Source organism: Cryobacterium algoritolerans (genome assembly GCF_004402785.1).
Lineage (GTDB): Bacteria > Actinomycetota > Actinomycetes > Actinomycetales > Microbacteriaceae > Cryobacterium > Cryobacterium algoritolerans.
In genome coordinates, this window is sequence record NZ_SOFP01000046.1 from 1 (window position 1) to 113,882 (window position 113,882).

Sequence of the window (113,882 nt, forward strand, 5' to 3'; positions counted from 1 at the left end):
GGCGCCGGCAGGCCGGCGGCGAGGAGCCCCGCGGCGGTGGCCGCCCCGATTGCCGCGCTGGCCCCGATGGCGACGATCAACGCCGCGGCGAGCGGGGCCGAGCGCCCGACCACGCCGGCGCCGACAAGCTCGAGCCTTCCCGACTCCTCTTCGGCGCGGGTGTGCCGGATCACGACGACCACCATCAGGATCGCCACGGCTACCGCACCGAAGACGGCGGGTTTGAACATGGCCAGCGCGCCGAGCGAGGTGGGATCGTAGATCCGCCCGTACATGGCCACGATCGCGGCGGACGCGTTGACCGCCCCGGCCGCCTCGATCCGGGACGCCGGATCGGGGTACAGGCCCGCGGTCGCCGACGCGGACGAGGCGGCGATCCCGGCGAATCCGAGAACGGACCCGAGCAGCAGCCAGCGGTCCCGGCGCAGTGCCAGACGTAGCAGGCTGACCGTGCCCCGCAGCTGGGTGCTCATCTCCGTACGCTCTCGTAGTGGCGCAGGAACAGCTCCTCCAGGGTCGGCGGGCTGCTCGTCAGCGAGCTGACCCCTGCCGCGCCGAGCGCGGCGAGCAGCCCGGGGAGGCCGGCCGTTTCCACGCTCGCCGTGATGCGGTTGCCGGTCACCACCACCTCGTGCACGCCGGGCATCGCGGCGAGACCGATCGGCACCGCCGGCACCTCGGCCTGGATCACCGTGCGTGTCAGGTGCCGCATGGCGGCGATGGAGCCGGTCTCCACGACGGCGCCGTTTCGGATGATGCTGACCCGGTCGCACAACGCCTCGACCTCGGCCAGGATGTGGCTGCTCAGCAGCACGGTGCGCCCGGCGGTGCGCAACTCCTGCACGCAGGAACGGAAGGTGGCCTCCATCAGCGGGTCCAGGCCGGAGGTCGGTTCGTCCAGGAGCAACAGCTCGACGTCGCTGGCCAACGCGGCGATCAACGCCACCTTCTGCCGGTTGCCCTTCGAGTAGGTGCGGCACTTCTTGGTGGGATCCAGCTGAAATCTCTCTAACAGGTCGGCGCGCCGCACCGGGTTGAGTCCGCCGCGCAACCGGCCGAGCAGATCGATGACCTCTCCGCCGGACAGAGACGGCCAGAGCGTCACATCTCCGGGCACATAGGCCAGGCGGCGGTGCAGGTCGACCGCGTCGGACCACGGGTCGCCCCCGAGCAACGCCACCTCTCCGGAGTCGGCCCGGAGAAGCCCCAGCAGGATGCGCAGGGTCGTCGTCTTCCCCGAACCGTTCTGTCCGAGGAAGCCGTGAACCTCGCCGACCGCCACAGCAAGGTCGAGGTGCTCCAGGGCCCTGACCTTGCCGAAACTCTTCGTCAGGCCCCGCACGCTGATGGCTTCGGTCATGTTTCTCACCCTACTCAGCCTGACGGGCGCGGACGAGAGGGGCCATGATGGCAGCGAAACGCATTGTGACCCGACCGCAACATGGGAAACCGGACGAAGTTACATCCGCTTCCATATGATTTAGCGACAAGGACGAGCGAGGAGGCCCCGTGGCTGCTGACCAACCAGCGATCCGGTTGACCGGGTTGACCAAGACGTTCGGCGCGGTCAACGCCGTCGACGGGGTCGACCTCGACATCGCTGAGGGGGAGTTCTTCTCCATGCTCGGGCCGTCCGGCTCCGGCAAGACGACCGTGCTCCGCCTGATCGCCGGATTCGAACAGCCCACCAGCGGCACGGTGTCCCTCTTCGGCCAGGACGTCACGGACCGCGCGCCGTTCGACCGTGACGTCAACACGGTCTTCCAGGACTACGCGCTCTTCCCGCACATGAGCGTGCTCGACAACGTCGCCTATGGACTCCGGGTGCGCGGGATGCCGAGACGCGAGCGGCACGCACTGGCCAGGGAAGCGCTCGCCACCGTGCGCCTCGAGGGTTACGGCGACCGTAAACCAGGTCAGTTGTCCGGCGGCCAGCGCCAACGGGTCGCCCTCGCCAGGGCGACGGTGGTGCGCCCCAAGGCACTGCTCCTCGACGAGCCGCTCGGTGCCCTTGACCTCAAACTCCGGGAACAGATGCAGGTCGAGCTCAAGGAACTGCAGCGCGAACTCGGGATCACCTTCATCTTCGTCACGCACGACCAGGAGGAAGCCCTCACCCTCAGCGACCGGATCGCGGTCTTCAACGAGGGCCGGATCGAGCAACTCGGCAGTCCGGCCGAGATCTACGACAAACCGGTCTCACCGTTCGTCGCCGCGTTCGTCGGCACCTCCAACATCCTCGACGACACCCTGTCCAGGCTGGTGCTCGGGCGCGGCGGCATCCACTCCGTGCGGCCGGAGAAGATGAGCATCGGCCGCGAGGACACCGCCATCCACACCGACCGCGAGGTGGCGGGCGTCCTCGCCGAGGTCATCTACGTGGGCAGCAGCACCCGTCTGATCGTCGACCTCGACATCGGCACACGCGTCACCGTCCTCGAACAGAACGACGCCGACCGGGTCGGCGAAGACGAACGCGGATCCCGGGTGCGGGTGGGCTGGGACGAACGCGACACGGTGGCCCTGGCCGCCGCCCCGATTCCCGCCGACGACCTTCCCCTGCTCACCAGACCAGAACCCGCAACACGCTAACTCAAATGGAGACCGCAATGAATCGCTCTACTCCCCTTCGTCGCACGAAGACATCGGCCGCCCTCGCCGGGCTGGCCATCCTCTCCGTCGCCCTCCTGACCGCCTGCGGCACCACCTCGGCCGGCAACGGCGGAAGCACGGGGGCCAAGGCCCCGACGAAACTCGGCACCAACGAAGGGGCAGTGTCGATCCTCGCCTGGCCGGGCTACGTGGAGGACGGCAGCAACGACCCGGCCGTCGACTGGGTCAGCGCCTTCCAGGACGAGACCGGGTGCAAGGTCACCAGCAAGACCTACGGCACCTCGGACGAGGCGTTCAACCTGATGAAGACCGGCGACTACGACCTGGTCGCGGCATCCGGTGACGCCTCGCTTCGTCTCGTCGCGGCCGGCGACGTCGCCCCCGTGAACACCGACCTGATCCCCAACTACGCCGGCGTCTACGACTTCCTCAAACTGCAGGCCTGGAACAGCGTCGACGGCGTCTCCTACGGGGTGCCGCACGGCTACGGGGCGAATCTGCTCATGTACAAAACGGACGCCGTGACCCCGGCGCCCACGTCCTGGAACGTCGTGTTCGACAAGTCCTCGGCCTACAAAGGTAAGGTCACCGCCTACGACTCGCCGATCTACATCGCGGATGCCGCCATGTACCTGATGAGCCACCAGCCCGACCTCGGCATCAAAAACCCTTACGCCCTCGACGAGAAGCAGCTGGCCGCGGCCGTGGACCTCCTCAAGGTGCAGCGCCCGAACATCGGCGAGTACTGGTCGGATTACCTCAAGTCGATCCAGGCATTCGAGACCGGGGACACCGTCGTCGGCACGACCTGGCAGGTCATCCGCAACTCCCTGGCCCCGGGAACCAAGGCGGAGGTCGTCGTGCCCTCCGAGGGCGTCACGGGCTGGTCGGACACCTGGATGGTCGGGTCGAAGGCGAAGAACCCGAACTGCGCGTACGCCTGGCTGAACTACATCAGCAGCCCGAAGGCCAACGCGCAGGCCACAGAGTATTTCGGGGAGGCACCCTCCAACCAGAAGGCCTGCGACTTCATGTCGAACCCTGACCAGTGCTCGCTCTTCCACGCCGGTGACGCCGACTACGCGTCGAAGATCTGGTATTGGACCACTCCGATCGCCACGTGCGTCGACGGCCGCACCGACGTCAAGTGCACCGACTACGCCGCCTGGACCACCGCCTGGCAGGAGATCAAGGGCTAGCGCGCCGGCCTCCCTCCTTCCCGCGCGAGCAGAAAGGCACCATGACCGTTGACACTCCGACCCGGCCCGTCGGCCGGCCGATCGTTCCCGCCCCGCGGGACACGGTCGCCCGGCGGGGCTCGGTCTTTCTGAGCAGGCATCCGAGGCTGCGCCTGTCGCTGCTGCTGTCGGCACCGATGTTCTGGCTGGGCCTGGTCTACATCGCTGCCCTGGCGGCACTGTTGATCACCGCGCTCTGGACCGTCGACACCTTCACCGGCACCATCTCGCAGACCTGGACGTTGGACAACATCATCGCGGTGCTCACCGGGTCGCTGTACCAGACCGTGACCCTTCGTACGGTGGGGGTGGCACTGCTGGTGACCCTTGTCGACATCCTGATCGCCTTGCCGATCGCGTTCTTCATGGCGAAGGTGGCCAGCGCGAGGCTGCAGCGGGTTCTCGTGATTGCAGTGCTCATGCCGCTGTGGGCCAGCTACCTCGTCAAGGCCTACGCCTGGCGTTCCGTGCTCTCCCGGGACGGGATCTTCGAATGGCTGGTGGCGCCGTTCGGTGGCCAGACCCCCGGCTATGGCCTGCCGGCGACCATCATCACGCTCTCCTACCTGTGGCTGCCCTACGTGATCCTTCCCATCTATGCCGGACTCGAGCGGGTGCCGGACTCGCTGCTGGAGGCATCCGGCGATCTGGGCGGCAAGACCTGGTCGACCCTGCGCCTCGTGGTGCTGCCGATGATCTGGCCGGCCATCATCGCCGGCTCGATCTTCAGCTTCAGCCTCTCGCTTGGCGACTACATCACGGTGAACATCGTGGGCGGGGCCAACCAGATGCTGGGCAACCTCGTCTACACGAACGTCGGCGCGGCCAACAACCTGCCGCTCGCCGCGGCCATCGCCCTGATCCCGATCGTGATCATCTTCGCCTACCTCGCCGCCGTGCGCCGCACCGGTGCCCTGGACAACCTGTAGAGGCCACCATGAGACTGAGCAGCCTGGCGCGGGGCCTACTGGCCGCGATCACGATCGTCGTGCTCGCGGCAATATACCTGCCGCTTGTCGTGGTGCTCGTCAACTCGTTCAGCACGAGTACGAGCCTGACCTGGCCGCCGCCCGGGTTTACCCTGGAATGGTGGGTGAAGGCCTTCGGTAACGCGGGCGCGCTCGATGCCGTGCTCACCAGCGTGCAGGTTGCCCTCGCCGCGACCGTGATCTCCCTGGTGCTCGGCACGTTGGCCTCCCTGGCCCTGCAGCGCTTCGAGTTCTTCGGGCGGGAGGCGGTGAGCCTGCTGGTTATCCTGCCGATCGCCCTTCCCGGCATCATCACGGGCATCGCGCTCAACAACGCATTCCGAACGATCCTCGGACTGCAACTTTCCATTGTCACGGTGATCGTCGCGCACGCCACGTTCTGTATCGTCACCGTGTTCAACAACGTGATCGCGCGCCTCCGACTCCTCGGCACCAGCTACGAAGATGCTTCCGCCGACCTGGGTGCCGGGGTGTGGACCACTTTCCGGCTGATCACGTTCCCCCAGCTGCGGTCCGCGTTGTTCGCGGGTGGGCTGCTGGCGTTCGCCCTCTCCTTCGACGAGATCATCGTCACGACCTTCACGGCAGGTTCGTCGGTGAAGACCCTGCCGCTCTGGATCCTCGACAACCTGTTCCGGCCGAACCAGGCCCCGGTGGTCAACGTGATCGCTGTCGTGCTCGTGCTCGTGTCCATCGTGCCGATCTACATCGCCCAGCGCATCGCCGGGGCGGAGAAGATCGCCCGGTAGGCGCGCGCAGGGTGAGCTGCCGGCCGAATCGAGACTAGACGCGTGCGTCGCGCCCGGTCAGGGCGAGCAGCCTCGACTGGAGTGGGGCGTCTTCGGCGATCGGAACGGGCGAGGCGAAGAGGCCGCTGGCCTCCAGTGTGTCCCGCTGCGGCTCGAAGACCGTCCAGACCGCTGCGACGAGCGACCCGTCGAGCGTATCGTCCGCGGCCGTGGCGCGCGCGAGATCCCAGGTATGGATGACAACCTCGGAGACCTGCTCTCGCAGGTAGTCGAGGGCGGTCACCGTGTCATACGACAGCGTCACCGGGGCGTCCAACGGCGTCGCCCGCCACGCGGCGGTCGCGGCCTCCGAGTGGGTGCGCCACTCGGCGGCCAGGTCCGCACCCAACGGAGCCAGGGCGCGGCGGGCCTCGAGCGGGGAGAGCCCACCGAGCAGGGGTGGGATCCATTGCTGCTCGAGAACCAGATGGCGCACGAGGTCGCGCACGGTCCAGTCGGGGTCGGGCGTGGCCCGGTCCCATTCGGTGATCCGGTCGACCCGAGCGGTGAACTCGTCGTGGGCCAATTTCTGCAGCGCAATCCAATCGTGCGTCATGGGTGCTCCTTTCGTTGTCAGGTGCAACGGAGTCCGGCCCGCTCGCATTCCGCGTCACGAAATCGGGTGCCGGGAATCCGGTGGCGCGTCAGGGCAGCCCGGTGGGTTAGGGTCACTCCATGAGCAGGCAGGACGGAAGTGACCGAACGGTCTCGGCGGCATCCGTCGACGACAGCACCGCGACCCTGCTTCACGTGGACCTGGACGCGTTCTTCGCGTCGGTGGAGCTGCTCGACCGTCCCGAACTCGTCGACAAACCCGTGATTGTCGGGCACCGCTCCGGCCGATCCGTCGTCACCGCGGCGAACTACGTCGCCCGGCGCTATGGGGTCAACTCGGCCATGCCGATGGCGCTCGCGCTGCGCCGCTGCCCGTCGGCAGTGGTGCTCGAGCCCCAGATGAGCAGGTACAAGCACTTCTCGGACCAGGTGATGGGTATCTTCGGCGACATCACGCCGCTCGTCGAACAGCTCGGCATCGATGAGGCGTTCCTCGACGTTGCCGGCGCCAGACGTTTACACGGTTCGCCGGCCGTGGTCGGCGCGCTGATCCGGCGCACCGTGGAGGCCGAGACCGGGCTCACCTGCTCCGTCGGCGCGGCATCGACCAAGTTCGTCGCCAAGATGGCCTCGGGGCGCGCCAAACCCAACGGGCTGCTCGTGATCCCCGCGGAGGAGACCCTCGCTTTCCTGCATCCGCTGCCCGTCGGCGCCCTCTGGGGGGTCGGCCAGACGACCGAGGCGTCGCTTTTTCGGCTCGGCCTGAGGCAGATCGGTGACGTAGCCCGCACCCCCCTGGCGGTGTTGCAGAAGGCGGTGGGGGAGGCGTCCGGGCGCAAACTACACGATCTCGCCTGGGGGAGGGACCCGCGCACGGTCACCACCGAGCGCGAGGAGAAGAGTGTCGGCCACGAGGTCACCTTCGAGCACGACGTCACGGATGTCGCCCGCCTCCGCAGCGAGTTGCTGCGCCAGGCCGATGCGGTGGCGGCCCGGCTTCGCGGCGCCGGGCTCGTCGGCCGGTGCGTCGTGCTGAAACTGCGCTACGCCGACTTCAGCACGGTGACACGATCGCGTACCCTCGCGGAGGCCACCGACGTCGGTCGGAGGATCTACGAGGAGGCCGCGGCCAGCTTCGCCACGCTCGCCGCCTCCGGCATCCGGGTGAGGCTGATCGGGGTGCGCGTGGAGCAGCTCGGCGACGGTGACGGCCAGGGTCTCGGCCTGTGGGACCCGGACGACGACTGGCGCGGGGCTGAGCGGGCAGTCGACACGGTCACCGCCAGGTTCGGACGCGGCGCCGTGCGCCCGGCTTCTCTGCTCAAACCGGACAAGGGGTAGCCTGAGGGGATGACTAGCCTGCCAGAGAAGCTCGCAGAAATTTCCCGCTCCGCCGGCGTGAAGACCGCCTACGGCGATCCCGTGCAGGTGGACGGCATCAGCCTGGTTCCCGTCGCCCTCGTCTACTACGGGTTCGGCGGCGGCGAGGGCGATTCCGCCGAAAGCGGCACGGGCAGCGGTGGTGGTGGCGGTGGAATGTCGCTGCCGATCGGCGCCTACGTGAAGTCGGGTGGTTCGCTACGATTCGAGCCGAACGTCATCTCCCTGCTCGCCGTCGGCATCCCGTTCGTCTGGGTGGCCGGCAAGGCGATCTCCCGCGTCATCCGTGCGGTGAAGCGCTAGGCTGCACGGTCCTCGGCCGACACGGCGGGCCGAGCCCCGGCCGGCGACCGTGCGGTTCAGTCGACGAAGACGTCGGGGATCCCGTCGCGGTCCTCGTCGAGCCGTTCCTTCGCTTCGACCAGCCGATAGTGCCGGTTGCGTGCGCGCAGCACAACGGTGGCGAGCAGCGCAGCGAGCAGTGACCCGGTCAGGATGGCCACCTTGGCGTGGTCGTCGAGCACCGTGCCATGCCCGAACCCGAGTTCGCTGATCAGCAGCGACACCGTGAAACCCACCCCTGCGAGCATCGCCACCCCCAAGACGTCTACCCAGGCCAGGTCGGGATCGAGGGTTCCCCTCGTCGTTCTGGTGACCAGCCAGGTGGCAAAGAGGATACCCACCGGCTTCCCGGCGACCAGGGCGACAACAATGCCGACGGCGATCGGGTCGGTCAGGGCCTTCGTGAGTCCCGCGGTGCCGCCGATACTCACCCCGGCGGAGAAGAACGCGAACACGGGCACGGCGAAACCGGCCGAGACCGGGCGGATGCGGTGCTCGAGCGTCTGGGCGAGACCAGGGCCGGCGTCGGGGCCGCCGCCCTTTCGGCTGCGCAGCACCGGCACCGCGAAACCGAGCAGCACGCCGGCGACCGTGGCATGGATGCCGGAGCCGTGCACCAGCCCCCAGACCAGCAGCCCGATCGGCAGCAGGATGACCCAGCCTGCCCAGGTCCTCGTGCCGAAGAAGTTCGAGTGCGTGTGGGTGAGGTAGGCGAAGAGGGCCAGCGGCACGACGGCGAGGAGGAGCATCATCGGCTGGATGTCGTTGGAGTAGAAGAACGCGATGATCCCGATGGCGAGCAGGTCGTCGACGACGGCCAGCGTGAGCAGGAAGATGCGCAGCGCGCTCGGCAGGTGGGAGCCGATTACGGCCAGAACGGCGACGGCGAAGGCGATGTCGGTGGCGGTCGGCACGGCCCAGCCGCGGAGCGCGCCGGGTCCGCCGCCGATGTTGATGGCCACGAAGAAGAGGGCCGGGGTTACCACACCGCCGACCGCAGCCGCCACGGGGACGACGGCACGACTGAAGGTGCGCAGGTCGCCGGCGACGAACTCGCGTTTCAGCTCGAGACCCGCGATGAAGAAGAAGACGGCCAGCAGCCCGTCCGCCGCCCAGGCGCCGAGGCTCAGCTTCAGGTGCCACGGCTCGAAGCCGACTTCGAAGTCGCGCAGCGAGAAGTAGAAGTCGGCGGCCGGAGTGTTGGCGAGGACGAGGGCGACGACGGTCGCAGCCAGGAGCAGGGCCCCGCCCACGGTCTCCTTGCGCAGGATCTGGGCGACGTGGAGGTACTCCAGGTAGCTGCTCCGGCGGAAGATCCGGCCCTTGGACTCCGCGGCGGGGGCGGACTGCGATGGTGGGTTCACGGGAGGTCCTCTGGTTTTCGGTACGACACTAGGGTGTCGACCAGACTTCCCGACTCACCACTTCCAGCGTACACGGGGTCGGAAGTACGGCCCGGTCCGGGGTCCGGCGGGTTCGCTCGGCCCGTTCGCGCGCTCCGTTCGACCGTTCGATCAGCCGCGCCCGCGACGGAGCCATGGCAGCCGCAGCCAGGGCGGCAGGTGCCACGGGCCGCTCACCGGGAGTCCGCGCAGAACCCGCCGCCGGCGCAGGATGAAGCGGCGCAGCAGCAGGATCAGAACGGCCGCGAGTACTAGGGGAACGGCGACGCTCACCGTGGTCCGACCGAACGCGTCGGCTGCCCGCACCCGAACAGTGCGCACCCGAACAGTGCGCATCCGAACACTGCGCGGATTCGAGTCACCATACAAGTCTAGGCGGCGGTCTATACTTGAGTACGAACACGGGAGTCCGGTCAACCGGGCTGAGAGGAAGCTTCGAAAAGCTTCGACCGTCGAACCTGATCTGGATCATGCCAGCGCAGGGAGGCAGATCATCTCGTACCCGTGCCCTGTTTTCTCTACGGAAAGGGCACGAAAAGTGCACACTGAAACCATCATCACCACCCGGTCGGCCTCACGGAAGTGGCGGGTCGTCGACATCGTCGTGGCCAGCGTCATCGGCGTGGCCAGCGGATTGATCTTCGTGGTCTGGAACCAGGCCTACAACCCGCTCAGCGGGCTGCTCACCCCGCTCCTGCCTGGACTTCAGGCTCTCCTCGGCGGCGGCTGGCTGTTCGCCGGGGTCCTCGGCGGCCTCGTCATCCGCAAACCGGGGGCTGCGCTCTACACCGAGCTGCTCGCGGCCGTGGTCTCCACACTGGTGGGCGGCACGGCCTGGGGTGCCACGATCCTCGTCTCCGGGGCGGTGCAGGGGCTCGGCGCCGAACTGGTATTCGCTATCTTCCTCTACGCCAACTACCGCCTGTACGTCTCCCTGCTGGCGGGCGCCGGCGCGGGCCTCGCCCTGGCGATCAATGACCTGCTGTTCTGGTACCCCGCTTCCGCGGCGCCGTTCATCACGATCTACACGCTCTCCGCCGTCATCTCCGGCATCGTTGTGGCCGGCCTGTTCTCCTGGCTGGCCATGCGCGGCCTGGCTCGCACCGGTGCGCTGTCGCGCTTCGCAGCCGGCCGGGCGGTTCGTGCGTCGAGCTAGGGCGCGGAAACAATGACCGCCGCGAACTCGGCCACCCCCCGGAGTGCGTCCGTCGACGCCAGGGGGTGGGGCTGGCGGCACGCCGGCCGCACGGGCTGGGCGGTCGCCCGGCTCGACCTGAGGATCGAACCCGGCGAACGCGTGCTGTTGCTCGGCGCGTCCGGGGCGGGAAAATCTACACTGCTGCACGCCCTCGCCGGCGTGCTCGGCGGCGACGATGAGGGCGAACAGCACGGCCGGCTGCTGGTCAACGGTGGCGAGCCGGCCGCCGCCCGCGGCCAGGCCGGGCTGCTGCTGCAGGATCCGGACTCGCAGGTCATCCTCGCCCGGGTCGGCGACGACGTCGCTTTCGGCTGCGAGAACCTCGGCGTGCCGCGCGAGGAGATCTGGCGCCGCGTGCACGAGTGCCTTGCCCTGGTGGGACTGGACGTGCCGCTGGGTCATCCCACCTCGGCGTTGTCCGGCGGCCAGAAACAACGCCTCGCCCTGGCCGGCGTGCTGGCGATGAGGCCGGGGCTGCTGCTGCTCGACGAGCCGACGGCCAACCTCGACCCCGATGGGGTGATCGAGGTGCGCGACGCCGTGGCACGGGTGCTGGAGCATTCGGCCGCGACATTCATCGTCATCGAGCACCGGGTGGCCATCTGGCAAGACCTGGTGAACCGGGTGATCGTGCTCGATCAGACCGGGGGAGTGCTGGCCGACGGCCGACCGGATGATGTGCTGACCAGCCAGGGTGAGCGGCTCTCGATGGCCGGCGTCTGGGTGCCAGGACGCGGTCACGGGATGCCGGTCCGGCGGACTATTGTGCGAGGCGGGTCGGATGGCATTCTGCTTCGGGCGGAGTCCCTCGTCATCGCCCGCACGAAGAGCGTCGTCGTCGCCCGCGACATCGACCTCACCGTGGGGGCCGGGACCGCCCTCGCCGTCACCGGGCCGAACGGGTCGGGGAAGTCGACCCTCGCCCTCACCCTTGGCGGGCTGTTGAAGCCGTCGGGCGGACAACTCGAGGCAAGTGCCGGCTTCGCCGCCGGGGCGGCCGCCGCGCCGATCGGCTGGACCTCCCGCCAGCTCCTGACCCGGGTCGGCACGGTCTTCCAGGACCCGGAGCACCAATTCGTTGCCGGCACGGTGCGAGCCGAGCTCGCGGTCGGCCCGCGTGCCCTTGGCCGGAGCGGACCCGCGGTCGATGCGCGGGTCGACACCCTGTTGCAGAGGCTCAGACTCGACCATCTGGCGGAGGCGAATCCGTTCACTCTGTCCGGCGGGGAGAAACGACGGCTGTCGGTCGGAACGGTGCTGGCAACCCAGCCACGCCTGCTCGTCCTCGACGAACCGACCTTCGGCCAGGACTTCCGCACCTGGCGCGAAGTGGTGGCGTTGCTGCTCGAACTCATCGACGACGGAACGGGGGTGCTGGCCGTCTCCCACGACAGCGACTTCGTCGCTGCCGTCGCCGACCGCGAATACCGCCTGCTCCCCCCCGTCGCCACCAGTCAGCCCGTGGTCCAGCGATGAGCCTGCTCTCGATCCCCGAGGGGACGCGGGCGATCTTCCGGGTCAACCCGGTGGCCAAGCTGGCGTCGGCCCTCCTCCTGGCCGGTGTGCTCATGCTCACCATCGACTGGGTGTCCGCCCTGGTCGCGCTCGGCTGTGAGCTGGTCCTGTTCTTCTGGGCCGGCCTGAGCGCACGGATGTTCCTGCTCCGCACCCTGCCGGTCTGGCTGGCCGCGCCGACGGCCGGCCTGACCACCCTCCTCTACGGTCAGGCGGCCGGGCAGGTGTACTGGGCGTTCGGGCTCATCCACGTGACGCAAGGGTCCAGCGAACTGGCTGTGGCCACGACCCTGCGGATCCTGGCGATCGGCCTCCCGTCGGTCGTGCTGTTCGTCACGGTCGACCCGACCGACCTCGCCGATGGCCTCGCCCAGGTCGTGCGGTTGCCGTCCCGGTTCGTGCTCGGCGGCCTGGCCGGACTCAGGCTGGTCGGCCTGTTCATCGATGACTGGCGTGCCCTCGAACTGGCCAGGCGGGCCAGGGGAATCGGCGATGGTGGTGCCATCCGTCGGCTCGCCGGCCAGGCGTTCGCGCTGCTGGTGTTGTCTATCCGGCGCGGGAGCAAGCTGGCGACGGCGATGGAGGCGAGGGGCTTCGGCGCCCCGATCCGTCGGACCTGGGCCAGACCGTCCACGTTCGGCGGTCGGGAATATGCCCTGGTCGGCATGGGCCTGATCGTGGCGCTGCTGGCCGTCGTCGTGTCGGTCGCGACGGGAAACTGGCACTTTGTCCTCGCCTGACCCGGCCGCGCGCCCGTCGGCCCTGCTCGGACCGATCCTCGCCGCCCTGGCCGGTGCCGGCCCTACCCCGGTCGTGCTGATCGACGGGCCGAGCGGGGCAGGCAAGAGCACCCTGGCCGACCGACTCGCCGCCGCCTGGCCCAGTGGAGGGCCGAAGCCGGAACTGGTTCGGCTCGACGACATCTACCCCGGCTGGCAGGGACTCGACGCCGCGATTGAACATTTGACCCGGCACGTGCTCGCCCCGCGCGCGGACGGTCTGCCCGCGGCCTGGCAGCGCTACGACTGGGCGAACGCTCGGGCTGCCGAATGGCATCCGGTTGATCCGGCGCACCCGCTCATCGTGGAGGGTTGCGGCGCCCTCGCCGCCGCGCATCTCCGGTTCAGCGAGATCAGGATCTGGCTCCGCGCCGACGACGGTGTGCGCAAACGACGCGCCCTCGCGCGGGACGGGGACCTGTTCCGGTCGCACTGGGACGAGTGGCAGCACGAATGGGAGACCTACCTGGGCCGGGATGACCCGGAACGGGGCGCCACGATCCGGCTCAGCGGCACGACGGAGAATCCCCGCACGCCGGCCGCCTGAAACGGTCCGCCCCGGACTAGGTTGGAGACATGGCCAGCCCCGAAACCCCAAACGTCCTCTACACGGCAGAGTTCATCGACGGTCCCCTCGAGGGGCAGGTCGATTCACGCGTCCTCGTTCACGGCGCGCACGATTCCCGAATCAGCATGCTCGCCGCCGTCGAGGGCATCGAAGCCCTGTTCTGGTACGACGAAGTCGACGAGCGCGACGTGCAGGGGCGGTTGCACGTGCGCTACCGGTTCGATTCCGGGGACAGCGACCCGTACCTGCCGACCGACGATCAGGACTGACAGGAAGCACGGCCCGCGCCGTCGGCTCCTGCCCGGCTAGCGGCGTTCCGCCAGCAGTGCGGAGATCATCGGGATCGGGTTCAGCAGCCGCCAGCCCGGACCCGGCGCGCTGATCGTGCGGTCGAGCACGAGCGGTGCCGAGACCGGCGTGCCGGCTGCTTCGACCGACACCCGGCCGATGGTGCGCCCCGCCCGGCCGGTCGAAAAAGTGTCCAGGGTGAGTGTTGCCGCACCGGGGGCCTGGGCCTGCCAGCCGAACCGGGTCTTCGACGCGCGGACGGTTCCGGCCGAGGTGGCCCCCCACGGGGTGCTGAACCGCACGTACTCATCGCCCTTGGCCAGCACCGGAAGCTCACTGACGCCGGCGCGGGCGCTCTCCATCAACGCGCTGAGATCCGTCTTCAGAGTGTTGTAATCTGGTTCACCGATCACCGCTCCAGCGAAGGTGAAGACCGAGTCGCCGCTGCCGACCCGGGCCGTGAACAGGAAGCAGACACCGGCGGCATCTGTGTGGCTGCGAGAGATGCCGGTGATGCCCTCGTCTGGCAGATAGGCGGTCGTGTTGTCGACGCCGCGCTGGCCGACCAGGGCCGACGCGGGACGCGAGAGAAGCTCCGCGATGACCGGGTTGGACGCGGCCATCCCGGCCAGATGGGAGAGATCGGTCGCCGTGCCGGCGCTGGCGTCGTGGAGGCCGGTGGCATCGGCGACCGTTGTTCCGGACAGGCCGTGCGCGGCAAGCCAGGCGTTGGCGGCCTCGACGTACGCATCGATGGAGCCGAAGGCCCAACGCGCCAGGGTGTCGGCGTGGTTATTGCTGGAGCCGAGGACCATGGCCTGTAGCAGCTCGGTCTCCGTCCACAACTCACCGGGGAAGACGACCACGGTCCGGGCGCCCGTGTTGCCGTAGTCGATGTAGTCCTGGTAATCAGCGGCGGTGATCGGGATCTTCGGATCCACCGTACCGACAGTCAGGGGCTTCGCATCCAAGACGACGAGCGCGGTCACGATCTTCGCGGCCGACGCCATCGGCAGTGCTTCGGCGCTGCCGCCCACGGCGATGGGTGCGGTCTGTGCGATCGCTGAGGCATCCGGGGTGGTCGCGCCGGGGGTTACGCTGTCGAGGGCGACAACGGCGCTGCCTCCCTTAACCGGCAGCACCGGCGGGAACGGGCTGGCATCGGCGACCGAGGGGGTCACCCGGGTGGCAGTCGCGGCCGGGAGCGGGCCGAGGAGGGTTGCCGGTCCGTACACGCCGATCAGGAGGATTGCGAGCGCGCCGACCGTGATGCCGATGAAACGGCCAGGTCGGAATCGAGTCATTTGCTCAGGCTAGCAAGCGCGAGGTCATCCCCAACCGAGGTCGTGCAGCCTGTCGTCGTCGATGCCGTAGAAGTGCGCGATCTCATGCACGAGGGTGATGTGGATTTGGTCGTGCAGCTCGTCCAGATCGGCGCACAGCTCGAGGAGCGGTTCGCGGAACACCACGATGCGATCGGGCATCTCGCCGAATCCGTATTGGCCGCGCTCGGTCAGTGCCACGCCATCGTAGAGACCCAGGGTGTTGAGCTCTCCGTCTTCCGGGCGGTCCTCGACCACGAAGATCACATTGTCGAGCCCGTCGACCATGTCGTCGGGGAGGAGATCGAGTTCGTCGATGACCAGACGCTCGAACTCCTCGTGACCCAACTGCAGCATTCGTTCAGCCTCTCACGGGCGCCTCGCCCTTCACTGCTGCAGGCTTCACGGGGAGCGGCAGTTTGCACGAGGTCTAGACGCAAAAAGCTCCACGCTTAGTGGAGCTTTTGACGACATTGGGGTGAGTAACGGGGCTTGAACCCGCGACCTTCCGGACCACAACCGGACGCTCTACCAGCTGAGCTATACCCACCATGTGCTGCCAGGCTCCCGGAGGAGAGGCAACTCAAGAATTCTATTACACGTTTGGACTGAAGTTGTTCACTGCCTCTGCGGCGCGCGATTTGGCCTGGTCGCTGGTGGGTCCCGGGTCGGTCACGAAAACCGTCTGGCGGTAGTAGGCGAGCTCTCGAATGGATTCGAGGATGTCGGCCAGGGCGCGGTGGCCGCCGTCTTTCGCCGGAGCGTTGAAGTACACCCGCGGGTACCAGCGGCGGGCGAGTTCCTTGATCGACGACACGTCGACATTGCGGTAGTGCAACTGGTTGTCCAGGCGCGGCATGTATTTGGAGAGAAAGGCCCGGTCGGTGCCGATCGAATTGCCGGCCAGCGGGGCCTTCTGCTCGGCTGGAATGAACTTGAGCACATACTCGAGAACCTCGAATTCGGCCTCCGCGGCGCTGACCCCATTGGGGATCTCGGTGATCAGCCCGGAGGAGGTGTGCATGTCCCTGACGAAGTCACCCATGTTCGCGAGGGCCGAGTCGTTCGGCTTGATCACGATGTCGAGGCCGGGGTCGATGATATTGAGGTCGTAGTCGGTGATCACGACCGCTATTTCAACGAGTTCGTCTGAACCCAGGTCCAAACCGGTCATCTCACAGTCGATCCAAACCAACCGGTCACTACTTTTTGTCATGTGCCGAGTCTAGCGGCGGCCACGGACCCGCCCTCGGAGAGTGGTCCAGTCCCGACCTAGACTGGACCAGACATCGTCGACGGCACGGTTTTGATGCCTCGACATGGTCTGGAAGGGAACCGCCTGATGGAACTGACCTACTTTTCCTCCGCGTTCTGTGAGCCGTGCCGGCAGACCAGGGCGGTGCTGGCAGAGGTGGAGCGCCTGGTTCCGCAGACGCGGGTGCGGGAGCTCGACGTGGCCAGGGACACCGCGGAGGCCGAGGCCAACGGCATCCGGATCACGCCGACGGTCATCGTCCACGACGCCGCCGGTTCGGAGATATTCCGGGCGACCGGCGTGCCCACCCTCTCCCAGGTGCTCGTGGCGATCGCGAAGGCATTGTGACCAACCAGACGGGCCGTCTGCTATATCGATAACCCGCTTTCCCTGCCCCCGTAGTTCGATAGGGTCGTACTGGATCACATCAGACCCAGAGCGACAAAATCTGCGGGGGACACAGTGCCGAGTCGGACGACGTTTATCCCACGTGAGCCTTTTGTCAGCCACCATCCCAGTGCAGCGGCACGCGGCGAGGGCTGAATCCGCGTGGCGCCCTGGGTGGCGATCATCGCCGGACTGATCGGTGGCGCGCTGGGGGTGCCGCTCGTGCGGATCGCCGAACGGATGCTGCACAACCGTCGCAGCTTCACCCTGCCCGTGCTCGTCGTCGCGGTCACGGTCACGGGAGTGCTGGTCGCGCTGGTGGTCTGGGTGTTCGGAGCCGGCTGGGAGCTGCCCGCCTACCTGTACCTGGCCTTCATCGCGGTGGTTCTCAGCGTCGTGGATATCACCGAAAGGAGGCTTCCCAACGCCGTCGTCTACCCCTCGCTGGTCGCCCTTCCCGCGCTCCTGATGATCGCTTCGGCCTCCAACGGATCCTGGTCGGCCCTGGCGGGCGCGTTTCTCGGCGGTGCCGCGCTGTTCACGCTCTATTTCGTGCTCGCCCTGGTCTCGCCGAGCAGCGTCGGGATGGGTGATGTCAAACTGGCCGCGGTACTCGGCCTGGCCCTCGGCTACCTCGGCTGGACCGCGGTGCTGGTCGGCTCGGTTGCCGCTTTCCTGATCGGCGGCCTGGTCGCCCTGGTCGCCCTGGCGGCTCGCCGGGTGACCCTGCAGGGTTCCATTCCGTTCGGGCCGTCCATGCTGGCCGGGGCCTTCCTCGCCGTGCTGCTCGCCTGAACCCCGGTCGAACTGCAGGCAGGATGCCAGAAACACCCCAGGTCGGGGGGTGAGTCCATTGTGCCGGAAGGGGTACGTTCTCATTGTCGCCGACCCGAAGGCGAGTTCGCTTCACCCGAGGAGCGCCTGTGTACCCGATTCCTGCTTTCCTGCCCGATCATCCGCGGCGCCGTTCGCGTGATCCCAGAGGCAACCCTGGCGGCTTCCAGCCTGCCGCCCTCCTGATCGTTCTCTCGATCCGTAACGCCGGAGGCGTATCCAGCGAGCTTCCCTGAGCCGCTCAACCCGACCGGCCCTCACCCGAATGACGGCCGCACTCGCGACTAGCCCGAGTCGCGAGTATTTCCCATGAAATTTTCAGAAAACATACAGTCAATTATCAGCTACCCCCCAGACAGGGAACCCCCGCACTGGGAGGTAGTGAGCATCCCTCGGGGAAGCTAGCTTCGTCAGCACTTGCTCGGTCATCCCGACAAGTCCCGAATCCTCCCCCGGAAGAGTCAGACCCGCACAGGGGGAGGTGAGCCCTTCCAGCGGGTAGAGCACGACCACAACCCGCACGGTCGGCCCGGCCGGCCCTACACAGAACGGAAAACCCGAAATGAAGTTCTACACCAAGATCCAGGCCCTCATCAACAGCATGCGCACCGACGAGGAGGGCGCCACCGCGGTGGAATACGGCCTCATGGTTTCCCTCATCGCGGTCGTCATCATCGCTGCGGTCACCGTGATCGGCACCCAGCTCAACCTGAAGTTCGGTCTGGTCAAGACCGCGCTCGGCGGCTAGCAGCAACACCGGCTCCCGCCCGATCGGCCGCACGGCCGATCGACCGTGAAGTGGCGGCGGCTGTCCTCCCGGACGCCGCCGCCACTCACACCGAAGGTGCAATCACATGACTCGACTGCCGAACAGGGCAAGCGAACGTGGTGCGGCCCTCCACAGAACGGAGAACCCGAAATGAAGTTTCACACCAAGATCCAGGCCCTCGTCAACAGCATGCGCACCGACGAGGAGGGCGCCACCGCGGTGGAATACGGCCTCATGGTTTCCCTCATCGCGGTCGTCATCCTCGCTGCGGTCACCGTGATCGGCACCCAGCTCAACATCAAGTTCGGTCTGGTCCAGGCCGCACTCCTGTAGTAGCGCCACCGGCACCGCCCGGTCGGCCGCACGGCCGATCGACCGTGAGGTGGCGGCGGCTGTCCTCCCGGACGCCGCCACCACTCACACCGAAGGAGCAATCTCATGATGCGACTGCAGAGCAGGGCAGGCGAACGTGGCGCGGCGGCGATCGAGTTCGCGCTCATCCTCCCGATCCTCGTCATCCTTGTTTTCGGCGTCATCGAGTTCGGCCGGGTGTTCAACGCGCAGATCTCCATCACCAATGCGGCTCGTGAAGGGGCCAGGTATATGGCGATTCACAATATCGCCGCCGACGCCAGGACGGCCGCCGCGAACGCGGCACCCTCGCTGACCCCGGCACTCTCCGTGGGCAGCGTAGACGTCAGCCCGGCACCCTGCGTGCTCGGGTCACCTGTCACCGTGACCGTGCACTACACCGTCGACTTCATCACCGGGTACTTCGGCGCCAACATTCCTCTCACAGGCAAAGGAGTCATGCAATGCGGTGGTTGAAGTCTCTACATCGCTCCGAACGCGGGGCAAGCGCCGTGATCGTTGCCTTCTTACTTGTGCCGCTCATCGGCGCCGTGGGATTCGCGGTCGACGTCGGCGCACTGTACGCCGAACGCGGTCAGCTCCAAAACGGGGCGGATGCCGCGGCCCTCGCCATTGCCAGGGACTGCGCGGACGGTGTGTGCTCCGACCCCTCCGGTCTATCCGCGACCTACACCAACGCGAACGCCAACGACGGCGCCGCGAATGTGCTCTCACCGGATCTTTCGATCGGTCACCAGGTGACGGTCACCTCGAGCACTCGCGTCGCCGGCACCAATGCCCCGGCCATCAGCCACCCTTTCGCGGCGATACTCGGAATCACCCCATCCACGGTCAGGGCAGCGGCCACGGCTGAGTGGGGCCCTCCCGGCTCAGGGCCCGTGCTCGCGCTCGCTCTCTCCTGGTGCGAATTCCAGGAGTCGTTGGGGGCGTCGGGTCAGCACGTGACCATCCGCACCGACACGAACAAGACCTGCAAGCACAGTCCCTCCCAGGAGGTCATCCCCGGCGGTTTCGGCTGGCTTGACGCCGTCACCGCCCCCTGCGAGGCGACCATCAACCTAAGCCTGAACCTCGATGCGAAAGGAGAGCTGTGGGTGGGCAGCGACCCAGGTGGGAGCGTGAACAACGACTGCAAGTCGAGGTTGTCGAGCCTCAAGGGCAAGACGCTGCTCGTCCCCATTTACGACCTGGTCCGTGGCACAGGTACCACCGCCGAATATCGCATCTTCGCCTTTGCCGGATTCACCCTCACCGGATGGAATTTCCCGTCCACCTCGGACATCGACTCCCTCGCGCCGCTCTGCCCGCCCAGCCCGCCCGCTAACGCCAAGGACTGCAAGAACGGCAGCAACTGGCGTGGTATCCAGGGCTATTTCAAGGAGTGGGTCTCCATCGACAGCGCATTCGGGCTGGGTGGTCCCGCCCTCAACAGCACCATTGTCAGATTGATCAAATAGGAGATGCCATGAAAACTCGACTCATTGGAGCGATCCTCGCGATCGTCCTGGCCATCGTCGGCACGGTTGTCCTCACCGGATATGTTCGCGGCGCCGACGCCCGGGCAGCGGACGGCGTCGCATTCGTATCCGTTTACGTGGTCTCGCGGGAGATCCCAGCCGGCGCCGCGGCGGGGGAGATTGGTTCGTCCATCGAGGCGAAACAGATCCCGGCGATCGCCGCCGTGCCCGGGCACATCACTCGGCTGAGCGCCCTTCGGGGGAAGGTGGCTGACACGGCACTCAAGCCCGGCGAGCAACTCATCACCTCGCGCTGGGTAGACCCCGCTGCGCTGGCTGCCCGCGGCGACGTCACGGTTCCGGACGGCATGCAAGCCGTGACCATTGCGCTGCCGGTGCAGCAGGTCGTCGGCGGCGCGGTCACCGCAGGTGATACCGTCGGCGTGATCATCGCCGCGACCACGAAGGCCGCCGGCAGCCTGGAGGACTCGCGAATCGCCAGGCAGGTTTTCCACAAGGTTCTCGTGACCGCCGTGCAGCAAGGATCGACAACGGCCGCGAAGGGTGCGGACAAGTCAACCGAACCCGTCAGCGTGGTGATGGTCACCCTCGCTCGTACGACCCCTGACATCGAGAAGCTCGTCTGGGGCCAGGAATTCGGCACCGTGTGGCTCACCATCGAGCCGAAAGCCGCCTCCGAGACCGGTTCGAGCGTCGTTGATGGAAGTGTCGTGTTTCAATGAACCGACTCCTGATGATCGGCCACAGCCACGATTTCGAGTCGCGGCTGCACGATCTGCTCGGATCCGCCGTCCACGTCGTTCGCGGGCAGTCGCTGGCCTTCGGCCCCGCGGCCGTCCTGGGCAGGCTGATGGCGGCGGACCGGCCTCACATCGCCCTGCTCGGGTCTTCTCTTCCGCTGGACACAGCCCATCGGCTGTCGGCCGGGCTGACCCGGTTGTATCCCGGGATCGTGACCGTGGCGGACATCCCTTCCGGACGCACAGGATGGTGCTCTGACCAAGCCATTAATGCCGCGCTCATCCCGAGCGCGGAGAAGATCCGGGCCCAGGCGGAGGGTGCGTTTTCCTCGAATCGGCGACTGACGGGCGTGATCGAGCGTCCCCGCCCGGACGTCGGCCGGCCCGACGTTCGGCCCGGGCTCGTGCCCGAGGCCTGGGACAACGTTGCGCCAGCGGGCGTGGTCGTGGTCGAGGTCGAGGTCGAGGTCGAGCGGATGCTGGACCAGGAGACGCACCTGCCCGTTCCTCTCGCCCTGCCCGAGTCGGCCGCGTTTCCGGCGGCGGGCGAGGGCCTGCGCAGCCGGGTCATCGCGGTTGTTGCCCCGAAGGGCGGCCTCGGCAAAACGACGGTTGCCACCAACCTCGCCGTTGGCCTGGCGAAACACGCCCCGATGTCTGTGGTGCTCATCGACGCCGACGTCCAGTTCGGGGATGTCGCGACGGCCCTGTCACTGAACCCCTCGCATACCCTGCCCGATGTGGTCGCTGCCCTTGCGCAGGACAACATGATGGTGCTCAAGACCTTCCTGGTGCCGCACTCGGGTGGCTTCTACACGGTGTGCGGCGCTGATCAGCCAGACGACGGCGACCGGGTGACCGGAGACGAACTCAGCCACCTGATCGGCCGGCTCACTGAGCTGTTCCGCTATGTCATCATCGACACGGCGCCCGGGCTCGGAGACCACGCGCTGGCGGCTCTCGAACAGGCGACGGACGCGGTCTTCCTCTGCGACATGTCCGTGCCCAGTGCGCGGGGCCTGCGCAAGGAACTCGCCGTGCTCAGCCGGATCGGATTGTTGCCGCCGACGCGCCATGTGGTCCTCAACCTGGCCGACCGAGCGAGCGGTCTGAGCGTACGTGACGTCGAGTCCATCATCGGGGTGCCGGTTGACGTTGCCGTGCCGCGCTCGAAGTATGTTGCGCTGTCGACCAATCGTGGCATTCCGCTGCTCCAGTCCGGAGCGAGGAACCCCGGGTCAGCCGCCCTCACGAACCTTGTTCAGCGGTTTGAACCCAACGCGTCCCTGAAACGCGGTCATCTACATCGAAGGGTGGTTGTCGCATGAAACTGAACGAACGAGTGGATGCCGTGCGGGAGACGGGCCTTCAGCACCGTTTCGGCCGGAAGGCTCCAGACCTCGGTCCGGCACGGACCCCCGAAGCGCCCGTGGAGGTACCCGTCGCGACGATCATTCCCGAGCCGATTGCCGTGGTCAAGGTCGATCCGCTGGTGGAGCTCAAGGAACGGGCTGCCCAGGAACTGTTCGTGCGGATCGGCTCACGCCTGAACGATGCGAGCCTGAGCGAGGAGCAACTGCACACCTACGCGCGGGCCGAGTTGAGCAGCATCGTCGCGGCCGAGCAGGTGCCCCTGAGCTCGGACGAGCGCACGCGGCTCATCGCGGAGATCGGAGCCGACGTGCTCGGCTACGGCCCGCTGGAAGTCCTGCTCAACGACGAGACCGTGACCGAGATCATGGTCAACGGCCCTGAGCAGATCTTCGTCGAGCGACACGGTCAGCTCACACTCAGTGACTCCAGCTTCGCGAGTGAAGCCCAGCTCCGCCGAGTGATCGAGCGGATCGTCGCCAAGGTCGGCCGTCGTATTGACGAGTCGTCACCGCTGGTGGATGCGCGCCTTGCCGACGGGTCGCGGGTGAACGCCATCATCCCGCCGCTCGCGGTGGACGGTTCCTTGCTCACCATCCGTAAATTCGCGCGCGAGCCTCTCACCGTCTACGACCTGATCAGGTTCGGCACCCTGAGCGTTGGCATGGCGGAGGTGCTCGAGGGGTGTGTGGCCGCCAAGCTGAACATCATCGTTTCCGGCGGTACCGGCACCGGGAAGACGACGCTGCTCAACGTCCTCTCCGCATTCATCCCCGCCAACGAGCGCATCATCACCATCGAGGATGCCGTCGAGCTGCAGCTGCAGCAGGACCACGTCATCCGTCTCGAATCGAGACCGGCCAACATCGAGGGCAAGGGCGAGATCACCATCCGGGACCTCGTGCGCAACTCGCTCCGGATGCGCCCGGACCGCATCGTGATCGGTGAGTGTCGCGGTGGCGAGAGTCTCGACATGCTCCAGGCGATGAACACCGGACATGAAGGCTCCATCTCCACCGTGCACTCCAACTCCCCTCGGGACGCGGTTGCCCGGCTCGAAACGCTCGTCCTGATGGCGGGGATGGATTTGCCGCTGCGCGCCATCCGCGAGCAGATCTCATCGGCGATCGACGTGATCGTGCAGATCAGCCGGCTGAAGGATGGCACCAGGCGGATCACCCATGTGACCGAAGTGCAGGGCATGGAGGGTGACATCGTCACACTGCAGGATGTGTTCGTATTCGACTTCACCGCCGGCGTGGATGAGGACGGCCACGTCCTGGGCCACGCCGTACCGGCCGGTGTGCGTCCGCGGTTCGCTGACAAGTTCCGCGAGATGGGCATCGCGCTATCACCCGGCGTGTTCCAGGCCGACCTGACGACGCGGGGCCGGCGATGAACGCCGTCATCCTGTACGCGGGAATCGCGGCCGGGTTGATTGCCCTGCTCGTGCTGGTGTTCCTGGTCATCGCTCCGGCCGGGCCGAATGTTCCGCTTGAGCGTCGCCGCGCCCCCGGGAGTGTGGAGGTCTCGACCCTCACCCGGATGACCGACCGCACGGTCGAGGCCATCGACGTGGTGATCCGCCGTCGGGCGACGATGCCGTTCGGAGCGGCGGACCTGGAGCAGGCGGGCATCCGCCTGCAGCCGCCGGCGTTTGTGCTCATGGTCATCACGGCCGCCGCCGTCATGGCACTGCTGGGGATGCTGCTCGGCACGAGCACGGCGTGGATGCTGCCGCTCATGGTCGTCGGCGTGGCGTGCGCACCGATCGGGGCCAGAATATTGCTCGGGATCCGGGCCGGACGGCGCCGCGCGAAGTTCGCCGATCAGCTCGACGAGTCACTGGGTCTGCTCGCCGGCTCCCTGCGTGCCGGACACAGCCTGCTGCGCGCGGTCGACGCGGTCTCCCACGAGACCGAATCGCCGACGACCGAAGAGTTCGCCAGGGTCGTGAACGAGACCCGGATCGGTCGTGATCTCAGCGACGCGCTGGACAACACGGCGATGCGGATGCGCAGCGACGACTTCCAATGGGTGGCCCAGGCCATTTCCATCAACCGGGAAGTGGGCGGCAACCTGTCGCAGGTTCTCGATCAGGTCGGGCACACCATCCGCGAGCGCAACCAGATACGCCGGCAGGTCAAAGCACTGGCTGCAGAGGGAAAAATGTCCGCGTACGTGCTCATCATGCTGCCGATCGGCGTCTTCGCATTCCTCTTACTGACGCAACCGGCTTACTTCAACGGTTTTCTCGGCAATATCTGGGGAATCGGCGCCCTGGTGGTTGCCGCCATCCTGCTGGTCGTCGGCGCGCTGTGGATGATGGCCGTTGTCAAAGTGAAGTTCTAGGAGGATCCGATGCCGTCATTCATTGTTGTTCTTGCCGCCCTGGCCGTCGCCGGCGGACTGGGCTCACTCGTCGGAATCCTGGTTGGAGGCCGGAGACAACCGAGCGTCGCCGAGATCGCGATCGAGGGCGGGGCGGTCCCCGGCGCGCTCGGGCAGCCCGGGCGGGCCGGTTTCCGGGGCCGGGACATCGTTCCCCGCGGATACATCGGGATGCTCGAACGCCGGCTCGTGCTGGCCGGGCGCCCGCCCGCGTGGAGCATCGACAAGATCCTGATCGCCAAGCCTCTGATCGCGACCGGCGGCGGGTTGCTGGCGGTGCTGTGGATCGGCGGAGACCCGGGACCCATCCGGATTGTGCTCGGCTCCTTCCTCGTGCTGCTCTGCTTCTTCACCCCCGACCTCCTGATTTACAGTCGGGGCCAGGAGCGGCAGGAGCAGATCCAAAACGCCCTCGCCGACACCCTCGACCAGATGACCATCGCCGTGGAGGCAGGGCTCGGCTTCGAAGCGGCCATGGCCAAGGCGGCCACGAATGGCAAAGGCCCGCTTGCCGAGGAGTTCATTCGAACTCTCCAGGACATGAGTATCGGCCAGTCACGCAAAGACGCCTACCAGGCGTTCAGCGCGCGCACCACCTCCGCCGACCTGCGCCGGTTCACCCGCTCCGTCATTCAGGCCGACACCTACGGAATCGCGATCGCCGACGTGTTGCGCGTGCAGGCGGGGGAGATGCGGATGCGTCGTCGCCAGCGTGCCGAGGAGCAGGCGATGAAGGTGCCGGTGAAGGTCATCTTCCCGCTCGTGTTCTGCATCCTGCCCGTGCTCTTCATCGTTCTGCTCACACCCGCGGTGATCAGCATTGCGAAGGCGTTCCTGTAGACATTCAGCGTGGTCGCACCGATATCACTGAGGAGGAATTCAAGGCCATCTGCGCCTGCGGTAGCCTTGAGACGCACTTCCCGCCCCCGTAGCTCAGTGGATAGAGCAGCGGCCTTCTAATCCGCTTGTCGTAGGTTCGATTCCTACCGGGGGCACCACGAACATCGTCTGATCAGGGTTTCTTGTCCTCACTGAAAGGGCAAGACTTGATGCACTCAACGTTTATTCAACGCTTATTCCACGGTGCCCGCCCGTTATGGGCGCTCGGAGAGAAGGTACGCGACCCAGTTCGATTGACCTGGTGTGGCCTTGGGCACCTACGAGTTATGAATGCTGAAAGTCTCTTGGGGCTCGGCCTCGAGCCCGTACTCACGACGAGTGAGCTCGCCGAGTATCTCGGCGTGCACGTGCAGGCCATCTACGACCTGCGCACCGACGGCCGCGGCCCATCCGGTATTCGAGTCGGACGGGAGATCCGCTACCGAGTCTCCGATGTACTCCGTTGGCTGGACGGACTCCACGAGCCCGTTCCGTCCTTGACTGGCCACGGCGGCGAGCGCTGATGGCCGGCCGGCCACGACTTCCGATCAGTACGTTCGGCGCAATCAAGGCGACCGAGGTCGGTGCAGGTCGTTTCCGGGCGACGGCTCGCTTCCGCGACTGGGACGGTCAGTCGAGGCAAGTCACCGCGACCGGTTCGAGTCGCAACGCTGCGGAGACCGCGCTCAAGGTCGAGCTGGCATCGCGGATGAGCGTGGCCAACGTCGGCGACACAGTGAACGCGGGCTCGCCGTTCAGGATGCTGGCCGAGGCCTGGCTGGAGGACCTGAGGCTCGACGTCGACCGCGCGAACGGCACAAAAGCCGTCTACGAGTATGAGCTGCGAGGGCTCGTGCTTCCCTTCTTCGAGCACTTCACGGTTCGCGAGGTCACCGTCGGTCGGATCGAGCTTTTCCTGAAGGTGCAGCGCGCGATCTCGTACACGCGAGCCAGGCACTCGCGCACGATCCTCAGCATGGTGCTGGGGTTTGCGGTGCGGCGGGGGATCATCCCGCGCAATCCCGTGAAGGAGACCTCGCGGATGAAGAAGCCCCAGCACACTCCGAAAGCGCTCACGCCGGATCAGATAGCCGCAATCCGCCTCGCTGCCCGCGACTGGCGCATGGGGGAGGGCAGGATGGGGCCGAAGCCGGACGGCCAGGTGCGGGACCTCATCGAGGTGATGCTCGGCACGGCGACGCGGATCGGCGAGGCACTCGCGCTTCGAAAGTGCGACGTGGATATGGCCGCCGATCCGCCCTGGGTGCACATCCGCGGAACGCTCGTTGTCCAAAGTGGCGCCGGCGTGCTCCGTCAGGCGCATCCCAAGACGCACGAGTCGAACCGATCCGTCGCCGTGCCACAATTCGCGGCAGAGGTGATACGCCGACGTCTGACACTGATCGAGGCCGAGCACGGAGAACATCTGCTGTTCTTCGCGCGGAACGGCAAGCCACTCGCGCCGCACAACGTCAGGCGCACATTCCGCGAAATTCTCCGGAACGCTGGCCTCGAAGGCCTGGGCATCACCCCACACGCCTTTCGCCGCACGGGGGCGACGCTGCTCGCCAACGAACTCGGCATGCAGGCTGCGGCCGACGTGCTTGGACACACCTCGACGTCGACGACAAAGGCACACTACGCGGAGCCTGACCGCGCGGTAAAACCCGAGCCGGCGACGGTGCTACAGCGGCTGGCGCCGCCCGCGTAGACAACCTCGTGCGTTCGACGCCCGGTCATGGGGCTCAATGTCGGAACAGTCAAACGGGCACCGTGGCAATTCCGCACGGTCGGAACGTGGCACTTTCCGCATTCGCCTGCACAATTCATCCACCGACGTCGCCACCTAGCTGCCGTCCCACCTGGGGGAAGCCTCTGCGGTCTGCCCCGAATTGGGCGATGCGGCATACCGATTCTCCGCATTAGTCTCGGGTTTCGGGCCTGTGGTTCACACGTTTAGTCGGGCACGGCGCCTCGGGTGAGAACCACTTCGAGTTCTTCGGCAGAGGCGCAGAGGTCGGCCTGTCCTGCCTGGATTGGGATGACTTTGTGTCTTGAGATCCCAAGTATCCATAGGATCTCCTTAGAATTCTCCCAGCATTGTCAGTGTTGCGGATGCGAGTATCGGTCCGATCGGCGGGCGCTGGCTCGACGGCATGTTGTGCGTGCGCAAGCGCGAGGAAAGCTGGTGTGCGGTGATGGAGCTGTCACGACGTCGAGTGCTGATCGGGATGATCGGGATGATCGGCGTCCCTGTCGTGTTGTCTGGCTGCCAAGATGCGTCGGTCGCCTCAAATCCAGCATTGAGTCGGGTGAAGTCCCCGCCCCCATCGGCGTTCGATCGCCCTCTTCCAATCCCACCGCTGGCGCAAGCCTCGGTTACCGCCCTCGGTGTGCGCCAATTCTCCCTCACTGCGGCCCCAGGGACGACTCAGATCTTGCCTGGGGTCTCCACTCCGACGTGGGGCTATGACGGCTCGATTCTCGGGCCAACGATCCGTGCTCGTCGCGGGGAAACGGTGGCGGTCGAAGTGACCAACAAGCTGCCCGACGCGACGACGGTGCACTGGCATGGCGCACACGTCCCAGCGCAATATGACGGGGGGCCGCACCAACCGATCGAGCCAGGGATAGTCTAGACACCCACATGGATGCTGGCGCAGCCTGCTGCCAGCTTGTGGTACCACCCCCATCCGCATGGTAAGACCGAAAAGCATGTGTATCGGGGGCTCGCCGGGCTCTTCATTATCGACGATGACCAGTCCGATCGCCTCGACCTGCCCCGTGATTACGGGGTTGATGACTTTCCCCTCATCATCCAGGACAAACGCCTGCACAAGGACGGGACGCTCGATGAGCGCAATGACGAGGAAGTCGGATTGATGGGGGACGTGATCGTCACCAATGGTATCTCGGGCGCATTCCTGTCGGTACCCCGTGGCCTGGTCAGATTGCGTGTTCTCAATGGGTCCACCGCACGAATGTACAACGTCGGGTTCGCCGACAATCGAACCTTTCACCTTGTCGCCAGCGACGGTGGTCTCCTCGAGAGTCCAGTGCCGGCCAGTCGGGTTGCCTTGAGTCCGGGAGAACGCGTTGAACTGGTGATCAACGTGCCTGATGCGCCCGTGATGCTGCGGTCCTATCCTTTCGCTGACCATGCAGGCCTCAGGGGCAAAAATAGGGCCACGTTCGGCGTCGAGGACACCTTCAACATCCTTCAGCTCCGGCCCACAGGCACGCGCGGACAACTTCAACTCCTTCCGGCGGTTCTTGCATCACTTGACCGGCTCGACCCCGCTGCCGCGGTGGAACACCGCAAGTTCGCGTTGCGCTGGGTCGAGATCAACGGCGCCCGGATGAAAATGAACAAAGTCAACTTCACGACCACGCTCAACGCCACGGAGATCTGGACGGTTCGAAACACCGACCACCGGCCCCACAACTTCCACGTCCACGACGTGCAATTCCAGGTCGTAGACATCGACAAAGCGGCCCCGCCGGCCGAACTGTCGGGGTGGAAGGACACTATCTACATACGTCCAGGTAGCGCGGTGCGACTGATCCTGCGTTTCAACGACCACAGCGATCCATCATTCCCGTACATGTATCACTGCCACATGCTGATGCACGAAGATCACGGCATGATGGGCCAGTTCCTCGTGCTCGGTCCCGGGCAAACCGCCGAACCCATACCGATGCCCCAGGGCCAGTAATTCAACGCGATGTCCCGGGGATGCTCGCGGGTCGGTTTGCCTGAGTCAGGCAAGCGTGTCCTGGTGGGAGCGGAAGACTCACGGTGGTGGGATCACGGTGCGTCTTTCAGGAGTTGAATCCTTTTCGGAGTTCCGCCGGTGCGGTCACGAGCAGCGCTAGTGCCATGGACACGATCAGGTCGGTGGGGGGAACCGAGGCGAAGTGCAGTGCGTCGCGCAGCGGCGGGAGATAGATGGCGAGCAGCAGGAAGACGACTGCCGTAATCGCCCATAGGTTCATGATGCGGTTGGTGAACAGGCCGTGGTGCAGTATCCAGTCGCGGTCGCTGCGCGAGATGAAGGCCAGTGCAACGTGGCCGATCATCCAGGCGGCGAACGCGCATGCCTGCACTTGCGCGGGGGCCAGTCCGCGCCAGTTGGCCCACGCGTAGGCGGCCATGACTGCAGCGAACAGCAGCCCGCCCTTGAACAGGATGGTTCGCAAAGCGGCACCGTCGATGAGCGCGCCGCGGGCGCGGCGCGGTTGGCGCCGGGCAATGTCGGCTTCTGCGGGTTCAGCGACAAAACCGGCGGAGGCGGCGAGGTCCATGAACAATTCCAGCACGATGATCTGGATTGGCGAGAATGGCAGGGGTAGCCCGACCAGTACCGGCAGTAGGAAGATCGCGATCAGACCGACTTTGACCGCGAGGTAGTAGTTGACTCCCTTGCGCAGGTTGTCGAAAAAGTGTCGCCCCTCGAACACGCCGTGCGCCAGTGTGGCGTAGTTGTCATCGGCCAGAACCGCTTGCGCCGCTTCCTTCGCCACGTCGGTACCTCTGATGCCCATGGCGATTCCGACATCGGCGGCCTTGAGCGCCAGCGCGTCGTTGACGCCGTCTCCGGTTACCGCCACCACCTCGCCGTTTTTCTGTAGGGCCTGCACCAGCCGGTATTTGTGCTGGGGGGTGGCGCGTGCGAAAACGGAAACGTCCTGCACGACCTGGGCGAGCTTCGCATCGTCCAATTGATCCAGTTCCTCACCGGTGAGGACCCGATCGGCCGGGATGCCCACTTCGCGGGCGATGGCTGCGGCGGTGGCCGGGTGATCGCCGGTGACCATCAGGGTGCGGATGCCCGCGCCCGCGACTTGCGCGAGAGTGGCGTGCACTCCGGGTCGCGGCGGGTCGGCCAAGGCCACGAGGCCGGCGATGTCGAGGTCGTGTTCCAGTTCCTCCAACGGAATCTCGGCTGATTGCGCGTTGATCGTGCGCGTGGCCGCGGCGACGACCCGCCGTCCTTGGGCTGTTTCTTCGGCAAGTTGTGCGCGAAGCGTCGCCGGCACTTCACGGCAGTGATCGAAAATTTCCTCCGGCGCCCCGGTCAGGTGAAGGCGCAACGACCCGTCCTGGTGTCGCCACAGCACCGCTTTGCTGCGTCGGCCGGCGCCGGGGTGGCGCAGCTGGACGATCTTGCCGTCTGGCGTCGCTACGCCCAGAGTATGGGCGCGCTCTGACACGGCTTGCTCCAACGGGTCCGGAACTTCCGGCGAGACTGTGCCCACTGCGGCTTCAAGAACGGTGTGTTCCTGTTCTGGCGGCCACACGCTCGCCACTTGCATGCGGCTCTCGGTCAAGGTGCCGGTCTTGTCCGTGAGGATGACCGTGGCGTCGCCCAGAGTCTCGGCCGCACGCAGGCGCTTGACCAGGAAGTTCTGTCGCGACAGCCGGTAGGCGCCGAGCCCCAGGACCATGGTGATGATGATGGGCAGTTCCTCGGGAATAGTGGCGAAGGCGAGCGAGAGCCCGGTGAGGATCATCTGCTTCACGTCACCACCGCGCGCGATTCCGATCAGCGGAATGACAATAGAGAAGGACACCGCGACCCACACCAGCTTCTTCGCGAGCGATTTCATCGCCAGTTGGAGTGGCGTCTTCGGTGGCTTCACGCTACCCAGCTGGGCAGCCAGCTGACCCAGGCGGGTGGCGCCGCCCGTAGCGGTAACTTCTCCCTCGCCTTCGCCCGCCACGACCACCGTGCCGGCATAGACGACATCGCCTACGGACTTCTCCGCCGGCAGTGATTCGCCGGTGAGGGTCGACTCGTCCACGCTGAAGTTGATGGTGTCGGTAAGCGTGGCATCGGCTGCGACTCGGACGCCAGGTGACAGGATCAGCAGATCGCCCGGCACAACCATTTCGGTGTCCGTCGTGATGACCTGACCAGAACGGCGTACCCGCGCCTTCGGTGAGGAGAGACGTTCGAGGGCGCCGATGGCGCGTTTGGCACGGAACTCATTCACGACTTCCGCCGTCACCAGCAGCAGGATGACGACGAAGATGGTGGTGGCATCCCCGAGCCCACCCCAGACGCTGTAGAGCACGCCCACCCCCAGCAACAGCAGGATCATCGGCTCCCTAATTTCCTCCGCAGCGATTGCCCAAAAGCGCACCGGGGCAGGCGTGAACAGCCGATTCGGCCCGAGACGAGCCAGACGTGCGGCGGCTTCTACACCCGTGAGGCCAGGGTGGACGGATGTTTTCACTGGAACTACCTTCTAATCGGTACCGCACTACTCGCGTTCCGAAAACGACGAACGAGTTCAGATTCACGAGTACGGTCATGTCGTTCGCCACAGCCACCGAGCGAAGCTTTCTTGACCCTGTATTTCCATGCTAGATCGTTTCGATATGCCCGATTGCGCAGTCGGAGTGGCCGGTACACCGGAGCAATCTGTCACGGCGCATCCTCGATGAGCGAACCGCGTTTTGTCCATGTTTGGTTACGGGTAGAACACTTCTAAGACCGTCACGCACGCTTTGAGTGCGTCCAGGAGTGCTGCACCGCCAACGATGACTGCGATGGCCACGGGTATGACCGTTGCCCAGCGGCTTGTCGGGGGTTCAACGGCGAGGGCTGCGAGGCGTTCCCGAACATGGTCGGAGGTGTAGGCCATCACGGAAGGGGGCGTCCTGGTTGCGGCCAGAGCGGCTCTGGCGAGGGACCGCGCCGTGACGGGCCGGCCTGCCTCTTCCGCCGCACGCTCATCAGCCCAGCGTTCGGTTTGCAGCTTAATTTCGCGACGGATCGTGCCGAGAAGAGGGTTGATTGCGACAGCGATGACCGCGATCACCTGGTAGAGGTGGTGACGATTGGTCAGGTGTGCTTGTTCGTGCGCGAGAAGCGCCTGGCGTTCAGGACCCGTCAAGGTCTCTAACATTGCGGTCGACACGATCACGGTGCCAGCGCCAATGGGAACCGCAAAAGCGTAGGGGCGGCTATCGACGAGGACCATCAGCCCATCCTCGGACTCGTTGACCACCTCCTGCAATTCCCGGAGGGTCTGCCATTCGTGGACGACAGCGAATACGGTCCGAACCGCGAGGAGCACCAGCATGACGAGTGCGACGGCCCCGATCGGCCAGGGAACGCCATCTCGTCCGCCCACGAGTTGCTCCCGGTCGGCACCAACCCCCAAAAAAGGCAACATCTTCACGCTGCCGCCGACCGCCAACAAGGCCAGTGTCCCGACCGTAGCTACTGCGCTCAGCAGGGCAAGCGCACAGAGCAACCTCGTCGCCGCTGATGGAGTCAGGTGTCGAGAAACAACCGGCCCAGCCATGGCAAGGAGACAGGCGACGACGAGAGGCAAATAGAGACTGTAGATCATGAAGCGCTGCCCTGGCGCGAGTCATCCAACAGCCCCCGGAGCAAAGCCTCGTCAGCGGGCGCGATCGCGTCCAGGAAGCCTTGAAGAACTGCGGACCGGTCCGCGCCTCGCGCCAGCACGCTCGCCATCCGTTGGGCAGCGACATCGGATCCGTCCGGCACGGGCCGGTAGGTGAAGGCGCGGCCGGCCTTCTCGCGTGCGACGCGCCCTTTCGCCCTCAGCCGCGTCAACACCGTCAACACGGTCTTGTACGACAGTTCCGGGGCGCCGAGCTGAGCATGTACCTCGGCGCCAGATAGCGGTGTGGTGCTCAACCACAGTGTGCTCAGCACCTGAGCCTCTAGGGTGCCCCGCTCCCGTCGTACATTCACGATGGTTCTCTCCTGTCCCGTCCCGCGGCAGACCGCCATAGAAGTCTTACGTCATGTAAGATCTCATTCTTACGACAAGTAAGACCTGCCGTTTGCCAGTCTACTCAACCCCAATCACAGGAGACAATGTGCCCTTTGCGCTCTTCCCAGGAACACAATCGGTGACGTCGATACCTTCGTTGCTCGCACAGGCGAGCGTCGCCTACACCCCCTTCGATCAGGGCATCCGGCATATCGCCACTCTCGCTGGCTATTTGTCCTACGGCTTGATGGCATTGGCGATTGTCTTCGGCATTTTGACCACCACGGGGTGGGCCAGGCGTCTCGTCAGCCGAAGTGCGATGTCTTCGGCCCATATCGTGCTGGCGGTCACCGCGTTGACGTTCGGCACCCTCCACGGACTCTCGTACATCTTCCAGACCGGCCAGAACTTTCGCCTCATCAATGCGATTGTGCCCTTCGTGGCTGGCGGGTCGCTCAGCGTCGGACTTGGCATCATCGGTCTGGACTTGGGGCTCGCCGTCGCGTTATCGATCGTGGTCCAACGACGCCTCGGCTACCACCGCTGGCACATTGTCCACTACTTCGCCTACGGCGCCTTTGCACTCTCACTCATTCACACATTCACGGCGTCCCCGGAAGTCCAGTCCCTCCGCCTTCTCGGAGTCGGCGTCATCGGCGCAGCGGCCGCATGCCTTCTGGTTTACATCCTTCGCATCCTGCCCGCAACCACAGCGGTTGGCCTACGAATTGCACCGGGAGAAAAATGAACACCTCCACGGAAACCTCAAACGCTCGACAGGAAACAGCGCTCGTCAGCGTCAGCGTTGACAACCGCCACTGTCACCTCTACGGGATTTGCGAACAAGAAGCGCCCGAGGTCTTCGCACTTGGAGTCGACGGGCGGCTCCGGTACTCCACACACCCCGCGGCCCCGGAGGCCGAGGCAACTCGACAGGCAGCGAGACTCTGCCCCATGCAAGCGATCACACTGGCGGGGTCTGTCACATGAGCGCACGGATGGAACGAATCGTCGTCGTCGGGGCAGGCCTTGCCGCCCTGTCCGCGGCGGAGCGCCTCCGGGAGCGAGGATTTTCTGGCGACATTGTGATCATCGGAGACGAAACCCACCGACCCTACAACCGAACCCCTCTCTCCAAGGGCCTCCTCACCGGCCAGGTCAGCACGCGTGAACTTCCACTGCGCAGCTACACGCCCCTGAACGTGCAGTGGAAATTGGGCAACAGAGTTACCGGCTTGGACATTGCTCGCCGCATGCTTCGAACGGAACAGGGGGCGGATATCGGCTTTGACGGGCTGATCATCGCCACCGGAGTGCGAGCCAGGCATTTGCCCGGAGCGCCGATGGATGCCCCCCATGTGTGGACGCTTCGCACTCTCGACGACGCGCGGGCGATCGACCGGGCGATGACGCATGCCCGCCGCATCGCCGTCGTCGGTGGGGGCTTTCTGGGCTGTGAAATCGCCTCAACTGCCCGCGAACGTGGAATTGCCGTGACCCTCATCGATCGGAGCCCAACGGTGCTGCATCGATCCCTCGGCGCCCCCATTGGAGCAGTCATTGGCGAAATGCACCGAGCAGCGGGCGTGCGACTTCACCTCGGAGTCGGAGTCAGCGGCTGGGCCGAAACCCGTCGCGGCGCAGGACTCACACTCGACGACAACGAAAAAATTGACGCCGATCTTGTCGTTATCGGTGTCGGAACTGACCCCAACACGGAATGGCTACACAATTCAGGACTCGACATCACTAACGGAGTCCTCTGCGATGAGACCGGACATGCCCTCACCCATGCTGGGACCAGAGTTGAAGGGATCGTGGCAGCAGGCGACGTCGCCCGCTGGCCCAACCAACGTTTCGATAGCATCCCACGACGGGTGGAACACTGGATCAACGCCGTCGAAATGGGGCAGGCAGCAGCAGACTCCCTTCTTGCCGGGCCCGCAGCGAGCCCGTTCTGCCCCACGCCACGGTTTTGGTCCCACCAACACGGGACACGAATCCAAGCTTCCGGCCAGCTAGCCCTCGGCACCTCGATGACCCTTCTGGACGGTAATTTTCAGGACCGACGATTCATCGCAGGATTCACCCGGCCCAGCGACACAGGACCAACCCTTGTTGGCGTTGTTGCCGTCAACATGCCGCGCAGCCTGCTGCGCTGGCACGAAAGTATCGGACGCCCCGCAAACGAGCGCCCCTCCCGCGCGCGCCCAGTCACCGTCCTTCAAAACTAGAACGTCAAACCAGACACCTCCGAGCCGAAGGAGACACCCTGAGCAGAGCGCCCGAACGTGGTCCTGATGCAGTAGAACGGCCGGCGGAAAGCCCGGGCTTCCCGTTCGCGCCCGGATCCCGACAAATTGCGGTACGGATCACTTTAGGGCGGCTGCTCCACTCTGAGTCCTCTAACTACTACCTGCTGCTGGGGACCACTCTTTTCATGGTCGGGTTTGGGCTGATGATGGTCCTTTCCTCCTCTTTCGTCGATTCACATACCGCCGGCGACAGCTTTTTCGCCGTGTTCTGGAAACAGGGCGCCAGTGCAATAATCGGCATCCCGCTCATGCTCCTCGTCGCGCGGATCCGCAGCACCGTGTGGAGAAAGCATGCCCGGCTGCTACTCATCGCAACGTGTGTGCTGCAGCTGCTCGTCGTCGCCACCCCCCTAGGCACGCAAGTTGGTGGAAATCGAAACTGGCTGCGCCTCGGCAGCTTTTCGCTTCAGCCATCCGAAGCGCTGAAAGTCGCCTTAGCCCTCTGGATCAGCATGTTTTTGGTGAAGCGATACAACAGAATTGCGGACTGGAAACATCTTCTTCTCCCCGTCGTGCTCGTGGCAGGCCCGGCAATCGGCCTCGTCACCATCGGTGGCGACCTCGGCACGACACTCATCATGGGCGGGATGCTCCTGGGCGCACTGTTCTTTGCTGGCGCGCCCCTCAAACAACTTGCACTCACGCTCGGGGCAGCATCCGTCCTTGCCGTGCTGCTGGCAGTATCCCGACCCAGCAGGCTGATCCGTATTTTGGCGTTCCTGAATCCCGGATCCGCTGACCCAACGGATGTCGGTTGGCAAATTCAGAATGGTTACTACGCTCTCGCTTCCGGCGGTGTTTTCGGCGTGGGCCTCGGAAACTCCAAATCCAAATGGGGCTGGCTTCCCGCAGCGGACACTGACTTCATCTTTGCCATCATCGGCAACGAGCTGGGCCTGATCGGCACGGTCCTCGTACTTGTTCTCTTCGCCGTTCTCGCCCTGGCGTTCCTAAGGATTATCGGCACAAGCACTGACCGGTTCGCCCGAATCGCAACCGCCGCGATTATGGTGTGGATAATCGGTGAGGCGGCGGTCAATATCGCCGTCGTCTTAGGTTTGCTGCCCGTCCTTGGAGTGCCTCTACCCTTTTTCTCATCCGGTGGCACAGCCCTCGTCAGCTCGCTCGCAGCCATGGGCATTGTCCTGTCCTTCGAGCGAGAATCCAAACGAAGGAAAACTCAATCGCAGCCTGAGAAAAGACACGCTCAAGGAAACTCGCCAATGACCGGGGACGTGCAGGCACCGATAGCTAGACGGCCATCCACGTCCCCACTAAGCGCCGCCCTGAAGGGAGAAATGATTCATGAGTTTGGCTGAAAAACTTGCCCAAAAATCATCCGCCGCACCCGCCTCGGGGAAACAGGTCCGACTCAAATTCGTCCACATCAATGCCTGGTTCGTGGCGAAAATTTCTCTTCTTCTCGGGCTGAGCCTGGGTATTGTGACCACGCTCGGCACTCTGGTCCTGTGGCTAGTTCTAAACCAGACAGGTGCGTTCGATCAACTCGATACGCTCCTTGCCGGCATGTCGAGCGGGTCAACGACAGCGATCGGTGTGAAAACCTCTCTCGGCCTCGGGCCGGTGTTGGGCTTTTCGATCGCTCTTGGCGTCGTGGGCGCCATTACCGGATCCGCACTAGGGACGATCATGGCCGTTCTCTACAACCTCAGCGTCAAACTCACCGGCGGTCTCTTCATCGGCTTCATCACTCGCTGATAGACGACCGCCGCCAACCCCGGAACAACAGAACAGGCCAAAACCGCTCATGACCAATCCTCCCGCAGTCGATAACCTCGCCGCTCGAACACGTTTGGCCAGGCTGCCGCAACCGCGGCATGCCCTCCAACAACCGGTGATCCTCGCCCTCGTCACCCTCGCGCTCGGCTTCACCATCAAATGGCTACCCCAATTCCGGAACGCAGAATTTCAGATCGATCAATTCTTCAGCCGACATCACAGTCCAGCCCTGAACGCAATTGCGGTCACCATTCAGGTGCTTTTGAGTGCACGCGGGATCCTCATCATCCTGATCATCACCTTCCTCTTCCTTCTGTTAGTCAGACGATCCCCCGTGAACGCGTTTGCAGTCGTTTCGGTTGCGGGCATCGGATGGCTCTCCAGCGAAGCGTTCAAAATTGTGGTCGCCCAACCCCGCCCGAACCAAGCGCTGCTGCAGAACCCCCTCATCCCGAACGACGGCACCGGCAGTTTCCCCTCCGGACACACCACCTTCGCGGTAGCGTTCGCGATCGCCTACTACTTCCTCGCCCGCCAGACCCGATGGTCCAAAGTTGCCCTCGCCTGCGGCATCCTATTCGTCACGGTGGTTGGCCTATCCCGTGTATACCTCGGAGTGCACTACCCCAGCGACATCATCGGATCCGTCCTGGTGGCCGCGACCACGACCTCCCTCGTCACAGTGATCTGGAATAGGTACGCCCTATCTGTATTGGCCCGGATTCCCTTTCTTGATCGGTTCGGTCCGCTACCTCAACCTCCGGCCAGACCAGGGAAAGTACGGCAGTGATGGCACCCTCTGGAGGGCGGCACAACCAACGCACGGTCAGGGCGCAGGCTCCTGTGCGGCATGGACGGCAGTCATCCCCAAACCCAGTCGTGACCCTCGTCAAAGCGCTGGGTATGGTACTCGTGGTCACGCTCGTCAGCGGAGCGACTGTGGCTGGTCTTGCGGCCTATACGACACTGACCAACATCAAACCTGGCATTCATCTCGAGCACGCGGCCGGATCCACAGTGGCTCCTCCGCCATCGGTCGGTGCTGCAGAGGGCGCGGTCAACCTTCTCCTTGCGGGCTCAGACACCCGAACCGGGCAGAGTAGCTTTCAAGACAAAGCTGATCTGGCGAGCAGTTCAGGGCTCGGCAACAACGACGTCACCATGCTTTTGCATGTTTCAGCAGATCACACGAACGCAACCGTTGTCAGTTTTCCCCGGGACCTCGTGTCGGTACCCATCTGCGGCAATGCGATTTCCTCCGCCATGCTCAACACAACCCTTGCCCGTGGATTGTCTTGTACCGTTCAGACCATCGAAAAAATGAGCGGCCTGACCATCCCATACGCCGGCGTCATCAAGTTCGACGGCGTCATCGGCATGTCAAACGCCGTGGGCGGAGTAAGCGTGTGTTTGGCCACCCCGGTGAAAGACGACAACACATATCCCCCCCTGGACTTAGCCGCAGGTCAACAAAACTTGGTCGGAGGAAATGCGCTGTCGTTCCTCCGAAGCAGACACGGCGTCGGTGACGGAAGCGACCTTGGACGGATCAGCAACCAGCAGGTCTTCCTCTCCGCTCTCGCTCGCAAGATTACAAGCGATGGCACCCTCAACAACCCGATCACGCTGTTCACACTCGCGAATGCGGCCCTATCCAACATGCAGCTATCCGACACGCTCACCAACCCGACAAGCCTCGTCTCCATTGCCCTCACACTCAAAAAAATCCCCCTCGACAGGATCGTGTTCGTGCAATATCCAGTCACCCCCGATCCCAGCGATCCGAATCGAGTCATCCCCCAGCCGAGTTCGGCGGAAGCATTAGTATCCGCCCTCAAGTCCGACCGGCCGCTCTCACTGACCGGCAAGCTCGGCCGAGCTGCGACCGCCGCAGCCACGCCAACCGCCTCACCCACGCCCAGCGCCTCTCCCACGATCGCTCCGGAAGCCACCACGACGCCCACAGCAACCTCCGTCCCGCTTCCCGGGGACATCTCGGGGCAAAACGCATCCCAATCGACGTGCACTGCGAAAAATAAGTAGGACTGTTCCCATCGAGTGGACAGCCACTCCGCGGCGCCCACAATTACTCGCGCAAATGGCGTGCCGCGCGCCTTCGGGGTCATGCAGGCTTGGCTGGCCTGGCCCGGCTGGCCCCGCGATTGACATGCGACTCTGGATGCTTGTGTCGCCCGACTCCAGCAGCACACCTCTCGTCGTTACCCCGACAATCCGGAGTATTCCCTGACAAAAAATGCATTTTCGTGCCACGACAAAGCCACGCTGGTCCAACCATCGGATCCAAGAACTAAGGTTAGCCTTGCCTCACTAAAACCGAGGGGCAAGACCTCCAACCAGAGACAGCCGTGCGCACCAACAAACCAAACGATGCATTCCCTTCCGCAAAAATATCCACCGTGCAGCCCGTGATGAGCGCGCAGTGCACCCCCACGGTCGGTTTCGAGGCACTCCGGCTCCTCGCCGGAGAACCGTCCGCGACTGCCCTTGTGACCGCGGATGGGACCCTGACCTACGCCGAACTGGACGAACGGGTCCGGGACCGGCGGGACAAACTGGGAGACGGCCGCCGACTCGTCATGGTGTCGTGCGCGAACGCCCTGGAACCCTTGGTGACTTATCTTGCCGCGCTATCGGCTGGGCATCCGGTGCTGCTCGTCGCAGGCGACGCGGACGAGCCGAATCAGGAGCGGAACAGGATCGGACTCCTTGAGCGTTACAACCCCGACGTGGTTCTGGCACCCGTAGGCAACGAATGGCGTCTGGACGAGCGACGCGAGGGAAGCCGACACACGTTGCACCCTGAGCTCGCACTGCTGCTCAGCACCTCAGGATCGACCGGATCGCCAAAACTCGTTCGGCTGTCACGCGAGAATGTGCGAAGCAACGCGAGAAGCATCGCCGACTACCTCGACCTGACCCCGCAAGACCGGGCGGCCACAACGCTGCCGATGCACTATTGCTACGGGCTCTCAGTCGTGAACAGCCACCTAATCTCCGGCGCGAGCCTGCTGCTCACCGAGCGCTCGGTGGTCGAGTCTGACTTCTGGAACGAATTCGAAGCTGCAGGGGCCACCTCCTTCGCCGGCGTCCCTTACACTTTCGACCTGCTCGATTCCATCGGCTTCGCCCGGCGCGAACATACGAGCCTGCGCTACATCACTCAGGCGGGCGGACGACTCGGCCCCGACCGGGTGCGCAGTTACGCCCGGCTGGGCAAGGAACGCGGATTCGATTTCGTCGTCATGTACGGCCAGACAGAGGCAACCGCGCGGATGGCCTACCTGCCGCCTGAGCTGACGGAGGAACGGCCCGAATCGATCGGCATCCCGATACCAGGCGGGCAGTTCCGCATTGACGACGCCGGTGAGGACTCGGTCGGTGAGCTCGTCTACACCGGGCCGAACGTCATGATGGGATATGCGGAGAGCCCGGCGGAGCTCGCCGCTGGACCGACAGTGGGGGATCTGCGCACCGGCGATCTAGCCCGCCAGCACGACGACGGACTCTTCGAGATCGTCGGGCGGAGCAGTCGCTTCGTCAAGATATACGGCCTGCGGATCGACCTCGACCGGGTCGAGCGGCTCCTCGCCGACGACGGCGTCGAAGCCAGGGCGGTCAACCTCGAGGAACGCCTTGTGGTGTTCGTTCGGCAGCGGTGGGCACTCGGGTTTGTCGTGCCGATTGCCGCGGAGGCGCTCGGCCTGCCCTGTCACAGCGTCCGGGCGCACCTCATCGAGGAGTTCCCCCTGACGTCCAGCGGCAAGCCAGACACCGCGAGCCTGCTTCGGGAGGCGGCGCTCCTTGAGCGAAACGTCCCACTGGAGGACCGCTCAGGGGCCGTGACGGCGGAAAATATCCGGGCTCTCTACTCAACCCTCCTCGACCGCCCGGACGCGGTCGCCGACGACAGCTTCGTCGCGCTGCACGGCGACTCGCTGAGTTACGTTGAGGTTTCGGTGCGGCTCGAGCAGATGCTCGGCACGCTCCCCAGAGACTGGCCGGCGAAATCGGCCCAGGAGTTGGCCAGCCACCGAACCGCACCGGCCGGGGCTCGACCCCGACGCCGGCTGGCGCGCATGGAGACATCCGTCGTGCTGCGGGCTATCGCCATCGTTCTGATCACGGGGACGCACACCAATCTCTTACATGTGCAGGGCGGTGCTCACCTGCTGCTCGGAATCCTGGGCTTTAACCTGGCCCGTTTCCAGTTCGCCGATGTACCTCGGCCGATGCGGCTCGGGAAACTGCTGCGCAGTGCCGTCCAGATCTTCGTCCCGGCCGTGCTGTGGATCGGTGGTGTCGCACTGATCGGCGGAATGTACGAACCCGCGACGGTCTTCATGCTGCACAACTTGCTTGGCGGCGACGAACGCTGGACGATGCAATGGCAGTACTGGTTCCTGGAATCCGTCGTGTGGACGATTCTCGGCCTGGCGCTCGTCTTCTGCGTTCCCCAGCTCGACCGTCTCGAGCGCCGATACCCCTTCGTCTTCGCGGCCTGCTTCGTCGCGGGCGCGCTTGTGCTGCGCCTGCTGCTGACTGGCGGTGTCGAGGCGGGGCCGACCGAACGGTATTCGCTGCCGATCGTGCTCTGGCTCATCGCTCTCGGCTGGCTCATCGCACGTTCCACGGAGGTCAAGCGGCGGGTGCTGAGCTCGGCGGTCGTCGTGCTCACCGTCTCTGGGTTCTTCGGCGACCCGGCCCGCGAGGCGATCACGATCGCGGGACTGCTGCTCCTCCTGTGGATACCAGCGGCGCCCCTGCCGCGGATTCTGGTGCCGGTGCTGGGCGTCGTGGCCTCGGCATCGTTGTGTACCTCGTCCAGTGGCAGGTCTACCCGCTTCTCGCGGACGAATTCCCTCTACTCGCCACCCTCGCCTCCTTCGCGGTGGGGATCCTCGCCTGGCAAGGATATTCCGCACTGAGCGGTTGGTGGGCGGCCCATCCCGCAGCCGCGACCCGCAAGCTAGCGTCCGATCTGCTCGCGAAGACGGCAGGTCGCGACCGGCAAGGCGACCGGCGAGGCGATCGTCGACGCCGGGACGGTTTGTCGCGCAGACCCCCATCGCTCTCAGCCGCTGAACGGGGTTGAGAACGAACAGCACGGGGTCGCCCTCAGTGCGCAGACAGGTTGAGGCGCACTTCGTTTCAATGAAGCTAGTTCGAGAGGCTCCGATTTATCCATCGCCTCGATGTAGGATTCCCACGCTGAATCCCCGTCGAACTGGGTTGCGTCCCACGGAGTGTGGCTACGCCATGGAGCGGATGCCGGGGGCCGCCTGATGCTGCTAACAGTCTCCTCCGATATTTCCACCATCAAGAAGAACGTTCAGCTCGGCCCATCTTCGTGGCCACCGGGCCGTCAGCTATGGCCGCGTATCGACGGTCACTAGCTTGTCTCCTCCGCGCTTGTCTTCTCCCGGCCAAGCTGGCCGCGTTGCCGCGCTTGTAACACCTCGATACCGACCGGAATGAGTGAAGCGAGCACGATGACGATCGCGATCAGGTCGACGTTGTTTGCGACGAAGGGGATGCGCCCAAGCCAGAATCCGGCAAGCACCGCGATCACCACCCAACTAATCCCGCCGATCACGTTCCACATCAGAAACTTGCGGTAGGGCAGATGGGACATGCCGACGATCGGCGGGATGAAGGTACGCACGACTGGCACGAAACGGGCCAGCACGAGTGAGTGCGCCCCGTACTTGATGAAGAACACATCCGCCTGGTCGAGGTAGCGGGTCTTGAACACGCCGTCAACCTCGGTGTCTCATTACCTCGCCCGTCGACGGCCCCCACAGGAAAACTCCGTCAAGGACATACCAATGTGCTCCCTCCCGGTTCAACGCCCTTGGCCAGAGTGATGCCGGTGGAAATGTGGCCCTATTCGTTTTGGGGCCAGGTGAAGTTGGTGGTGTGGGGGAAGGACGAGGGGGAGTTGTAGCCGATGACGATGTCGTCGCGCGGCTTGAGGACGCAGCCGGCGGGATCAGCGACCGGTTGCCCGTTGACGTAGGCCTGCAGGGTCTGATCGCCCTGGGTGGTGTAGTCGCCGATTTGGGTGGCGGTGAGCTTGACGCCCCAGATGTCGAAGAACGCGCCCAGGGTGAAGGTGTCGGACGGCTGCGATGCCTCGATGTGGATCACGCCGGTGGTGTCGTGGGTGTGCATGGGGGATTCGAGCTGGTCGGCGGCGGAGATGCCGGAGTTGGCGGGCACGGGGACCGGCTTACCATCGATGTAAATCGCCATGTGGGCGTGGATGTGGAAGCTCTCGTCCCCGTTCGGCGGCAGATTCAGATTGGCGAGCCGGGCCGGCAGGTTGGCGTACTCGGGCTGCCAGGGGGCGGGGCCGGTCTGCAGCCCGGGCAGTGCCGCGTTACTGACTGCCGGGCCCTATGCGGAGGTGGCCGTCTGGGCTGACGTGTGGGAGTTGGTGGCCACTGTGATCCCGGCGGGGAGGGCCCCGGCCACAGCGAGTCCGGCGGCGCCGAGCATGAGGTTCCGTCGGCGATGGGCCTTGGCCTGGCGGGCGCGTTCGGCCTCGCGGAGGTTGCGGGCTTCGGGCTTTTGTGAGGTGCGGTTGGGCATCGACGGGGGCTCGTTTCTGGAGGACATAGTTTGGCAGGTGGGGCAAGGCTGAAACCCGGATCCGACTCCAGGTTCACGTCGCGTGCACAGCAGGAGTCTTGGACTTGGCAAGGATGCGGGGTTCTCAGATAGAAGGGCCTGCGCTGAAGAGGGTGCGCAGAGCATCCATGGCCTCGGGGCGGGCCTTGTAGTAGACCCACACTCCTCGCTTATCACGCTCGACGAGCCCGGCGTCGTGCAGAATCTTCAAGTGATGGCTGAGTGTTGAAACTGCCAGGTCGAAGCCCTCGGTCAGGTCACACATCGCGCATGCCTCCCCGCCTTCATGCGAGAGCACCATGGACATCAGCCGCAGCCGCACCGGATCCGCCAGGGCCTTGAGCATCCGGGAGGCGACTTCGGCCTGGGTTGTCGTGATGGGTTCACGGGACAGCGGTGTGCAATAACCCACTGTCATGGCGGCCGGGGCCAGGGAGAGGATCGTCATGCTTTTCATTATGGCAGACTTCGATAGTTTGACAATCATCGAAGTCTGAGTATGTTGGAAGCAGGACTTCGAAGTTCATCGAAGTCATGTTTGATTGAAGGAGACACCCTGTGAGTGCACCGACCCCGCTGCTCCGGTCCAAGTACCGCACCCTCGAAGGTGGGTGCGTGAGTTGCTCTGGCGACCTTTCCCCGGTCGAGGCTCTGCCCGGCGTGCGGAGAGTTGACGCCCTGGCTTCCGGCGTCGTGCTGGTCGACCACGACGAGACTGTGACCGACGCCAACGTGGTCGAGGCCGCGCAGAGGGCCGGCCTGAGCCTGGCGCCGGCCGGTCCGGGCCGCCCCGTCCGCGCCTGACCCCCAGGGGGTCGGACAATCAGACTAAAGAGAGAAGAGACAGTCGAATGAATACAGGAGTGAGCGCCTCAACGCAGGTGGCGGCCCCCATCGTCTCGCCGCCGGCACGGCGCCGGTGGTGGCAGAAGCCCGAAATGGTGGCCTTGGCGGTCGCCGGTGTCCTGCTGGCTGCGGGCCTGATCGTGGAGTGGACCACCCACTCCGAACCCGCAACCCTAGCCCTGTTCTGGGCTTCGATCCTCGTCGGCGGGGTGTATCCGCTGCGCAGCGCCATCCGCGCCGTGCGCAACAGGCGGCTGAACATCACCGTGCTGCTGGTCGTGGCTGTCATCGGCGCGATCGCGCTGGGCGTGGTCGAAGAAGCCGCGATGCTGGTCGTCATCTTCAGCCTCGGTGAGGCGATGGAAGCCTACGCAACCAACAAGGCTCGCGGCTCTATCAGCGCGCTGATGGAACTGACACCCCCGAGCGCGAACCGGCTCACCACCGGCGGCCTAACCGAAACCGTGGCCGTGGAGCAGTTGCACCCCGGCGAAGTCGTCCTCATCCGCCCCGGTGAGCGACTACCCACCGATGGCACCGTCACCGAGGGTGCTTCGTGGGTCGATGCCAGCCCGGTCACCGGCGAATCCGTGCCCGTGGAGGCTGCCGCCGGGACCGAGGTCTTCGGCGGAAGCCTGAACGGCAACGGCGTGCTGCGCGTCCGGGTCACCAAGGAGTACTCCGACACCGTCCTCGCCCGGGTGATCGAACAGGTAGAGGAAGCCCAGACCAACCGCAGCGGCGCCGAGCGCTTCGCCGATAAGTTCACCGCAATCTACACCCCCGCCATGTTCGCCCTTGCGGTCCTGGTGGCCCTGGTCCTGCCGGTGTTCGGCTTTGAATGGCGTGAGGCCATCTACCGGGCCCTGGTCATCCTCGTTGTCTCCTGCTCCTGCGCGCTGGTCATCTCCGTGCCCGTCAGCGTCGTCACCGCCATCGCCCGTGGCGCCCGGGACGGGATCCTGATCAAGGGCGGCCTCTACCTCGAACGTCTGGCCGACATCAAGGCCGTCGCCTTCGACAAGACCGGCACACTCACCCGCGGCCGTCCGGCGCTGACCCAGGTCACCGCGTTCGGCGGCACCACCGAACAGGACGCCCTCACACTGGCCGCCGCTGTCGAGGCCGGCAGCGAACACCCCATCGCTGCCGCCATCGTCGCCGGGGCCCGAGACCGAGGCCTCGACATCCCCGCCGCTCGGGACGCCCGCGCCCTCCCCGGGGCAGGCATGGAGGCCATCATCGACGGCCGCGCCCTGCACATCGGCCGGCCCTCGGACGCCGACCGCTCCGACCCGCAGGTGGGAGCAGCCGTCGCCGGAGCCGAGTCAGAAGGCTGCACCGCTGTCGTGCTGCGCGAGGACACCCGCCCCCTTGCAGTATTGGCAGTAGCTGACCAGCTGCGCCCAGACGCCCACAGCACCATCGCCGAACTGCGCGAACTGGGCATCAAGCGGGTGTTGATGCTCACCGGCGACAACGCCACCGTCGCCAGATCCACCGCGCATGCCTTGGGCCTGGACGACTACCGCGCCGAACTACTACCCGACGACAAATCAGCTGCCATCCGTGAACTGCGCGAACAGTACGGGGTGATCGCGATGGTCGGTGACGGCGTCAACGACGCCCCCGCCCTGGCCAACGCGGACCTAGCCATCGCCATGGGCGCCGCTGGAACCGATGTTGCACTCGAAACCGCCGACGTCGCCCTGATGGCCGACGAACTGGGCCGGCTCCCCGCAGCCATCCGCCTCTCCCGACGAGCCCGAAACAACATCAAGATCAACATCGCCCTCAGCCTGGCCGTCGTGGCCGTCCTGATCATCGCCGCCCTCGCCGGGTGGATGACACTGACCACAGGACTGCTGCTGAACGAGGGCAGCGCCGCACTGATCATCCTCAACGGCCTCCGCATGCTACTCCCCGGCCGCGGCGAAACCCGGCACGCCCGAACCTCGGCACGAGTTTAGGACGGCCCAAAATCACTGCTGTTGACCGGCTTCACAGCATCATCAACGACGCCATTGAACCCCGTCGTCACCGGCATCACCTAACGCGGACGCCACAGAGCACCACCAGGACACCGCCATATAGAGACGAAAGCCACAGGGATTGGCGAAGGCCCACTGCATTAGCGGTGGGCCCTCAGTCATGAGAATAGCCGAGGCCACTGATAACGCCATCATAAAAGCCGCTATAACGGGTTGCGCCCGGTGATTGATCTGAGCATTGACTGGGCCGATTGCAGGCTGGCGGCGGGCCACGGGCGCGCAGTCCTTAGTGGCTGGGAGTTTCCGAAAGATCAGTGATAGCCACAAAAAGGCCCCGGCTTCACTGCGCCTGGGGGAGGTGAGCAATCTGTAGGGACCGGATCGTCCGAGTGACCAAGATCAACGAGCTTGAGACCATCACTGACGACGTCATCGAAGCCGCCGCCAGCATTTTCGGAATCGAGAACTTTCGACACAGAGCGATCACAGAACGCCGCCACATAGCGCCGAAAGTCACAGTTCGCGGTGTCCCGCAGGCATGGTTGTCGCATGTGCCCCGCCAGACATTGGGCCTGATGACCAGGGGCAAACGCATCGAGTTCAACGCCGGATTGAGAGCACAAAGCGGCTCGACCGGTGCGAAATGGTTCACGCGATCCAGCCTTGCCTTGGGCAATCACTGATCCCTGTGACCCATCCAATCGGAGATCAAGGAGAGTCGACACGAGCGTAGAACTCGGCCTCTGCCTCGCGGCGCGTGGGGACGTCGTCGACGACGAACTGTACGAAGTCCTCTTCGCGGTCGCGGATCACGATGTCCTCGACGGCGTCGGCGCAGGGTTCGCCCGGCCAGGCTGTCTGGCGCGTGGGCCGGTCGCGCTCGAGCCGGGTGCCCGAGGTGGCGACCCAGTCGTGGAGGCGTTGGCGGGCGTCGGCGAAGTCGCGGTGCCAGCCGAACGGGGCGGAGCCGTGTTGGTCGGGGTCGTAGGCGCAGAGCCAATGCAGGTGCAGCGCGGAGAGTTCCCAGACGAGTTCGGGGTGGCGATGCCAGAAGGGCGGCACGACGGATGCTGAGAGGCCGTAGGTGTATCGGAGCCAGTTCACCCACCGGTTGAGTTCGATCCATTCTGTTTCTGCTTCCTCGGCGGTGAGCAGGTTCCAGTTGATCGGATGCGGCGGCTCTGCCGTGAGCGGTCCGTCGAGCTCGTCGAAGGTGTCTTCGCTCAACGGGGCATCGTGATCGCTGGCCGCCCAGTCGATCCGGGGTCCTGTCATCGCCACCTTCACATCCCGAGCAGGGCGGAGCCGACGCGTGCCGGCTCCGTCTGCGAGATGACTTCCTGGTTGGCCGGCGCATCCCGCTCGGCGCTTGCGGCGGGGCGGCGGGCTCGGTCGACGTCGTAGTTTGTGCGGGCGAGGTCGTGGCCAATCTTCTTCGCCACGAACTCCTCGCGTTCGATGGCGTCGCCGTCGCGTTCGACCTGGAAGGTGCGGACGTTGCCTTCGGCGACGAAGCTGTCGCCCTTTGCGAATCGGGTGAGTGCCCGGTCGGCGGTGGCGCGGTAGGCGACGAGGTCGTGGAAGCTTGGCTCGAGAACGGTGAAGTCGCCGTTGTCTTCGCGGCGGAAGTGGGGCTGGCCGACGCGCACGTAGAAGCGGGTGTCGCCGTTCTCGGTGACCGAGCGCTGTGGTTCCGAGGCGATGAAGCCTGACAGCGATTGTTGGGTGTGAAGTGCCATGGGACGTGCCCTCCTGTGATCGGGCGGATCGTCGTGATCCGCGCTCACTACCAGGTGCGCCGCGCGGTCCACGTCGGTCGTGATCACCGACCCCGCCTGCGGCATCCGTTCCAAGGTCGGCGATCACAGCCTGGAGCGCGCGGTTGTGGGCCAACCCCGTCACTCTGCCTGACTGATCGGATGCTCCGCGGGCTCCTCTGCGGGCACCGCCGATGCGGGCTCGCATTTAGTCGGCGCGCGCATCAACCCTTCGATCTCCGCCCGGTTCGCGCGCAGCTCCTTCGCGTCGGGGCGCGCGGTCCACATACGCAGGCTGGCGACGACGGGTGGGGCGGCGCGGAGCATGATCAGCCCGGTCCCGAACGGGAGGGTGCGGATTGTGTCCGGCGGCATGATGGCGACGCGGCGGATGGAGCGTTGCGAGGAGCGTGACCCGCGGTCACCGATGGTGGTCGAGTCGGTCGTCTCGTCGCGGTCGCCGATGAGGGTCGAGAGGTCTTGAAGGTCCCGTGAGTTGGATCCTCCGCCGAGCACGATCTTCACGATCGAGGAGTCCCAAATGGTGCCAGCCGCGTTGTCGCTCCACTTCGTGCGGGCCTGGGCAAGTGATTGCAGCACGGGCATGGTGGTGATGCCGGTGCCGCCGCCTTCCGCCATGAGATTGGGGAGCGAGGGGAGTGGTGCGAGGTTGCCAATCTCGTCGAGAGCGAGCAGCAGGGGCGGGTCGAGGCGTGCGCCCGCGCTTCGTGCGGCGATGCGGCGTGCGGTCTCGACGAGGTCTTCGACGAGCGCCGAGACGAGTGTGGCGGAGTTGTTAGAGCCTGCGCCGGTGGCGAGTAGGTAGAGGGTGCCGTTGCTTCGCAAGAAAGCTTCGGGGTCGAATTCCTCGCCCTCGCCCGGTGAGACGGCGTCCAGTACTCGGGGGTCTGCCAGTGCGCCCAGCGAGAGGGAGACGCCTTGCCAGATGGAGTCGCGGGTGCGGGGGTCGGCTTCCAGCATGGCTTGGAGGGAGTCGCCCCAGCCGGTGGCCGCGCCCGGGGTGCTCAGCAGGATGGAGACCGCGTCGTGGGCGGCAGCCGGGTCGAGGGTCCAGCGAAAGAGCTCGGCGGGCGGGCATCCATCGAGCGCTGCCGCGTGCAGCAGCGACTGGAGGGCCGTGCGGGTCTTGGCTTCCCAGAAGCCGCCGCCGTCGACACCGCCCGCGGCCAGCCCGGTTCCGGCCGCGAGGCCAGCCGCGCGGATCATCGCGGTGAGGGGGTCTTCGCAGCCGCGGATCGGCGACCAGCGGAGCCCCACCGGGATGCCCGGAGCCAGCTGCTGGGGATCAAAGACCGCCACAGGGCCGAGCCGTTGCCGTGCCCGCAGGGTGGTGGTGAGGTTGTCGGGGCGGGTGGAGGTGGTCACGACCGGGCCGGGGGCGTCGAGGATGGCATTGATCACGATGTGCGCCCCTTTTCCGGAGCGCGGCGGCCCGATGACCAAGATCGAGTCCTCGACGCTCGCCCACACCGTGGTGCCCCGGGATCTGCCGATGCGATAGCCGACGTCGCAGGTGCCGGCGTTGGTGAGGGAGGGCCGAAGGTGCACCGCGCGCTTCATCAGTGCCGAGCGCGAGGCGGCCCGGGCCACCTCGGCGCGGCTGGCGATGCCAGGGATGCGATGCGGGTCGACCTTGGCTGTGCGGGCCGCGCCCCGGAGCATCCGCCACAACCAGATTGCCGCAGCCACAGCGAGACCGAACAGCAGGGTTGTCGTGAGCCAGTATGCGACCGGGTCCAGGCCCGGTGCCCTCAGGGCCGCCGACGGATGCCCCGGGTCGAGCAGAACGGCGAGCCCGGCTTCAGGCCCGCCGACCGGTTGCACGCTGCCCGTCACCCAGGCCGCCACGGCACCCGCGGCCCGGAGCGTAAGGGCGAAAACGGCCCCACCGATCAGGAGTCCGATGCCGAGGTTGGCCAGCTCGTCGCCGAGCGGGCCCTGTGGTCGCGGTGTGCTCATCGATACTGGTCCATTCCGTGGAAGATGGTTAGAACCGCAGGTCCGGGCCGGTTCGGCTGAACCGTCTCGTGGGGGAGTAGGCGAATGTGCGGTCTCCGGAGAAGCCGGCGCTGGAGTCGAGCAGGTCTGTCACGTCCTGCGCGTCGATGACCAGGCTCGCGATTCCCTCTTGGATCAGCCGGTGGCATCCGGCGCTGGTCGCGCTCGTCACGGGTCCGGGAACGGCGCCGACTGGTCGGCCCAGGGAGTGGGCCTGCCCGGCGACGTTGAGCGAGCCGGATCGGTGACCGGCTTCGACGACGACCGTTGCGCCGGAGAGGGCGGCGAGGATCCGGTTTCGTTGGAGGAAGCGCCACCGGGTGGGTGCGGAGCCGGGCGGGAGTTCGCTCACGAGCAGTCCGCCGCTCTGTTCGATGCGTTCGAAGAGCAGTTCGTGGCCGGCGGGGTAGACCCGGTCGAGGCCGCTGGCGAGCACGGCGACCGTCGAACCCGGATAGGACACGGTGGCTGCCCGGTGGGCTGCCCCATCGATGCCGTAGGCGCCGCCGGAGAGGATCACGCGGCCTTGCGAGGCGAGTTCTGAGGCGAGCTCGGTTGCTACCTGGCTGCCATACGCTGTCGCAGCGCGGGCGCCGACGATGGTGACCCGGCCGGGGAGAGGGGCCGAGAGCCGGCTCGGGTCGCCCTTGAGCCAGAGCGCGATCGGCGCGCTCGAGCCGAGTTGTTGCAGTTCGCCGGGCCAGTCGATGTCCTCTGGGGTCAACAGCTGTAGGTCGTGGCGCTCCATTTCGGACCGGATGCGGTCGATCTGACCGGGATTGATCCGAGGGGCCAGTCGTCGCCGCCACAGCTCGCCCTCTGCGGGGTCGACGCCGTTGGGAAGTCGACCGCCCGAGGTGATGAGCTGCACGGTCTCCGCTGCGCCGAGTCGGGCGACCAGGGTTCCCGTGACGATATCGCCAGGCTCGGACAGTGCCGCGAGCGTCATCCTCGCGTCTCGCTCGTCGTCCTTACTCTCGGCCATGGCAATGCCTCCTCGATCTGTGTGGAAGGTGCGCCTCGGGCCCCGCGAAAACAGTCAAAGGACCATGGGAACTTTTAGGCCTTCGAGGTCATCCGAGCCGTCGTATCGAATGCCGCGAGCTCATCGGGGTGCAGCTGGTGTTGTACGACGAAGCTGCGGTCCTTGATGCGCCAGAGGCCTTGACCGAGGCCAAGCGCGGGGAGCAGCTTCTGCTCGGTTCGGCTGAGCCCGAGTGCGTTGGCGGTGGAGCCGAGCTGGTCCGGTTCCTGGCGGTAGACGATGCGGGTTTCTGCGTTTGCGAGCAGCGATGACGCGAGGGCGCGCATTGCGGACCCTGAGTCGCCGACGTTGTCGAGGTCGCTGAGTTTGTGGAAGATGAGCATGTTCGCGATCCCGAAGTGCCGGGCCAGGCGCCACTGGGCATCCATCCGGCGCAGGAGGGCCGGATATGCCATCAGCCGCCAGGCTTCGTCGTAGATGACCCATCGTTGGCCGCCATCCGGATCGGCGAGCGCGGACTCCATCCACGCCGAGGAGCACGTCATCAGCACGGAGATGAGCGTCGAGTTCTCGGCCACCCGTGACAGGTCGAGCGAGACCATCGGAAGCGAGGGGTCGAACCGCACGGTGGATGGTCCGTCGAAGAGCCCGGCGAGGTCGCCGGCCACCAACCGTCTCAACGCATGGCCGACGAGGCGGCCGTCCTCCGCGAGGCGACCCTCGTCATCCGTGGGGTTCGGGGCGAGGATGCGATCGACCACCATCGGCAGGATGGGCACCTCAGCGCTCCGCACCGCATCCGCCAGGGCGAGGTCGATAGCCGTGTGCTCGAGCGGGCTGAGAGGTCGATCGAGCACGGTCTCGGCGAGGGCGCCGATCAGGTCGCGACGCCGGGCCGCCAGTTGCGCCGTCCATTCGGCGTTGGAGGCGGATGCCGCCCGGTGGCCCTCGTCGAGCGGGTTCAGCCGGTTGCGGAGTCCGTGGCCGAGGATGATCGCCTTGCCGCCGACGGCCTCGGCGACGGCGGTGTGCTCGCCCTTGGGGTCACCGGGCACGTAGACGCGCCGGCCGAAGGGGAGCGAGCGGGTGTAGCGCGACTTCGCCAGCGCGGACTTTCCGGAGCCGACGATTCCGGCGAGAACAATGTTCGGCGCGGTGATCATCCCCCGTTGGTAGAGCACCCACGGGTCGTAGACGAAGGCGCCACCCGAGTAGAGGTCTTGCCCGACGAAGACGCCGGCCGAGCCGAGTCCGGCCTCGGCGAGAAACGGGTAGTGGCCGGACAGCGTGGCCGAGGTGTCCTGGTGTTTGGGCAGTCGGAGGCGGCCGGGCATCCGCAGTTGGGCGGGTCCAGACTCGCCGGCGGCGGGAAGGTAGGCGCCGGCTCGTGCCTCGTCTCGTTCGGCGTGCCACCGGGTGCGCGCCTCGAGCAGCTTGGCCTTGCGGGCATCCGCTTCGATCTTCACTGCCGATCGCCTCCGGTCGCGACGGTCGCGGCGGAGCTCGCCGCGCGGCTCGACCAGCGCAGCCGTGTGCATCCGCTCATCCTCGCCGGCGTTTTTCACAGCGCGACCGGGTGCCGTGCGTACTGTGCCGACCGGTCGCGCGGGGCGACCCAGATGTCGGCAACGTCCTCACGCGCCCGAGGTGACTGCTTCGCTGATGCCCTGGGCGCCGAGGCGAGTTCCAGCTCAGATTCGGCTGGATACCTGCGCAGGAGCGACACATATCCAAAGGGTGGACTGTACGTCAGTGCGTAGGGCGAGTCGTCGTTCGTGAGGGTCCGGTCGGTCGATCCGGCCGGGATGCGTTCGTAAACGTACCCGTTGGTGAGCGCGGCATCGGTCGTCTCGTCGCCGAAGTCCCACTGTTGCAGGTACTCGATCGCCGCGGTGGGTCCGCGGCGATCGATCAGGTCAAGCGTCGTGTCAGCTTGCTCTCCCTGGAGGAAGATGACGCTGATCCAACGGGATGCTGATGCGTTCACTCGTTTGTCGAACATGTCGGCTCCAATCTGGGTGCTCTGCACAACAGGAGCGCACCGATCGCACTCTGTGGCAGAGGGGGAGCGCTTCGGCGGTCAGGGCCTGCGCCTGCTAGGCAACGAAACGGCGGGTTTCGCAGGAGGCCGTCGATACCGCGACGCCCGCGCACTCTGAGAACCCGGGCAAACAGTCATGACACTCGCCGGCCATAGTCCCGACACGGCACAGCCCGCGGTGACTTTGTGCATTGGCTCCTCGGTGCCGTCGGCATCAAGCAATGGGTGGGGATGCTTTCGGTCGAGGTATCGGCCCAGTTGGAGCTATGGGAAGCTGTCGGGAGAAACCGTTCGACGGAGGAAGCAGTTTTGCCGCGACGATCTAATCCGCGTCGGGTCATCGCGTTTACTTTCAGAGTCAGATGCGAGAAAATTCGCGTGATTGCGTTTTCGGAGGTTCAGCATGGATGCTCGAGCGGGCTATTACGACGACGGCAATAACCAAATGCGCTGGTGGGATGACGAGCACTGGACAGGAGCCGTCCGTGAGAACAGCGCTCCTCATCCGAAGGTCGCCGAAAGCGAGACCCGAGATAATGTCGAGCAGATCCTCTGGGTTGTTTTTCACTGGCTCGGAACGATGTTCGCTGCGTTGCTCGCTCTGGCCGCGGTACCAGCTTTCAGTACGCAGCCGAGCGTGACGGTCGCAGTGATTGCCGGCCTGTTCGCGTCTACCGGTAGTTCAGTGATGGCCACGCGGCTAGCTCGTGAGCACCTACCGTCGCATGAATTCATTCGCGGGACGACGACCTCTCGCTCCGTTACAGGGGCGTGGGTCCTGATCATCGGGGGATATTTGGTCGCGACGGTGGTCGGAGGAGTATTGCATCTGGCGTCCGGTATTGGTGGGGCGCTGGGGGGAACACTCGACGAAGGAATAGCCGTGGCGTTTCTCGGTCTAGGGACGCTGCTCGCAATGCTGGGGCCTGGATACTCCGAGTACCGCGACGCGCGCGTGGAACGGACCTTCAGGCTTAAGTAACCAACTCACTCGATGCCTATGTCGGTCTTGTGCAGGGTCCTCGGCCAAGGAGTCGACGGAATACGACCCAGACATGCCCCTGGACTTTGAGTCGCTTACACGCTGCGGCACAACGGCAGCGCTGCGGCTGTGAAGGCTTGTGCTTGCTGGCCGACGAGCCGGTGTGTTTCGCACGATGCTTGGATGGCGGCTTGTTCGATCGTTGCCACCGCGGCGTCGAGCTCGTCGACCGTGGGCGCGGTCACGCAGACGAGGCCGGTCGTGTGCAGAACTCCGTGGCCGGCGGTGAGGTCTGCCTCCTGGTGCAGCAGGTCGTCGTATTCTGCGGTCGCGCCGGCATCCTCGATCTGGCCGATGCGTTTGCGTTGGTAGGCGTCGCTGATCAATTCGGTCTTCTTCTTGCGCAGGTCGCGTGCAGCCTGATCCGCGCGCACGGGCAGGTAGTGCAGCGACACCGTGCGAAGGATGCCATTGGTGAAGACCAGCGGTGAGAGGAAGCCGGGGAACACCTGGGACCTGGGCCATTCGCTGATCCACAGCACCGCATGGAACGCACTGTCGGTGCGGAGCCGATCCCAGCTCTCGGCCACGGCGACCGGGCCGGCCGTGGCCAATGAGTGACCAACTGCAGGATGCCGTTCCAGGTCGACGCCGACGGCGGGGTCGTACGCCGTTCGCAGGATCATCGCGAGCTCGTCCGCGGTGAGCCAGCCGCCGACCGTGAGGTCCGCTGCGCGTAGCGCCCTCGTCAGGGCGGTCATTTCCTGGCGGAGCACTGCCGCCGCGCCGCGCATGCCGCCGCCCTGCGTGCGCACTTGCCGGGACGCTGCGGTGAGGTCGAGGGAGAGGGCGATTGTTGTCGCGTGGCGTTCCCCGGCGGGCCCGGCCCACTCGATCAGATCACGGTAGGTGGTCGCGGCCCAGCTGTCATCGTCGATGCCGTGCCGCTCCCACCACTCGGCTAGCCCGGTGCCAGAATCGGGCAGCGTGCGTTCCGACACCTGCAGCCTTGCGATTCGTCCCGACCTGCACGCCCCGGCAAGCACTCGCCCCCACGCTGTTACGCGTCGGTGCTGCTTACCGGGGTCGAGCAGGGCGAAGGCCGGGTGCGACACCGCCACGACCGCGGTCAGGGTGCGCGCGTGTGGGTCGTGGATCATGACCGCCCCGGACTCGGGATCGTCCCATTCGCGCAGCGCGGCCGCGTCACCCGGAAGCGACAGGGTGCCGACCGGACGCGGGCGGATGATGCGGCGCCGGTAGGTCAGCTGCTCGTGCGCGGCACGCCACGTCCACCGGCTGACGATCGGCACCCATTCGACGATCTTCCGACCACTGAGCGGGATGCCGGCGATCACCACCGCGGTGCCCCACACCGGGCTCGACCACAAGACGCCCGCGCCGCCCGCCGTGTAGAGCGCGGCGACGATGGTGAGCGTTCCGATCGACAGGGCGACCAATTGCGGCACCGACAGACCCAGCAGGATGCCGCGCTTGGTCAGTCGCGAGAACTGTTCCGGTGCGAGTTGGTACTCAACGCGGTTCTGGTCAGAGTCCATGACTACACGTCCGTTCCTGCTCAACCGACGGTTTGGGCAGCATCCGGCGAAGGTAGGGGAGCTCGTGATGGCGCGGATGCCAGCTGAGACGCGCTCGGCGGGACTGCGTCGCCGGCAGACTGGGTGTGCGCTTCTGCCGTCTGTCCGACCGCACCGCCGACCTTCGGGCCGGCCGTGACGGCGGCACTGGCGACTGCCGCCCCGACGGCGACGCCTGCGGTTGCCACCCCGGCCCCGGCACTTACACCCGCAGTGCCGGTCGTGGCAGATGAACCTGCGCCCGCACCCGCGGCAGCCGCGGCGCCCGGTCCGCCGCCCGACGAAACGGGACCAAGTCCTCTGCCGCCCGACGCGGGTGCCGCTGCCGAGCCGCCGCGAGGCGCCGACCCGCTCCCGCCGTCGCTGCTCGGGCCGAGGATCTTCTTCGCGCCTTCGGTCATCGGTGAGTTCGGCACCGGCACGGGCCGGTTCATCGCCGACTTCGCCTCCTGCTCGCTCGACATCGCGTGGTACATGTCGAGTCCTACGAAGTTGAGGAATTTGTACGTGATGTACGGCGCGAAGGCGGCGATGAACATCAACACGATTCCGGCGATCGGATCGCTGACGGAGGCCAGATCCGCATCGATCGGGGCCGAGACCTGCGCGACTGCGACCAGAAAGATTACGACGAGCACGAGCTTCGACAGGATCAGAGCGATCACGAACGCGACCCACTTCGAGAACCAGCCCTTGGCGGCATCCCAGGTCGCGCCCGCGAGCGCGATCGGCCCGAAGACGATCGCCACCAGCAGCAGTGCCTTGCGGATGAGGAGGGAGAACCAGACGATCGCTGCGGCGCTGATCGCGAGAGCGGACAGGAAGATCGTCACGATCGCGCCGACACCGGGGGAGCCGACATTGAGCGCCGTGAGGCCGGCGGGCAGGAGCGCGATGCGGTCGCCCATCCCCTTCATCGTGTTGCCGCTCGCGGTCACAACCCCGATCGTCAACTGATCGGTGATCTCCAGAAGCAGGCCGGTGATGGTGATGATGACGAACGATCCGAGCACCGATTTGGCGACGCCGAGCGCGGCCCGGGAGAGCGCCGTCGGGTCCCGGTGCACGAGCCCGGAGATGAGCTGCAGGCAGAAGAACACCAGGGTGACGAAGACGGCGACGCCGAAGAGCACGTTGTAGACGTCGATGTACGCCGGATCGGTCAGGTCGACGAGCGTGGTCGAATCATACGCCGCCCAGACGGATTCAAAGAGCCAGGCCGCAGCGGAGCCCATCGCCTGCGCAAGCCAATCGAACGGCGCCGCGATCAACGAGGCGGTGCCCTCCCCGACCGTGTTGCAGACCTCCGCGATCACCGGCACATCGCACACGCTCATCTGTTGCTCCGCTCACGTTGGAATCGAAGGTCAGACGGCTTGGCCGACGTTCCAAAAGAAGTTGATCAGCGTGACGGATGCCCCGCACACGATCGCCGCGCCGCACGACGCAAGCACACCGGTCTTCCCGCGCGAGGCCAGGTGCGGGTTGGACGAATTGGCCCCGAACCCCCACACGATCGCCGAGATGATCAACGCCAGCACGCTCAGAATGAGGCCCACCGTCATCACCGCGCCCACGATGACACGAAGCTGCTCAATGCCGGGAAGGCCCGTCCCGTTCGGATCAATGTCGACCACACTCCGCTCCCTCAGTCGGTTGATGCGTATGACATGCAGGAGCGCACGGTATCCCCATGATCGGGCAGGTGAACTCCGAGCGCCCAAATTCTCAGCTGAGCACAGGACCGCGCTGATCGACGGGCGCATCGACCGTGAGTATCTCAACCGCCAGACGCTATGGGCGGCCCTATCTGCGTCCGGTTCAAAGCTGGCGCTGCACTTCCGTCACGAGTCTGGCGCTAAGCGGCCAGCGATTCGCGGGTTGCCACTCATTGCGGGCTGCCGGCGAGTGCCTGCGGCAGGTTGCAGCTAGCGACTTTCGGCGCTTGGCGGACATCGCCCCGCGCCGAACTGCGCTTAGTCCGCGACAAGCCCGACGTCTCGTGACCCGTGGGTTTCGGCACAGTTAGGTTACTAGACGCCAGCCGGGTTGACCACTGGAGACCCCTGCCCTCCTTGCTGAGACATCCGGCGGTGAGCCCCGTAGATCGATTCGGCGCGGACGCTGGCTGATACCTTCGAATCCAACCGCGACCTGGGGCGAATGTAAGCGAGTGATCACCCACTCTGAGGGTCGGAGCTGGGTCGGGATCCAGTCGACATTCTTGGCTTGGGGTGTACCCCCAGCCACCGCTAACCCGTGTCAGTGCTGGTTCAGCCGAACGTGTTTGTCATTGCCAGGGAAGTGAACGCCTCGACTGCTCCTCCGACGGCAGCCGTAATCGTGGGCACCCCGATGCGCGTAGCCGCCGCCCGCAGCCTGCCGGTCTTCCTATGAACGGCCACGGTGTCGAGTTCGTCCTTCTGCGCCTCGGTACGGAGGTCCTCGAGCGCGTCCAGAAGTTCTGTCCGAAGTACCTCGTTGCGCACGCCATCGGACGCGGCGCGCACGGTGTCGAGCAGCTTGATCGCGTCGTCAATGCTGAAACTGTGAACGGTCGCCTCGGCGCGGGCGCCGATGGCCGTTGGGCCGTGGGCCGTATTTATCGTCATGAGGTACTGCGTGCCGATGCGCTGGCCGACAGCAGCGTCAACTTGGTCCTTCCTAGGCAAATCGGTAAGCGGGGTGTCTGCCATCAGGTCGGCAATCACGTCAACGAGCTGTGTCCGGATCTGTCCCAAGACCCCCACGATTGCTGAGCTAGGCAGGTCGAAGTACATGTTCATGATTTGCTGGAACATCTCGAGCTGGCCGTTCCAGATCGTCTGCGCATACGCGAGACCTGCGTTTGTGAACGAGAGCGACTTTTCGCCTGTCAGCGTCTCAAGCTCCTCGATTGGCTGACGCAAGTAGATCCACTCGGAGACGACCTCCTGAGCCTTGACGGGCAGCTGGAGGCGGTGAATCGTCTGCCCCTTGACGTGCATGTTTCCGCTAATCGTGTCCATCCTGATCGCCGGGGACGAAAGACGCCGATAACTAGGCACATCGACGTCATCGCCGTAGCCGTTCAACTCGTATCGAGCCCAGTTGCGAAGTGCGCTCGATCCCGTTTCAGCACCTAGCATCAGGCACTTGCGCAGCAGACCCGCAAGCGGCTGAGACTCGTCGAGGACTTGTTCTCGAAGGGAGTGCAGCAGTGTGTCAGACATGTGGGCCCCCGGTGCATCTGGTCGAGATTGCGACCTCTCTGAACCTACATGGGACCACTGACAGATTTCGAATCCGGGCCTTCCTCGGCAGTCGACTAGGCGTATCCCCTCGATCCAACTGAGGAGAGGGCATCTAGAGAGGGTCAATCGAGTAGCTGTTAAGGGCTGCTGCCAGATTGTCGTATCTGGACCGGTGACTCTGGACTCGAATCTGGTCGAGCTTCGGTCTCGGGTGGTATCCGTAGCCTGAAAACAGTTGCGCGCCTTCCGCAAGCTCCTTTGCCCACATGATCTCGGCGAGGTTTGGGAACATCTCGCGCGCAACAGGCTCTCGACCATCCCCAACGGCGGTATTCACGCAGTATCGGAACGCACCCAGCGCAATGTCAGCTGCGGAACTGAGATTCGAAGCGTTGTCGTTGGTCATGCCAAACAGCATTATGCGGTCGTCAACGCGGATGTGGCTCCCACGCATGTCTAGCCCGTGCTGGAACAGGTACTCGAGGTGATCGAATCGGTCGTTGTCTCGATCCATCAACATGATCCCGTGCGTGCCCTCGCTCGATAGCATCTTGCGATATGCGCCCGTGACAGTGTTCAACGCCCAATTCATTCGTTCGTCGTAGGTCTGATTTCTACTCCCGAGCCGTCGAGCTCGTCACCGAACGGATGCGCCGGGTAAATCTGCTAACCAGCCGCGACGTCGCGGCCGCAGTGCGGGCGACGAAGGCAGTGGTCCGGCGCGAAGAGCGGCAGCAGCAGTTCGACCGCCTCGTGAAGGCTGTCCTGGCGCAGGTGCACCGCAACAATGTGCGACTGGGCGTGGTCGCGGAGATAGAAAACCGGGCGAGGGCGCATCGGGGAAAGCCGCAAGTGCCCGTCGACTCACTGGTCGTGCAGCTCGCGATGCAGGAGGTCATCGAGCGCACGCCCACGAGCAGCCTGACTGTCGCGGAGGTTCGAAGTGCTGCCCGTATCGCGAGACTGCGTATTGAAGTGCCTTTCCAAGCTCGCCCGGACGCAGTGGTCGATCGGATTCGGCGGCGGCCAGTCGTGTAGCTGTGATGGCGAAGTGCCGAGTGACTGGCGCGGGTCCCTCATTGGCGGAGGGCTGGTCCGTTGTCGCGCCGCCGCGTGGGATCGAGGTGCGGTCCCTGGACATATGTTTCAGGATTGCATGGACTTGAGTCAAGATGCCTCGGATGCGGTCGCTGGTCGCCGTGGTTTTCGCAAGCTGTTCGACGGCATTCAGGCCGACCGTAGCGCACGCGGCAAGGTTCGACGGGCCTGGGGGATGAGCACGGCGTCCCGCGCGTCAGTCTCGGATTCTGCGGCATGCAGGTTTCTTCGATCTGGAGCTCGAGAGTTCTCATGGAAAACACCTGTGCTCTCAATGCCGACGACGATTCCGAGAGGCGCTAAGGTTTGGCCATGCTCGCACTTGGTTCAATCAAAGCTGGAATGTCCGCTTCATTGGACTTCGCCGGGCGACTGGTAGAAGACCTCGATTCGAGCCTTTGGGACTCAAGCGATCCCGCCACCGATGACGTTCGCGACTACATGGTCGGAGCAGCTCGGGCGGTCGCCGCAAACCTCCAGAACGCTTCGGTGCACCTGAAGTACTACGGCGAGCTCAGATACGCGCAGGACGCTGAGATGGGCCAGCTTTCAAGAAGTACCGGACGTCCATTCCCAATCCCCGGAACCAACCCGCGCTTCGACGAACGCGAAGCCCAACTTGACGCCGCGGAACAGGGACTGTTCGTCGCTGCTGGCGCTTCTCTGGATTGCCTCGCGGCAGTCCTCGCGGGCGTCGCCGGCCTACGGACGCCCATCCAGCGTGTCGACTACGGAATGCTCACGCCACTTCGTGTAGCGGGCGCTCGGACAGAGGTTGACTACGATCGCCGCCTCTTGAGGGCTCTATCTCCCGCCCACACCGACCTAGGTCAGCTTCAGCTAGGCGCTGTAGCTGCTCTAGGCGCAGCCGTTGACGCGTCAGGGCCGGCCGGATGGCTACTCTGGGCGTTCGGAGTCCGGAACATGAGCGTCCACCGGGAACACCGAATGGAGCTGATTTCTACTGCCCGTTCAACACGCAGGGGGCGGATGGTCGTTGATCGCCTGGGTCCCGCCAACCCAGATCAGAGCCATATGGCGGCCTTGAAGACTGCAGAGTATGAGCTCGCACAATTTTACATTCACGAGGATCTCGGAACCACACTCAAAGGGGTGATGAGCTCGTTGAGCACAACCGTCGTGGGCACTGTTGCCGTGCTCGGAAACCTTTGGGCGGAACGAAAAGCACGCCCCGAGTTGACTGTGTCGGCGTCAGCTCAGTGGAAGCCGGTTTCCGCTTACCAGGTATTCAAAGGCTACGAGCCGGGACCAATGGGCATCAGTTCCGAGAAATCCGCACTGATAATGCACCCTTCCGACGCCCGCCGTATGAAAGCAGGTGGACTGATTAAGCCGGTGCGGTGAGTTCCAGTCGTTGCGTGCGGGCATCGCGCAATTACCGAGCGCTGACCTCGGCTGATTTCAAGAGATCGCTCGCACAGCTTCGGGTTTCCAACTGTAGATCGGGTACGCACAACCCGACAAGAAGCTTAACACTTTGGCCCGCCTCTGATTTTGGCCTGCCTCAGATAGCGTCGGCTGCTTGTCCCTGGCTGGGTGGCGAGCCAACCCTAGCCCGGCAGGAGGCCCACCCTTCGCTAGGGCTGCGGCGTGAGTCGCATCCCGTCGCTGCTCGATCCGGTCAGCGGCAGCACCAGGGTCCTTATTCGCCTCTCGCGCATGACACTTTGTGTTGTGGTTGTTCGCGCCCCAGCCGGACGTCGCCAGCATCGGGGAACGCAAACCCAGATTTTGCCCGACTTGATGCGCTGAACGGACTTGCCTTCTCCCCTTAGGCTCTAGTTGTCCCGGACGATGGAGGCCCTTGATGAACACGCACTACCTGAATCCGGCCGGTCGGCTCTTTGAGTTCCTCAACTACGTTTGGCTTGCGTCCGATCAGTTGGACGCGAAAAGCGTCTGGGGTCTATATCTGGATGTCATTCCTGAGCAGGAGCCAGCCAAGTTTTTCCGTGCAATTGGCGGAGTACTGGCACTTCCGGATGAAGTTCGCACAAGCGTGGCCGGGGTACAGGACGGCCCATTCAGTCGCGAAAGGCTCCTTCGGGCTTTGCCTGCGGCGGAGGCAGCTCTCTCAATTGCGCCTCAGCTGCCGTCGTACAGCGTCGCTCAGATGAAGTTGCATTACGACAAAGGCACCCTCGCGGACCTCGAAACGTGCAGTGAGCTACTAAGCCATGGCCGCCAGGGTGGTCGGGATATCGAGTTCGCGGGCATGGAGAATTCGTTGGCTGGGATCCGCAGCTTGGCCGACGAGATCAAGGTCGAGGCGACGGAGTCTGGATTGCCTTCCGATGTCGCGACACTTCTCTGGAGGAACGCCGATGCCATTGTTCGCGCCGTCGACATGTACAGGATTCTTGGCACGGAAAGTGTCATCCGTGAATTTGACGCGTTCGTCGGATCGTTGGTCACGAAGCCCGTCGCCGGTGACGCCGCACGAAACACGCCTGCTCTATGGGACAAAGTGCAGAAGCTGAGCAAAGAAATTATACTGATGGAAGCTGCTTTCGCGGTCCCAGGGCAACTGATGATTACCGCTGGGAATTTCTGGACGGCCATCCAGCCTGGCGTTTCTGCCGTAGTGTCCGCCCTCGCCAGTTAGAACTAAGCCATCCCACGCAGCCGGGATTGGCAGCACTGAGGCAGGCGTTCACAAGGGTGCCATAGGCGCTCGGCAAGTGCCAGAAGCAGTCCGTATCAGCACGTCGTAACGAGGCCTCTGATTAGACTAACCTCGCCGAAACTTCGGTGAAGTAGGTGGAGGGGAGCCTCCCAGATTGGCGGCTCGGCACGCATAAGTTGATCTTGGTCGGAGTCCCCGCGCCAGCCCCAGAGCTTCTGCGGGAGTCAAGGGTTTGCATCCACCCAGAAACTCCCGCAGGCTGGCCCAAGCTGATGGCTTTTGCCGCCTCACAAGCCTCCTTCTCGATTTCCCGAGAGTCGCAGCGACATGAGCACGACGGCGGCCGAACGCGGGGTTGTGCGGAGGTTATGGAACTCGCGTCAGAGTAATTTTTTGGCCGAGGGCGGCAGCAAGACGACTGAGCGTAGCGGCTGTCGGGTTGCCGATACCTCGTTCTATCCGGCTGATCTCTGCCTGCTGAATCCCGGTAGCGCTGGACAGGGCGGGCTGAGTAAGGTCGCGGGCCTTGCGTGCTGCGGCAAGCATCGCGCCCAGTTCAACGCGACTTGCGAGCTCCGCGTCAAATGTCGTGCCGGCCGTCTCATACACGGCGCGCGTATCGTCGGACCATTCTGCCTTCGCACGGTCTGCAAGGTCTTTGAAGTTTCTTGCCATGATGTCTCCTTCGAACTCAAGTATGTGCCCTAACACATATATGGTCAAGTCTTCTTGTGGCGATCACGGTGGGTGCGCTTCCACTGTTCGTGAATCTTGCGCGCCCTGGCGATTTCGCGCTGTTGACGCCTATCGGACGGATCCTTCTTCTTGTCGTAGCCGCTGTAGAGCAGAACGATCTTGTCTCCGTGAAAGGCGCAAAACACGCGGATGAGTACTTTCCGGTCAACTATGGCGAGATCGGACGGCAGGGCGACATTCGCCTCAGAAAAGATCGCCTGCAGTGACTTCCGAACCCGGAATTCATAAAGACCACCGGAGAGAGGCTTGCCCCACTCTCCACTGCAGATATCGATGCCGTGCACCGCGAGGACGTGCTCGATTGCAGCTGTCAGGACTGCCTGCTCGTACTCGCCGAGTGAAGAGTAGAAGCGGCCGAAGGAATCGCCCTCGTACTCGATGTCCCAACTGGTCATCGTCGTAGCCTCCTTCGCGCGCGTGGCCAGCATGGTGGGCTGATTTCGCGATCTTCCTTGACGCCTGCCCAGATCGGTCAAGCGTGGTCGCGAGAGTTGTCCGGAAGCTCTTGGCTAGTCACAGCCGGTCACCAGATCAGGTGTGCAGCCCGAGACCAGGAGTTCGGCTCGCCCTCGGTATCGTATGTCGAATGCGTGAGTTCGGGGCCGAACGCTAGGACTTGATTCGCGCACGTTTATTCAACGCTTATTGCTTCCAGACTGGCCGATACGGGCCGAGGGGTTGCGATAGAATTGTGATAACGACCACAGGGAACTCCTGATCAGATCGAGATCAGACGAGATTGGTCTAGGTTTCGGAACGAGAGCCGCTCGGTTGAAATGGACCGACCGCAATCCGCTTGTCGTAGGTTCGATTCCTACCGGGGGCACCGGGGTCGTCGGGGATCCGTTGCGGGGTTGCCGGGGATCGATATGCGGCCTGGCTGAGCCCGGCCGGGCTTGATAGATTTGCTGCATGCGAGAACTACAGGCGCGAATCATCGCGGAACTGAACGTGTCCCCGACCATTGAGCCGGCGCTCGAGCTGCGCCGCCGGGCCCAATTCCTCGCGGACTACCTCTGGCGCGCCGGGGCGAAGGGCCTCGTGCTCGGGATCAGCGGCGGCCAGGATTCGAGCCTTGCCGGTCGGCTCTGCCAGCTGGCCGTTGAGCAGCTGGGTGCCGAGGGGCACCCGTCGACCTTCCTGGCAGTGCGCTTGCCCTACGCGACGCAACGCGACGAAGACGACGCCCAGCTCGCCCTGGATTTCATCCGGCCCCAGTCGAGCGCGACCTTCAACATCATGCGTGCCGTCGACGGGATTGACGACGAATGCCTTGTCAGCACGGGCCGCGAGCTTCCCGACTTCGACAAGGGCAACGTCAAGGCCCGCGCCCGCATGGTCGCCCAGTACGCCCTCGCGGGCTCGCAGGGGCTGCTCGTGGTGGGTACCGATCACGCGGCCGAGGCGGTCACCGGATTCTTCACCAAGTACGGAGACGGCGGAACAGACATCCTCCCGCTCAGCGGGCTGACCAAACGGCAGGGTCGCGCTCTGTTGGTCGAACTCGGCGCCCCCGAGCGGCTCTATCTGAAACAGCCGACCGCGGACCTGCTCGACGACACCCCGGGCCAAACCGACGAGGACAACCTGGGCCTGCGATACGAGCAGATCGACGACTACCTCGAGGGGCACCCGGTCGATGACGACGTCGCCGACGCCATCGAGAGGCGGTACCTGGCCACCGAGCACAAGCGGCGCGTCCCGGCGTCGATGTTCGACGAGTGGTGGCGCTAGACCGAGCGTGCGAGCGGTTGAGTGAGCGAGCGAGTGAGCTGAGGCGAAGCGGTCGTCACTGACTGCCAGGCACCGAGCGGTTGGAGAACCGATCGGTGCGTGGCAGTTGTGTGGTGACCGGCGTGACGATGTTGCCGGCGGTAGTGAGTGTCAGGAAGCGGCATACGGCGCGGGCCGCACCTCGAGGGCCTGCACATCGTCGAGGAGGCGCTGGGTTTCCGTCGACGGTGCGGCCTGGGTGGTGGCATAGTTCAGTGGCGCGGGAACCGGGGTTGACTGCTGGGGCGAGTACTGGTCGTGGTGCTGCTGCGCGGCCCACGCATCCTGCTCGGCGAGCAGGCTCTTTTCGGAGGTGGTGTTCGCCACCTTCCACCGGTCGAGGTCGCTGAGGAAGACCTTACGGGCACGAGCCGGCCTGTGCTGCCATTCGATCAGGCGGTCGCGGAACTCGAGCAGCGCCGGTTCGAGCTGGTAGCCGAAGGTGGCGGAAGTGCGCTTGAGTTCGGCCAGCTGGTGGGCAGCCCAATTCGCGGCAACGGCCGACCCCTTGATCGGTAGGAGGCGCAGCTGGATGTCGGCCTGGCCGACGGCGCGGTCCGCCATGACCTGCTCCTGGGGGCTCAGCGAGTTCCAGACGGATGCCTCTGTCGCAGCGTCCACCAGGGCACCGATGACGGCCGCCTTGAGTTCCCGGTCGTGCTGGGCGAGTAGGTTGCGGATTGCTCCGCGGGAGATCCACGAGGCCAGCAGGCTGGCCACGATGATCGCGACGACGAGCACCACGGCGCTGAATACCATGGTCTGATTGCTGGCTGCCGTGAGCCAGGACACGAAACTATTCCACCACTGCATGAGCGGCACTTTACCGGGACCGATCCCGGTTCGCGGGGAACATGCGCGGCGTGCCCAAAAGGTCGTGTCGGCGAAGAGTCACCGGAAGCAGTCCGCGGCGTCGTCAATGTTCCAGAAGGTGCCGAGGGCCGTCGTGCGGGCGGCTGCCAGGAGGCGCCGCGCGGCGAAGCGCTCGTCGATGCCGTCGGTGCTGAGCTCGATGTGGCCGAGTACCGCGCCGCTTCGGTTGACCACACGCCAGAGTCCGTCGGCGACGGGCAGCAGGGACAGATCGCGGAGGGCACCGGTGCGCGCCGGCCGAGCAGAACGGTTCGGTTGGGCCGGGTTCGGCAGGGCAGGGTTCGGCAGGGCAGGAGCTGTGGACAAGGAATCCTCCGATATTGGCCGGCCGCGGTTGATGACGTCTCCACGCTACGGGCGGCCTCCGACATTCAGCCGGGCGTGCTGTCGACCGGCTCGGTCCCGAGGGCGAGGTCCTGGCTGGCGAGGTCCAGGTCGACGACCTTGTTCACCCGGGCCGTCTGGGCGACCGCGATCCCGCCGAGCACAAGAACGACCCCGGCGACCTGCACGGCGTCGAGGGATTCACCGAGCCACAGGAATGCGAAGCCGAACGCGAAGAGCACCTCAGACGCGGAGACGATACCGGCGGCCGTCGCAGTCAGGCGGCCCAGCGCCATGTACGACAGCAGGTACGGGGCGAACGACCCGACGATGCCGTTCCAGAGCACCAGCAGCCAGAGCGGAACCGCGAGCGCCCCGAGGTTGCCGTGCAGCGGCACTTGCTGCGCCAGGGTCTGCGGCTCCACTTGCCACCACGCGCTGAAGACCAGCCAGAACCCGCTCGCGAAAAGCATCGACCAGAACGACACGACCAGGGGCGACGAGGATGCGACCTGCCGTTCACCGACCAGGAAGTACACCGCAAGGCAGATCGCGGCGGCAACCCCGGCCAGTACGCCGAGCGGGGACAGGGTGCTCGCCCAGATTTGCGCGACCACAGCCATCCCCACCAGCACGCCGCCGATGGCCAGCCAGATCCGGGGCTTCACCCTCTCCTTGAGGACGAACCGCGCGAACAAGGCAACCAGGAGGACCCCGGAGTACTCGAGCATGAGGGCGATGCCCACCGGCAGCAGGCTGATCGCCACGGCGTAGAACCATTGGATGAGGGCAACGCCGGCGACACCGAGCAGGGCCATCACCGCCACCTGGCGTCGGCCGATCCGGAAGGCCCGGCGGTTGGTGAGGAAGAGCAGGATGCCGGCGAGCACCGCGATGATCGTCACCCGGAAGAAGGTGAGCTGGGCCGGCGACAGTCCGGCCTCCACGATCACCTTGGTGGTGCTGCCGTTCAGGCCGAAGAGCAGCGACGCGAGGAGAGCGTAGAGGTAACCCACCGCCTAGCGCAGTCCGGTGCCGTGCACGGCGAACGGTTCGATGGCCGCGATCTCGTCACGGGTCAGGTCCGGGGCATCCAGGGCCGCAACGGTCTGCTCCAACTGGCCGACGCTGCTCGCCCCGACCAGCACGCTCGTCACCGACTGCTGGCGCAGGATCCAGGTCACGGCAAGCTGGGCCAGGGTCTGGCCACGCGCGGCAGCAATCGCGTTCAAGCCGCGGACGCGCTCGAGGTACGTGTCGGTGAGGACGTCCTCGGAGAGGAACCGGCTGCGTGCGGCCCGGGAGTCCCGGGGGACGTTGCCGGACAGATACCGGTCCGTCAGGAGCCCCTGCGCCAGCGGGGAGAAGCAGATGCTGCCCACCCCGAGTTCGTCGAGCACCGGGAACAGGCCCTCTTCGACGTGACGGTCGAACATCGAGTAGCGCGGCTGGTGGATCAGGAGCGGCACGTTGTGTTCGGCCAGCGCTGCGACGGCGGCCCTGGTCTGCTCAGGCGTGTAGCTGGAAATGCCCACGTAGAGCGCCTTGCCCTGTCGCACTGCGGTGGCCAGGGCCCCCATCGTCTCCTCGATCGGGGTCTCCGGGTCGGGGCGATGGGAGTAGAAGATGTCGACGTAGTCGAGCCCGAGGCGACCGAGGCTCGCGTCCAGGGACGACAGGAGGTACTTGCGCGAGCCGAAGTCGCCGTAGGGCCCCGGCCACATGTCGTAACCGGCCTTGCTCGAGATGACCATTTCGTCGCGGTACGCACGAAAGTCCTCGGCGAAGATCCGACCGAAGTTGGTCTCGGCGGAGCCGTAGGGAGGGCCGTAGTTGTTGGCCAGGTCGAAGTGGGTCACCCCGAGGTCGAAGGCCCGGCGCAGGATGGCCCGCTGGGTGTCCATCGGTCGGTCGTGTCCGAAATTGTGCCAGAGACCGAGCGAGACCGCCGGAAGCTTGAGGCCGCTCCGCCCGGTGCGGCGATAGTTCATCTCGGAGTAGCGGTTCTCAGCGGCAACGAAGGTCATGGAGTTACTCTAGGACCGTGCAAACTTTTGTGGTCGCAGGTGGATGTTTCTGGTGTCTCGATGCCGTGTATCGGGTGCTTCGCGGGGTGACCGATGTCGTGTCGGGCTATACCGGGGGAGACACGCCCAGGCCAAGCTATGAGGCGGTCTGCACAGGGCGTACCGGGCACGCGGAGGCCATCGCGGTCACCTTCGACCCGGAGGTCATCCCGGCCAGCGTCATCCTCGACGTCTTCTTCACGCTGCACGACCCGACCCAGCTGAACCGCCAGGGCGCCGATATGGGAACGCAGTACCGCTCCGCCATGTTCTACACCGACGAGGAACAGAAGCACCTCTTCGAAACGTCCCGCACCCGTGCCGCCGAATGGTGGGGTGAGGGCATCGTCACGACGATCCAGCCGCTCGGCGAGTACTTCGTCGCGGAGGATCATCACCAGGACTTCTTCGCCAAGAACCCCGGTCAGGGCTACTGCATGGCCGTTGCCCTGCCCAAGGTGAACAAGATTCGCAAGTCCTACGCGCCGTACATCCTTCCGTAACCCTCCACAGCCAACGCCACAGTTCCCTTTTCCACGGGGATAGTGAACCCGGCACGCGCCGACGCGGTGCTGTCGCACACTCGGAGCACGTGACCCGGGGGTGACGGAGACAGGCACGAGCGTTCGCTCCCGGGTCGCGCGCGCCGGGCCGTTGCCCGGCGCCCAACGAGGTGCAGGGAGAACGCAATGAGTGACATCATCACCGTGACCGGGATCGTGGCGACAACGCCGCGCCACCTCGTCACCAGCACCGGGCTGGCCATCACGTCGTTCCGGCTGGCTGCCGGCCAGCGCAGGTTCGACCGGGCGAAACAGTCCTGGGTGGACGCGGAAACGAACTGGTACACGGTCTCAACCTTCCGTCAGCTGGCCCACAACGTGGTGCGGTCGGTGCGTCGCGGAGAACACGTGGTCGTGGCCGGCCGGCTGCGCATCCGCGACTGGCACAACTCTGACAAAAACGGCACCGCGATCGAGATCGAAGCGGACAGTGTGGGCCACGACCTGGCCTGGTGCAGCACGATCTGCCAGCGCGTGGCCCCCGTACCCGGGCGGATGCCGGAGGAGCCGGTCGACGGTGCGGAGCTTGTGCAAGGTGCGGAGCTTTCAGACGTTTCGGAGCCTCCGGTCGGGGCGCTCTCCGGTGCGGACCTGGTAGACCCTGACCGGGACGATTCTGGCGGCTCGGCGGCCCCGGACTCGGCGTCCGGCGGTTTCCTGCCGCGGGAGGACGCCGGCCTGGTCACCCTAGACTCTTAACACTGGCCGCATCCGTGGCCCCTGAAAGGATGCCCCGTGCAGGTTGGACCTGGGATAAACCCGCGGCGGCGCGCAGGACAGGGCGTCCCTCGGATGCACGGTGCTGCGGCCGTGCTCGCGCTCGCGGCCGGCCTCGGCCTGGGACTGTCCGGCTGCGTCGGTTCGACGCCCACGTCCCCGTCTCCCTCGCCGACCGCCCAGGCGCTGACCGCCCAGGCGCCGACAGCGGCTCCCGCCCCTCCGCCCGGCCCGACCCTTCGGCCGAAGCTGGACGCGCGCACCAATCTCGCCTATTACGATTTCGTGGCGTCCGGTGTCGTGGCCGCCAACCCGGCGGCCGGTGGCCGCGACTTCATCGACGCGCTAGTGGCAGGCGGCTTCGACAGGGCCCAGATGGAGGTGACCTTCGACGAGACCAGCGCGGCGCTCGCCGCTGACTCGATCCAGTTCGCCGTGCGCTTCGACGGGGAATGCCTGATCGGGCAGAACGGACCCGCCACAGGCGGCTACCACGGAACCGTCATGCCGTTGCTGGCGAGCGGAACGTGTCTGGTCGGGGCCACTCGGCAAATAGACTGGTAAGCACTATGGCCGAATTTATTTATACGATGGTCCGCGCACGCAAGGCGGTAGGCGACAAGCTCATCCTCGACGACGTCACGATGTCGTTCTTCCCCGGTGCGAAAATTGGCATCGTCGGGCCGAACGGCGCGGGAAAGTCCACGATCCTCAAGATCATGGCGGGCCTCGACACCCCGAGCAACGGCGAGGCGAAGCTCTCACCCGGCTATAGCGTCGGCATCCTGATGCAGGAGCCGGAACTCGACGAGACCAAGACGGTTCTCGAGAACGTGCAGGAGGGCGTCGGCCCGATCAAGGCCAAGGTCGACAGGTTCAACGAGATCAGTCTCGCCCTCGCCGAACCGGACGCCGACTTCGACGCCCTCCTGGCCGAAATGGGCACCCTGCAGGAAGCCATCGACGCCGCCGATGCCTGGGACCTCGACTCCCAGCTCGAACAGGCCATGGACGCCCTGCGCACCCCGCCGGGAGACTCGGCCGTTTCCGATCTCTCGGGCGGTGAGAAGCGCCGGGTTGCGCTGACCAAGCTGCTCCTGCAGAAGCCCGACCTTCTCCTCCTCGACGAGCCCACCAACCACCTCGACGCCGAGAGCGTGCTGTGGCTTGAACAGCACCTCGCCCAGTACCCCGGCGCCGTGCTCGCCGTCACCCACGACCGGTACTTCCTCGACCACGTGGCCGAGTGGATCGCCGAGGTCGACCGCGGCCACCTGTACCCGTACGAGGGCAACTACTCCACCTATCTCGAGAAGAAGCAGGAACGACTGCTGATCGCGGGCAAAAAGGACGCGAAGATGGCCAAGCGCCTCGCGGACGAGCTCGAGTGGGTGCGCTCGAACGCCAAGGGACGCCAGGCCAAGTCCAAGGCTCGCCTCGCCCGGTACGAGGAAATGGCGGCGGCGGCGGAGAGCACCCGCAAGCTCGACTTCGAAGAAATCCAGATCCCGGTCGGCCCGCGCCTCGGCGCCCAGGTCATCGACGCGAAGAAGCTCACGAAGGGCTTCGGCGACCGTGTCCTCATTGACGGGCTCAGCTTCACCCTCCCACGCAACGGCATCGTCGGCATCATCGGCCCGAACGGTGTCGGTAAGACAACGCTGTTCAAGACCATCGTGGCCAAGGAGCCGCTTGACGGCGGCGAGCTCAAGATCGGTGAGACGGTCGCGATCTCCTACGTCGACCAGGACCGCACCGGCATCGACCCGAACAAGACCCTCTGGGAGGTCGTCTCGGACGGCCAGGACTACATCCAGGTCGGCAAGACCGAGATCCCGTCCCGCGCCTACGTGTCCACCTTCGGCTTCAAGGGCCCCGACCAGCAGAAGAAGGCCGGCGTGCTCTCCGGTGGGGAGCGCAACCGCCTGAACCTGGCGCTCACCCTCAAGCAGGGCGGCAACCTGCTCCTGCTCGACGAACCCACCAACGACCTGGACGTCGAAACGCTCGGCTCGCTCGAGAACGCGCTGCTCGAATTCCCCGGCTGCGCCGTGGTGATCACACACGACCGGTGGTTCCTCGACCGGATCGCGACCCACATCCTCTCCTACGAGGGCACCGACGAGAACCCGGCGAACTGGTACTGGTTCGAGGGCAACTTCGAATCCTACGAGCAGAACAAGATCGAACGCCTCGGCCCGGATGCCGCGAAGCCTCACCGTTCCGCGTACCGCAAGCTCACCCGCGATTAGGACCACGATGAAGCTGCACGTGCCGATCTTGTTGCGCTGGTCCGACCTGGACGCGTACGGCCATGTCAACAACGCCGCGATGCTGCGCCTCCTCGAGGAGGCGCGCATCCAGGCCTTCTGGCTGGACGAGGATGCTATCGAGCCGGCGCTCGGCGCGAGCACCGCGGTTCTCGACGGCCGGCCAGGGGCGGCGACGCTGACGCTGATCGCCCGGCTCGAGGCCGAATACCTTGCCCAGATCCCCTACCTTCGGCAGCCGGTCGTCGTGCGGCTCTGGCTGGGCAAGCTCGGAGGAGCCAGCCTCGAGGTCTGCTACGAGGTGTGGAGCCCGGATGGCGTGCTGCCTGCTGTGCTCTACGCACGCGCGAGCACCACGATCGTGCTGGTCGACGCCGCCACCGAGCGGCCGCGTAAGATCAGCCCGACCGAGCGCGACGCCTGGACGCCCTACCTGGACGAGCCGATCAGGTTCACCCGGCGGGCGTCCGTTCCGGAGGACTAGTGTCGCGTGTGCGTTGAATGATTCGCGCTGGGTTAGATGCAGATAGGGGCTGAAGGACCGCGCCGAGCCGTGTTGGTCAGGAAACGAAGCTCAGGTCATCGAAGTAGTAGGTCTGGTCTGACGCCATCGGAGCGTAACCACCGTTACCTCGACCGAAATCGAAGAACACCGACACTTTGTTGTACGTGTTCGCCACGTTCAGGGCTGCCGTCGGCTTCGCGATGTCATAGGTCGTTGGGCCGTTGGGAATGTAGTGGGTGGACGAATCGCCGAAATCGAAGGTCAGGGTTTCCCACGCTCCGGATGTCATCGTGAAGGCGTCGGTCTCGCAGTTGATGCCGGGGTTGCCGGCGTTTTCGACTTTCATGCGCACCCGGATGCCGGCAGTGGGGCTGTACACCCGCATCGTCACCTTCGTGCTCATCGAGGTGAACGAGATTGTCGCCACTGACTGATTGGAGCCGGTGGACACCGTTGTGCCGCCCCACTGCTCCGATCCGGTGGTCTTGAAGACCTTCGCAACGGTATTGCTGCCACCGGCCGGATCGGGCGCGACCGCCCCCGCCGCGCCGTAAAGACCGAAGTCGGTCAGCGCGTACTGGACGGCGGCATCATCGAACGTGATCTGCCAGCTGGCTGCCGGAGGTGGCGGCGGTGTTACGGCGCCTGTCGGGGCGAGATTCAAATTGTCCAGATAATAGGTCTTTCCGGTTCCGTCGGTACCGAAGTCGAAGAAGATCGAGACCTTGTTGTAGGTGAACGCGAGGTTCAGCGCCGCCGTTCCAGGTGCTTGCTTGGCGAAGTCGAACGTCAGAGCTTCCCAGCCGCCGGCCACCGTGGTGGTGGCTTCAGTCTCGCCCGACTGGGTCGGATCGGCGGCGTTCTCGACCTTCAGCCTCACCGGGATTCCCGCATCCGGCGACCACACCCGAGCTTTCAACATCGTCTTGGTGGCACCGAACGCAATCGTTTGGACCGCCGTGTTGGGCAGGGTCGAGACTGTGGTGCCCGCCCAAAGTGCGGCACCGACACCCTTGACGACCTGAGCGACCTTGTTGGCCGCATTGGCCGGGTCAACCACGATGGTCGGGTTCGCACCTCCGAAGCCGGTCAGCGTCGGTGGGGTTGCCTCATCGAAGGTGATGACACTTCCCGAAGGCGGCGGTGGCGGGGAAACGACCGTGTCGTAGGCCTGCTGAGCAGCGGCGGACACTGTATTGGTATTGCCGGCCGCATCGCTGAACGTTCCCGCGGCCACGCTGACATTGATGGTCCCGGTTGAATTGACCGCAGGAGCGACGACGAGCGTGGCGTGACTGGCGTCGACCCGGACGAACGTACCTTTGGTGCCGCCTGCAACGACGATGTCGTCGGCGGCGAAACTGGTGCCGACGCCCTCGCTGAAGCTGAAGGTGTAGGTGACCTCACCGGTCGCGGTCGCCGCGGCAACGTTGTCGGTGATGGCGACCGTCGGGGCAACCGTGTCCGGCACCGCAGGGTAGTCCGTCACGGTGACCGGTATGTCGGCGTTGCCGATGATCGATGGCCCCCCGATGCCGTTGATCACGTTCGAGATCCCACCCTTGCCTTTGTTGGGATCGAGGAAGATCGTGGTCATGTTGTGCAGGCTTCCGGGAGCAAGGGTGTCAGGCACTTCGAATGCGTTCGCGGCGAAGATGTCCACGCCCTGGTTGAAGAAGCTGTAGCTGCCCAATGCGTAAGCCTTGAACGTCTTGACCGAGTCGGCGACTTTCAGGGCAGACCAGCCAGTGACGCCCGGGGCCTGCATCCAGGCCGCCTGGCTCGGCGGGTCATAGGCCAACTCGTTCTGAAAGAAGACGATCTCGCCGCCGTTGCCGTTCCAGATCACGTTGTGCTGCTGGTAGTGCTCAACGAAGAGTCCGGTGGCGGTGACATTGTCGCCGTTGACGACGACACCGTTCTTGGCGGTATTGATGTTCCAGCCGACCGTACCCACATTGCCGTGGTCTGCTCGCCAGGCCCAGATGTCATCCAGGATGACGTTGTCGCTGTTGACTTCCAGACTGACGTCGGCCTTCCCGACGTTCGGTCCGCCGATCCTGAAGAACACATCCTGGAGGCCGGTCGGGTCGGACGAGCTGCTCGTCGCCTTCTTGTCCTTCCTGTCCTTCTTGCTGCTGCCGATCTGCAGCAGCACGGCCGATTTCTTCGTACCCGCGTCGATCGTGAGGCCGGCGATGTCCACGCCCGGGACGTCATTGACCGCCATCACCACCGCACCGTTCACCGCGGTCAACGTGGCCATGCCGATACCGAGCACGACGGTGTCGGCCGTTTGGACCTCGATCGTCTTGTCGATGGCGAACACACCCGGTGTAAAGAGCAGGTTCTTACCGTTCTTGAGTTGCTTGTTGATGGTCTGCACCGAATCGCTCGGCTTGGCCATGTAGAACTTTGCCAGCGGGATACCGCGGCCCGGCGTCGCACCGTTCTCCCACGTCGGCCCCGTCGAGTTGGTGCCGGGATCAGGGACGAACACCTTGTACTGACCGGCGGAGTCGATGTAGAGATAGGGCTTCTCTTTGCTTGCAGGGGTCTTGTCGAGTGTGGTGTAGGGGCCGCACACATCCTTGACCGCAGGGAAGCACTCCGCGGGTGCGCCGGCCACGCCGGAGAACACCTGGTTCCAGACCCCGTTCGACCAGCCATCAACACTGCTGTTGCGCACGATGTACTGCTGCTGGGACCCGTTGATGACGAAACCCGTCTTCGAATCGGCAATGAAGCCGCCGCTGGCAAACTGCGGACCATCGGTGCAGTAGTCCATCAATGACAGGTTGCCACCGGTGATGTTGACCCGGCGTACCGGTGAGGCCTGGGATGCGGCCCAGAAGTTCGCCGAGGCTCGGCACCCTACACCGCCTGTGACGTTGATCGTGAGGTTCGACATCGAGCGCCAGAAGTTGTCCAGCGCGATGCACCCGGACGCGGGCCGGCACCGGTTGTAGACCTCCACATGGCCGTTGATGGTGACGTCGGTCGGGTTCTGACCCAACCCAGCCACTTCCGTGTAGTACCCCACCTGGATCATCAGTGGCTGTTCAGCGTTGCCATAGCTCCCCGGCTTGAACAGCAGCGCGTACCGGTTGGTACCCATTTCGTCGTTGATCTGCAGCTCTTTGATCGCGTCGACCTCAGCCTGGATCTGGCTGGTTGGCATGCTCGGGTCGAAGATCCTCACGTTGGGCCCGAAGTCCGGCTGGTCAGGGCCTGGCCGTGCAGGGCCTGGTTGTGCAGAGCCTGGCTGCGCGGGGCTCGGCGGAGGTGTCGGCGCCGCGAAGGCGGGAGATGTGCTGGTGAGCGAGATCGCTGCGACCAGCGCGGTGGCCGTGACCAGGGAGAACAAGCGGCGTCGGCGTTCCGGACGAGCGATGGAAGTGACATTCGGCAGCGACATTGCAAGCCTGCTTTCTGCGGAGGGCCGTTCAGTGCACAGCGGGATGATGGAGCGCTCCCGGTGGACAGTAAAGCCGGAGCGCAGCCTCGACACAACCTCGCCGAGGAGAAAACGTGAGAGCGCTTTCAGGAAGAGAATAGTGCCCTCGCTCACCCACGTCAACAGAACGCGTTGATTCGTTGGAAACCGTTCGTCCCGGCACGTTCCGCTTTTCGACCGGCCTCTCGATGAGCGGGCCAGAACTCGACCTCTGACTTCTGACCCCGTTTTCGGAGGCGAAGAAATGCCTGCGGAAGGCGTCGATAACGTGACCGTACGCGAGTCAAGCTTCTTGTTTTTCTGCCGCGGCGTTCCCAGCATTTCCGAGATCGTGGCAAGCAATGAGGATTACACAATAAAGCGCGTGAGCGGCCCGATCTCGGGAAAATAGTCTGCTCGGGCCGCGACCGCGAACCTGAATGAATCAACGACTCGCGACACTAGCGCGGCGTCTCGCTGAACGAGCCCTGCCAGATCGCCCGGCTGCCGGATTCGCCCACCAGCACGGTCTGCCAGGTGGTCGCGCCGCCGAGGCCGAGGGCCAGCAACACGAGGAGCACGCTCACCGCCGGGCTCCCGGCTCCGGGGCGCACTCGTCGCCGCCGGTCCTGTAGGGTGTGCCAGAGCCAGACCAGGACGCAGAGCAGGCCGAGGGAGAGCGTCCACGGCCAGAGCGCCCCGCCCAGGCCCGCATGCACGCCGATCAACGGAGTGGGCGCCACCCGGGCCTGCAACCATGCCCCCGCCTGGGTCGTGAGCGGCACCAGCACGATGACCCCCAGCCCCAGCGTCGGCAGTCCGACGCCGAGACGTTGGCGCACGGTCCGGAACGCCGCCGCGAGCAGCACGGCCAGGGCCGTGACCGGCACGAGCACGACAACGAGGTGCACGAGGAGCACGTGCAGTGGGAGACCGTTGATGGAGTGGACGTCCATGGTCGCCCGATGCCTAGCTGGCGGTGACCGAGTTGCCGGCGACCGACACCGGCACGGAAACCAGCGGGCTCGGCGCAGGGCCGCCGAGAACCCTGCCCGTCATCGCGTCGAACTTCGAGCCGTGGCACGGGCAATCGAATTCCTTGCCCACCGGCTTCACCACGCAACCCTGGTGCGTGCACACGGCGCTGAACGCGACCACTTTCCCGGCGGTGGGCTGGCTGACCAGGATCGGCTTCCCGTTGAGGGACGCCTCGACCGAACCGCCCACCGGGATGTCGGCCAGCTTGGCGACCTCCGTCGAACCTCCCTTGTCGCTCTTCGCGGCGCTGGGCGCCCCGGTGACGGCCGGCCCGGTGCTGCAACCGACGAGCGCGACGGCGGTTCCCGCGCCGCCGACCAGGAGGGCGGCGCGACGGGAAATTCCCGGGACGGTCTCGGCTGGAACTGTGGTGGAGTTCGTCATGGTTCTCCTTGAACGGGTTAGCGCATAGATTGGGGCGGCAGGGCGATGCTACCCAGTGGACCTGTTACTCAGTACAACGACACGGTGACGGTTTCGGTTCAGCGTGCGGGTGAACCGCCGTGACTGGTCCGACGTGTTAACGACGGGAGGTGCGCGGTGACGGATGAGCGAGCCGAACTGTTGCGTGCCCTCCACAACGAACACGCCCCGGCCCTCTGGCGTTATGTGGTTCGGCTCACCGGGGACGCCGCCCTGGCGGACGATGTGGTGCAGGAAACCCTGCTCCGGGCCTGGCGCCTGCCGCGCATGCTCGACCAGTCGGAGACATCCGCCAGAGCGTGGCTGTTCACCGTGGCCCGGAACCTCGTCATCGACGATCGCCGGTCGGCCAGGCACCGGCATGAGGTCACCACCGATCAGCTCCCCGAACGCCTGACGAACGACCAGACCGCAGCCCTGCTGGACTCCTGGCTGGTCGCCGAGGCCCTGGCCGGGCTGTCTCGCGAACACCGTGCCGTGGTGATCTGCGCGTACTATCGCGGCCAGTCGGTTGCCGAGACCGCCGTGCTGCTCGACATTCCGCAGGGAACGGTGAAGTCCCGCCTGCACTACGCGTTGCGGGCGATGCGGCTCACGCTGCACGAGCGGGGGGTGAGCGAACGATGAGCGGGCAGGATGAGTACACCGACTGGGACGCCGCCTATCTGATCGGGGCGCTCTCCGTCGCGGAGCGGCACGAGTACGAGCGTCACCTCTCCGGCTGCGAAAGCTGCACACGGCTGGTCGCTGAGCTCTCGGCACTGCCCGGACTCCTGGGCACCGTTCCTGCCGAGCAGGCCATCGAGCTCGACCGCCAGCTCGAAGATCCGCACCCTGAGACCGGTTCCCCGAGCGCGGGCCTGCTCGCCGGGCCGCGCCAGCTCGAGCAGAGCCTGCCGCTGCTGATCGACCGGGTGCGGCGCCGACGTCGTCGGGCCCGCGTACTCGTGGCCGGAGCCTTCCTGACGGTGGCTGTCGTCGCGGCCGTGGCCGTCGTCCTGCCCGGGGTGCTGCCCGGGGTGCTGCCCGGGGTGCTGCCCGGCGCCACGCCGACCGCGGCACCCGTGGCCGCCGCGGCACCTGGCTCCAGCCTGCCCGTCGCAGGCCGCACGGTGATGCAACAGGTCGTGCCCAGCCCGCTCAGCGCCAGTTTCGTGCTGACCGGCGAACCCTGGGGAACCCGGATCGACTCCTCCTGCAGCTACGCGAAGACCGGCGGAGGCGGAGACTCCGGCAAACGGGCGTATTCGATGTTCGTGACCGACAGTCGCGGCGCGGCGACGCTCGTGGCGACCTGGCTGGCCGGCCCGGGCACCGCAATCGAGGCCGTCGGCACGTCGAGTGTCGCCCGGCGCGACATCGCGTCCGTCGACATCCGTCTCGAACCGGACGGCCTCGTGCTGCTGGCCGGCCGGCCGGCGTCCTGAGCGGGACTACTCGGCGTTGGTCGGCACGCGCAGCATGCCTTCCTGGGCGACCGTGGCCAGGAGCAGGCCGGACCGGCTGAAAATGCTGCCGGTGGACAGGCCGCGGCCGCCCTGCGCCGACGGGGAATCCTGCACGTAGAGCATCCACTCGTCGGCGCGACCGAAGCGGTGGAACCACATGGCGTGATCGAGGCTCGCGACTTTGAGCCCGCGGGTGGCCCAGGCGATACCGTGGCGCCTCATGATCGGTTCCATGATCGAGTAGTCGCTGGCGTAGGCCAGTGCGGCGCGGTGCAGGTCGGGGTCGTCCGGCAGCGGGCCGAGCGTCTTCATCCAGACGGCCTGGCGCGAGGTGTGCTCGCCGTCCACCGTCAGGTAGATCGGGGACGGGATGTGGCGCATGTCGAATGGGCGTTCGCTGGCCCAATAGCGTGCGATCGAGTGGTCGACCTTATCCAGGGACTCCGCTGCTGTGGGCAAGGACTCCGGGTCGGGAAGGCCGGCAGGCATGTCGATGTGGTGTTCGAGGCCCTGGTCGTCGTCCTGGAACGACGCGATCATCGAGAGGATCGGCCGGCCGTCCTGGTAGGCCTGCGTGCGGCGGGTCGCGAAGGAGCGCCCGTCGTGGATCCGTTCAACCGAGAACGTGATCGGCTGGCCCACGTCGCCCGGGCGGAGGAAGTAGCCGTGCATCGAGTGCACGTGCCGGTCGTCCGGTACCGTTCGCATCGCCGCGACGAGCGACTGGGCCAGGACCTGTCCGCCGAAAACCCGGCCGAGCGGCATCCATTGCGATGGCCCGGTGAAGATGTCCTCGCTGGTGCGGGCACCCGTGTCGGTGAGGTCGAGGGCGGTCAGGAGACCTTGCATTGGCTCGTCCATGTGGCCTCCTCAGGCGCGTGAAGGGGGGGGTCCGTGTGAGCCCCGGCGTATCTTGGTAGTTTAGGAGCAGATGAGCAAGTCATTTTCTCTCACGGATTCCCTTTCCCTCAGCGACCTCCAGGTGTACCTGACCCGCGCCAGCCGGGTGGAGGACGGCTCGGTGCGCCTGATTTCGGCGGCCGGGGTGCTCGCCGTGTATACGGCAATCCTCTACCCGCGCGGTCTTCTCGACGGCAGCCCGACAGTGCTCGGCCTGCGCACCTTTGCGCTGAGCGCGCCGGTCGAGCTCGACGCGGTCGTGCCGGTGCGTTCGCTGCTCGATCGACTGGCCAGGCTCGTGGCCGCGGTGACCATGCCGGACGCGCCGGTCAACGTGACCGTGCCACTCGAGGTGACCACGGTGACCTGGGCGGGGATCTCCCCGCCGAAGGGCGGCTGGACGGCACTGGGCGAAACGGATGCCGCCCTCCTGCAGGCGTCGGCGGACGCCGGGATCGAGGAGGTCGCCGCGGTCATCCCGACCGGGACGGGCGGCCAGATCGTGCAGCGCGTGCGCTCCGAGGTGTGGGGCCGGCCGATTCCCGGGCTGGAGATCGTGCCGACCGGTGCGGCCTTCGCCGCCGTCAGCCTTGGCTTCCTCCCGAAGGAAGAACCCGTGCGCTTGTTCGAGACCGGGCCCTGGACCCGGCTGAGCACGAGCCGCGGTCACATCCTCGTACGCCGCAAGCCCTGGTCGCTCCGCGCCTGACCCGTGGTGATCGAGCCTGACCCGTGGTGATCGAGCCTGACCCGTGGTGATCGAGCCTGACCCGTGGTGATCGAGCCTGACCCGTGGTGATCGAGCCTGACCCGTGGTGATCGAGCCGTGACCCGTGGTGATCGAGCCGTGAGGCGTGGTGATCGAGCCGTGAGGCGTGGTGACCGAGCGTGACGCGACGATGCCCCCGCGATTTCGACAGGCCCAATCACCAATCGACGGGCGCAAGTTCGAATGGGTGGCTCAGTCACGGAAAAAGCACCCTCCCGGCCGCGTCGAAGGTGCTTTCCGCGTAACTCAACCTCGCGGATGCGACGTCCTAGGTCGCCGGGATGCCTCCGGTCGAGAGGAGGGCTGCCCAGATGTCCGCGCGCGCGTGGAAACTGCTGAGATCGCGGTCGAGCAAGTGTTCGACCTGGCCGATCCGGGCGCGGACGGTGTGCCGGTGCACCCCGAGCGCGTCCGCGGCCGGCCCGAACTGGCCGTTCTGCTCGAGCCAGACCCGCACGGTGGCCAGCAGCGCCGTGCCGTGCGCTGCGTCATGGCTGCTCACCGGCGCAAGAGCCGCGCGGCCGACCTCTGAGGCGTCCGTCCGGGCCAGGAAGGCGAGCACCCCCTGCCGGGAAATCAGCTCGAAGGCCACGATCCCCGGTTCGCCCTCCTGCGCACGCTCGAGAGCCTGGCGGGCCTGTGCGAGCGCCCGGGGGAGCGATCGGTACTCGGCCGGGTCGGAAACTCCAACGTGGAGGCCGAACCCGACCAGGTCGCCGAGCAGCGGACCCGCGCTGGAGTCGACGCACACGACGACGCTGCTGCCCGCACGGGCGTAGAAGACGTGCCCGCCTCGCTCCTCCACCCGGAGTTCGAGGAATTCGGTGAGGGCATCCAGTCGTTCCGGGGGAGGCTCTGTCACGGCGATCCGCACCGGTTCGACGGGGAACCCACCCCACAATTCGGCGGAGATCGTGCGAGCCAGTTCGACCTGCCCTCCGAGCTGCGCGTGCAGGAGACCCGACCGCAGGTGGCCGCGGGCGCGGCCGAGTGCGGTGTTCTGTTCGAGGGCGAGCCCGGCAAGCGCGATCACGCTCGTCACGACCTCCTGGCCGGCCTGGTCCAGCGCGGTCCGGCCACCGAGCGCGAGCACGCCGCGCAACTGGTCGCGACGCCCGAGTGTCTGCAGGCTGAGGGTCTCGGCGCCGTCGTCGACGCTGAGGCTGGCCCGCTGGCCGCGGCGGAGCATCCGCCCGGCCTCCCGCTGCGCCCGGTCTAGGGAGCTGCGGGAGGCGGATGCGCCGGTGAAAGCGTCCCGAGGGAAGACTCGGTCGAGGGCGCCGCTCGGGTCGAAGAGCGCGACCCAGTGGCCGAGCTGGCGGGACAGCTCGCTCAGGGTGGCGCTCAGGCCGTCGGGACGGAGCGCCGCGAGCGAGATGGCCCGCTGTGCGGCCAGCGTCCAGGTGTCCCTGGCGAAGCGGAGTTCGGCGACCAGGTCGCCGGCGGCGCGGGCAACGGCAATGAACGGCGTGCCGTAGGGCACCTCGACCAGGGGGATGCCCCTGGCCAGGCAGGCGGCGACCAGCGCGTCGGGCGTCCCGTCGCGAACGACCTCGGTGCCGAACCCCAGGCAGGCGATACCGAGGTCGGCCAGCCGCTCCGTGTAGCCGGTGTAGAAGGCATCCGTCGTCGTGTCGGAGGTGAACTGTCGACCGGTGGTGAGCAGCATCTGGCTGGTGGAGAGGAACGGGGTCGGATCCGGCAGATCGGAGCTGTGCACCCAGTCCACGGGCTGGTCAAGCGCCCCGGCGGGAAGGTCGGTCTCCATGGTCAACAGGCGCAGGTGCAGTCCAGGCTGGGCGAGGAGTCGGCGAAGGGGAGGGAGCAGCGGCGGGGCCACGGACGGAGACATGCGACGAGTGTACAGGACGGCGAAAGATTAGACGGAGGTTGTACATAGTGGCAGGTGAGGGTCGGGGCTGCCGTGCATAACATTGCGCAATCGGCATCGTCGCCGGCAGTGCGGCGATGCACCTGTGTCGCAGAACTGGAGCAGCCATGACCATCGTCGAAACCCTCACATCCACCGTGCCGCTCGGTGGTCCGAGCCTCCCGCAGGAACGCCGCCTGGTCACGAACATCCCCGGCCCGAAATCGCAGGCGCTGCACGCGCGCAAGGCGGAGGCGGTCTCCGCCGGCGTGGGCGTCACCCTCCCCGTCTACATCGTCGCGGCGGGCGGCGGCGTGCTCGTCGACGTCGACGGGAACTCGCTGATCGACCTCGGCAGCGGCATCGCAGTCACCGGCGTCGGCAACAGCGCGCCCCAGGTGGTCGAGGCAGTCGCCGCGCAATTGGCTCAATTCACCCACACCTGCTTCACCGTGGCCCCCTACGACTCCTACATCGAGGTCGCCGAGACCCTCAACCGGCTCACCCCCGGCGACCACGCCAAGCGCAGCGCCCTCTTCAATTCCGGTGCGGAGGCGGTGGAGAACGCGGTCAAGATTGCCCGGCACTACACCGGCAGGCAGGCCGTCGTTGCTTTCGACCACGCCTATCACGGCCGCACCACCCTGACCATGGGACTGACCGCGAAGAACCAGCCCTACAAGAACGGCTTCGGCCCGTTCGCCGCCGAGCTCTACCGCGCGCCGATGTCCTACCCGTACCGTGACGGCGGCCTGGACGGGGCCGTCGCAGCCCGACGAGCCATCTCGCAGATCGAGAAGCAGATTGGCGCCGATAACCTCGCCGCCGTGATCATCGAACCGATTCAGGGCGAGGGAGGCTTCATCGTCCCCGCGCCGGGCTTCCTGCCCACGCTCGTCGACTGGTGCCGCGCCAACAGGGTCGTCTTCATCGCCGACGAGGTGCAGACCGGCTTCGCCCGCACCGGCGACATGTTCGCGAGCGAGGACGAGGGCATCGTGCCGGACCTGATGGTGATGGCCAAGGGCATCGCCGGCGGACTCCCGCTCTCCGCGGTCACCGGCCGCGCCGAGATCATGGACTCGCCGCAGGTCGGTGGCATCGGCGGCACCTACGGCGGCAACCCGCTCGCCTGCGCAGCGGCCCTCGCCACCATGGCGGCGTATCAGTCCGAGAACCTGGTCGGACGGGCCAGGGAGATCGGCAGCATCCTCACCGGCCGGCTGAACGCCATCCGGGCCGCGGACAAACGGGTCGGCGACGTACGCGGCCGTGGCGCCATGATCGCAATCGAACTCGTCGACGCGGTGACGGGCGAACCGGATGCCGCCCTCACCGGGCGTGTCGTCGCCGCCGCCCACGCGCAGGGCGTCATCCTGCTCACCTGCGGTACCTACGGCAACGTGATCCGTTTCCTGCCGCCGCTGAGCATCCCCGACGCGCTCCTCGTCGAGGGCGTGCAGGTCGTCCAGGCCGCGCTGGCCGCCGCATGAGCCTTCTCGAGGCCGCGCCCAGGACACTCCTGACCGCCCCGCCGGCAACCCCACTGGCGACACCACTGGCGACACCGCTGGACGACGCCCGCTCCCAACTGGCCAGCGCGATCAACGTGCTCGGCTATGGTGCCGGGCTGCAATCCCTGCTGTCCACTCCGCGTCGTGAGATGACCGTGGCCGTGCCGCTCCGCCGGGATGACGGCAGCACCAGCCTGTTCACCGGCTACCGGGTGCAGCACAACCTCTCCCGCGGTCCGGCCAAGGGAGGCCTCCGCTACAGCCCGGGCGTCACCCTGGACGAGGTGCGCGCCCTGGCGATGTGGATGACCTGGAAGTGCGCCCTGATCGACGTGCCGTTCGGCGGCGCGAAGGGCGGGGTCACCATCGATCCCCGCCAATTCTCCCAAGCCGAGCTGGAGCGCGTCACCAGGCGCTACACCAGCGAGATCCTGCCGATCATCGGCCCGGAGAAGGACATTCCCGCTCCCGACATGGGCACCGACGAACGCACAATGGCCTGGATCATGGACACCTACTCCGTCAATGTCGGTTACACCGTTCCCGGCATCGTGACCGGCAAACCGATCAGCCTCGGCGGCTCGCACGGCCGCGCCAGCGCCACCTCCCGCGGGGTCACCCACATCGCTCTTGCGGCCCTCCGGCACCGCGGCATCAGCCAGCACGGCGCCACCGCGGCGGTGCAGGGCTTCGGCAAGGTCGGCCACGACGCCGCCGTGTTCCTCACCGACGCCGGAATCCGCGTCGTCGCCGTGAGCGACCAGTACGGCGCCGTCTACAACCGGAACGGGCTGGACTTCACCCGGCTCAGCGCCTGGGTCGCCGCGACCGGGCGGGTCGTCGGCTACGACGGCGCCGAGCCGCTCGACGGCGACGCCCTGCTCGAACTGCCCGTCGACCTGCTCGTGCCGGCCGCCGTCGAAGGAGTGCTGCACGAGGGCAATGCCGCCCGGGTCAGCGCCCGGATCATCGTCGAGGGCGCGAACGGTCCGACCTCCCCGGCCGCCGACCGCATCTTCGCCGAGAACGGCCAGCTCGTCGTTCCCGACATCCTCGCGAACGCCGGCGGAGTGCTCGTCTCCTATTTCGAGTGGGTGCAGGGCAACCAGGCATACTGGTGGAACGCCGACGAGGTGGAGCACAAGCTCGAGGAGCGGATGCTCGGCGCCTGGCAGCAGGTCGTCGAATACGCCGCAGCCAGGGACCTGTCCCTGCGTGCCGCCGCGACCGTACTCGCGGTTGAACGTGTCGCCGAGGCGCACCTCCTTCGCGGCCTGTACCCCTGATCGTCAGCTCCGGCATAGCCGCCCCGCCCGCGAGAACCCAGCGAACAAGATCCAAGTGAAAGAGAAAATCGTGCCCAGTCGTGAAACCGACCTGCTCGCCCGCGTTCCCGACGGGCTCTACATCAACGGGGCCTGGCAGCAGGGCGGCGGCGACCCGATCGAGGTGACCGACCCGGCGAACGGGCTCGTTCTCAAGCGCATCGCCAACGCGGATGCCGCCGACGGCATCCGTGCCCTCGACGCCGCGGTCGACGCGAGCGCGGCCTGGGCGGCGACCGCCCCGCGGGTGCGCGGGGAGATTCTACGCCGTGCCTTCGATCTTCTCCAGGGGCGCCGTGACGACTTCGCCCTGCTGATGACGATGGAGATGGGCAAGCCGCTCGCCGAGGCGAACGGCGAGGTCACCTACGGCGGCGAATTCCTGCGCTGGTTCAGCGAGGAGGCCGTGCGGATCAACGGTCGCTACGGGCTCAACCCCGAGGGTACCGGGTCGATGGTCGTCTCCCAGCACCCGGTGGGCCCGTGCCTGCTGATCACGCCGTGGAACTTCCCGCTGGCCATGGCAACCCGCAAGATCGCGCCTGCCCTCGCCGCGGGATGCACGGTCGTGATCAAACCGGCCGAGCTGACCCCGCTGACCACCCTTTATTTCGTGCAACTGCTCGAGGATGCGGGGGTGCCTGCCGGGGTCGTCAACGTGATCACGACCTCCGCCTCATCCGCCGTGGCCGGGCCGATCATCGCCGACCCGCGGCTGCGTAAGCTGAGCTTCACCGGCTCGACCTCGGTCGGTCGCAAGCTCATCCAGCAGGCCGCCCAGGGCGTGCTGCGCACCTCGATGGAACTCGGCGGCAACGCCCCGTTCGTGGTCTTCGACGACGCCGACCTGGACAAGGCCGTCGACGGCGCGATGCTCGCCAAGTTCCGCAACATCGGCCAGGCCTGCACCGCCGCGAACCGGTTCATCGTGCACGAGTCCATCGCCGCCGAGTTCGCCCGTCGGCTCACCGAACGGGTCATGGCCCTGAAGATCGGCCGCGGCACGGAGGAGGGCGTCACCATCGGGCCGCTCGTCAACGAGGCCGCCGTGGCGAGCACGGAAGCGCTGGTGCAGGACGCCCTGGAAAAGGGGGCCACCCTGCTCACCGGCGGGGCGCGGCTCGACGGCCCCGGCACGTTCTACGAACCAACCGTGCTCACCGGCGTCGCCCCGGACAGCGCTATCCTGCACGAGGAGATTTTCGGCCCGGTCGTCGGCATCGTCACCTTCGGCGACGAGGGCGAGGCCGTGCGTCTGGCCAACGCCACCGAGTACGGCCTGGTCGGCTACGTCTTCACCAGGGACCTCGCCAGGGGACACCGGATGATCGGCCGCCTGGAAACCGGGATGATGGGCCTCAACACGGGGCTGGTCTCGAACGCTGCGGCGCCGTTCGGCGGCGTCAAGCAGTCCGGCCTGGGCCGCGAGGGCGGGCTCGAGGGAATCCACGAGTACCTCTCGACGAAGTACACCCTGATCCCGGTCTCCTGACCCCGATCGCGCTCGAACCCACCAACGAACACTGCAGGGGAGCAATCATGACCACGATTGAACGCGACATTGTCATCATCGGCGCCGGGGCATCCGGCCTCACCGCCGCGACCGAGCTTCGGAAGGCGGGCCTCACCGTCGCCGTGCTCGAAGCCAGGGACCGGGTCGGCGGCCGGCTCTGGACCGACGACATCGACGGCGCCATGCTCGAAATCGGCGGCCAGTGGGTCTCGCCCGACCAGGACGCGCTCAAGGAGACGATCGCCGAACTCGGCCTCGAGACCTTCGCCCGCTACCGCACCGGCGAGAACGTGTACATCAACGCCGCCGGCGAGCGCACCCTGTTCGAGGGGGAGATCTTCCCGGTGTCGGCCGAGACCGAGCGCGAGATCCTCCGCCTGGTCGAGCTGCTCGACGGCCTCGTCGCCCTGACGGATCCCGACCGCCCGTGGGCCCACCCGCGCGCCAAGGAGCTTGATGAGATCTCCTTCAGCGCCTGGCTGGAGCAGGAGACCGTGGACCAGGAGGCCCGCGACAACATCGGCATGTTCATTGCCGGCGCGATGCTCACCAAACCGGCGCACGCGTTCTCCACGCTGCAGGCGCTGCTGATGGCGGCGAGCGCCGGCAGTTTCAGCAACCTTGTCGACGCCGATTTCATCCTCGATGAGCGGGTCGTCGGCGGCCTCCAGCAGGTGCCGATCCTGCTCGCCGAACGGCTCGGAGACGACGTGTACCTCGGCCAGGCGGTGCGCACCCTACGCTGGAATGAGGATGGCGTCGTCGCCGTCACCGATGACCTCGAGGTCCACGCGCGCCGTGTGATCGTCGCCGTCCCACCGGTGCTGTACAGCCGGATCTCGTTCGAGCCGCCGCTACCGCGCCGTCAGCACCAGCTGCACCAGCACCTCTCGATGGGCTTCGTGATCAAGGTGCACGCCGTCTACGAGACCCCGTTCTGGCGCGAGGACGGCCTCTCCGGTACCGCGTTCAGCCCCTACGAGCTTGTGCACGAGGCCTACGACAACACGAACTTCGGCGACACACGCGGCACGTTCGTGGGTTTCGTGTCCGACGAGGCCGCCGACGAGCTGTTCACGCTCACGCCCGAGGAGCGGAAGACCCGCATCCTGACGTCGCTCTCGCACTATTTCGGCGAGAAGGCGCTCACGCCGGTCGTCTACTATGAAAGCGACTGGGGCACCGAGGAATGGACCCGGGGGGCCTACGCGGCGAGCTTTGACCTGGGCGGGCTCGCCCGCTACGGCGCCGACCTGCGCACTCCTGTCGGGCCGATCTCCTTCTCCTGCAGCGATCTGGCTGGAAAGGGCTACCAGCACGTGGACGGCGCCATCCGGATGGGACGCGACACCGCGGCGGCGATCGTCGCCTCCGCCGCGCTCGTCTAGCCGGACCGCCGCACCTGCTGCGCCGCGGCGACCCTCGGGTCGTCGCGGCACGTCGTAGGGAAGCGGGCGCGCCGTAGATCGCGCGCCCGCTTATTCCAGGCGTGCCACGAGCGTGTGGCGGCGCGGCCCGCGGTGCGACCGGAGAACAGGCAGCCGCCGAGGAACGTGCCCTCGAGCGAGCGGTAGCCGTTCATGCCGCCTCCGTCGAAACCGCTGGCCTCCCCGGCCGCGTACCGGCCGGGGACGGGTTGGCCGTCGGGGCCGATCGCCACGGGCGACGAGGTCGGTCTCGATGCCGCCGAGGCTCTTCCGGGTGAGGATGTGCAGTTTGACGGCGATCAACGGGCCGTTCCTGGGATCGCGCAGCTTGTGCGGGGTGGCAACGCGGATGAGTCGGCCGCCGCGAAAGATCCTGGCCCGCCTGATCGCGGTGATCTGGGCATCCTTCGTGAAGTCGTTGTCCAGCTCCCGGTCGCGGGCCCTGATCTCCCGCTCGGTCCGGGCGAAGTCGAGGCGCACCTCCGGTGAGCGGGACTGCATCCCCGCCAGCAGCTCGTGCAGGGTGTCCGCGACGACGAAATCGGCGCCCTTCGCCGTGAACGCCTCCACCGGGCCCGGTGCGCCTGGGGCGACCCGTTTGGCGAGGAGGGCAAGATCCTTCCCGGTCAGGTCTGGGTCCTGCTCGCTGCCAGAGAGGGCGAACTCCTTTTCGATGATCTTCTGGGTGAGCACGAACCAGCTGTGGGCGGGGCCGGTGCCGACGATGTGCTCCAGCGTGCCGAGGGTATCGAAGCCGGGGAAGAGCGGCGCGGGGAGCCGCTTTCCGGTCCCGGCCAGTCACAGCGTCCAGCCACAGCGACGAGGGGCCGGGCAGGATCCGGACGTCGTGGGCCGCCCAGACCGGTTCCCAGATTCGACGCCTTCGGTGTAGTGCCACAACCGCTCGCCGTTGATCAGCCGCGCGCCGGCCCGCTCGCTGATGCCGAGCATCCGGGCGTCGACGTGGGCCGGGACGCCAGAGCAGGTGTTCGGGTGCGGGCGCCCAGCCGGGACCGCCACGGGGCGCGTACGAGGTCGTGGTTGCCGCCGATGCCGCCGCTGGTCACGATCACCGCCGAGGCCGCGAACTCGAACTCGCCGACCCGGTCGCGGAAGCTCGCCTCGCCGAGGGCTGCGTTGCTCCTGGCGAGCATCCCGCCGCACACCCCGATCACGGTCCCCCGGTGACGATGATCTCGTCGACCTGGTGCCGGTGCAACACGGTGACCAGCCCGGAGGCCACGCCCGCTCCTGGGCGCCGAACGGTGCGAGCAGGGCGGGGCCGGTGCCCCAGACGATGTGGAACCGCGGCACGGAGTTGCCGTGCTTGAGGGCGGTGTAGCCGCCCGCTCGGCCCAGCCGACGACCGGAAAGAACCGGATGCCGCGCTCGTGCAACCAGGCGCGTTTCTCCCCGGCGCCGAAGTCGAGGTACGCTTCCGCCCACCGCTTCGGCCTGTAGTCCTCGTCGCGGTTCAAACCGGCGCTGCCGAACCAGTCCTGCCGGGCGAGCTCGGGGGAGTCGTGCACGCCGAGGCGGCGCTACTCCGGGGAGTCGACCAGGAACAGCCCGCCGAAGGACCACCAGGCCTGTCCGCCAAGTGAGGATGCCGGTTCCTGCTCGACCAGGATCACCCGTTTGCCGGCTCCGACCAGTGCGGCCGCCGTGACGAGGCCGGCCAGGCCGGCCCCCACGACGATGGCGTCGGCTACGGCGTCGGCGTCGGCTACGGCTCGGGCTTCGTGCGGGGGACCGGGCTCATCGTGGCTCCAGTGTCAGTGGGCGAACGAAGGGTCGTTACGCGTCGAACGTGTTCAGCATCGCGTGCGCTGCCCGCTCCAGGTAGTCCCAGAGGGTCTCCCGCTGCAGCGGCGGCAGATCGCAGCTGTCCACGGCTTCCCGCATGTGCAGGAGCCAGCGGTCGCGGGCATCCGGGTTCACCTTGAACGGCTGGTGCCGCTGGCGTAGCCGGGGATGGCCGCGCTGCTCGCTGTAGGTGCCCGGACCACCCCAGTACTGCTCAAGGAACATGGTCAGGCGTTTCTCTGCCGGGCCGAGGTCGGCCTCGGGATACATGGCCTTCAGCACGGGGTCGGCCGCGACTCCACGGTAGAACTCGGCGACGAGCTTCTCGAAGAACGGCCGTCCGCCGACCTGCTCGTAGAACGAGGCGCCGATCGCGGCGCCGTGCTCGCCGTCGCGCAGATGCACCGGCGACGGAGTGGGAGGGGCGGCGGGGGTGACCGCTGCGGCGGGCGTGGGGGTGGACTCAGGCGTCATCGCGGATCTCCGGATCTGGTGCCGAGTTCGGCGAGCTCGGGGCGGGGTGTTCGGCGTCCAGTTCTGCTTCGGACTTCACGGGCTTCTCGGCCGGTTTCTCGGGCGCCTTGTTTTCCGACTTTTGGTCCGGATTATCGGGCGCCTTCTGGGCTGGGGTACCGTCGGATGGCCGGTCTGCCGGGTGCTCGGCGGCATCCGTGGACACGGTGCGGCCCTTGCGTGGGGCCCGGGGGAGGCGGGGCTTCTTACGCACCGGCACCGGCCCGGTGAACGGGGCGGTGATCGCATCGGGAACGGCCGCGGCGGCGTCGGCGGCGGCGTCGGACGGTTCGTCGGTTCCGGGGAGGGAAGCGGCGTTGATGGAGCCGTCCGGTCCGGTCATCACGACGCTGTTCAGCGGGGTCAGCCCGATGCCCAGACCGTCGAGCGCCTTCTTGAGGTGCAGGCGGAGGTCGCGAGCGAAGTCCCACTTGGCCGAGACCCGGGTCTTCACCACGAGGCGCACGACGAGGGCCTCGGCCGAGATCGACTCGAGTCCCCACACCTCGGGCTTCTCCAGGATGACGGGGCGCCACTTGCGGCTGGAGGCCAGCGCCCTGGCCACCCGGAGTAGTTCGGCCTGCACGGCCTCGACGTCGGAGGCATAGGGGATCGCGAGGTCGACGATCACCCTGGCCCAACCCTGGGACATGTTGCCGACGCGGAGGATCTCTCCGTTGCGCACGAACCAGAGGGTGCCGTCGACGTCGCGCACCTGGGTGACCCGGATGCCGACGGTCTCCACGACGCCGGAGGCGAAGCCGACGTCGACGATGTCGCCGACGCCGAGCTGGTCCTCCACGACCATGAACAGGCCGTTGAGGATGTCCTTGACGATGTTCTGCGCGCCGAAGCCGAGCCCGGCGCCGAGCGCGGCTGTGAGTAGCGCGAAGGAGCCGAGGATGTCCGTGTTGATGATGTTCACGATCAGGAGCACCGAGACGATCAGCAGGGTGACGTTGACGATGTTGGTGAGCACGGAGCCGAGCGTGCGGGTGCGCTGCACCACGCGCACGGCGGCCACCGGCGAGACGCTCAAGGCCTGGGTGTCCATCACGTTCTGGGTCTTCTTGACGCCGGAGACGATCTGCCCGACGACGCGTTCAATCACGAAGTGCAGCCCCCAGCGCAGGACGAAGGCTCCGATGACGATCGCGGCGATGTTGATGACCTTGAGCCACAGAAGGACGGTGAAGAATCGGGTGAGTTCAAGCCAGATTGCGTCGAAGTTCATATTGGATCTAGTCTACCGAGAGGCGCCGGGCAGAGGCTGGGACCCTCGCCGGGACCGGGGTCTCGGGAATTACCGGGCGGATGCTCCGGGCCGGTTAGAGGGCGTCCCTGGCCTGTACGGCAAGGGCGCGGTCCACCCCGGCCAGGTTCTCGATCACCAGTCGGCGCAGCGCGAGCGGCTCCGGGTTGGCGTCGAGCCAGCCGCGGGTGGCGTCGGCCAGGGCCTGGTTGGCCAGCGGAGACGGGTACAGGCCCAGCACGAGCTTCTCCGCGATGGAGAAACTGCGCGACTCCCAGACAGACTGCAGCATGCTGAAGTACGTGTCCACGAAGGGTTCGAGCAGGGTGGTGTCGTTTGCCCGGAGGAAACCGGCCGCCGTCACGCGCACGATGGTGTTCGGCGCGGTGTCGACGTCGATGAGCGACGACCAGGCCGCCTGCTTTCCCTCTGGGGTCGGGATGGCGGCGCGCGCCTGGGCCGCCGACTGGGCGCCCGTCGCGGTGTTGTCGTTGGCCAGGGCCACGTCGATTTCGGCGCTGCCGGCCTTGCCGCCGGCGACGAGGGCGATGAGCAGCTCCCAGGCCAGGTCGGTGTCGATCGTGAGGCCATCCAGCGGCGCGGAGCCGTCACGGAGGGCCGCAACCGAGGCCAGGTGGCTGGCGCCGGAGGCGACGGAGGCGAAGAACTTGACGAATTGGAACTGCGCATCGGTGCCGGCCTCGGCGTGGCGGGCGAGGGACCAGAGGGCGTCGCCGACCTCAGTGACCGTGTTCGCACGGAACTCCTCGGCCACGTAATAGGTCGCGGCCAGCACGACCTGGCCGAGTACGGTGCGAAGCGTGGTCGACTCGGTTTCGGTAGCGACGTTGCCCAGCACGAGGCTGATGAAGTCGCGCGGCGCAGTCTCGGCGTCGCGGGTGGCGTCCCAGACGGCACCCCAGACGATCGCCCGGGCGAGCGGGCTCTCGATCGAGGAGAGGTTCTCAAGGGCGACGTCCTGCGACGCGGCGTCGAGGCGGATCTTCGCGTAGGCCAGGTCGTCGTCGTTGAGCAGGACAAGCGAGGGGCGGGCGCGGCCTACGAGCTCGGCGACATCCGTTCTCGGTCCGTCGACGTCGATTTCGATGCGGTGGGTGCGCAGGAGGGCGCCGTCGGCCAGGTCGTAGAAGCCGATCGCGAGTCGATGCGGGCGGATCGTGGGGTAATCGTCCGCGGCGCTCTGCAGCACGGTGAAGCCGGTGATGATTCCGGCCTGGTCGACCGTGATCTCTGGCCGTAGCGTATTCACGCCCGCCGTCTCGAGCCACAGCTTGGTCCACTCGGTGAGGTCGCGGCCACTGGAGGCCTCAAGCTCGACCATCAGGTCGTTCAGCTCGGTGTTGCCCCACTCGTGCTTGGCGAAGTAGGCGGCAACGCCGGCGAAGAACTCGTCCCGGCCGACCCAGGCCACGAGCTGCTTGAGTACGGAACCGCCCTTGGCGTAGGTGATGCCGTCGAAGTTGACCTGCACGTCTTCGAGGTCGGTGATGTTGGCGGTGATGGGGTGCGTCGACGGCAACTGGTCCTGCTTGTAGGCCCAGCTCTTCTCCATCACCGCGAAGGTCGTCCAGGCCTCGGTCCACTCGGTGGCTTCGGCGGTGGCCATGGTCGACGCCCATTCGGCGAACGATTCGTTCAGCCAGAGGTCGTTCCACCACTTCATGGTGACCAGGTCGCCGAACCACATGTGCGCCAGCTCGTGTAGCACGGTGACCACACGACGCTCCCTGATGGCGTCGGTGACTTTGGAGCGGAAGACGTAGGTTTCGGTGAAGGTGACCGCGCCGGCGTTCTCCATCGCGCCGGCGTTGAACTCGGGGACGAACATCTGGTCGTACTTGTCGAACGGGTACGGGTAGTTGAACTTGCCCTCAAAATACTCGAAACCCTGCCGGGTCTTCTCGAACAGGTAGTCCGCGTCAAGATACTCGAACAGGCTCTTGCGGCAGAACAGGCCGAGCGGGATGGTTCGGCCGTCGCTGGAGGTGAGTTCGCTGCGCACTACGGTGTAGGGGCCGGCGACGAGGGCGGTGATGTAGCTGGAGATGGTGTGGGTGGGGGCGAAGGCCCAGGTCTTGTTGCCGTCGCCGGCATCCTTCGGTACGGGAGTGATGGAGTTGGAAATGACCTCCCAGGCCCCGGGCGCGGTCACCGTGAAGGCGAAGGTGGCCTTGAGGTCCGGCTGCTCGAACACCGCGAAGACGCGGCGGGAGTCGGGTACCTCGAACTGGCTGTACAGGTAGACCTCGTTGTCGACCGGGTCGACGAAGCGGTGCAGGCCCTCGCCGGTGTTCGTGTAGACGGCGTCGGAGACGACCGTCAGGGTGTTCTCGGCGGCGAGGCCGTCGAGCCGGATCCGGATGCCGTCGCTGACGGCTGAAGGGTCGAGGGAGACCCCGTTGAGGGTCACCGAGTGCACCGAGCTGGTGATTGCGTCGATGAAGGTGGACGCGCCCGGGGTCGCAGTGAACTCCACCGTGGTCGCGCTGCCGAACGCCTCCGAACCGGTGGTGAGGTCGAGGGCTACCGCGTAGCTCCGCACGGCGATGAGCGCCGCGCGCTCCTGGGCTTCGATCCGGGTGAGGTTTTCTCCAGGCAACGTTTTCTCCATCTCAGTTTCGGCCGGGGCTTCTGGCTCCGGTCGCACGACGGTTAAGCCTAGCCACTATTGCGGCGGAGGCAGAGATAACAAGGGCGGCAGCCCGGGCGGGCGCGCCCGACGACACGCCGGGGTCGGAATACAACCGGACGGGTGGCGGTTGGGACGCAGATGAAAGCAATAACGTATGCGCAGTATGGCAGCCCCGATGTCCTCGAACTCACCGAGCAGCCGATGCCCAAGGTGGGACCCGGCATGGTGCTGGTTCGGGTGAAGGCCGCGGCCGTCAACCCAGTGGACTGGAAGGTCATGGCGGGTTACCTTGACCCGATGATGGACATCCAGTTCCCGGCGATCCCGGGCTGGGACGTCGCGGGTGTTGTGGAATCCGTGGGCCTCGACTCTCCGGAGTTCACGGTCGGCGAGGAGGTCCTCGCCTACGGACGGAAAGACTTCGTGCAGGGCGGAACCTTCGCCGAATTCGTCGCTCTGCCGGAGCGTGTCCTGGCCCGAAAGCCGACGTCACTGGGCTGGGAGCAGGCGGCGGGGTTGCCGCTGGCCGGCCTCACCGCGTACCAGGTGCTGACCCGCCTGGGCGTGGGCGCCGCGGACACCGTGCTGATCCACGGCGGGGCCGGCGGCGTCGGACTGCTTGCGATCCAGATCGCCGTCGCCCGCGGCGCCCGGGTGATCGCCACGGCATCCGAGACGAACCACGCCTTCCTGCGCTCGGTCGGCGCTGAGCCGGTCAGCTATGGCGCCGGCCTCACCGGGCGGGTGCTCGCGGCCGCCCCCGGCGGAGTTGACGTGGTCGCCGACTTCGTCGGCGGCGTGCTCGAGACCACCCTCGCCGTGCTTGCGCCCGGCGGCCGACACGCGTCCATCGCCGACGGAACGGTCGAACAGAACGGAGGAACCTGGATGTGGGTGAGCCCCGTGGCCGCCGACCTGCGGGCGCTCGCCGACCTGGTCGACGCCGGAACCCTCACGGTCGAGGTGGCCCGGTCTTTCCCGCTGGAGGAGGCCGCGGACGCCTTCCGCCTCAGCATGGAGGGCCACACCCGCGGCAAGATCGTGGTGCGGGTGAGCTGAGCCCGGTCTCGTCAGCGGGGCACCCCGACAGCGCTTCGCGCACTGAATCCGTTGAGCCGAGTCCCGCCGGCCCTCCGGATCAGGTGCGATCAGGTGCGCGAGGCGAGGGCCTGCCAGCCGTCGGCCCTCAGCCGGCCCTGGCGCTCGCGGCGCCAGGAGTCCGACTCCGCCACAGCGGAGAGGTGCAGCACCACGCCGACCGTCGGTTCGTCGGAATAGTGCGCGAAGGGCGCATGCTCGACATGGTGGACAACGGTCCGCTGGGCGGCGAATCCAGTCAATTGCCCGGGGACGAAGCTCTCCCCGGCCCGAGGAACGGCATCGACGAGTGTGCGCCGGTGCAGCGCCTCGCCGGTGAATTCCGTACAATCGTCGTCGCCGAAGACCAGGAGTCGCACGTCGATCGCGGTGCGGTTCTTCGTAACCGAGTGCACCGGTCGCACATCGACTTCGGGAGAGCGTTCAGCGACCTGGCCCCGGGTGATCGCACCGGCCTGGTATTCGAACATCGCTGTTGCGACCGCACCGAGGCTGACCCGCTCGGCGTCGTTGCCGATCAGGAACTCCACCTCGTCGTACACCGGATGAACGGGCTCCACGATGAGCACGGCGCGCGCGTCGGGTGTGATCGCATGATCGCCGCGGCTCGCTCGCCCGGCGCCGCTCCCCAGCAGGGACTCCACCTCGTCGTAGACCGGGCTTCCGAGTTCGAGCACGAGTACCGGGCGTTCCCGTTTGACCTTCCGCTCAGTCGTGGCGCGGAGCGAGCTGCGCATCTCACGCAGCAGGGCCTCCCTGAGTTCTGTCGAAATCTCGGTCATCGTCGGCTTTCCGTTTCGTTGCATCGTGCATTGGCGGGGTCGTGCCGTTCAGTGATTCGGGGAAGCTTATGCTCCGGGCGCTGCCACCTGAGTTTGGGGAAGGGCGATGACCCACCCCTCCGTTTGCAGCTCTCGCTGTCTCTGCAGCCGACGTTCGGCTGGCTCGGCCACGGCGGCCACATGCACCACCACCAAGACCGTCGGCGTGTCGCGGTTCTCCGGGAAGGGAGCGTGTTCCACCCGTTCCACCAGCGGTCGCAGCGTGTGGAAGCGACTCAATTGGCCGGGGGAGAAGCATTCGCCGACGCGTGGCACGGCGTCGACCAGGGTGCGCCGGTGCAGGGCCTCACCCGTGTAATGAGTGCAGTGCTCGTCGCCGAACACCAGCACCCAGAGGTCGATGGCGGTGCGATGCGTGGGGACCGCCTGGGTCGGCGGTGTCGGGGTGCTTCCCGCATCCCGGGGAATGCGCCGTAGCCGCGCCATCCGGGCCTGGTGCTCGGCCAGGGCGGTGGCCACGAGAGCGATGCTCTCGTGCTCGGCGATGGTGTCCAGGCGGGACTCGACCTCGTCGTAGAGCGGACTCGCGGCGACCGGGTGGACGCGCGGATGCGCCCGCGGACGCCGGGCGAGCGACGGTTCGATCGGGGCGAGGGAGGCCAGCATGTCGCGCAGCGATAGCTCCCTGGTCGGCGTGGGCGTCTCAGTCATCCGGTGGTTCCGTTCCGGTCGTCATCGGCAGTCGGCGGCACGCACAGCATTGCGCAATTCCGTTTGACCTCATCCGGGTCGGGAGCGAGCGGCCCGTCGGCAGGGCGTGGGGACCGCAAACGAGCACTGACCCCCCAAACTAGTCACAGTTGGGACCAAAACCTAAAGAGTCCGGCGCTTGGGCGCGCCGTGCCCCGTGGTACGTCCCGCCGGTCGAGATTACGCTGGGGGAGCGACCCAGCGGGTGATCCCTGCCAGCACCAGGAGGGCTGCGCCGCCGATGGCCGCGCCGAAGAATGCGTCTTCCGCGCCTCTCGCCTCGATGAGCACCCCGGCCAGGGCGCTGCCGGCCGCGGCCCCGACGTTGTGAGCCGTGTTGACCCACGTCGTCGCCTCGGTGTCCCGCCCGCCTCGCCCGAAAGCGCTCGCCGCGACGTAGGCCACGATCATGATCGGGGACAGGCAGAGGCCGGCCAGCGCGATCAGGAGGCCCAGCACCGGCGTCGATGTGGCCAGGCCGGCGGCCGCGATCCCGACCACGAACAGCCCGGCGATCACGAGCAGCTGGCGTGTCGCCGACGACACTATCCGCAGCGCGCCGTAGACGAGCCCGCCGACCGCGCTGCCCGCGGCGAAGACAGCGAGCACGATTCCCGCCTCAGCGGTCGAGCCGGCATTGCCGGATGTGCCGACCTGGCCCGTTGCGCCGATCAGCGCCGGTACCGCAACGTAGACCGTGCCGACGAGCACTCCGGCCGCGAGCACGGGCAACAGCAGGGCCACGAACCGCGGGTCGGTCAGGAGAGGTTCGCTCCGAGGGCTGCCGTTGGCCGCGGGCCGGGCCGGGCCAAGCAGCATGGCCGGGGAGGAGACCATCAGTACGGTGCCCACCACGATCAGGGCTGCCGGGATGAGAAGGGCCGCGCTGGGGGAGAGCCAGAGCAGGATCGCGCCGGCGAGCACCGGGCCGGCCAGATAGAGCACCTCCTCGAGCACGGCATCGAGGCTGAGGGCTTTTCGGAGGAGTCCCGGTGACGGCACGAGGGCCGCCCAGAGCACGCGCATGATCGGCCCGAGCGGGGGCGCGACGACGCCAACGACCCCGGCCAGTGCGATGCTCCACGAGGCCGAGTCTCCGACAGCGGTCTCGAGAGCGAGCAAGCCGAGGGCGACGGAGAAAGCGATGGCCAGGGCGAGGAGCATGCGTCGCCGGCCGAAGCGGTCAATCAGCCGGGCCCGCAACGGTGCCAGGAAGCCGGCGGTAGCCCCGTAGGCGCCCATGGCTGCCCCGGCAACCGCGTAGGAGCCGGTGGCTGATTCGACCGCGATGAGCATCGGGAGGCCAACGACCGCATACGCGAAACGGCCGGAAAGGGCGCTGGCGAAGACGAACGGCACGCCGGGCGTCGTGAGGATGGCGGCGTAACCGGTCCTCGCGGCCACGTGGGGGAGAGCGGGCGGAATGGGCGACGAGGTGGACGAGGGGGACGAGGGCATGGAGGAACTCCGAAGAATGTGCGCTTCAGGCGCGGGTGAAAGAACCGGGTGGTCGAGGACGAGCCGGTCACTAATCACAGTGGGGGAGCATCCGGCCACGATAGCCGATCGGATGCCGCTCGGGTGGTTCTACCAGGCGGCGGGCTTGTAATCCTTGAGGAAGACGCCGCACAGGTCCTCGCCGGCCTCGCCGCGCACGATCGGGTCGTAGACCCTCGCCGCGCCGTCTACGAGGTCGAGCGGAGCGTGGAAGCCCTCTTCGGCGAGGCGCACCTTGGTGGGATGCGGGCGCTCGTCGGTGATCCAGCCTGTGTCGACACTTGTCATCAGGATGCGGTCGGAGAGCATCTCCTTCGCACTGGTGCGGGTGAGCATGTTCAGCGCGGCCTTGGCCATGTTGGTGTGTGGGTGGCCGGGGCCCTTGTAGCCGCGGCCGAAGACGCCCTCCATCGCGGACACGTTGACGATGTAGGTTCGACGGGCTCCGGAGGCCGCCAGTGAGGCGCGCAGGCGGCTCACCAGCAGGAATGGTGCCGTGGTGTTGCAGAGCTGCACCTCAAGCAGCTCCAGTGGGTCGACGTCTTCCACGTTCGCGGTCCAGCTGTTCGCCTCGTGCAGGTCGGGGACGAGTCCGCCGGCGTCGATGGCGGTGCCGGCGGCGAGGCGTTCGAGCGAGGAAGAACCAGGGGCGAGGGCAAGGGCGGTGAGGTCATCGGCGGTCAGCACGGACGAGGCCGAGCCGGCGGCCGCGGCGGCCAGGATCGGGTGGCTGGTCACGGATGCCGCCAGCGCGGTCGGGTGCGCGTCATTGGTGTGGCCGAAGCTGACGATCTCGGGGATGCTTCCCTCCGGCAGTGGCGACGACTCGGCCTCGACCAGCATCGAATAGGAGCCGGGGGAGCGACGCACGGTTTGCGCCGCGTTGTTGATCAGAATGTCAAGCGGGCCGGCCTCGGCGACAGAGTCGGCCAGGCCGATAACCTGGGCCGGGTCGCGTAGGTCGATTCCGACGATGCGTAGCCGGTGCAGCCAGTTGGACGAGTCGGGCATGGCGCTGAATCTGCGTACCGCGTCGCGCGGGAACCGCGTGGTGATCGTGGTGTGGGCGCCGTCGCGCAGCAGGCGGAGGGCAATGTACATGCCGATCTTTGCCCGGCCACCCGTGAGCAGCGCGCGCTTGCCGGTGAGGTCGGTGCGGGCATCCCGTTTCGCGTGGCTCATGGCAGCACACCTCGGGCAGAGCTGGTGGTAGAACGCGTCTACCAGCGTGTAACGCTCCTTGCAGATGTAGCAGGGTCGGGCCACGAGCAGTTCGCCGGCTGAGGCCTTGGTCGTGCCGAGGCGCAACTGGGCCCCGATCGTCTCGTCGTCGATGCGGGTGGGCGCGCCCGTGGCGGTTGCGGCGATCACCTCGCGGTCGGCATCCGCGATCGCCTGGCGTTTCTCGCCGCGCCGTGCGATCTTGACCGACTTGAACATCTTGGCGGTCGCCTGGCGCACGGTGACGAAGTCGGGGTCGTCCGGGTCGATCGTACTCAGCGACCCGAGCACCCGCAGGGCGACCTCGAGGTCGTGGGGATCGATGGTGGGTGCTGCCTCCGTCGAGGGTGCGGGCTCGGTCGAAGGCGCGGTGCTCATCCGCCAATTCTACGTCGACCCGGATCGAACCGCCCGAGGGCGGCGTGAACAGCTGCCCGAGCCTGTCGAGCCCAGTGATCGTGCCTGGCCCGGTGGTCGAGCCCGTCGACACCCGGTGGATAAACTTTCGAATAGTTATCCACAAGAGGTGACATTCACTCACATTTATGTTCACATGTCGGTATTCTCGTGGTATGGATTCACCGGCAGATCAGCTCAGGCAGGCAGCGGAGACCGTCGCGCGTCTGGGCTGTTCCAGCGCCGATCTGGAGGCCCTGCCTGATGCTGCGGTGCTGACGGGTCACGGTCAGATCGCCGTCGCCCGCCGTCTGATCGAACAGTATGCGGCGTGGATGGCCGCGACGACAAGGCGGTCGGCGAGAAGCAGACCGACTAGTTCTGGTCTCGACTGGCTCGACCACCGCGAGAGAGCCAGGTCTCGACTGGCTCGACCACCGGGAGAGCTCGCCCACAGGGACGGTTCGATCACCGGGCTCGACGGGCTTGACCACCGAGGTGGCCGGAGTCTCGACGGCCGATCGGCCCAGAGACCCACAAGACAGCGGGCCCGATCACTGTCGTGATCGGGCCCGCTGATGTTGACGCTGGGTAGTGTTGCTAGACCTTGAGCGGCTCGGGCTGATCGTCCAGCACCGGAAGCTCGATCGATGAGGTCGGCGGCTCATAGGTGTGGTCGAACGGCATCTCGTCGGTGTTCAGGTCGGGGTTGTCGTCCTGGGTGGCGACGAGTTCGCGGGCTTCGAAGACCGAGTCCACGCTCGGCATCGACCCCAGCAAAGGCAGGCCGGCGGTTTCCCTCATGAAGAAGATGGCGATTCCACCGACCACGGAGGTACCCATCAGGTAGTAGGCCGGCATCATGTCGTCGCCGGTGGCCGCGATCAGCGCCGCGATGATGAACGGCGTGGTGCCACCGAATATCGCGACGGAGAAGTTGTACGCGATTCCCATCGCGCCATAACGACTCTTGGTCGGGAAAAGCGCCGGAAGGGCTGAGGCGAGGTTGGCAACGTAGAACGTCACCGGAAGGGCGATCAGGGCCAGGCCGAGCAGAGTGGACCAAATCTCGCCGACGCCGATCAGTAAGAAGGCCGGGATGGCGAACACGATGGCCGTGATCGAGCCCATCCAGAGCACCGGGCGGCGACCTATCTTGTCGGAGAGTTTTCCGGTCAGCGGGATGCAGAGCGACATGATCACGAGGATCGGGATGGTCAGCAGCGTGCCGTGCAGTTCGTCGTACCCCTTGGTGCTGGTCAGGTAGGTCGGCATGTACGAGGTCAGGGCGTAGCCGAGCGTGTTTGCGGCTGCGACGAGGATCATCGCAACGATGATTCCACGCCAGTGCGCCTTGAAGATGGCTAGCGGGCCGTTGGCGGCAGGCTCCTCGGTCGTCGTGGGATCGCCGGCTAGGGCATCCTTGGCGTCCAGGGTGGCCTGGAAGGTGGGGGATTCCTCGATCTTCATCCGGAACCAGATCGCGATCAGGCCCAGAGGCCCCGCGATGAGGAACGGAAGTCTCCAGCCCCAGTCCTCCATGACCGGCTGACCCAGGGTGATCTGGAGCACCGAGACGAGTGCGGCACCGATGGCGAAGCCGAGGTAACTGCCCATGTCGAGCAGGCTTGCGAAGAATCCGCGGTGCTTGTCGGGGGAGTGCTCGCTGACGAACGTGGTGGCGCCGGCATACTCTCCTCCGGTCGAGAAGCCCTGGACGAGCTTCGTGAAGACGAGGAGCCCCGCGGCGAGCATGCCGACCATGGCGTAGCTCGGGAGTAGGCCGACCGCGAAGGTCGAGGCGGCCATCAGTATCAGCGTCATCGACAGCACCTTCTGGCGGCCAATTTTGTCGCCGAGCCAGCCGAAGAAGACACCACCGAGCGGGCGAGCGATGAACGTGGCGGCGAAGGTGCCGAGCAGGAACAGCGTCTGCACCGTCTTGTCGGCCTCCGGCAGGAATACGGGGCCCATCGTTGTGATCAGGTAACCGAACACTCCGACGTCGTACCACTCCATCGTGTTACCAACGATGGTTCCGCCGAGCGCCTTCTTCAGGCGGGACTGATCGACCACATTGACGTGGGACACCTTTAATCGGCGCTGAAGGAGAGGTTTTCTGGTCTTTCCGGAGGCGCTCGTCACGCCCTTTTTCATGTCGGTCAGGCTGGGGTCTCTCGGCATTTTGGCTTCTCTCGTGGAGGTCAGTTGCTGGTGAAGTGAGGGAGCCCGTGTTCGGGCACAGCTTATAATTTTAGCGCAAAAACGCCGTCAACCCGAATTTTTGCCAGGGATAACGCCTCTGGACAGGGGTTTACATGGGCCAGGGGCCGGGCATTCGGGGGCCATCCTGCATCTAGGCTGGGGTCTATGACTGACACCGTGAAGTTCTGGTTTGACCCCTCCTGCCCCTGGGCCTGGATGACATCCCGCTGGGTGGGAGAGGTCGCCGAACTGCGCGGTTTCGACGTGACCTGGTGCGTGATGAGCCTGGCCGTCCTGAACGAGGACAACGAGGTCAGTGAGGAGTATCGCTCTTTCTTCCCCCGGGCTCTGAAATACACCCGGCTGGTGCAGGCCGCGCAGGAACTGCACGGCCAGAAGACCGTCAAGGCGCTCTACGACGCCCTCGGCACCCGAATCCACCCGGGCGGGAGCACCGAGCCCGACGAAGTCATCCCCGCCGCGCTGGCCGAAGTCGGGCTTCCCGCCTCCTTTGCGGCCTGGGCAGACAGCACCCACTATGACGAGCAGATGCGGGCCAGCCACTTCGACGGGATGAACCGGGTCGGGCAGGACGTGGGAACCCCGGTGATCGCGGTCAACGGCGTGGCCTTCTTCGGCCCGGTAGTGTCCCCGGCGCCCAGGGGAGAACAGGCCCTCGCGCTCTGGGACGGTGTCGTCGCCGTGGCCGGCTACGACGGCTTCTTCGAAATGAAGCGCACTCGCACCGTCGGTCCCATCTTTGATTAGCCACACGTCGGCGCCGGACGAGGATCGCCTCCGCCGGGTTTGAGATCGACGTGAACCGGTCGGCGTGGGAAGGCGCCGGTCGGCGCGCGCCACAGGGCCGCAGGACATACGCTGGCACGATGACCCAGTCCAACCGCCAGTTCACTGCCGGAATCGTCCTACTGTTCGGACTCGTCTACCTCGTTTTCGAATCCGTCGCGGCAGCGGCCTGGATTGATCCACCCTACGACTGGGCCCGGAATTTCATTTCCGACCTGGGCTTCTCGGATTGTGCGGTGGTCGAGGGAAATCGCCTATGCTCCCCATTGAATTCGCTGATGAATGCCGGATTGCTCGTGCAGGGCGCCGTGTTCACGATCGGCGGATTGCTCGTGGCCCGCCTGACCCTCGACACCATCCGGCGGCGAGTGGTGGTCGGGATCCTTCTCGCGACATCGGGAGTCGGCACCTTCTTCGTCGGTGTGCTCCACCAGGGCGTAGCCTTCGAGGCCGCGGGACTCAACCCGCTTCACCTGTTAGCAGCGGCACTGTCGATCGGGGCCGGCAACACGGGCATTCTTCTGCTCGGCGTGTTTCTGGTGGGCAAGGTGCCCTGGCGCGGCTACGGCATCGCCATCCTCCTGCTCGGCGTGGTCGGACTGACCGCCGGGGTGCTGCTGCGCCTCGGCATCGACGCAGGCCTGGGTTACGGCTTCATCGAGCGGATCGCCGTCTATCCGCTGAATGCGTGGACGGTCGGTTCCGGCGTGTACCTTCTCACGAAGTGCGTGCGAGAGCGTCGGCACCCGCTCTCCCGTTCGCGCCCGACCGTCGTCGAGCGGGCCGAGTCGTCGGCGCGCCGCCCCAGCCCGCTGAGCTGACCCGCCGGGCTAAATAGACTCGTCCCATGCGCATCTATATCGCCACCGACCACGCCGGACTCGATTTCAGCCGCCACCTGATCGAGCACCTCACCGAGGCCGGCCACGACGTCATCGACCACGGCCCGCAGACCTACGACGCTCTGGACGACTACCCGTCTTTCTGTATCAACGCCGCCCAGGCCGTCGTCAACGACCAGGCCGCGGGAATCGAGGCGCTCGGCGTGGTCTTCGGCGGCTCGGGCAACGGCGAACAGATGGCGGCCAACAAGGTCGTCGGCGCCAGGGCTGCCCTGGTCTGGAGCCTCAACACCGCCAGGCTCGCCCGCGAGCACAACAACGCCAACGTCATCTCGATCGGGGCCAGACAGCACACCATCGATCAGGCGATCACCTTCATCGACGCCTTCATCGCCGAGCCGTTCCCCGCCGATGAACGGCACCAGCGTCGCATCCGCCAGCTCGCCGAGTACGAGGCGACCCGCGACATCGTCGGCAAAGACATCGTGCGCTAGCGTGCCTGAAGGCCACTCCGTCCATCGCATCGCCCGCCAGTTCGCCCGCAATTTCGTCGGTCGAAGGGTGCACCTGTCGTCTCCGCAGGGTCGTTTCGCCGCGGGCGCCGCGCTGCTCGACGGCCACGTGATGACGGATGCCCGCGCCGTGGGCAAGCAGATGTTCCTCGAGTTCGACCACGGGCTGTGGTTACGCGTGCACCTGGGCATGTACGGCGCGTGGGACTTCGCCGGGGACATCCTGATGGACGCGACCATCGCCTCCGCGAACGGCCGGATGGGACAGACCAACCAGCGCGGCACAGAGGTCGCCCCGGCCGTGTTGGATTCGGCGGGGGAGAACTCCATGCATAGCATCGGGGCGCCGCGTCGCACCCGGGTGCGGATGGCCGAGCAGGAGAAGGAGGACAACCAACTCCACACCTTCCCGCCTGACCCGGTCGGCCAGGTGCGGGTGCGCCTGCTCACCGACGCGGTGTCCGCGGACCTGCGCGGGCCGACGGCCTGCGAGGTGCTCGACCCAGCTCAGGTGCAGGCCCTGATCGACAAGGCGGGACCTGACCCGCAGCTTGACGACAGCACGGCCGCAGAGGACCGGTTCACCGCGGTGGTGTGCCGCAAGCCCACGCCGATCGGCCTGCTCCTGATGGACCAGTCCGTCGTCAGCGGCATCGGCAACGTCTACCGCGCCGAGCTGCTCTTCCGGGCCAGGGTGAACCCGTACGCCCCGGGGAAGACACTCAGCGAAGACACTGTGCGCGGGCTGTGGCGGGACTGGGCGCACCTGCTTGGCATCGGGGTGGAGACCGGCCAGATGATGACCATGGACGACCTCGATGCTGACGCGTGGCGGTCGGCCATGAAGAACCGCGCCGACCGGCACTGGGTCTACAAGCGCGAGGGTGTGCCCTGCCGGGTCTGCGGCACCCACATCACCCTGGCCGAGATGGGCGCCCGCAAGCTCTACTTCTGCCCGCACTGCCAGGCCTGACCCGCTTCGCCTGACCCGCTCCAAGAGATAGGAACCTCACCCGATGAGACACAACCCCTCCTTCGCGCTGGACGACCCGGCCGAGATCAGGCGCCTGGTGCGGGAGAACCCGTGGGCGACCCTGATCAGCCATACCTCCGCCGGGGAACTCGTCGCCTCGCACTATCCGGTCGTGCTCGACGAGGACAGCGACGGGATCGTGCTGCTGAGCCACGTGGGCCGGCCGGACGAGCAACTGCACGAGCTCGGCCGGCACGAGCTGCTCGTGCTGATCCAGGGACCTCACGGCTACATCTCACCCGGCTGGTACGACGCGTCACCGGCCGTCCCCACCTGGAACTTCATCACCGCCCACCTCTACGGCATTCCGGAACTGCTCAACGCCACCGACAACCTCGCCGTGCTCGACCGGCTCGTCGATCATTTCGAGGACCGGATGCCGGTGCCGCGGCGACTGAACGACACCGCCGACAATGCCGTCTACGCCGCCCGGATCTCGGCCGGCACGGTCGGCTTCCGGCTCCGGGTGACCCGGGTCGTCGCCAAGAGCAAACTCAGCCAGAACAAGCCCGCCGAAACCGTCACCCGGATCCTGGCCGAACTGGAGGGATCAGGGCCCTACGCGAGCCCGGGCCTCGCCGCCGAGATGCGCCGGGTGCACCGTCAGGCCGACCAGAGCGGCGACCGGCCATGACCGGGGCCTCGCTCACGCTTCGCAACGGCCGGCTCCCCGGCAGTGACGAACGAGTCGATGTCACGATCAGCGACGGGGTGATCCGGCAGATCGGCTATCGGGAGAAGGCGACCCCCGGGCAGGAGAGCGTCGACCTCGGCGAACGCTGGCTGATTCCGGGCCTCTGGGACAACCACGTACACTTCAGCCAGTGGGCGCAGACTGCTCGGCGGGTCGACCTGTCTGCCACGGCCAGTGCGGCGGAGGCCGCCGCTATCGTGCGCGAACGCGTCCAGGAGACGCCGCCGGGGGAGACCCTCGTCGGCTTCGGGTTCCGCGACGGCCTCTGGCCGGATGCCCCGGTCCGGCCCGTTCTCGACGCAGCGTCCGGCAGCCTCGCCGTCGTGCTCGTCAGCGGGGACCTGCACAGCTGCTGGCTGAATTCGGCGGCGCTCGCCGTGCACGGCTTCCCTGACCACCCCACCGGGCTGCTGAGCGAGGACGACGCCTTCGCGGTCGTGAAGGCCCTCGGCACAGTGCCGGACGCCGTGATGGACGGCTGGGTCGACACTGCAGCGCGCGCCGCGGCCGCGCGCGGCGTGGTCGGCATCGTGGAGATGGAGATGGCCTGGAACCCGGGCGACTGGCAACGCAGGATCGCTGGCGGGACCGACGCACTCCGGGTTGAGACGAGCGTCTACAGCCAGCACCTTGAGCAAGCGATCACACTCGGCCTGCGTTCAGGGGCTGCGCTCGACGGCACCCGCGGACTGGCCGCGATGGGTCCGTTCAAGGTCATCACCGACGGGTCGCTGAACACCCGCACCGCGTACTGTTTCGACGCGTACCCGGGGCTCGAGGAAACGGCCGGCTCGCACGGGCTCCTCACCGTGCCACAGGACCGGCTCGTCAGCCTGATGCGCCGGGCGGCGGGTGGCGGCATCCGCCCCGCCGTGCATGCGATCGGCGACCGGGCGAACAGCCTGGCCCTGGACGCCTTCGCCGAGGTGGGCTGCGGGGGGAGTATCGAACACGCTCAGCTACTGCGCGCCGAGGATGTGGCCCGGTTCGCCGCCCTCGGCGTCGTCGCCAGCGTGCAGCCCGAGCACGCCCTCGACGACCGGGATGTCGCCGACCGGTATTGGGCCGGCCGCACCGGGCGGGCCTTCGTGCTCAAGTCCCTGCTCGACGCGGGCGCGACCCTGGCCCTCGGCAGTGACGCGCCCGTCGCCCCGCTGGATCCCTGGGTCACCATCGCGGCCGCGGTCGGGCGCACCCGGGGAGGACGAGAGCCGTGGCAGCCGTGGCAGGCGATCTCCCGGCAAGCGGCGCTCGCCGCATCCGCCAGGGGACGACACGGGGTCTCGGTCGGCGACGTGGCCGACCTGGCGGTCTGCGAGAACGACCCGTTCGTCGCATCCGTCACCGACCTCCGGCGGATGCCCGTGGCCGCCACCCTGATCGCCGGCCGATTCACGCACAGCACGCTCCAATCCTGAGCCCGTGCGCCTCCCCGGCGCGACCGTTCGGGGGTTTTCCCCCGAGGCGATCCGGTTGCCTGCCGGATGCCGCCCGTTCCAGCCACCGGGAATGCTGGATGCAGGCACACTGGCTGGAGGAAGACCATGAGCATGACCGAAACGACAAAACCCACGACGAGGAACGACCCGATGGAGAAAACCGTGCAGACCCCGGTTTCGCGGCGGGGCGGCTACCTGGCACTGTGGCGCCGGGTGCCGCGGGAGCTCGGCTTCCTGCTGCCGACGTTGCCCATCACCGTGGTCGGGCTTTCCGTTCTCAGCACCGTGTTCTTCACCGGGACCGGCATGATCGCCATCTTCGTCGGCCTGTTCGTCGTCGTTCTGGCCCTCTACATCGGCCGGGCATTCGGCCTGTTCGAGCTGGCCCGGCTGCGCTGGGCCGGCCAGGCCCCGATCACGCCGCCGCGCTGGGACCCGAACGGCGAACCGGCAACGCCGCTCCGAACGGTGCTCGGCCCGCTCGTCAACGGTCACTACTGGCTCTACCTGTTGCACGGCATGGTGGTGAACTTCATCGTGGGACTGGTCAGCTGGATCGTCACCGTGGTCTGGCTGTCGGTCGGGCTCGGCGGAATCAGTTACTGGTTCTGGGGCCGGTTCCTGCCGAATGAGGGCACTGGCAGTGTCCGGCTTTCGGAGGTCGCGTCCGACTGGATGCTGCCGGGCAACACGCTGGCCATCGACCCTTTCGCTGGCCAGAGCGTATTCCAGCTCGTCCTGGGCGTCACCTTCCTGTCCACCCTGCCGTTCATCACCCGGGGATTCACCGCCCTGCACCAGTTCATCGCCCGCGGCATGCTCGGTGCATGGCGCTCAGAGGCACTGCAGCGGGAGGTTGCGGACCTGAGCGCGTCCCGTGGGGCTGCCGTCTCCGCCGAGGACCGGTCACTGCGCCGGCTCGAGCGCGACATCCACGACGGACCACAGCAGCGCTTGGTGCGCCTGCAGATGGACCTCGCCAGCGCCGAGCGGAAGCTCGAGACCGACCCGGCGGCCGCCCGCGCACTATTGGCGGAGGCCAGGCAGCAGGCGCACGACACGCTCGAGGAACTGCGGGCGCTGTCTCGCGGCCTGGTGCCCCCGATCCTCCAGGACCGGGGCCTGATCGGCGGTCTCCAGTCGCTTGCCGCCCGCAGCACCATCCCCGTGCAGCTCGAGCTGACCGTCGAACCGGCGCTGAGGCTGCCGTCTGAGATCGAACGCAGCGCGTACTTCGCGGCCTCCGAACTACTCACGAACGCAGCGAAGCATTCCCGAGCCATTGGCATCCGGCTGCACCTCGCCCTGCGCCGAGTGCCGGACGACGACACGACCTGGCTGGACCTCTGGGTGATCGACAACGGCGTGGGCGGCGCCGTCCCGACCGAGGCGCACGGCCTGCGTGGCCTGGACGAGCGCCTGCGCGGCCCGCGAGGAGGGCTGTCGATCGACAGCCCGGTGGGCGGGCCGACAGCAGTCGGGGTGCACATCCCGCTGACCGACACCGCGCTGAGCTCGATCGCCGTATCCTGAACAGTTGACCCAGCCTGAGCCCGCGACGGATGCCGCACCAGGGCGCACAATCGCGCCTGGTGCTGGCCGAAGACTCGCTGCTCCTGCGGGAGAGCGTGATCCGGCTGTTCGACGAGGCCGGCTTCGTTACCGTGGCCTCCTTCGGCGACGCCGAAGCGCTGCTCGCCGAGGTCGACGCGTTGCGGCCGGACATCGCCGTGCTCGATGTGCGGATGCCGCCCACTTTCCGAGACGAGGGAGTGCGTGCCGCGCTGGAGCTGCGACGGAGGCTGCCGTCGGTGGGCATCCTGCTGCTCAGCCAGTATGTCGAGGGCACCTACGCACTTCTGGTGCTTCCCGGCCGTTGGGTGGATGGCACGCTGCTGGACGCGAGCTGGGCCCTCGGGTTGGCCCTGATAACGGTATGGATCAACAATTCGGACCGCCGCAATGAGCAGGCGGTCCACGGCACCGCTGCGGCCGGAGCGCTCACCGTCTCGACCGCCGCTACGGCCGCCGGGCTGGGGGTGCTGGTCCTGGCCATCTACACGCACGTGCCGTGGTCTATGGTGGTACTGGCGGCCTTGACCATGGCATTGGCGGTCACTCGCACCCAATTGGCATTCCGTCGACTCGTCAAGCTGGTGGATGTCCAGCGCATATCGAGAACCGACTACCTGACCGGATTGCCCAATCGGCGGGCGCTGTACGCCGACGTGCCCCGTCGAATTCTGGCGCGGGGGAGCGGACCCGGAGCGCTGCTGTTGCTGGACCTGGACCGGTTCAAGGAAGTCAACGACAGCCTCGGGCACGACGCCGGAGACCTTCTGGCGAGACTCGGCGGCGACGAGTTCGCAGTTTTCCTCAACGAGGCCGGCCGGTCCGAGGCTGTTGCGGTGGCGGTCAAGCTGCGCTCAGCGTTGGCGGCGTCCTTCACCGTGGAGGGGATTGCGCTCCACGCCAACGTCAGCGTCGGTATCGCCGTTTTCCCCGAACAGGGACAAGACCTGAAGGCGCTCATGCGCAAGGCGGACATGGCGATGTACCGGGCCAAAGCCACGCGGAGTGGGCATCATGTCGTCGCCACGGCAGACGATAATCATGGCGAAGATCGGCTTCGGACCCTGGAGGACTTGCGCGCGGCCATCGCAGAAGGCCAGCTGGTGTTGCACTACCAGCCAAAGATCAGCCTGACCACAAATGTGCTCCACGGCGTCGAGGCTCTTGTTCGCTGGAATCATCCGACCCGCGGACTGCTGTATCCGGAGGCCTTTCTTGCGCTTGTCGAGGAGGCCGGACTCATGCATGAGCTCACGGACGTGGTGCTTGGTCTGGCGCTCGACCAGGCCGGGATTTGGCAGGGACAGGGGCGACCCTTGACCGTCGCCGTGAATCTGTCAGCCAGTTCCCTTGTCGACTCGGATCTTCCCGAACGAGTAGACCGGATGATCGCGTCCCGTGGATTGCCGTCGTCCACCCTCATGGTGGAGATCACGGAAGAGTTCCTGATGGCTGATCGAGACCGGGCCAAAGATATCCTGCCCCGGCTGAGGACCAACGGAGTTCGGGTTTCCGTCGATGACTTCGGCACCGGATACAGCTCCCTGGCGTACCTTCGGGAGCTTCCCATCGACGAACTCAAACTCGACCGATCGTTCATGCTGCCGATGTTGGAAGATGCCCGGGCCTCGGCGCTGGTTGCTTCGACCATCGATCTTGCTCACAGCCTGGGACTGACCATGGTCGCCGAGGGTGTCGAGAACGGCAGCGCAATCGACGAATTGGCTCGATTCGGCTGCGATCAGGCACAGGGTTTTCACCTGTCCCGGCCTGTTCCAGCGGGGCAGCTGGAGCTGTGGCTCCTCCAGCGTGGGACCGACGTCCCGGTTCGATAACCTGCCGCTTCCCTTCGTCTGTGGATCCTTCGGCAGTCTTCCCGGGGCGCAGAGCCGTGCCGCTGGCAGGCTCGACCACCATGCGACCGAAGGGTCCTGGCGCATGGATGCCGGATGGAGAGAGGACACTGGGAACATGAGCGCAATCGAGAACTCCAAGCTGGCCATCATCGGTGCGGGTGCCGTCGGCACCTCCCTCGCCTACGCCTCTCTGATCCGCCAGTCCGCGCGCGAGGTTGTGCTCTACGACATCAACGAGGCCAAGGTGGAGGCCGAGGTACTCGACCTCGCCCACGGCACCCAGTTCACCGGCGCATCGTGCGTGTCGGGCGGTTCGGACCTGGATTCCATCGCGGGTGCCAACATGGTCGTGATCACCGCCGGCGCCCGGCAGCATCCCGGCCAGTCCCGCCTCGACATGGCAGGCGTCAACGTGGGGATCCTGCGCGAACTGATGCCCAAGCTTGTCGAGCGCGCCCCCGACGCCGTCTTCATGATCGTCACCAACCCCTGCGACATCCTCACCTACGCGGCCCTGCACTTCAGCGGGCTCCCGTCGGCCCGCGTCTTCGGCTCCGGAACCGTGCTCGACTCCTCGCGGCTTCGCTGGCTGCTCGCCCACCGGGTCGACGTCGCGATCGCCAATGTGCACGCCGTGATCGTCGGCGAGCACGGCGACTCGGAGTTCCCGCTCTGGTCCCAGGCCAGGGTCGGCCCGATCTCGCTCGCCCAGTGGGTGGCGGATGACATCTCTCCCGTCAGGACCGGGCGCGCGCGGTTCTCCGAGGCCGAGTTCGAGGCCATCACCGAGGACGTCAAGACCGCGGCCTACCGGGTCATCGCCGGAAAGGGAGCCACCAACTATGCGATCGGGCTCTCCGGGGCGCGGATTGTGGAAGCCGTGCTGCGCGACGAAGGCGCCGTTCTTCCGGTCAGCTCGGTGCTGACCGGGTACCGTGGCGTGAGCAATGTGGCGCTGTCGGTGCCGACTGTGGTCAACGCCGATGGCGTGTCCCGGGTGATCGAGGTGCCGTTCTCCGACTCGGAGCAGACACTGTTCCAGCACTCGGCGGACACCCTGCGGGCGACCCTGGATAGGCTTGGACTGGCCTGACCCCGGCAGATCCGCGACTCGTCCGGTGGAGCCCGGTCGTTCCCCCAGCTTTAGCGGCTGATCTGCACCGGTGCACCACCGGAGACGAGTGTCCAATCCACACGTGCGAACGATGACGGCTCCACCACCCGGGCCCGGGTGACCCAGTCAATGATGAGCTGGCGGATCTCCTGCTGGGCATTGTGAACCACCGGTGCGGTTGTGACCCCCGGGAACGCGCCACCGCCGGACTGCCGGTAGTTGTTGATCGCGACGACGAATTGCGCCGTGGGGTCGATCGGGGCTCCGTTGTAGTTGAGGTCGATGATCCTCGAACCGGGATCCCTGGCAATGTCGATCTTGTAGCTGAGCGATGCGTCGAGTCCCCCCATCACGTCGTAGTTGTAGTCCGGCGTGCCCGTCGGCGCCACGGCGGTGACCGCGTTGGTGAGCTGGTCGGGCGTGAAGGGTCCGGTGCCAGTGACCTGTCTGAAGTACTGGGCGGACTTCTCGAGGTAGGCCTTGACCTGTGCGCCGGTGAACGTGATGCCGAGGAGGGTATTGTCGAAAATGTACAGCCCGGCCACGTCGCGAACGGTAACCTCCCCGGCGGGAATCGCGGCCTCCCGATTGAACGGGGCCGCGATCGACAGGATCGGCAGGCCGGCCTGCGCTGTCCCGGCGATCGCCGCGCGCACCGCCTGACCCTGCACGAGATTGATGAAGTCCAGTGCCGCGCTGTCCTCGTAGCGCGCGGTGGCGCACGACATCGCCTCGGTGCAACTGCCGATGACTGAGTTGACGTAGCCGACGACCGTGGCGTGGTCGGCGCCGAGCAGGTCGACGACCTGAGGGTGCTCTGGCACGGTGTTGCTGTTGAGCACGCTGGATCCGACGCTCTCCACGGCCCATTGGCCGCGGCGCTTGACCAATGACAGTTCGATCAGAGACAAGCGCATGCCCCAGCGCAGCGGCTCGGTCAGAATCACGGTGCGACCGGTCTGGGTGTTGACTACTCGTCGCTCCGGAATTTCCTGGTGGGCATGCCCGACCAGGATCGCATCAATCCCGGGCACCTGCTCGGCCACCAGGGTCGCCGCGTTCTCGGGGTACGGGAGGGCGTCGCCATAGGACGACGAGGTCGTGGCGCCGGAGTGCGCGGCCACGACGACAACATCCGCTCCCTCGGCACGCATGCGGGGCACCCAGACTTTTGCCTGCTCGACAAGACCGGGGAAGCTCAACTGTCCCTCGACG

The 113,882-nt window shown here is 66.2% G+C and carries 109 protein-coding genes, 2 tRNA genes, 3 pseudogenes and 1 riboswitch (1 of these 115 running past the window's edge); of the genes and pseudogenes, 65 read left to right on the forward strand and 49 right to left on the reverse strand.

Annotation, left to right across the window (positions count from 1 at the left end; translation table 11 throughout):
- Together E3O19_RS08465 and E3O19_RS08470 are read right to left on the reverse strand one after the other, a co-directional pair.
- Nucleotides 1–473 (reverse strand): annotated as a pseudogene (locus E3O19_RS08465) (ABC transporter permease); the annotation flags it as partial.
- The gene (locus E3O19_RS08470) at nt 470–1,360 is read right to left on the reverse strand and encodes an ABC transporter ATP-binding protein (RefSeq protein ID WP_134566903.1); all 891 of its coding nucleotides are present in this window, start codon (nt 1,358–1,360) and stop codon (nt 470–472) included. The pseudogene E3O19_RS08465 and the gene E3O19_RS08470, both read right to left, overlap by 4 nt.
- A 149-nt stretch (nt 1,361–1,509) precedes the next feature.
- On the opposite strand from E3O19_RS08470, the gene E3O19_RS08475 reads away from it, so the two are divergent.
- Genes E3O19_RS08475 through E3O19_RS08490 form a run of 4 tightly spaced genes read left to right on the forward strand, consistent with a single transcriptional unit; the run spans nt 1,510 to nt 5,589 of the window.
- Nucleotides 1,510–2,592: an ABC transporter ATP-binding protein gene (locus E3O19_RS08475; protein ID WP_134566904.1), complete on the forward strand. Its 1,083-nt coding sequence runs from the start codon at nt 1,510–1,512 to the stop codon at nt 2,590–2,592.
- 17 nt (nt 2,593–2,609) lie between these two features.
- Complete coding sequence (locus E3O19_RS08480; RefSeq protein WP_134566905.1) at nt 2,610–3,812, forward strand: ABC transporter substrate-binding protein; 1,203 nt, start codon at nt 2,610–2,612, stop codon at nt 3,810–3,812.
- A gap of 41 nt (nt 3,813–3,853) precedes the next feature.
- A complete protein-coding gene (locus E3O19_RS08485; protein WP_134566906.1) occupies nt 3,854–4,780 on the forward strand; it encodes an ABC transporter permease in 927 nt (308 codons plus the stop codon).
- Nucleotides 4,781–4,788: 8 nt separating this feature from the next.
- Nucleotides 4,789–5,589, forward strand: a complete 801-nt coding sequence (locus E3O19_RS08490; protein ID WP_134566907.1) for an ABC transporter permease — start codon at nt 4,789–4,791, stop codon at nt 5,587–5,589.
- 34 nt (nt 5,590–5,623) lie between these two features.
- Here the strand turns inward: E3O19_RS08490 and E3O19_RS08495 are convergent, their stop codons facing one another.
- Nucleotides 5,624–6,184 carry a TIGR03086 family metal-binding protein gene (locus tag E3O19_RS08495; RefSeq protein ID WP_134566908.1) on the reverse strand — a complete coding sequence of 187 codons (561 nt, stop codon included), beginning with the start codon at nt 6,182–6,184 and terminating at the stop codon, nt 5,624–5,626.
- A gap of 119 nt (nt 6,185–6,303) precedes the next feature.
- Here E3O19_RS08495 and E3O19_RS08500 point away from each other — a divergent pair, with 119 nt between their 5' ends.
- Both E3O19_RS08500 and E3O19_RS08505 read left to right on the forward strand, forming a co-directional pair.
- Nucleotides 6,304–7,524 carry a DNA polymerase IV gene (locus E3O19_RS08500; RefSeq protein WP_134566909.1) on the forward strand — a complete coding sequence of 407 codons (1,221 nt, stop codon included), beginning with the start codon at nt 6,304–6,306 and terminating at the stop codon, nt 7,522–7,524.
- 9 nt (nt 7,525–7,533) lie between these two features.
- Nucleotides 7,534–7,866 (forward strand): hypothetical protein, encoded by a 333-nt coding sequence (locus tag E3O19_RS08505; RefSeq protein WP_134566910.1) that lies wholly within the window; start codon nt 7,534–7,536, stop codon nt 7,864–7,866.
- A gap of 56 nt (nt 7,867–7,922) precedes the next feature.
- On the opposite strand, the gene nhaA is transcribed toward E3O19_RS08505, so the two are convergent.
- On the reverse strand, nt 7,923–9,269 hold the full coding sequence (gene nhaA / locus E3O19_RS08510) for a Na+/H+ antiporter NhaA (protein WP_134566911.1): 1,347 nt from the start codon (nt 9,267–9,269) through the stop codon (nt 7,923–7,925).
- Between the two features lie 150 nt (nt 9,270–9,419).
- Entirely contained in the window at nt 9,420–9,644 is a 225-nt protein-coding gene (locus E3O19_RS08515; RefSeq protein ID WP_134566912.1) for a hypothetical protein, read from the reverse strand.
- Nucleotides 9,645–9,699: 55 nt separating this feature from the next.
- Nucleotides 9,700–9,810, forward strand: a riboswitch (TPP riboswitch).
- A 36-nt stretch (nt 9,811–9,846) separates the two neighbouring features.
- Here E3O19_RS08515 and E3O19_RS08520 point away from each other — a divergent pair.
- The 5 genes from E3O19_RS08520 to E3O19_RS08540 are packed head-to-tail and all read left to right on the forward strand — an operon-like array spanning nt 9,847 to nt 13,637.
- Nucleotides 9,847–10,464, forward strand: coding sequence for an ECF transporter S component (locus tag E3O19_RS08520; RefSeq protein ID WP_134566913.1), 618 nt, complete (start codon nt 9,847–9,849; stop codon nt 10,462–10,464).
- Nucleotides 10,465–10,476: 12 nt separating this feature from the next.
- Nucleotides 10,477–11,982: an ABC transporter ATP-binding protein gene (locus E3O19_RS08525; RefSeq protein ID WP_134566914.1), complete on the forward strand. Its 1,506-nt coding sequence runs from the start codon at nt 10,477–10,479 to the stop codon at nt 11,980–11,982.
- Nucleotides 11,979–12,761, forward strand: a complete 783-nt coding sequence (locus tag E3O19_RS08530) for an energy-coupling factor transporter transmembrane component T family protein (RefSeq protein WP_134566915.1) — start codon at nt 11,979–11,981, stop codon at nt 12,759–12,761. The genes E3O19_RS08525 and E3O19_RS08530 overlap by 4 nt, the downstream gene beginning before the upstream one ends.
- Complete coding sequence (locus tag E3O19_RS08535) at nt 12,748–13,347, forward strand: AAA family ATPase (protein ID WP_241981277.1); 600 nt, start codon at nt 12,748–12,750, stop codon at nt 13,345–13,347. The genes E3O19_RS08530 and E3O19_RS08535 overlap by 14 nt, the downstream gene beginning before the upstream one ends.
- Before the next feature lie 29 nt (nt 13,348–13,376).
- A complete protein-coding gene (locus E3O19_RS08540) occupies nt 13,377–13,637 on the forward strand; it encodes a hypothetical protein (protein ID WP_134566916.1) in 261 nt (86 codons plus the stop codon).
- A 36-nt stretch (nt 13,638–13,673) separates the two neighbouring features.
- Here the strand turns inward: E3O19_RS08540 and E3O19_RS08545 are convergent, their stop codons facing one another.
- From E3O19_RS08545 to orn, 4 genes are all read right to left on the reverse strand, one after another.
- Complete coding sequence (locus E3O19_RS08545) at nt 13,674–14,960, reverse strand: D-alanyl-D-alanine carboxypeptidase family protein (protein WP_134566917.1); 1,287 nt, start codon at nt 14,958–14,960, stop codon at nt 13,674–13,676.
- 24 nt (nt 14,961–14,984) lie between these two features.
- A complete protein-coding gene (locus tag E3O19_RS08550) occupies nt 14,985–15,335 on the reverse strand; it encodes a metallopeptidase family protein (RefSeq protein WP_134566918.1) in 351 nt (116 codons plus the stop codon).
- A 117-nt stretch (nt 15,336–15,452) separates the two neighbouring features.
- A tRNA-His gene (locus E3O19_RS08555) sits at nt 15,453–15,528 on the reverse strand.
- Between the two features lie 45 nt (nt 15,529–15,573).
- Nucleotides 15,574–16,194 (reverse strand): oligoribonuclease, encoded by a 621-nt coding sequence (gene orn, locus E3O19_RS08560; RefSeq protein WP_134566919.1) that lies wholly within the window; start codon nt 16,192–16,194, stop codon nt 15,574–15,576.
- A 126-nt stretch (nt 16,195–16,320) separates the two neighbouring features.
- Here orn and E3O19_RS08565 point away from each other — a divergent pair, with 126 nt between their 5' ends.
- From E3O19_RS08565 to E3O19_RS18575, 16 genes and pseudogenes are all read left to right on the forward strand, one after another.
- Nucleotides 16,321–16,581, forward strand: a complete 261-nt coding sequence (locus E3O19_RS08565; RefSeq protein WP_174776913.1) for a thioredoxin domain-containing protein — start codon at nt 16,321–16,323, stop codon at nt 16,579–16,581.
- Nucleotides 16,582–16,782: 201 nt separating this feature from the next.
- Entirely contained in the window at nt 16,783–17,415 is a 633-nt protein-coding gene (locus tag E3O19_RS08570; RefSeq protein WP_134566921.1) for a prepilin peptidase, read from the forward strand.
- Between the two features lie 601 nt (nt 17,416–18,016).
- A complete protein-coding gene (locus E3O19_RS08575; protein WP_198413885.1) occupies nt 18,017–18,202 on the forward strand; it encodes a Flp family type IVb pilin in 186 nt (61 codons plus the stop codon).
- A 171-nt stretch (nt 18,203–18,373) separates the two neighbouring features.
- Complete coding sequence (locus E3O19_RS08580) at nt 18,374–18,556, forward strand: Flp family type IVb pilin (protein ID WP_134566922.1); 183 nt, start codon at nt 18,374–18,376, stop codon at nt 18,554–18,556.
- Nucleotides 18,557–18,661: 105 nt separating this feature from the next.
- Entirely contained in the window at nt 18,662–19,051 is a 390-nt protein-coding gene (locus E3O19_RS08585; RefSeq protein WP_134566923.1) for a TadE/TadG family type IV pilus assembly protein, read from the forward strand.
- Complete coding sequence (locus tag E3O19_RS08590; protein ID WP_134566924.1) at nt 19,039–20,052, forward strand: TadE/TadG family type IV pilus assembly protein; 1,014 nt, start codon at nt 19,039–19,041, stop codon at nt 20,050–20,052. The genes E3O19_RS08585 and E3O19_RS08590 overlap by 13 nt, the downstream gene beginning before the upstream one ends.
- Nucleotides 20,053–20,060: 8 nt before the next feature.
- A complete protein-coding gene (gene cpaB / locus E3O19_RS08595) occupies nt 20,061–20,795 on the forward strand; it encodes a Flp pilus assembly protein CpaB (protein ID WP_134566925.1) in 735 nt (244 codons plus the stop codon).
- Entirely contained in the window at nt 20,792–22,141 is a 1,350-nt protein-coding gene (locus E3O19_RS08600; RefSeq protein ID WP_134566926.1) for a CpaE/TadZ family protein, read from the forward strand. Before cpaB ends, E3O19_RS08600 begins: the two co-directional genes overlap by 4 nt.
- Complete coding sequence (locus tag E3O19_RS08605; RefSeq protein WP_134566927.1) at nt 22,138–23,583, forward strand: TadA family conjugal transfer-associated ATPase; 1,446 nt, start codon at nt 22,138–22,140, stop codon at nt 23,581–23,583. The genes E3O19_RS08600 and E3O19_RS08605 overlap by 4 nt, the downstream gene beginning before the upstream one ends.
- Complete coding sequence (locus E3O19_RS08610) at nt 23,580–24,536, forward strand: type II secretion system F family protein (RefSeq protein WP_134566928.1); 957 nt, start codon at nt 23,580–23,582, stop codon at nt 24,534–24,536. The genes E3O19_RS08605 and E3O19_RS08610 overlap by 4 nt, the downstream gene beginning before the upstream one ends.
- 9 nt (nt 24,537–24,545) lie before the next feature.
- Nucleotides 24,546–25,415, forward strand: coding sequence for a type II secretion system F family protein (locus E3O19_RS08615; protein ID WP_134566929.1), 870 nt, complete (start codon nt 24,546–24,548; stop codon nt 25,413–25,415).
- 82 nt (nt 25,416–25,497) lie between these two features.
- Nucleotides 25,498–25,573, forward strand: a tRNA-Arg gene (locus tag E3O19_RS08620).
- 168 nt (nt 25,574–25,741) lie between these two features.
- Entirely contained in the window at nt 25,742–25,978 is a 237-nt protein-coding gene (locus tag E3O19_RS08625; protein WP_134566930.1) for a helix-turn-helix domain-containing protein, read from the forward strand.
- Nucleotides 25,978–27,165 (forward strand): tyrosine-type recombinase/integrase, encoded by a 1,188-nt coding sequence (locus E3O19_RS08630; protein WP_134566931.1) that lies wholly within the window; start codon nt 25,978–25,980, stop codon nt 27,163–27,165. Before E3O19_RS08625 ends, E3O19_RS08630 begins: the two co-directional genes overlap by 1 nt.
- Before the next feature lie 529 nt (nt 27,166–27,694).
- Nucleotides 27,695–28,204: pseudogene (locus E3O19_RS18155) on the forward strand (multicopper oxidase domain-containing protein); the annotation flags it as partial.
- A gap of 381 nt (nt 28,205–28,585) precedes the next feature.
- A complete protein-coding gene (locus E3O19_RS18575) occupies nt 28,586–29,170 on the forward strand; it encodes a multicopper oxidase domain-containing protein (protein ID WP_277613022.1) in 585 nt (194 codons plus the stop codon).
- 106 nt (nt 29,171–29,276) lie between these two features.
- On the opposite strand, the gene E3O19_RS08640 is transcribed toward E3O19_RS18575, so the two are convergent.
- The 3 genes from E3O19_RS08640 to E3O19_RS08650 all read right to left on the reverse strand — a co-directional run bounded on the left by E3O19_RS08640 (nt 29,277) and on the right by E3O19_RS08650 (nt 33,229).
- Nucleotides 29,277–31,694: a cation-translocating P-type ATPase gene (locus tag E3O19_RS08640; protein WP_134566932.1), complete on the reverse strand. Its 2,418-nt coding sequence runs from the start codon at nt 31,692–31,694 to the stop codon at nt 29,277–29,279.
- Nucleotides 31,695–31,931: 237 nt separating this feature from the next.
- The gene (locus E3O19_RS08645; RefSeq protein ID WP_134566933.1) at nt 31,932–32,819 is read right to left on the reverse strand and encodes a M56 family metallopeptidase; all 888 of its coding nucleotides are present in this window, start codon (nt 32,817–32,819) and stop codon (nt 31,932–31,934) included.
- On the reverse strand, nt 32,816–33,229 hold the full coding sequence (locus tag E3O19_RS08650; RefSeq protein ID WP_134566934.1) for a BlaI/MecI/CopY family transcriptional regulator: 414 nt from the start codon (nt 33,227–33,229) through the stop codon (nt 32,816–32,818). Before E3O19_RS08650 ends, E3O19_RS08645 begins: the two co-directional genes overlap by 4 nt.
- An 89-nt stretch (nt 33,230–33,318) precedes the next feature.
- Between E3O19_RS08650 and E3O19_RS08655 the strand changes: the two genes are divergently transcribed.
- The 8 genes from E3O19_RS08655 (at nt 33,319) to E3O19_RS08690 (ending at nt 42,213) form a co-directional block, all read left to right on the forward strand.
- Entirely contained in the window at nt 33,319–33,960 is a 642-nt protein-coding gene (locus E3O19_RS08655; RefSeq protein WP_134566935.1) for a ferric reductase-like transmembrane domain-containing protein, read from the forward strand.
- Entirely contained in the window at nt 33,957–34,202 is a 246-nt protein-coding gene (locus E3O19_RS18820) for a ferredoxin (protein WP_134566936.1), read from the forward strand. The genes E3O19_RS08655 and E3O19_RS18820 overlap by 4 nt, the downstream gene beginning before the upstream one ends.
- On the forward strand, nt 34,199–35,446 hold the full coding sequence (locus tag E3O19_RS08665) for an NAD(P)/FAD-dependent oxidoreductase (RefSeq protein ID WP_134566937.1): 1,248 nt from the start codon (nt 34,199–34,201) through the stop codon (nt 35,444–35,446). Before E3O19_RS18820 ends, E3O19_RS08665 begins: the two co-directional genes overlap by 4 nt.
- A 152-nt stretch (nt 35,447–35,598) precedes the next feature.
- Nucleotides 35,599–36,846, forward strand: a complete 1,248-nt coding sequence (gene ftsW / locus E3O19_RS08670) for a putative lipid II flippase FtsW (protein ID WP_420898603.1) — start codon at nt 35,599–35,601, stop codon at nt 36,844–36,846.
- Complete coding sequence (locus tag E3O19_RS08675; protein ID WP_134566939.1) at nt 36,833–37,246, forward strand: DUF3566 domain-containing protein; 414 nt, start codon at nt 36,833–36,835, stop codon at nt 37,244–37,246. Before ftsW ends, E3O19_RS08675 begins: the two co-directional genes overlap by 14 nt.
- 49 nt (nt 37,247–37,295) lie before the next feature.
- Nucleotides 37,296–38,057, forward strand: coding sequence for a phosphatase PAP2 family protein (locus E3O19_RS08680; protein WP_134566940.1), 762 nt, complete (start codon nt 37,296–37,298; stop codon nt 38,055–38,057).
- 89 nt (nt 38,058–38,146) lie between these two features.
- Complete coding sequence (locus E3O19_RS08685; protein ID WP_241981279.1) at nt 38,147–39,310, forward strand: LCP family protein; 1,164 nt, start codon at nt 38,147–38,149, stop codon at nt 39,308–39,310.
- A 374-nt stretch (nt 39,311–39,684) separates the two neighbouring features.
- Complete coding sequence (locus E3O19_RS08690; RefSeq protein WP_134566941.1) at nt 39,685–42,213, forward strand: AMP-binding protein; 2,529 nt, start codon at nt 39,685–39,687, stop codon at nt 42,211–42,213.
- Nucleotides 42,214–42,677: 464 nt separating this feature from the next.
- On the opposite strand, the gene E3O19_RS08695 is transcribed toward E3O19_RS08690, so the two are convergent.
- From E3O19_RS08695 to E3O19_RS08710, 4 genes are all read right to left on the reverse strand, one after another.
- On the reverse strand, nt 42,678–43,040 hold the full coding sequence (locus E3O19_RS08695; RefSeq protein ID WP_134566942.1) for a VTT domain-containing protein: 363 nt from the start codon (nt 43,038–43,040) through the stop codon (nt 42,678–42,680).
- A gap of 131 nt (nt 43,041–43,171) precedes the next feature.
- Nucleotides 43,172–43,540 (reverse strand): hypothetical protein, encoded by a 369-nt coding sequence (locus E3O19_RS08700; RefSeq protein WP_134566943.1) that lies wholly within the window; start codon nt 43,538–43,540, stop codon nt 43,172–43,174.
- A gap of 144 nt (nt 43,541–43,684) precedes the next feature.
- Nucleotides 43,685–43,879, reverse strand: coding sequence for a hypothetical protein (locus E3O19_RS08705; RefSeq protein ID WP_134566944.1), 195 nt, complete (start codon nt 43,877–43,879; stop codon nt 43,685–43,687).
- A gap of 124 nt (nt 43,880–44,003) precedes the next feature.
- Nucleotides 44,004–44,366, reverse strand: a complete 363-nt coding sequence (locus E3O19_RS08710) for an ArsR/SmtB family transcription factor (RefSeq protein WP_241981280.1) — start codon at nt 44,364–44,366, stop codon at nt 44,004–44,006.
- A 110-nt stretch (nt 44,367–44,476) separates the two neighbouring features.
- On the opposite strand from E3O19_RS08710, the gene E3O19_RS08715 reads away from it, so the two are divergent.
- The 3 genes from E3O19_RS08715 to E3O19_RS18300 all read left to right on the forward strand — a co-directional run bounded on the left by E3O19_RS08715 (nt 44,477) and on the right by E3O19_RS18300 (nt 47,438).
- Nucleotides 44,477–44,722, forward strand: coding sequence for a hypothetical protein (locus E3O19_RS08715; protein WP_134566945.1), 246 nt, complete (start codon nt 44,477–44,479; stop codon nt 44,720–44,722).
- A 59-nt stretch (nt 44,723–44,781) separates the two neighbouring features.
- On the forward strand, nt 44,782–46,734 hold the full coding sequence (locus tag E3O19_RS08720) for a heavy metal translocating P-type ATPase (protein WP_166804523.1): 1,953 nt from the start codon (nt 44,782–44,784) through the stop codon (nt 46,732–46,734).
- Nucleotides 46,735–47,144: 410 nt separating this feature from the next.
- Nucleotides 47,145–47,438, forward strand: a complete 294-nt coding sequence (locus E3O19_RS18300; RefSeq protein WP_241981281.1) for a hypothetical protein — start codon at nt 47,145–47,147, stop codon at nt 47,436–47,438.
- Between the two features lie 25 nt (nt 47,439–47,463).
- On the opposite strand, the gene E3O19_RS08730 is transcribed toward E3O19_RS18300, so the two are convergent.
- The 6 genes from E3O19_RS08730 to E3O19_RS08755 all read right to left on the reverse strand — a co-directional run bounded on the left by E3O19_RS08730 (nt 47,464) and on the right by E3O19_RS08755 (nt 53,518).
- Nucleotides 47,464–48,030 (reverse strand): hypothetical protein, encoded by a 567-nt coding sequence (locus E3O19_RS08730; protein WP_134566947.1) that lies wholly within the window; start codon nt 48,028–48,030, stop codon nt 47,464–47,466.
- A gap of 8 nt (nt 48,031–48,038) precedes the next feature.
- Nucleotides 48,039–48,494: a single-stranded DNA-binding protein gene (locus E3O19_RS08735; protein WP_134566948.1), complete on the reverse strand. Its 456-nt coding sequence runs from the start codon at nt 48,492–48,494 to the stop codon at nt 48,039–48,041.
- 159 nt (nt 48,495–48,653) lie between these two features.
- On the reverse strand, nt 48,654–50,492 hold the full coding sequence (locus E3O19_RS08740) for a type IV secretory system conjugative DNA transfer family protein (protein WP_134566949.1): 1,839 nt from the start codon (nt 50,490–50,492) through the stop codon (nt 48,654–48,656).
- A 28-nt stretch (nt 50,493–50,520) separates the two neighbouring features.
- Nucleotides 50,521–51,516 (reverse strand): DNA-processing protein DprA, encoded by a 996-nt coding sequence (dprA, locus tag E3O19_RS08745; protein WP_134566950.1) that lies wholly within the window; start codon nt 51,514–51,516, stop codon nt 50,521–50,523.
- Between the two features lie 74 nt (nt 51,517–51,590).
- Nucleotides 51,591–53,054, reverse strand: a complete 1,464-nt coding sequence (locus E3O19_RS08750; protein WP_134566951.1) for an ATP-binding protein — start codon at nt 53,052–53,054, stop codon at nt 51,591–51,593.
- Between the two features lie 23 nt (nt 53,055–53,077).
- Entirely contained in the window at nt 53,078–53,518 is a 441-nt protein-coding gene (locus tag E3O19_RS08755; RefSeq protein ID WP_134566952.1) for a hypothetical protein, read from the reverse strand.
- A 442-nt stretch (nt 53,519–53,960) separates the two neighbouring features.
- On the opposite strand from E3O19_RS08755, the gene E3O19_RS08760 reads away from it, so the two are divergent.
- Nucleotides 53,961–54,539 carry a DUF2510 domain-containing protein gene (locus E3O19_RS08760; protein ID WP_134566953.1) on the forward strand — a complete coding sequence of 193 codons (579 nt, stop codon included), beginning with the start codon at nt 53,961–53,963 and terminating at the stop codon, nt 54,537–54,539.
- Nucleotides 54,540–54,634: 95 nt separating this feature from the next.
- Here the strand turns inward: E3O19_RS08760 and E3O19_RS08765 are convergent, their stop codons facing one another.
- The 5 genes from E3O19_RS08765 to E3O19_RS08785 form a co-directional block, all read right to left on the reverse strand.
- A complete protein-coding gene (locus E3O19_RS08765; RefSeq protein ID WP_134566954.1) occupies nt 54,635–56,098 on the reverse strand; it encodes an SCO6880 family protein in 1,464 nt (487 codons plus the stop codon).
- 20 nt (nt 56,099–56,118) lie between these two features.
- Nucleotides 56,119–57,474, reverse strand: coding sequence for a TrbL/VirB6 family protein (locus E3O19_RS08770; RefSeq protein WP_134566955.1), 1,356 nt, complete (start codon nt 57,472–57,474; stop codon nt 56,119–56,121).
- Between the two features lie 30 nt (nt 57,475–57,504).
- A complete protein-coding gene (locus tag E3O19_RS08775) occupies nt 57,505–57,774 on the reverse strand; it encodes a DUF6112 family protein (protein ID WP_134566956.1) in 270 nt (89 codons plus the stop codon).
- Nucleotides 57,775–58,410: 636 nt separating this feature from the next.
- Nucleotides 58,411–59,349 (reverse strand): AbiTii domain-containing protein, encoded by a 939-nt coding sequence (locus E3O19_RS08780; protein WP_134566957.1) that lies wholly within the window; start codon nt 59,347–59,349, stop codon nt 58,411–58,413.
- Between the two features lie 133 nt (nt 59,350–59,482).
- The gene (locus E3O19_RS08785; RefSeq protein WP_134566958.1) at nt 59,483–59,950 is read right to left on the reverse strand and encodes a hypothetical protein; all 468 of its coding nucleotides are present in this window, start codon (nt 59,948–59,950) and stop codon (nt 59,483–59,485) included.
- Between the two features lie 68 nt (nt 59,951–60,018).
- On the opposite strand from E3O19_RS08785, the gene E3O19_RS08790 reads away from it, so the two are divergent.
- The 3 genes from E3O19_RS08790 (at nt 60,019) to E3O19_RS08800 (ending at nt 63,094) form a co-directional block, all read left to right on the forward strand.
- Entirely contained in the window at nt 60,019–60,408 is a 390-nt protein-coding gene (locus E3O19_RS08790; RefSeq protein WP_134566959.1) for a hypothetical protein, read from the forward strand.
- Nucleotides 60,409–60,780: 372 nt separating this feature from the next.
- A complete protein-coding gene (locus tag E3O19_RS08795; RefSeq protein ID WP_134566960.1) occupies nt 60,781–61,833 on the forward strand; it encodes a hypothetical protein in 1,053 nt (350 codons plus the stop codon).
- Between the two features lie 463 nt (nt 61,834–62,296).
- On the forward strand, nt 62,297–63,094 hold the full coding sequence (locus tag E3O19_RS08800) for a hypothetical protein (protein ID WP_134566961.1): 798 nt from the start codon (nt 62,297–62,299) through the stop codon (nt 63,092–63,094).
- A gap of 387 nt (nt 63,095–63,481) precedes the next feature.
- Here the strand turns inward: E3O19_RS08800 and E3O19_RS08805 are convergent, their stop codons facing one another.
- Nucleotides 63,482–63,790 carry a helix-turn-helix domain-containing protein gene (locus E3O19_RS08805; protein ID WP_134566962.1) on the reverse strand — a complete coding sequence of 103 codons (309 nt, stop codon included), beginning with the start codon at nt 63,788–63,790 and terminating at the stop codon, nt 63,482–63,484.
- Between the two features lie 44 nt (nt 63,791–63,834).
- The gene (locus E3O19_RS08810; protein WP_134566963.1) at nt 63,835–64,266 is read right to left on the reverse strand and encodes a hypothetical protein; all 432 of its coding nucleotides are present in this window, start codon (nt 64,264–64,266) and stop codon (nt 63,835–63,837) included.
- Nucleotides 64,267–64,783: 517 nt separating this feature from the next.
- On the opposite strand from E3O19_RS08810, the gene nadE reads away from it, so the two are divergent.
- Entirely contained in the window at nt 64,784–65,605 is an 822-nt protein-coding gene (gene nadE, locus E3O19_RS08815) for an ammonia-dependent NAD(+) synthetase (RefSeq protein WP_134566964.1), read from the forward strand.
- Nucleotides 65,606–65,755: 150 nt separating this feature from the next.
- Here nadE and E3O19_RS08820 read toward each other — a convergent pair whose 3' ends face one another.
- The 4 genes from E3O19_RS08820 to mgrA form a co-directional block, all read right to left on the reverse strand.
- The gene (locus E3O19_RS08820; RefSeq protein WP_134566965.1) at nt 65,756–66,457 is read right to left on the reverse strand and encodes a hypothetical protein; all 702 of its coding nucleotides are present in this window, start codon (nt 66,455–66,457) and stop codon (nt 65,756–65,758) included.
- A gap of 78 nt (nt 66,458–66,535) precedes the next feature.
- On the reverse strand, nt 66,536–66,823 hold the full coding sequence (locus E3O19_RS08825) for a hypothetical protein (RefSeq protein WP_134566966.1): 288 nt from the start codon (nt 66,821–66,823) through the stop codon (nt 66,536–66,538).
- A gap of 65 nt (nt 66,824–66,888) precedes the next feature.
- Nucleotides 66,889–67,857, reverse strand: coding sequence for a DMT family transporter (locus tag E3O19_RS08830; protein WP_134566967.1), 969 nt, complete (start codon nt 67,855–67,857; stop codon nt 66,889–66,891).
- A gap of 3 nt (nt 67,858–67,860) precedes the next feature.
- Nucleotides 67,861–68,868, reverse strand: a complete 1,008-nt coding sequence (gene mgrA / locus E3O19_RS08835) for an L-glyceraldehyde 3-phosphate reductase (RefSeq protein ID WP_134566968.1) — start codon at nt 68,866–68,868, stop codon at nt 67,861–67,863.
- Between the two features lie 17 nt (nt 68,869–68,885).
- On the opposite strand from mgrA, the gene msrA reads away from it, so the two are divergent.
- The 5 genes from msrA (at nt 68,886) to E3O19_RS08860 (ending at nt 72,941) form a co-directional block, all read left to right on the forward strand.
- The gene (gene msrA / locus E3O19_RS08840; protein ID WP_134566969.1) at nt 68,886–69,410 is read left to right on the forward strand and encodes a peptide-methionine (S)-S-oxide reductase MsrA; all 525 of its coding nucleotides are present in this window, start codon (nt 68,886–68,888) and stop codon (nt 69,408–69,410) included.
- A 186-nt stretch (nt 69,411–69,596) separates the two neighbouring features.
- A complete protein-coding gene (locus E3O19_RS08845; protein ID WP_134566970.1) occupies nt 69,597–70,169 on the forward strand; it encodes a single-stranded DNA-binding protein in 573 nt (190 codons plus the stop codon).
- 93 nt (nt 70,170–70,262) lie between these two features.
- Nucleotides 70,263–70,751 carry a DUF6993 domain-containing protein gene (locus tag E3O19_RS08850; RefSeq protein WP_134566971.1) on the forward strand — a complete coding sequence of 163 codons (489 nt, stop codon included), beginning with the start codon at nt 70,263–70,265 and terminating at the stop codon, nt 70,749–70,751.
- 5 nt (nt 70,752–70,756) lie between these two features.
- Nucleotides 70,757–72,439, forward strand: a complete 1,683-nt coding sequence (ettA, locus tag E3O19_RS08855) for an energy-dependent translational throttle protein EttA (protein ID WP_134566972.1) — start codon at nt 70,757–70,759, stop codon at nt 72,437–72,439.
- Nucleotides 72,440–72,446: 7 nt separating this feature from the next.
- Nucleotides 72,447–72,941: an acyl-CoA thioesterase gene (locus E3O19_RS08860; RefSeq protein WP_134566973.1), complete on the forward strand. Its 495-nt coding sequence runs from the start codon at nt 72,447–72,449 to the stop codon at nt 72,939–72,941.
- A 76-nt stretch (nt 72,942–73,017) separates the two neighbouring features.
- Here the strand turns inward: E3O19_RS08860 and E3O19_RS18685 are convergent, their stop codons facing one another.
- The 3 genes from E3O19_RS18685 to E3O19_RS08875 all read right to left on the reverse strand — a co-directional run bounded on the left by E3O19_RS18685 (nt 73,018) and on the right by E3O19_RS08875 (nt 77,820).
- Complete coding sequence (locus tag E3O19_RS18685) at nt 73,018–76,533, reverse strand: Ig-like domain-containing protein (RefSeq protein ID WP_134566974.1); 3,516 nt, start codon at nt 76,531–76,533, stop codon at nt 73,018–73,020.
- 326 nt (nt 76,534–76,859) lie between these two features.
- Nucleotides 76,860–77,354 carry a DUF2231 domain-containing protein gene (locus E3O19_RS08870; RefSeq protein WP_134566975.1) on the reverse strand — a complete coding sequence of 165 codons (495 nt, stop codon included), beginning with the start codon at nt 77,352–77,354 and terminating at the stop codon, nt 76,860–76,862.
- A 13-nt stretch (nt 77,355–77,367) separates the two neighbouring features.
- Nucleotides 77,368–77,820: a QcrA and Rieske domain-containing protein gene (locus E3O19_RS08875; protein WP_134566976.1), complete on the reverse strand. Its 453-nt coding sequence runs from the start codon at nt 77,818–77,820 to the stop codon at nt 77,368–77,370.
- Between the two features lie 156 nt (nt 77,821–77,976).
- On the opposite strand from E3O19_RS08875, the gene E3O19_RS08880 reads away from it, so the two are divergent.
- The gene (locus tag E3O19_RS08880) at nt 77,977–78,486 is read left to right on the forward strand and encodes a sigma-70 family RNA polymerase sigma factor (protein WP_134566977.1); all 510 of its coding nucleotides are present in this window, start codon (nt 77,977–77,979) and stop codon (nt 78,484–78,486) included.
- Nucleotides 78,483–79,286, forward strand: a complete 804-nt coding sequence (locus E3O19_RS08885) for an anti-sigma factor family protein (RefSeq protein ID WP_134566978.1) — start codon at nt 78,483–78,485, stop codon at nt 79,284–79,286. The genes E3O19_RS08880 and E3O19_RS08885 overlap by 4 nt, the downstream gene beginning before the upstream one ends.
- Nucleotides 79,287–79,292: 6 nt before the next feature.
- Here the strand turns inward: E3O19_RS08885 and E3O19_RS08890 are convergent, their stop codons facing one another.
- Nucleotides 79,293–80,168 carry an acyl-CoA thioesterase gene (locus tag E3O19_RS08890; RefSeq protein ID WP_241981282.1) on the reverse strand — a complete coding sequence of 292 codons (876 nt, stop codon included), beginning with the start codon at nt 80,166–80,168 and terminating at the stop codon, nt 79,293–79,295.
- A 70-nt stretch (nt 80,169–80,238) separates the two neighbouring features.
- Here E3O19_RS08890 and E3O19_RS08895 point away from each other — a divergent pair, with 70 nt between their 5' ends.
- A complete protein-coding gene (locus E3O19_RS08895; RefSeq protein ID WP_134566979.1) occupies nt 80,239–80,916 on the forward strand; it encodes a DUF8185 domain-containing protein in 678 nt (225 codons plus the stop codon).
- 328 nt (nt 80,917–81,244) lie between these two features.
- On the opposite strand, the gene E3O19_RS08900 is transcribed toward E3O19_RS08895, so the two are convergent.
- The gene (locus E3O19_RS08900; RefSeq protein ID WP_134566980.1) at nt 81,245–82,828 is read right to left on the reverse strand and encodes a PucR family transcriptional regulator ligand-binding domain-containing protein; all 1,584 of its coding nucleotides are present in this window, start codon (nt 82,826–82,828) and stop codon (nt 81,245–81,247) included.
- Between the two features lie 146 nt (nt 82,829–82,974).
- On the opposite strand from E3O19_RS08900, the gene gabT reads away from it, so the two are divergent.
- The 4 genes from gabT (at nt 82,975) to E3O19_RS08920 (ending at nt 88,586) form a co-directional block, all read left to right on the forward strand.
- Nucleotides 82,975–84,339 (forward strand): 4-aminobutyrate--2-oxoglutarate transaminase, encoded by a 1,365-nt coding sequence (gabT, locus tag E3O19_RS08905; protein ID WP_134566981.1) that lies wholly within the window; start codon nt 82,975–82,977, stop codon nt 84,337–84,339.
- A complete protein-coding gene (locus tag E3O19_RS08910) occupies nt 84,336–85,646 on the forward strand; it encodes a Glu/Leu/Phe/Val family dehydrogenase (protein ID WP_134566982.1) in 1,311 nt (436 codons plus the stop codon). Before gabT ends, E3O19_RS08910 begins: the two co-directional genes overlap by 4 nt.
- 67 nt (nt 85,647–85,713) lie before the next feature.
- Nucleotides 85,714–87,177 carry an NAD-dependent succinate-semialdehyde dehydrogenase gene (locus tag E3O19_RS08915; RefSeq protein ID WP_198413892.1) on the forward strand — a complete coding sequence of 488 codons (1,464 nt, stop codon included), beginning with the start codon at nt 85,714–85,716 and terminating at the stop codon, nt 87,175–87,177.
- A gap of 47 nt (nt 87,178–87,224) precedes the next feature.
- A complete protein-coding gene (locus E3O19_RS08920; protein WP_134566984.1) occupies nt 87,225–88,586 on the forward strand; it encodes a flavin monoamine oxidase family protein in 1,362 nt (453 codons plus the stop codon).
- A gap of 90 nt (nt 88,587–88,676) precedes the next feature.
- Here E3O19_RS08920 and E3O19_RS18320 read toward each other — a convergent pair whose 3' ends face one another.
- The 5 genes and pseudogenes from E3O19_RS18320 to pepN all read right to left on the reverse strand — a co-directional run bounded on the left by E3O19_RS18320 (nt 88,677) and on the right by pepN (nt 94,816).
- Nucleotides 88,677–89,423 carry an FAD-binding protein gene (locus tag E3O19_RS18320; protein ID WP_338145093.1) on the reverse strand — a complete coding sequence of 249 codons (747 nt, stop codon included), beginning with the start codon at nt 89,421–89,423 and terminating at the stop codon, nt 88,677–88,679.
- 116 nt (nt 89,424–89,539) lie between these two features.
- Nucleotides 89,540–90,319, reverse strand: a pseudogene (locus tag E3O19_RS18325) (FAD-binding protein).
- Nucleotides 90,320–90,422: 103 nt separating this feature from the next.
- A complete protein-coding gene (locus tag E3O19_RS08930; RefSeq protein ID WP_134566985.1) occupies nt 90,423–90,905 on the reverse strand; it encodes a globin in 483 nt (160 codons plus the stop codon).
- Nucleotides 90,895–92,178, reverse strand: coding sequence for a mechanosensitive ion channel family protein (locus tag E3O19_RS08935; protein ID WP_134566986.1), 1,284 nt, complete (start codon nt 92,176–92,178; stop codon nt 90,895–90,897). The genes E3O19_RS08930 and E3O19_RS08935 overlap by 11 nt, the downstream gene beginning before the upstream one ends.
- Nucleotides 92,179–92,272: 94 nt before the next feature.
- The gene (pepN, locus tag E3O19_RS08940) at nt 92,273–94,816 is read right to left on the reverse strand and encodes an aminopeptidase N (RefSeq protein WP_134566987.1); all 2,544 of its coding nucleotides are present in this window, start codon (nt 94,814–94,816) and stop codon (nt 92,273–92,275) included.
- Nucleotides 94,817–94,987: 171 nt separating this feature from the next.
- On the opposite strand from pepN, the gene E3O19_RS08945 reads away from it, so the two are divergent.
- A complete protein-coding gene (locus E3O19_RS08945; RefSeq protein ID WP_134566988.1) occupies nt 94,988–95,908 on the forward strand; it encodes an NADP-dependent oxidoreductase in 921 nt (306 codons plus the stop codon).
- An 89-nt stretch (nt 95,909–95,997) separates the two neighbouring features.
- Here the strand turns inward: E3O19_RS08945 and E3O19_RS08950 are convergent, their stop codons facing one another.
- From E3O19_RS08950 to E3O19_RS08970, 5 genes are all read right to left on the reverse strand, one after another.
- Entirely contained in the window at nt 95,998–96,729 is a 732-nt protein-coding gene (locus tag E3O19_RS08950) for a hypothetical protein (RefSeq protein ID WP_134566989.1), read from the reverse strand.
- A 66-nt stretch (nt 96,730–96,795) separates the two neighbouring features.
- A complete protein-coding gene (locus E3O19_RS08955) occupies nt 96,796–97,440 on the reverse strand; it encodes a hypothetical protein (protein WP_134566990.1) in 645 nt (214 codons plus the stop codon).
- A 219-nt stretch (nt 97,441–97,659) separates the two neighbouring features.
- Nucleotides 97,660–98,937: an MFS transporter gene (locus E3O19_RS08960; protein ID WP_134566991.1), complete on the reverse strand. Its 1,278-nt coding sequence runs from the start codon at nt 98,935–98,937 to the stop codon at nt 97,660–97,662.
- 129 nt (nt 98,938–99,066) lie between these two features.
- On the reverse strand, nt 99,067–100,575 hold the full coding sequence (locus tag E3O19_RS08965; protein ID WP_134566992.1) for an SDR family NAD(P)-dependent oxidoreductase: 1,509 nt from the start codon (nt 100,573–100,575) through the stop codon (nt 99,067–99,069).
- Nucleotides 100,576–101,193: 618 nt separating this feature from the next.
- Nucleotides 101,194–102,777, reverse strand: coding sequence for an MFS transporter (locus E3O19_RS08970; protein WP_134566993.1), 1,584 nt, complete (start codon nt 102,775–102,777; stop codon nt 101,194–101,196).
- 186 nt (nt 102,778–102,963) lie between these two features.
- Between E3O19_RS08970 and E3O19_RS08975 the strand changes: the two genes are divergently transcribed.
- From E3O19_RS08975 to E3O19_RS09015, 9 genes are all read left to right on the forward strand, one after another.
- Nucleotides 102,964–103,566 carry a mycothiol-dependent nitroreductase Rv2466c family protein gene (locus tag E3O19_RS08975; protein ID WP_134566994.1) on the forward strand — a complete coding sequence of 201 codons (603 nt, stop codon included), beginning with the start codon at nt 102,964–102,966 and terminating at the stop codon, nt 103,564–103,566.
- Between the two features lie 119 nt (nt 103,567–103,685).
- Nucleotides 103,686–104,426, forward strand: coding sequence for a DUF998 domain-containing protein (locus tag E3O19_RS08980; protein ID WP_134566995.1), 741 nt, complete (start codon nt 103,686–103,688; stop codon nt 104,424–104,426).
- 26 nt (nt 104,427–104,452) lie between these two features.
- Entirely contained in the window at nt 104,453–104,941 is a 489-nt protein-coding gene (locus E3O19_RS08985) for a ribose-5-phosphate isomerase (RefSeq protein WP_134566996.1), read from the forward strand.
- Nucleotide 104,942: 1 nt separating this feature from the next.
- Nucleotides 104,943–105,932 carry an Fpg/Nei family DNA glycosylase gene (locus E3O19_RS08990; RefSeq protein WP_134566997.1) on the forward strand — a complete coding sequence of 330 codons (990 nt, stop codon included), beginning with the start codon at nt 104,943–104,945 and terminating at the stop codon, nt 105,930–105,932.
- A 43-nt stretch (nt 105,933–105,975) separates the two neighbouring features.
- Nucleotides 105,976–106,626: an FMN-binding negative transcriptional regulator gene (locus tag E3O19_RS08995; protein ID WP_134566998.1), complete on the forward strand. Its 651-nt coding sequence runs from the start codon at nt 105,976–105,978 to the stop codon at nt 106,624–106,626.
- A complete protein-coding gene (locus tag E3O19_RS09000; protein ID WP_134566999.1) occupies nt 106,623–108,104 on the forward strand; it encodes an amidohydrolase in 1,482 nt (493 codons plus the stop codon). Before E3O19_RS08995 ends, E3O19_RS09000 begins: the two co-directional genes overlap by 4 nt.
- 126 nt (nt 108,105–108,230) lie before the next feature.
- A complete protein-coding gene (locus tag E3O19_RS09005; RefSeq protein ID WP_241981283.1) occupies nt 108,231–109,658 on the forward strand; it encodes a sensor histidine kinase in 1,428 nt (475 codons plus the stop codon).
- 59 nt (nt 109,659–109,717) lie between these two features.
- The gene (locus tag E3O19_RS09010; RefSeq protein WP_166804524.1) at nt 109,718–111,532 is read left to right on the forward strand and encodes a putative bifunctional diguanylate cyclase/phosphodiesterase; all 1,815 of its coding nucleotides are present in this window, start codon (nt 109,718–109,720) and stop codon (nt 111,530–111,532) included.
- Nucleotides 111,533–111,668: 136 nt separating this feature from the next.
- On the forward strand, nt 111,669–112,646 hold the full coding sequence (locus E3O19_RS09015) for an L-lactate dehydrogenase (RefSeq protein ID WP_134567001.1): 978 nt from the start codon (nt 111,669–111,671) through the stop codon (nt 112,644–112,646).
- A 50-nt stretch (nt 112,647–112,696) separates the two neighbouring features.
- Here the strand turns inward: E3O19_RS09015 and E3O19_RS09020 are convergent, their stop codons facing one another.
- Nucleotides 112,697–113,882, reverse strand: partial view of a bifunctional metallophosphatase/5'-nucleotidase gene (locus E3O19_RS09020; protein ID WP_241981284.1) — the 3' portion only. Its footprint extends 599 nt past the window's final position; the window shows 1,186 of its 1,785 coding nt (coding positions 600–1,785); its start codon lies off the right edge, out of view; it ends in the stop codon at nt 112,697–112,699.

Coding starts and splice junctions, on each gene's coding strand:
- E3O19_RS08860 (WP_134566973.1), top strand. CDS start 72,447: ATGAAGCTGCACGTGCCGATCTTGTTGCGCTGGTCCGACCTGGACGCG.
- E3O19_RS08550 (WP_134566918.1), bottom strand. CDS start 15,335: ATGCTGCAGTTGGGTCACGAGGAGTTCGAGCGTCTGGTCATCGACGAA.
- E3O19_RS08760 (WP_134566953.1), top strand. CDS start 53,961: ATGGATGCTCGAGCGGGCTATTACGACGACGGCAATAACCAAATGCGC.
- E3O19_RS08630 (WP_134566931.1), top strand. CDS start 25,978: ATGGCCGGCCGGCCACGACTTCCGATCAGTACGTTCGGCGCAATCAAG.
- E3O19_RS08665 (WP_134566937.1), top strand. CDS start 34,199: ATGAGCGCACGGATGGAACGAATCGTCGTCGTCGGGGCAGGCCTTGCC.
- E3O19_RS08945 (WP_134566988.1), top strand. CDS start 94,988: ATGAAAGCAATAACGTATGCGCAGTATGGCAGCCCCGATGTCCTCGAA.
- E3O19_RS08740 (WP_134566949.1), bottom strand. CDS start 50,492: ATGAGCACACCGCGACCACAGGGCCCGCTCGGCGACGAGCTGGCCAAC.
- E3O19_RS08750 (WP_134566951.1), bottom strand. CDS start 53,054: ATGCACACGGCTGCGCTGGTCGAGCCGCGCGGCGAGCTCCGCCGCGAC.
- E3O19_RS08540 (WP_134566916.1), top strand. CDS start 13,377: ATGGCCAGCCCCGAAACCCCAAACGTCCTCTACACGGCAGAGTTCATC.
- E3O19_RS08525 (WP_134566914.1), top strand. CDS start 10,477: ATGACCGCCGCGAACTCGGCCACCCCCCGGAGTGCGTCCGTCGACGCC.
- E3O19_RS09000 (WP_134566999.1), top strand. CDS start 106,623: ATGACCGGGGCCTCGCTCACGCTTCGCAACGGCCGGCTCCCCGGCAGT.
- E3O19_RS08780 (WP_134566957.1), bottom strand. CDS start 59,349: ATGTCTGACACACTGCTGCACTCCCTTCGAGAACAAGTCCTCGACGAG.
- E3O19_RS08875 (WP_134566976.1), bottom strand. CDS start 77,820: ATGACGAACTCCACCACAGTTCCAGCCGAGACCGTCCCGGGAATTTCC.
- mgrA (WP_134566968.1), bottom strand. CDS start 68,868: ATGACCTTCGTTGCCGCTGAGAACCGCTACTCCGAGATGAACTATCGC.
- E3O19_RS08565 (WP_174776913.1), top strand. CDS start 16,321: ATGGAACTGACCTACTTTTCCTCCGCGTTCTGTGAGCCGTGCCGGCAG.
- E3O19_RS08970 (WP_134566993.1), bottom strand. CDS start 102,777: ATGCCGAGAGACCCCAGCCTGACCGACATGAAAAAGGGCGTGACGAGC.
- E3O19_RS08985 (WP_134566996.1), top strand. CDS start 104,453: ATGCGCATCTATATCGCCACCGACCACGCCGGACTCGATTTCAGCCGC.
- E3O19_RS08545 (WP_134566917.1), bottom strand. CDS start 14,960: ATGACTCGATTCCGACCTGGCCGTTTCATCGGCATCACGGTCGGCGCG.
- E3O19_RS08675 (WP_134566939.1), top strand. CDS start 36,833: ATGAGTTTGGCTGAAAAACTTGCCCAAAAATCATCCGCCGCACCCGCC.
- E3O19_RS08790 (WP_134566959.1), top strand. CDS start 60,019: ATGCGCCGGGTAAATCTGCTAACCAGCCGCGACGTCGCGGCCGCAGTG.
- E3O19_RS08960 (WP_134566991.1), bottom strand. CDS start 98,937: ATGCCCTCGTCCCCCTCGTCCACCTCGTCGCCCATTCCGCCCGCTCTC.
- E3O19_RS18820 (WP_134566936.1), top strand. CDS start 33,957: ATGAACACCTCCACGGAAACCTCAAACGCTCGACAGGAAACAGCGCTC.
- E3O19_RS18575 (WP_277613022.1), top strand. CDS start 28,586: ATGCTGCGGTCCTATCCTTTCGCTGACCATGCAGGCCTCAGGGGCAAA.
- E3O19_RS08810 (WP_134566963.1), bottom strand. CDS start 64,266: ATGACCAGTTGGGACATCGAGTACGAGGGCGATTCCTTCGGCCGCTTC.
- E3O19_RS08885 (WP_134566978.1), top strand. CDS start 78,483: ATGAGCGGGCAGGATGAGTACACCGACTGGGACGCCGCCTATCTGATC.
- E3O19_RS08470 (WP_134566903.1), bottom strand. CDS start 1,360: ATGACCGAAGCCATCAGCGTGCGGGGCCTGACGAAGAGTTTCGGCAAG.
- E3O19_RS08765 (WP_134566954.1), bottom strand. CDS start 56,098: ATGGACTCTGACCAGAACCGCGTTGAGTACCAACTCGCACCGGAACAG.
- E3O19_RS08490 (WP_134566907.1), top strand. CDS start 4,789: ATGAGACTGAGCAGCCTGGCGCGGGGCCTACTGGCCGCGATCACGATC.
- E3O19_RS08735 (WP_134566948.1), bottom strand. CDS start 48,494: ATGGCACTTCACACCCAACAATCGCTGTCAGGCTTCATCGCCTCGGAA.
- E3O19_RS08800 (WP_134566961.1), top strand. CDS start 62,297: ATGAACACGCACTACCTGAATCCGGCCGGTCGGCTCTTTGAGTTCCTC.
- nadE (WP_134566964.1), top strand. CDS start 64,784: ATGCGAGAACTACAGGCGCGAATCATCGCGGAACTGAACGTGTCCCCG.
- E3O19_RS08610 (WP_134566928.1), top strand. CDS start 23,580: ATGAACGCCGTCATCCTGTACGCGGGAATCGCGGCCGGGTTGATTGCC.
- E3O19_RS08845 (WP_134566970.1), top strand. CDS start 69,597: ATGAGTGACATCATCACCGTGACCGGGATCGTGGCGACAACGCCGCGC.
- E3O19_RS08705 (WP_134566944.1), bottom strand. CDS start 43,879: ATGCCCAACCGCACCTCACAAAAGCCCGAAGCCCGCAACCTCCGCGAG.
- E3O19_RS08600 (WP_134566926.1), top strand. CDS start 20,792: ATGAACCGACTCCTGATGATCGGCCACAGCCACGATTTCGAGTCGCGG.
- E3O19_RS08515 (WP_134566912.1), bottom strand. CDS start 9,644: ATGCGCACTGTTCGGGTGCGCACTGTTCGGGTGCGGGCAGCCGACGCG.
- E3O19_RS08920 (WP_134566984.1), top strand. CDS start 87,225: ATGACCACGATTGAACGCGACATTGTCATCATCGGCGCCGGGGCATCC.
- E3O19_RS08980 (WP_134566995.1), top strand. CDS start 103,686: ATGACCCAGTCCAACCGCCAGTTCACTGCCGGAATCGTCCTACTGTTC.
- E3O19_RS08870 (WP_134566975.1), bottom strand. CDS start 77,354: ATGGACGTCCACTCCATCAACGGTCTCCCACTGCACGTGCTCCTCGTG.
- E3O19_RS08950 (WP_134566989.1), bottom strand. CDS start 96,729: ATGACCGAGATTTCGACAGAACTCAGGGAGGCCCTGCTGCGTGAGATG.
- E3O19_RS08680 (WP_134566940.1), top strand. CDS start 37,296: ATGACCAATCCTCCCGCAGTCGATAACCTCGCCGCTCGAACACGTTTG.
- E3O19_RS09005 (WP_241981283.1), top strand. CDS start 108,231: ATGAGCATGACCGAAACGACAAAACCCACGACGAGGAACGACCCGATG.
- E3O19_RS08585 (WP_134566923.1), top strand. CDS start 18,662: ATGATGCGACTGCAGAGCAGGGCAGGCGAACGTGGCGCGGCGGCGATC.
- gabT (WP_134566981.1), top strand. CDS start 82,975: ATGACCATCGTCGAAACCCTCACATCCACCGTGCCGCTCGGTGGTCCG.
- E3O19_RS08890 (WP_241981282.1), bottom strand. CDS start 80,168: ATGGACGAGCCAATGCAAGGTCTCCTGACCGCCCTCGACCTCACCGAC.
- E3O19_RS08965 (WP_134566992.1), bottom strand. CDS start 100,575: ATGAGCACCGCGCCTTCGACCGAGCCCGCACCCTCGACGGAGGCAGCA.
- cpaB (WP_134566925.1), top strand. CDS start 20,061: ATGAAAACTCGACTCATTGGAGCGATCCTCGCGATCGTCCTGGCCATC.
- E3O19_RS08955 (WP_134566990.1), bottom strand. CDS start 97,440: ATGACTGAGACGCCCACGCCGACCAGGGAGCTATCGCTGCGCGACATG.
- E3O19_RS08820 (WP_134566965.1), bottom strand. CDS start 66,457: ATGCAGTGGTGGAATAGTTTCGTGTCCTGGCTCACGGCAGCCAGCAAT.
- E3O19_RS08850 (WP_134566971.1), top strand. CDS start 70,263: ATGCACGGTGCTGCGGCCGTGCTCGCGCTCGCGGCCGGCCTCGGCCTG.
- E3O19_RS09015 (WP_134567001.1), top strand. CDS start 111,669: ATGAGCGCAATCGAGAACTCCAAGCTGGCCATCATCGGTGCGGGTGCC.
- E3O19_RS08645 (WP_134566933.1), bottom strand. CDS start 32,819: ATGATCTACAGTCTCTATTTGCCTCTCGTCGTCGCCTGTCTCCTTGCC.
- orn (WP_134566919.1), bottom strand. CDS start 16,194: ATGACAAAAAGTAGTGACCGGTTGGTTTGGATCGACTGTGAGATGACC.
- E3O19_RS08900 (WP_134566980.1), bottom strand. CDS start 82,828: ATGTCTCCGTCCGTGGCCCCGCCGCTGCTCCCTCCCCTTCGCCGACTC.
- E3O19_RS08770 (WP_134566955.1), bottom strand. CDS start 57,474: ATGAGCGTGTGCGATGTGCCGGTGATCGCGGAGGTCTGCAACACGGTC.
- E3O19_RS08590 (WP_134566924.1), top strand. CDS start 19,039: ATGCGGTGGTTGAAGTCTCTACATCGCTCCGAACGCGGGGCAAGCGCC.
- E3O19_RS08605 (WP_134566927.1), top strand. CDS start 22,138: ATGAAACTGAACGAACGAGTGGATGCCGTGCGGGAGACGGGCCTTCAG.
- E3O19_RS08625 (WP_134566930.1), top strand. CDS start 25,742: ATGAATGCTGAAAGTCTCTTGGGGCTCGGCCTCGAGCCCGTACTCACG.
- E3O19_RS08530 (WP_134566915.1), top strand. CDS start 11,979: ATGAGCCTGCTCTCGATCCCCGAGGGGACGCGGGCGATCTTCCGGGTC.
- E3O19_RS08485 (WP_134566906.1), top strand. CDS start 3,854: ATGACCGTTGACACTCCGACCCGGCCCGTCGGCCGGCCGATCGTTCCC.
- E3O19_RS08580 (WP_134566922.1), top strand. CDS start 18,374: ATGAAGTTTCACACCAAGATCCAGGCCCTCGTCAACAGCATGCGCACC.
- E3O19_RS08910 (WP_134566982.1), top strand. CDS start 84,336: ATGAGCCTTCTCGAGGCCGCGCCCAGGACACTCCTGACCGCCCCGCCG.
- E3O19_RS08495 (WP_134566908.1), bottom strand. CDS start 6,184: ATGACGCACGATTGGATTGCGCTGCAGAAATTGGCCCACGACGAGTTC.
- E3O19_RS08895 (WP_134566979.1), top strand. CDS start 80,239: ATGAGCAAGTCATTTTCTCTCACGGATTCCCTTTCCCTCAGCGACCTC.
- E3O19_RS08805 (WP_134566962.1), bottom strand. CDS start 63,790: ATGGCAAGAAACTTCAAAGACCTTGCAGACCGTGCGAAGGCAGAATGG.
- E3O19_RS08975 (WP_134566994.1), top strand. CDS start 102,964: ATGACTGACACCGTGAAGTTCTGGTTTGACCCCTCCTGCCCCTGGGCC.
- E3O19_RS08700 (WP_134566943.1), bottom strand. CDS start 43,540: ATGGCGATTTACATCGATGGTAAGCCGGTCCCCGTGCCCGCCAACTCC.
- E3O19_RS08755 (WP_134566952.1), bottom strand. CDS start 53,518: ATGTTCGACAAACGAGTGAACGCATCAGCATCCCGTTGGATCAGCGTC.
- E3O19_RS08795 (WP_134566960.1), top strand. CDS start 60,781: ATGCTCGCACTTGGTTCAATCAAAGCTGGAATGTCCGCTTCATTGGAC.
- E3O19_RS08575 (WP_198413885.1), top strand. CDS start 18,017: ATGAAGTTCTACACCAAGATCCAGGCCCTCATCAACAGCATGCGCACC.
- E3O19_RS08500 (WP_134566909.1), top strand. CDS start 6,304: ATGAGCAGGCAGGACGGAAGTGACCGAACGGTCTCGGCGGCATCCGTC.
- E3O19_RS08930 (WP_134566985.1), bottom strand. CDS start 90,905: ATGACGCCTGAGTCCACCCCCACGCCCGCCGCAGCGGTCACCCCCGCC.
- E3O19_RS08995 (WP_134566998.1), top strand. CDS start 105,976: ATGAGACACAACCCCTCCTTCGCGCTGGACGACCCGGCCGAGATCAGG.
- dprA (WP_134566950.1), bottom strand. CDS start 51,516: ATGGCCGAGAGTAAGGACGACGAGCGAGACGCGAGGATGACGCTCGCG.
- E3O19_RS08615 (WP_134566929.1), top strand. CDS start 24,546: ATGCCGTCATTCATTGTTGTTCTTGCCGCCCTGGCCGTCGCCGGCGGA.
- E3O19_RS08650 (WP_134566934.1), bottom strand. CDS start 33,229: ATGGCGGTCTGCCGCGGGACGGGACAGGAGAGAACCATCGTGAATGTA.
- E3O19_RS08935 (WP_134566986.1), bottom strand. CDS start 92,178: ATGAACTTCGACGCAATCTGGCTTGAACTCACCCGATTCTTCACCGTC.
- E3O19_RS08505 (WP_134566910.1), top strand. CDS start 7,534: ATGACTAGCCTGCCAGAGAAGCTCGCAGAAATTTCCCGCTCCGCCGGC.
- E3O19_RS08710 (WP_241981280.1), bottom strand. CDS start 44,366: ATGACGATCCTCTCCCTGGCCCCGGCCGCCATGACAGTGGGTTATTGC.
- E3O19_RS08480 (WP_134566905.1), top strand. CDS start 2,610: ATGAATCGCTCTACTCCCCTTCGTCGCACGAAGACATCGGCCGCCCTC.
- ettA (WP_134566972.1), top strand. CDS start 70,757: ATGGCCGAATTTATTTATACGATGGTCCGCGCACGCAAGGCGGTAGGC.
- E3O19_RS08730 (WP_134566947.1), bottom strand. CDS start 48,030: ATGACAGGACCCCGGATCGACTGGGCGGCCAGCGATCACGATGCCCCG.